This is a genomic window from Ruegeria sp. HKCCD7181 (assembly GCF_057221055.1).
The window spans coordinates 224401-337353 of the sequence record NZ_JBWVBC010000005.1 but is presented as its reverse complement, the minus strand read 5'-3'; the positions used below and the strand labels follow the sequence as shown (position 1 = coordinate 337353).

General features: G+C 57.5%; 113 protein-coding genes, 1 tRNA gene and 1 riboswitch (2 of these 115 cut by a window edge). Of the genes, 54 read left to right on the top strand and 60 right to left on the bottom strand.

Translation table 11 applies throughout. From position 1 onward, the window contains the following. From AC2TCY_RS12825 to AC2TCY_RS12790, 8 genes are all read right to left on the bottom strand, one after another. Window positions 1–615, bottom strand: the 5' portion of a protein-coding gene (locus tag AC2TCY_RS12825) for a saccharopine dehydrogenase family protein (protein ID WP_480847845.1). The gene continues 609 nt to the left of window position 1, outside the view; only the first 615 of its 1224 coding nucleotides appear in the window; it begins with the start codon at window positions 613–615; the stop codon falls past the left edge of the window. Window positions 616–640: 25 nt separating this feature from the next. Beyond that, on the bottom strand, window positions 641–2530 hold the full coding sequence (speA, locus tag AC2TCY_RS12820; protein WP_480847844.1) for a biosynthetic arginine decarboxylase: 1890 nt from the start codon (window positions 2528–2530) through the stop codon (window positions 641–643). Window positions 2531–2631: 101 nt separating this feature from the next. Beyond that, window positions 2632–3717: a DUF1513 domain-containing protein gene (locus AC2TCY_RS12815; protein WP_480847843.1), complete on the bottom strand. Its 1086-nt coding sequence runs from the start codon at window positions 3715–3717 to the stop codon at window positions 2632–2634. A gap of 3 nt (window positions 3718–3720) precedes the next feature. Continuing rightward, a complete protein-coding gene (locus AC2TCY_RS12810; RefSeq protein WP_480847842.1) occupies window positions 3721–4731 on the bottom strand; it encodes an imelysin family protein in 1011 nt (336 codons plus the stop codon). A gap of 3 nt (window positions 4732–4734) precedes the next feature. Beyond that, window positions 4735–6231 (bottom strand): di-heme oxidoreductase family protein, encoded by a 1497-nt coding sequence (locus AC2TCY_RS12805; RefSeq protein WP_480847841.1) that lies wholly within the window; start codon window positions 6229–6231, stop codon window positions 4735–4737. 7 nt (window positions 6232–6238) lie between these two features. Next, window positions 6239–6724 (bottom strand): bacterioferritin, encoded by a 486-nt coding sequence (bfr, locus tag AC2TCY_RS12800; protein ID WP_480847840.1) that lies wholly within the window; start codon window positions 6722–6724, stop codon window positions 6239–6241. Next, entirely contained in the window at window positions 6672–6965 is a 294-nt protein-coding gene (locus AC2TCY_RS12795; protein ID WP_480847839.1) for a (2Fe-2S)-binding protein, read from the bottom strand. The genes bfr and AC2TCY_RS12795 overlap by 53 nt, the downstream gene beginning before the upstream one ends. 151 nt (window positions 6966–7116) lie before the next feature. Next, the gene (locus tag AC2TCY_RS12790) at window positions 7117–8385 is read right to left on the bottom strand and encodes an imelysin family protein (RefSeq protein WP_480847838.1); all 1269 of its coding nucleotides are present in this window, start codon (window positions 8383–8385) and stop codon (window positions 7117–7119) included. A gap of 361 nt (window positions 8386–8746) precedes the next feature. Between AC2TCY_RS12790 and AC2TCY_RS12785 the strand changes: the two genes are divergently transcribed. From AC2TCY_RS12785 to AC2TCY_RS12770, 4 genes are all read left to right on the top strand, one after another. Next, window positions 8747–8887, top strand: coding sequence for a hypothetical protein (locus AC2TCY_RS12785; RefSeq protein WP_480847837.1), 141 nt, complete (start codon window positions 8747–8749; stop codon window positions 8885–8887). Window positions 8888–9077: 190 nt separating this feature from the next. Continuing rightward, complete coding sequence (locus AC2TCY_RS12780; RefSeq protein WP_480847836.1) at window positions 9078–9266, top strand: hypothetical protein; 189 nt, start codon at window positions 9078–9080, stop codon at window positions 9264–9266. Between the two features lie 512 nt (window positions 9267–9778). Further along, entirely contained in the window at window positions 9779–10762 is a 984-nt protein-coding gene (locus tag AC2TCY_RS12775; protein WP_480847835.1) for a hypothetical protein, read from the top strand. 3 nt (window positions 10763–10765) lie between these two features. Then, window positions 10766–11101 (top strand): Pepco domain-containing protein, encoded by a 336-nt coding sequence (locus AC2TCY_RS12770; RefSeq protein ID WP_480847834.1) that lies wholly within the window; start codon window positions 10766–10768, stop codon window positions 11099–11101. A 334-nt stretch (window positions 11102–11435) separates the two neighbouring features. Here AC2TCY_RS12770 and AC2TCY_RS12765 read toward each other — a convergent pair. The 8 genes from AC2TCY_RS12765 to AC2TCY_RS12730 all read right to left on the bottom strand — a co-directional run bounded on the left by AC2TCY_RS12765 (window position 11436) and on the right by AC2TCY_RS12730 (window position 19978). Then, window positions 11436–11512, bottom strand: a tRNA-Met gene (locus AC2TCY_RS12765). 38 nt (window positions 11513–11550) lie between these two features. Then, window positions 11551–12570, bottom strand: coding sequence for an alpha/beta fold hydrolase (locus tag AC2TCY_RS12760; RefSeq protein WP_480847833.1), 1020 nt, complete (start codon window positions 12568–12570; stop codon window positions 11551–11553). Window position 12571: 1 nt separating this feature from the next. Then, window positions 12572–14044, bottom strand: coding sequence for a flavin-containing monooxygenase (locus AC2TCY_RS12755; RefSeq protein ID WP_480847832.1), 1473 nt, complete (start codon window positions 14042–14044; stop codon window positions 12572–12574). Window positions 14045–14126: 82 nt separating this feature from the next. Then, on the bottom strand, window positions 14127–14930 hold the full coding sequence (locus AC2TCY_RS12750) for a PaaX family transcriptional regulator C-terminal domain-containing protein (RefSeq protein WP_480847831.1): 804 nt from the start codon (window positions 14928–14930) through the stop codon (window positions 14127–14129). A 58-nt stretch (window positions 14931–14988) separates the two neighbouring features. Next, complete coding sequence (paaZ, locus tag AC2TCY_RS12745; RefSeq protein WP_480847830.1) at window positions 14989–17013, bottom strand: phenylacetic acid degradation bifunctional protein PaaZ; 2025 nt, start codon at window positions 17011–17013, stop codon at window positions 14989–14991. Window positions 17014–17048: 35 nt separating this feature from the next. Further along, entirely contained in the window at window positions 17049–18401 is a 1353-nt protein-coding gene (locus AC2TCY_RS12740; protein WP_480847829.1) for a TRAP transporter large permease, read from the bottom strand. Then, window positions 18401–18904, bottom strand: a complete 504-nt coding sequence (locus AC2TCY_RS12735; protein ID WP_480847828.1) for a TRAP transporter small permease — start codon at window positions 18902–18904, stop codon at window positions 18401–18403. The genes AC2TCY_RS12740 and AC2TCY_RS12735 overlap by 1 nt, the downstream gene beginning before the upstream one ends. A gap of 54 nt (window positions 18905–18958) precedes the next feature. Continuing rightward, window positions 18959–19978: a TRAP transporter substrate-binding protein gene (locus tag AC2TCY_RS12730; protein ID WP_480847827.1), complete on the bottom strand. Its 1020-nt coding sequence runs from the start codon at window positions 19976–19978 to the stop codon at window positions 18959–18961. A gap of 199 nt (window positions 19979–20177) precedes the next feature. On the opposite strand from AC2TCY_RS12730, the gene paaG reads away from it, so the two are divergent. The 5 genes from paaG to AC2TCY_RS12705 all read left to right on the top strand — a co-directional run bounded on the left by paaG (window position 20178) and on the right by AC2TCY_RS12705 (window position 23635). Further along, window positions 20178–20963: a 2-(1,2-epoxy-1,2-dihydrophenyl)acetyl-CoA isomerase PaaG gene (paaG, locus tag AC2TCY_RS12725; RefSeq protein WP_480847826.1), complete on the top strand. Its 786-nt coding sequence runs from the start codon at window positions 20178–20180 to the stop codon at window positions 20961–20963. Between the two features lies 1 nt (window position 20964). Next, complete coding sequence (gene paaI / locus AC2TCY_RS12720; protein WP_480847825.1) at window positions 20965–21399, top strand: hydroxyphenylacetyl-CoA thioesterase PaaI; 435 nt, start codon at window positions 20965–20967, stop codon at window positions 21397–21399. Between the two features lie 9 nt (window positions 21400–21408). Next, window positions 21409–22716: a phenylacetate--CoA ligase PaaK gene (gene paaK, locus AC2TCY_RS12715; RefSeq protein WP_480847824.1), complete on the top strand. Its 1308-nt coding sequence runs from the start codon at window positions 21409–21411 to the stop codon at window positions 22714–22716. A gap of 21 nt (window positions 22717–22737) precedes the next feature. Continuing rightward, complete coding sequence (locus AC2TCY_RS12710) at window positions 22738–23334, top strand: TetR/AcrR family transcriptional regulator (protein WP_480847823.1); 597 nt, start codon at window positions 22738–22740, stop codon at window positions 23332–23334. Between the two features lie 85 nt (window positions 23335–23419). Then, window positions 23420–23635 (top strand): hypothetical protein, encoded by a 216-nt coding sequence (locus AC2TCY_RS12705; protein ID WP_480847822.1) that lies wholly within the window; start codon window positions 23420–23422, stop codon window positions 23633–23635. 4 nt (window positions 23636–23639) lie between these two features. On the opposite strand, the gene AC2TCY_RS12700 is transcribed toward AC2TCY_RS12705, so the two are convergent. From AC2TCY_RS12700 to AC2TCY_RS12660, 9 genes are all read right to left on the bottom strand, one after another. Further along, the gene (locus AC2TCY_RS12700; protein ID WP_480847821.1) at window positions 23640–24398 is read right to left on the bottom strand and encodes a Phenylacetic acid catabolic protein; all 759 of its coding nucleotides are present in this window, start codon (window positions 24396–24398) and stop codon (window positions 23640–23642) included. Between the two features lie 13 nt (window positions 24399–24411). Further along, on the bottom strand, window positions 24412–25485 hold the full coding sequence (locus tag AC2TCY_RS12695; RefSeq protein ID WP_480847820.1) for a 2Fe-2S iron-sulfur cluster-binding protein: 1074 nt from the start codon (window positions 25483–25485) through the stop codon (window positions 24412–24414). A 13-nt stretch (window positions 25486–25498) separates the two neighbouring features. Further along, entirely contained in the window at window positions 25499–25960 is a 462-nt protein-coding gene (gene paaD, locus AC2TCY_RS12690) for a 1,2-phenylacetyl-CoA epoxidase subunit PaaD (protein WP_480847819.1), read from the bottom strand. A 6-nt stretch (window positions 25961–25966) separates the two neighbouring features. Further along, a complete protein-coding gene (gene paaC, locus AC2TCY_RS12685) occupies window positions 25967–26725 on the bottom strand; it encodes a 1,2-phenylacetyl-CoA epoxidase subunit PaaC (protein ID WP_480847818.1) in 759 nt (252 codons plus the stop codon). Further along, window positions 26725–27009 carry a 1,2-phenylacetyl-CoA epoxidase subunit PaaB gene (gene paaB / locus AC2TCY_RS12680; protein WP_054459917.1) on the bottom strand — a complete coding sequence of 95 codons (285 nt, stop codon included), beginning with the start codon at window positions 27007–27009 and terminating at the stop codon, window positions 26725–26727. Before paaB ends, paaC begins: the two co-directional genes overlap by 1 nt. A 23-nt stretch (window positions 27010–27032) precedes the next feature. Next, on the bottom strand, window positions 27033–28025 hold the full coding sequence (paaA, locus tag AC2TCY_RS12675; RefSeq protein WP_480847817.1) for a 1,2-phenylacetyl-CoA epoxidase subunit PaaA: 993 nt from the start codon (window positions 28023–28025) through the stop codon (window positions 27033–27035). 15 nt (window positions 28026–28040) lie between these two features. Next, window positions 28041–29243: a 3-oxoadipyl-CoA thiolase gene (gene pcaF, locus AC2TCY_RS12670; RefSeq protein WP_480847816.1), complete on the bottom strand. Its 1203-nt coding sequence runs from the start codon at window positions 29241–29243 to the stop codon at window positions 28041–28043. Between the two features lie 233 nt (window positions 29244–29476). Then, window positions 29477–29695, bottom strand: coding sequence for a hypothetical protein (locus tag AC2TCY_RS12665; protein WP_480847815.1), 219 nt, complete (start codon window positions 29693–29695; stop codon window positions 29477–29479). 40 nt (window positions 29696–29735) lie between these two features. Then, window positions 29736–30020, bottom strand: a complete 285-nt coding sequence (locus AC2TCY_RS12660; RefSeq protein WP_480847814.1) for a hypothetical protein — start codon at window positions 30018–30020, stop codon at window positions 29736–29738. Window positions 30021–30391: 371 nt separating this feature from the next. Between AC2TCY_RS12660 and AC2TCY_RS12655 the strand changes: the two genes are divergently transcribed. Beyond that, entirely contained in the window at window positions 30392–32479 is a 2088-nt protein-coding gene (locus tag AC2TCY_RS12655; RefSeq protein ID WP_480847813.1) for a 3-hydroxyacyl-CoA dehydrogenase NAD-binding domain-containing protein, read from the top strand. A 176-nt stretch (window positions 32480–32655) separates the two neighbouring features. Here AC2TCY_RS12655 and rpe read toward each other — a convergent pair whose 3' ends face one another. After that, a complete protein-coding gene (gene rpe, locus AC2TCY_RS12650; protein ID WP_480847812.1) occupies window positions 32656–33345 on the bottom strand; it encodes a ribulose-phosphate 3-epimerase in 690 nt (229 codons plus the stop codon). Window positions 33346–33512: 167 nt separating this feature from the next. Between rpe and phnC the strand changes: the two genes are divergently transcribed. The 5 genes from phnC to AC2TCY_RS12625 all read left to right on the top strand — a co-directional run bounded on the left by phnC (window position 33513) and on the right by AC2TCY_RS12625 (window position 38254). Further along, window positions 33513–34334 carry a phosphonate ABC transporter ATP-binding protein gene (gene phnC / locus AC2TCY_RS12645; protein WP_480847811.1) on the top strand — a complete coding sequence of 274 codons (822 nt, stop codon included), beginning with the start codon at window positions 33513–33515 and terminating at the stop codon, window positions 34332–34334. Window positions 34335–34399: 65 nt separating this feature from the next. Beyond that, window positions 34400–35302 carry a phosphonate ABC transporter substrate-binding protein gene (gene phnD, locus AC2TCY_RS12640; RefSeq protein WP_480847810.1) on the top strand — a complete coding sequence of 301 codons (903 nt, stop codon included), beginning with the start codon at window positions 34400–34402 and terminating at the stop codon, window positions 35300–35302. Window positions 35303–35369: 67 nt separating this feature from the next. Next, complete coding sequence (gene phnE, locus AC2TCY_RS12635) at window positions 35370–36251, top strand: phosphonate ABC transporter, permease protein PhnE (RefSeq protein ID WP_480847809.1); 882 nt, start codon at window positions 35370–35372, stop codon at window positions 36249–36251. Continuing rightward, on the top strand, window positions 36248–37615 hold the full coding sequence (gene phnE, locus AC2TCY_RS12630) for a phosphonate ABC transporter, permease protein PhnE (RefSeq protein WP_480847808.1): 1368 nt from the start codon (window positions 36248–36250) through the stop codon (window positions 37613–37615). The genes phnE (AC2TCY_RS12635) and phnE (AC2TCY_RS12630) overlap by 4 nt, the downstream gene beginning before the upstream one ends. Before the next feature lie 24 nt (window positions 37616–37639). Further along, complete coding sequence (locus AC2TCY_RS12625) at window positions 37640–38254, top strand: LbetaH domain-containing protein (RefSeq protein WP_480847807.1); 615 nt, start codon at window positions 37640–37642, stop codon at window positions 38252–38254. Window positions 38255–38351: 97 nt separating this feature from the next. On the opposite strand, the gene phnF is transcribed toward AC2TCY_RS12625, so the two are convergent. Further along, window positions 38352–39062, bottom strand: coding sequence for a phosphonate metabolism transcriptional regulator PhnF (phnF, locus tag AC2TCY_RS12620; RefSeq protein ID WP_480847806.1), 711 nt, complete (start codon window positions 39060–39062; stop codon window positions 38352–38354). Window positions 39063–39165: 103 nt separating this feature from the next. Here phnF and phnG point away from each other — a divergent pair, with 103 nt between their 5' ends. From phnG to phnN, 8 genes are read left to right on the top strand one after another with little or no spacing between them, the layout of a single operon-like run. Next, complete coding sequence (gene phnG, locus AC2TCY_RS12615) at window positions 39166–39624, top strand: phosphonate C-P lyase system protein PhnG (protein ID WP_480847805.1); 459 nt, start codon at window positions 39166–39168, stop codon at window positions 39622–39624. Further along, window positions 39624–40199, top strand: a complete 576-nt coding sequence (gene phnH, locus AC2TCY_RS12610; protein WP_480847804.1) for a phosphonate C-P lyase system protein PhnH — start codon at window positions 39624–39626, stop codon at window positions 40197–40199. Before phnG ends, phnH begins: the two co-directional genes overlap by 1 nt. Window positions 40200–40201: 2 nt before the next feature. Continuing rightward, on the top strand, window positions 40202–41293 hold the full coding sequence (locus AC2TCY_RS12605; protein ID WP_480847803.1) for a carbon-phosphorus lyase complex subunit: 1092 nt from the start codon (window positions 40202–40204) through the stop codon (window positions 41291–41293). After that, the gene (locus AC2TCY_RS12600; protein ID WP_480847802.1) at window positions 41290–41886 is read left to right on the top strand and encodes an HAD family hydrolase; all 597 of its coding nucleotides are present in this window, start codon (window positions 41290–41292) and stop codon (window positions 41884–41886) included. The genes AC2TCY_RS12605 and AC2TCY_RS12600 overlap by 4 nt, the downstream gene beginning before the upstream one ends. After that, window positions 41883–42743, top strand: coding sequence for an alpha-D-ribose 1-methylphosphonate 5-phosphate C-P-lyase PhnJ (locus AC2TCY_RS12595; protein ID WP_480847801.1), 861 nt, complete (start codon window positions 41883–41885; stop codon window positions 42741–42743). Before AC2TCY_RS12600 ends, AC2TCY_RS12595 begins: the two co-directional genes overlap by 4 nt. After that, window positions 42740–43510, top strand: coding sequence for a phosphonate C-P lyase system protein PhnK (phnK, locus tag AC2TCY_RS12590; protein WP_480847800.1), 771 nt, complete (start codon window positions 42740–42742; stop codon window positions 43508–43510). The genes AC2TCY_RS12595 and phnK overlap by 4 nt, the downstream gene beginning before the upstream one ends. 11 nt (window positions 43511–43521) lie before the next feature. Next, complete coding sequence (gene phnL / locus AC2TCY_RS12585) at window positions 43522–44205, top strand: phosphonate C-P lyase system protein PhnL (RefSeq protein ID WP_480847799.1); 684 nt, start codon at window positions 43522–43524, stop codon at window positions 44203–44205. Next, window positions 44202–44750 (top strand): phosphonate metabolism protein/1,5-bisphosphokinase (PRPP-forming) PhnN, encoded by a 549-nt coding sequence (phnN, locus tag AC2TCY_RS12580; protein ID WP_480847798.1) that lies wholly within the window; start codon window positions 44202–44204, stop codon window positions 44748–44750. The genes phnL and phnN overlap by 4 nt, the downstream gene beginning before the upstream one ends. On the opposite strand, the gene AC2TCY_RS12575 is transcribed toward phnN, so the two are convergent. Beyond that, window positions 44732–45415: a DUF1045 domain-containing protein gene (locus tag AC2TCY_RS12575; protein ID WP_480847797.1), complete on the bottom strand. Its 684-nt coding sequence runs from the start codon at window positions 45413–45415 to the stop codon at window positions 44732–44734. The genes phnN and AC2TCY_RS12575 overlap by 19 nt on opposite strands. Before the next feature lie 53 nt (window positions 45416–45468). Between AC2TCY_RS12575 and AC2TCY_RS12570 the strand changes: the two genes are divergently transcribed. After that, on the top strand, window positions 45469–46611 hold the full coding sequence (locus AC2TCY_RS12570) for an alpha-D-ribose 1-methylphosphonate 5-triphosphate diphosphatase (RefSeq protein ID WP_480847796.1): 1143 nt from the start codon (window positions 45469–45471) through the stop codon (window positions 46609–46611). Here AC2TCY_RS12570 and AC2TCY_RS12565 read toward each other — a convergent pair whose 3' ends face one another. From AC2TCY_RS12565 to AC2TCY_RS12535, 7 genes are read right to left on the bottom strand one after another with little or no spacing between them, the layout of a single operon-like run. Beyond that, on the bottom strand, window positions 46612–47088 hold the full coding sequence (locus AC2TCY_RS12565; RefSeq protein ID WP_480847795.1) for a class I SAM-dependent methyltransferase: 477 nt from the start codon (window positions 47086–47088) through the stop codon (window positions 46612–46614). 19 nt (window positions 47089–47107) lie between these two features. Beyond that, window positions 47108–47860: a polysaccharide deacetylase family protein gene (locus AC2TCY_RS12560; RefSeq protein WP_480847794.1), complete on the bottom strand. Its 753-nt coding sequence runs from the start codon at window positions 47858–47860 to the stop codon at window positions 47108–47110. Continuing rightward, a complete protein-coding gene (locus AC2TCY_RS12555) occupies window positions 47857–48999 on the bottom strand; it encodes a glycosyltransferase family protein (RefSeq protein WP_480847793.1) in 1143 nt (380 codons plus the stop codon). The genes AC2TCY_RS12560 and AC2TCY_RS12555 overlap by 4 nt, the downstream gene beginning before the upstream one ends. Next, window positions 48999–49580, bottom strand: a complete 582-nt coding sequence (locus AC2TCY_RS12550; protein ID WP_480847792.1) for a histidine phosphatase family protein — start codon at window positions 49578–49580, stop codon at window positions 48999–49001. The genes AC2TCY_RS12555 and AC2TCY_RS12550 overlap by 1 nt, the downstream gene beginning before the upstream one ends. After that, the gene (locus AC2TCY_RS12545) at window positions 49577–50653 is read right to left on the bottom strand and encodes a glycosyltransferase family 4 protein (protein WP_480847791.1); all 1077 of its coding nucleotides are present in this window, start codon (window positions 50651–50653) and stop codon (window positions 49577–49579) included. The genes AC2TCY_RS12550 and AC2TCY_RS12545 overlap by 4 nt, the downstream gene beginning before the upstream one ends. Next, window positions 50653–51900, bottom strand: coding sequence for a glycosyltransferase family 4 protein (locus AC2TCY_RS12540; RefSeq protein ID WP_480847790.1), 1248 nt, complete (start codon window positions 51898–51900; stop codon window positions 50653–50655). The genes AC2TCY_RS12545 and AC2TCY_RS12540 overlap by 1 nt, the downstream gene beginning before the upstream one ends. Then, window positions 51897–53111, bottom strand: coding sequence for a glycosyltransferase family protein (locus AC2TCY_RS12535; protein ID WP_480847789.1), 1215 nt, complete (start codon window positions 53109–53111; stop codon window positions 51897–51899). Before AC2TCY_RS12535 ends, AC2TCY_RS12540 begins: the two co-directional genes overlap by 4 nt. Window positions 53112–53476: 365 nt before the next feature. Between AC2TCY_RS12535 and AC2TCY_RS12530 the strand changes: the two genes are divergently transcribed. Further along, a complete protein-coding gene (locus AC2TCY_RS12530; RefSeq protein WP_480847788.1) occupies window positions 53477–55858 on the top strand; it encodes a mechanosensitive ion channel domain-containing protein in 2382 nt (793 codons plus the stop codon). A gap of 89 nt (window positions 55859–55947) precedes the next feature. Here AC2TCY_RS12530 and AC2TCY_RS12525 read toward each other — a convergent pair whose 3' ends face one another. From AC2TCY_RS12525 to AC2TCY_RS12505, 5 genes are read right to left on the bottom strand one after another with little or no spacing between them, the layout of a single operon-like run. Further along, window positions 55948–57303 (bottom strand): CoA transferase, encoded by a 1356-nt coding sequence (locus tag AC2TCY_RS12525; RefSeq protein ID WP_480847787.1) that lies wholly within the window; start codon window positions 57301–57303, stop codon window positions 55948–55950. Further along, window positions 57300–58454, bottom strand: a complete 1155-nt coding sequence (locus AC2TCY_RS12520; protein ID WP_480847786.1) for an ABC transporter permease — start codon at window positions 58452–58454, stop codon at window positions 57300–57302. Before AC2TCY_RS12520 ends, AC2TCY_RS12525 begins: the two co-directional genes overlap by 4 nt. Continuing rightward, complete coding sequence (locus AC2TCY_RS12515; RefSeq protein WP_480847785.1) at window positions 58451–59479, bottom strand: ABC transporter permease; 1029 nt, start codon at window positions 59477–59479, stop codon at window positions 58451–58453. Before AC2TCY_RS12515 ends, AC2TCY_RS12520 begins: the two co-directional genes overlap by 4 nt. 13 nt (window positions 59480–59492) lie before the next feature. Further along, window positions 59493–61406, bottom strand: a complete 1914-nt coding sequence (locus AC2TCY_RS12510; RefSeq protein ID WP_480847784.1) for an ABC transporter substrate-binding protein — start codon at window positions 61404–61406, stop codon at window positions 59493–59495. Beyond that, window positions 61399–63171, bottom strand: coding sequence for an ABC transporter ATP-binding protein (locus AC2TCY_RS12505; RefSeq protein ID WP_480847783.1), 1773 nt, complete (start codon window positions 63169–63171; stop codon window positions 61399–61401). The genes AC2TCY_RS12510 and AC2TCY_RS12505 overlap by 8 nt, the downstream gene beginning before the upstream one ends. Window positions 63172–63401: 230 nt before the next feature. On the opposite strand from AC2TCY_RS12505, the gene AC2TCY_RS12500 reads away from it, so the two are divergent. The 6 genes from AC2TCY_RS12500 to AC2TCY_RS12475 all read left to right on the top strand — a co-directional run bounded on the left by AC2TCY_RS12500 (window position 63402) and on the right by AC2TCY_RS12475 (window position 70656). After that, window positions 63402–63899, top strand: a complete 498-nt coding sequence (locus AC2TCY_RS12500; protein ID WP_480847782.1) for a class I SAM-dependent methyltransferase — start codon at window positions 63402–63404, stop codon at window positions 63897–63899. 90 nt (window positions 63900–63989) lie between these two features. Beyond that, on the top strand, window positions 63990–64619 hold the full coding sequence (locus AC2TCY_RS12495) for a glutathione S-transferase family protein (RefSeq protein ID WP_480847781.1): 630 nt from the start codon (window positions 63990–63992) through the stop codon (window positions 64617–64619). Window positions 64620–64728: 109 nt separating this feature from the next. Next, a complete protein-coding gene (locus AC2TCY_RS12490) occupies window positions 64729–67137 on the top strand; it encodes a GcvT family protein (protein ID WP_480847780.1) in 2409 nt (802 codons plus the stop codon). Further along, on the top strand, window positions 67134–68684 hold the full coding sequence (locus tag AC2TCY_RS12485; RefSeq protein ID WP_480847779.1) for a trimethylamine methyltransferase family protein: 1551 nt from the start codon (window positions 67134–67136) through the stop codon (window positions 68682–68684). The genes AC2TCY_RS12490 and AC2TCY_RS12485 overlap by 4 nt, the downstream gene beginning before the upstream one ends. Then, the gene (locus tag AC2TCY_RS12480) at window positions 68685–69368 is read left to right on the top strand and encodes a TetR/AcrR family transcriptional regulator (RefSeq protein ID WP_480847778.1); all 684 of its coding nucleotides are present in this window, start codon (window positions 68685–68687) and stop codon (window positions 69366–69368) included. Continuing rightward, a complete protein-coding gene (locus AC2TCY_RS12475) occupies window positions 69355–70656 on the top strand; it encodes an NAD(P)/FAD-dependent oxidoreductase (RefSeq protein ID WP_480847777.1) in 1302 nt (433 codons plus the stop codon). Before AC2TCY_RS12480 ends, AC2TCY_RS12475 begins: the two co-directional genes overlap by 14 nt. On the opposite strand, the gene AC2TCY_RS12470 is transcribed toward AC2TCY_RS12475, so the two are convergent. After that, window positions 70653–74048: an indolepyruvate ferredoxin oxidoreductase family protein gene (locus AC2TCY_RS12470; protein ID WP_480847776.1), complete on the bottom strand. Its 3396-nt coding sequence runs from the start codon at window positions 74046–74048 to the stop codon at window positions 70653–70655. The two genes, AC2TCY_RS12475 and AC2TCY_RS12470, sit on opposite strands and share 4 nt — an antisense overlap. Window positions 74049–74191: 143 nt before the next feature. Between AC2TCY_RS12470 and AC2TCY_RS12465 the strand changes: the two genes are divergently transcribed. Beyond that, the gene (locus AC2TCY_RS12465; protein WP_480847775.1) at window positions 74192–74653 is read left to right on the top strand and encodes an Lrp/AsnC family transcriptional regulator; all 462 of its coding nucleotides are present in this window, start codon (window positions 74192–74194) and stop codon (window positions 74651–74653) included. Between the two features lie 3 nt (window positions 74654–74656). Here AC2TCY_RS12465 and AC2TCY_RS12460 read toward each other — a convergent pair whose 3' ends face one another. After that, window positions 74657–75046 carry a DUF3307 domain-containing protein gene (locus AC2TCY_RS12460; protein WP_480847774.1) on the bottom strand — a complete coding sequence of 130 codons (390 nt, stop codon included), beginning with the start codon at window positions 75044–75046 and terminating at the stop codon, window positions 74657–74659. Between the two features lie 213 nt (window positions 75047–75259). Here AC2TCY_RS12460 and AC2TCY_RS12455 point away from each other — a divergent pair, with 213 nt between their 5' ends. Next, on the top strand, window positions 75260–78256 hold the full coding sequence (locus tag AC2TCY_RS12455) for an ABC transporter transmembrane domain-containing protein (protein WP_480847874.1): 2997 nt from the start codon (window positions 75260–75262) through the stop codon (window positions 78254–78256). A gap of 7 nt (window positions 78257–78263) precedes the next feature. Here AC2TCY_RS12455 and AC2TCY_RS12450 read toward each other — a convergent pair whose 3' ends face one another. From AC2TCY_RS12450 to AC2TCY_RS12410, 9 genes are all read right to left on the bottom strand, one after another. Then, window positions 78264–78551 carry an ArsR/SmtB family transcription factor gene (locus AC2TCY_RS12450; protein ID WP_480847873.1) on the bottom strand — a complete coding sequence of 96 codons (288 nt, stop codon included), beginning with the start codon at window positions 78549–78551 and terminating at the stop codon, window positions 78264–78266. A gap of 112 nt (window positions 78552–78663) precedes the next feature. Beyond that, entirely contained in the window at window positions 78664–79896 is a 1233-nt protein-coding gene (locus AC2TCY_RS12445; protein WP_480847773.1) for a mandelate racemase/muconate lactonizing enzyme family protein, read from the bottom strand. A 21-nt stretch (window positions 79897–79917) separates the two neighbouring features. Continuing rightward, window positions 79918–81012, bottom strand: coding sequence for a Zn-dependent alcohol dehydrogenase (locus AC2TCY_RS12440; RefSeq protein WP_480847772.1), 1095 nt, complete (start codon window positions 81010–81012; stop codon window positions 79918–79920). An 82-nt stretch (window positions 81013–81094) separates the two neighbouring features. Next, window positions 81095–82294, bottom strand: a complete 1200-nt coding sequence (locus tag AC2TCY_RS12435; protein WP_480847771.1) for a TCR/Tet family MFS transporter — start codon at window positions 82292–82294, stop codon at window positions 81095–81097. 83 nt (window positions 82295–82377) lie between these two features. Then, window positions 82378–83091: an alpha/beta fold hydrolase gene (locus AC2TCY_RS12430; protein WP_480847770.1), complete on the bottom strand. Its 714-nt coding sequence runs from the start codon at window positions 83089–83091 to the stop codon at window positions 82378–82380. Window positions 83092–83103: 12 nt separating this feature from the next. Beyond that, the gene (gene pcaD, locus AC2TCY_RS12425) at window positions 83104–83892 is read right to left on the bottom strand and encodes a 3-oxoadipate enol-lactonase (protein ID WP_480847769.1); all 789 of its coding nucleotides are present in this window, start codon (window positions 83890–83892) and stop codon (window positions 83104–83106) included. A gap of 74 nt (window positions 83893–83966) precedes the next feature. Further along, window positions 83967–84941, bottom strand: a complete 975-nt coding sequence (locus AC2TCY_RS12420; protein WP_480847768.1) for a threonine ammonia-lyase — start codon at window positions 84939–84941, stop codon at window positions 83967–83969. Continuing rightward, window positions 84938–85765, bottom strand: coding sequence for an alpha/beta fold hydrolase (locus AC2TCY_RS12415; RefSeq protein WP_480847767.1), 828 nt, complete (start codon window positions 85763–85765; stop codon window positions 84938–84940). Before AC2TCY_RS12415 ends, AC2TCY_RS12420 begins: the two co-directional genes overlap by 4 nt. After that, window positions 85765–86451 carry a haloacid dehalogenase type II gene (locus AC2TCY_RS12410; protein WP_480847766.1) on the bottom strand — a complete coding sequence of 229 codons (687 nt, stop codon included), beginning with the start codon at window positions 86449–86451 and terminating at the stop codon, window positions 85765–85767. The genes AC2TCY_RS12415 and AC2TCY_RS12410 overlap by 1 nt, the downstream gene beginning before the upstream one ends. A 124-nt stretch (window positions 86452–86575) precedes the next feature. Between AC2TCY_RS12410 and AC2TCY_RS12405 the strand changes: the two genes are divergently transcribed. After that, entirely contained in the window at window positions 86576–87004 is a 429-nt protein-coding gene (locus AC2TCY_RS12405) for an FKBP-type peptidyl-prolyl cis-trans isomerase (protein WP_480847765.1), read from the top strand. Between the two features lie 10 nt (window positions 87005–87014). On the opposite strand, the gene AC2TCY_RS12400 is transcribed toward AC2TCY_RS12405, so the two are convergent. Genes AC2TCY_RS12400 through fabA form a run of 4 tightly spaced genes read right to left on the bottom strand, consistent with a single transcriptional unit; the run spans window position 87015 to window position 89836 of the window. Then, a complete protein-coding gene (locus AC2TCY_RS12400; protein ID WP_480847764.1) occupies window positions 87015–87209 on the bottom strand; it encodes a hypothetical protein in 195 nt (64 codons plus the stop codon). Window positions 87210–87268: 59 nt separating this feature from the next. Next, complete coding sequence (locus AC2TCY_RS12395; protein WP_480847763.1) at window positions 87269–88060, bottom strand: enoyl-ACP reductase FabI; 792 nt, start codon at window positions 88058–88060, stop codon at window positions 87269–87271. A gap of 5 nt (window positions 88061–88065) precedes the next feature. Further along, window positions 88066–89295 carry a beta-ketoacyl-ACP synthase I gene (gene fabB / locus AC2TCY_RS12390; RefSeq protein ID WP_480847762.1) on the bottom strand — a complete coding sequence of 410 codons (1230 nt, stop codon included), beginning with the start codon at window positions 89293–89295 and terminating at the stop codon, window positions 88066–88068. A gap of 31 nt (window positions 89296–89326) precedes the next feature. Further along, window positions 89327–89836, bottom strand: coding sequence for a bifunctional 3-hydroxydecanoyl-ACP dehydratase/trans-2-decenoyl-ACP isomerase (gene fabA, locus AC2TCY_RS12385; protein ID WP_058279458.1), 510 nt, complete (start codon window positions 89834–89836; stop codon window positions 89327–89329). A 188-nt stretch (window positions 89837–90024) separates the two neighbouring features. Here fabA and irrA point away from each other — a divergent pair, with 188 nt between their 5' ends. After that, a complete protein-coding gene (gene irrA / locus AC2TCY_RS12380; RefSeq protein WP_480847761.1) occupies window positions 90025–90444 on the top strand; it encodes an iron response transcriptional regulator IrrA in 420 nt (139 codons plus the stop codon). 9 nt (window positions 90445–90453) lie between these two features. On the opposite strand, the gene AC2TCY_RS12375 is transcribed toward irrA, so the two are convergent. Then, window positions 90454–91341, bottom strand: a complete 888-nt coding sequence (locus AC2TCY_RS12375) for a LysR family transcriptional regulator (RefSeq protein WP_480847760.1) — start codon at window positions 91339–91341, stop codon at window positions 90454–90456. 85 nt (window positions 91342–91426) lie between these two features. Between AC2TCY_RS12375 and AC2TCY_RS12370 the strand changes: the two genes are divergently transcribed. Further along, on the top strand, window positions 91427–92224 hold the full coding sequence (locus AC2TCY_RS12370) for a phytanoyl-CoA dioxygenase family protein (protein ID WP_480847759.1): 798 nt from the start codon (window positions 91427–91429) through the stop codon (window positions 92222–92224). A 64-nt stretch (window positions 92225–92288) separates the two neighbouring features. Here AC2TCY_RS12370 and AC2TCY_RS12365 read toward each other — a convergent pair whose 3' ends face one another. Next, window positions 92289–93152 carry a glycosyltransferase family 2 protein gene (locus tag AC2TCY_RS12365; protein WP_480847758.1) on the bottom strand — a complete coding sequence of 288 codons (864 nt, stop codon included), beginning with the start codon at window positions 93150–93152 and terminating at the stop codon, window positions 92289–92291. Window positions 93153–93273: 121 nt separating this feature from the next. Here AC2TCY_RS12365 and miaB point away from each other — a divergent pair, with 121 nt between their 5' ends. The 11 genes from miaB (at window position 93274) to AC2TCY_RS12310 (ending at window position 105039) form a co-directional block, all read left to right on the top strand. Next, window positions 93274–94593 carry a tRNA (N6-isopentenyl adenosine(37)-C2)-methylthiotransferase MiaB gene (gene miaB / locus AC2TCY_RS12360; protein ID WP_480847757.1) on the top strand — a complete coding sequence of 440 codons (1320 nt, stop codon included), beginning with the start codon at window positions 93274–93276 and terminating at the stop codon, window positions 94591–94593. Window positions 94594–94792: 199 nt separating this feature from the next. Next, window positions 94793–95524 carry an outer membrane protein gene (locus AC2TCY_RS12355; RefSeq protein WP_480847756.1) on the top strand — a complete coding sequence of 244 codons (732 nt, stop codon included), beginning with the start codon at window positions 94793–94795 and terminating at the stop codon, window positions 95522–95524. A 159-nt stretch (window positions 95525–95683) separates the two neighbouring features. Next, the gene (locus tag AC2TCY_RS12350; protein WP_480847755.1) at window positions 95684–96706 is read left to right on the top strand and encodes a PhoH family protein; all 1023 of its coding nucleotides are present in this window, start codon (window positions 95684–95686) and stop codon (window positions 96704–96706) included. A gap of 41 nt (window positions 96707–96747) precedes the next feature. Continuing rightward, on the top strand, window positions 96748–97242 hold the full coding sequence (ybeY, locus tag AC2TCY_RS12345; protein WP_480847754.1) for an rRNA maturation RNase YbeY: 495 nt from the start codon (window positions 96748–96750) through the stop codon (window positions 97240–97242). A 36-nt stretch (window positions 97243–97278) separates the two neighbouring features. After that, window positions 97279–98166, top strand: a complete 888-nt coding sequence (locus tag AC2TCY_RS12340; protein WP_480847753.1) for a hemolysin family protein — start codon at window positions 97279–97281, stop codon at window positions 98164–98166. Next, on the top strand, window positions 98163–99668 hold the full coding sequence (gene lnt, locus AC2TCY_RS12335; protein ID WP_480847752.1) for an apolipoprotein N-acyltransferase: 1506 nt from the start codon (window positions 98163–98165) through the stop codon (window positions 99666–99668). The genes AC2TCY_RS12340 and lnt overlap by 4 nt, the downstream gene beginning before the upstream one ends. A gap of 42 nt (window positions 99669–99710) precedes the next feature. Further along, window positions 99711–99759, top strand: a riboswitch (SAM-SAH riboswitch). A 5-nt stretch (window positions 99760–99764) separates the two neighbouring features. Further along, complete coding sequence (gene metK / locus AC2TCY_RS12330) at window positions 99765–100946, top strand: methionine adenosyltransferase (protein ID WP_480847751.1); 1182 nt, start codon at window positions 99765–99767, stop codon at window positions 100944–100946. 137 nt (window positions 100947–101083) lie between these two features. Next, a complete protein-coding gene (trmB, locus tag AC2TCY_RS12325) occupies window positions 101084–101797 on the top strand; it encodes a tRNA (guanosine(46)-N7)-methyltransferase TrmB (protein ID WP_480847750.1) in 714 nt (237 codons plus the stop codon). Window positions 101798–101886: 89 nt separating this feature from the next. Then, window positions 101887–102960 carry an amidohydrolase family protein gene (locus AC2TCY_RS12320; protein ID WP_480847749.1) on the top strand — a complete coding sequence of 358 codons (1074 nt, stop codon included), beginning with the start codon at window positions 101887–101889 and terminating at the stop codon, window positions 102958–102960. Between the two features lie 97 nt (window positions 102961–103057). Continuing rightward, complete coding sequence (gene aroA, locus AC2TCY_RS12315; RefSeq protein WP_480847748.1) at window positions 103058–104416, top strand: 3-phosphoshikimate 1-carboxyvinyltransferase; 1359 nt, start codon at window positions 103058–103060, stop codon at window positions 104414–104416. Next, window positions 104416–105039, top strand: coding sequence for a (d)CMP kinase (locus AC2TCY_RS12310; RefSeq protein WP_480847747.1), 624 nt, complete (start codon window positions 104416–104418; stop codon window positions 105037–105039). Before aroA ends, AC2TCY_RS12310 begins: the two co-directional genes overlap by 1 nt. A gap of 30 nt (window positions 105040–105069) precedes the next feature. Here AC2TCY_RS12310 and AC2TCY_RS12305 read toward each other — a convergent pair whose 3' ends face one another. Beyond that, window positions 105070–105546 (bottom strand): YHS domain-containing (seleno)protein, encoded by a 477-nt coding sequence (locus AC2TCY_RS12305; protein ID WP_480847746.1) that lies wholly within the window; start codon window positions 105544–105546, stop codon window positions 105070–105072. Between the two features lie 217 nt (window positions 105547–105763). On the opposite strand from AC2TCY_RS12305, the gene AC2TCY_RS12300 reads away from it, so the two are divergent. From AC2TCY_RS12300 to trpB, 7 genes are all read left to right on the top strand, one after another. After that, window positions 105764–106300 (top strand): hypothetical protein, encoded by a 537-nt coding sequence (locus AC2TCY_RS12300; RefSeq protein WP_480847745.1) that lies wholly within the window; start codon window positions 105764–105766, stop codon window positions 106298–106300. A gap of 238 nt (window positions 106301–106538) precedes the next feature. Further along, complete coding sequence (gene rpsA / locus AC2TCY_RS12295; RefSeq protein WP_480847744.1) at window positions 106539–108215, top strand: 30S ribosomal protein S1; 1677 nt, start codon at window positions 106539–106541, stop codon at window positions 108213–108215. 270 nt (window positions 108216–108485) lie between these two features. Continuing rightward, on the top strand, window positions 108486–108770 hold the full coding sequence (gene ihfB, locus AC2TCY_RS12290) for an integration host factor subunit beta (RefSeq protein WP_480847743.1): 285 nt from the start codon (window positions 108486–108488) through the stop codon (window positions 108768–108770). A gap of 7 nt (window positions 108771–108777) precedes the next feature. After that, window positions 108778–109128: a lipopolysaccharide assembly protein LapA domain-containing protein gene (locus tag AC2TCY_RS12285; protein ID WP_480847742.1), complete on the top strand. Its 351-nt coding sequence runs from the start codon at window positions 108778–108780 to the stop codon at window positions 109126–109128. 9 nt (window positions 109129–109137) lie between these two features. Then, window positions 109138–109782, top strand: coding sequence for a phosphoribosylanthranilate isomerase (locus AC2TCY_RS12280; protein ID WP_480847741.1), 645 nt, complete (start codon window positions 109138–109140; stop codon window positions 109780–109782). A gap of 47 nt (window positions 109783–109829) precedes the next feature. Continuing rightward, the gene (locus AC2TCY_RS12275) at window positions 109830–110165 is read left to right on the top strand and encodes a hypothetical protein (protein WP_480847740.1); all 336 of its coding nucleotides are present in this window, start codon (window positions 109830–109832) and stop codon (window positions 110163–110165) included. Between the two features lie 67 nt (window positions 110166–110232). After that, the gene (gene trpB / locus AC2TCY_RS12270; protein ID WP_480847739.1) at window positions 110233–111480 is read left to right on the top strand and encodes a tryptophan synthase subunit beta; all 1248 of its coding nucleotides are present in this window, start codon (window positions 110233–110235) and stop codon (window positions 111478–111480) included. A 307-nt stretch (window positions 111481–111787) separates the two neighbouring features. Here the strand turns inward: trpB and AC2TCY_RS12265 are convergent, their stop codons facing one another. Together AC2TCY_RS12265 and AC2TCY_RS12260 are read right to left on the bottom strand one after the other, a co-directional pair. Further along, a complete protein-coding gene (locus AC2TCY_RS12265) occupies window positions 111788–112168 on the bottom strand; it encodes a DUF2237 family protein (protein WP_480847738.1) in 381 nt (126 codons plus the stop codon). 9 nt (window positions 112169–112177) lie between these two features. Beyond that, a protein-coding gene (locus tag AC2TCY_RS12260) for a serine hydrolase domain-containing protein (RefSeq protein WP_480847737.1) crosses the window boundary here: on the bottom strand, window positions 112178–112953 show its 3' portion. Its footprint extends 388 nt past the window's final position; the window shows 776 of its 1164 coding nt (coding positions 389–1164); its start codon lies off the right edge, out of view — the gene reads right to left on this strand; the stop codon is at window positions 112178–112180.

Sequence of the window (112953 nt, the reverse complement as noted above, 5' to 3'; positions counted from 1 at the left end):
ACCTTCCCAGTGGCGTACTTCGGCCAGCACTTCGCGCAGGTTTATCTCGGGGTTGAAGTTGGTGGCGAATTCCTGATCATTCGAGCCGCCATTTGCGTCCAGCACGTCGATCTGGCGGATCGTGTCCAGCTTGTGTTTCCGGAGCCAGGTTGCGAAGACACTGGTCACGCCTGGATCGAAGCCTGAGCCGAGGATAGCGGTCAGGCCAGCCTCTTTGAAACGTTCCTGATAGGCCCATTGCCAGTGGTATTCGAACTTCGCCTCATCCTCGGGTTCATAGTTCGCGGTGTCGAGGTAGTGGATGCCCGCCTCAAGACACGCATCCATCAGAACCAGATCCTGATAGGGCAGGGCGAGGTTTACGAGGATCTCCGCACCCGTTTCTTTGATCAGCTTGACCGTGTCTTCGACCTTGTAGGCGTCCAGTTCAGCGGTCGCGATGTCTACGCCCACGCGCTCTTTCACTGCTTTGGCGATGGCGTCGCATTTTGATTTGGTGCGGCTGGCCAGAGTGATTTCGGTGAAGATGTCCGAATTCATCGCCATTTTGTGTACGGCCGCGTGCGATACGCCGCCCGCGCCGACAACCAGTGTTTTGCCAGTAAATGAACCCATGGGGGTGATCTCCTCTCACAGGGGGTTATTCGTAATAGGTGTAGCCGTTGATCGAGTCGCGGTAGGCGCTCATCAGGGTCTTGCGGTCTTTTGCCATCAGAGTACCGGTCGAGATCGCCTCGTCCACCATTTTGCGGAAGGCGGCGACGCAATCGTTGGGGTCGAATTCGACATAGGACAAGACCTGGCTGATCGTGTCGCCCTCTTGTTCGTGCAGCAGGTCAAAGCCGCCATCAGGACGCAGGTCGATGGTGACGACGTTAGTGTCGCCGAACAGGTTGTGCAGATCACCCAGCGTTTCCTGATAGGCACCGACAAAGAAGACGCCCATAAGGTATTCGTGATCTTCGGGCAGGGAATGCACCGGCAGGCTGGGTGAAACACCGTCAGCCAGAATGAACCGGTCTATCTTGCCGTCGCTGTCGCACGTGATGTCGGACAGGACCGCACGGCGGTCCGGTGTCTGGTTCAGGCCCTGCAACGGCACGATCGGGTGCAGCTGGTCGATGGCCCAGACGTCCGGCAGGGATTGGAAAAGCGAGAAGTTGCAGTGGTAGATGTCTGCCACTTTCTCAAGCTGATCGTCTACATCAGTGTCCAAATCATCACTGGCCGCCAGCGCCTTGAGGCGGGCCATCAGTGACAGGTAAATCCGCTCGGCTCGGGCCATCTGGCGCAGATCGACATAGCCACGGCGGAACAGGGCACGCAATTCGTTGCGATAGAAGGTGGCGTCGTTCCAGCATTCCTGCAGGCGGTCTGTGCTGAGATAACTATGAACGGCGGCAAGGTCCGAGACGAGGTGGTGATCGTCAGCATCGACTTCGGGGCCGTTGGGCGCATCGTAGAGCGTGCTCTCCAGCACGTTGAACACCAGCATCGAGGATGTCGCCACCACCGCACGCCCGCTTTCGGTGACCAGTGTGGGGTGGTTCACCTCAGCTTCATCCATTGCATAGGCTACAGTCTCCACGACATTGGCGCAGTATTCCTCGACCGTGTAGTTGATCGAGTTCTCGGCAGCCTTCTTCTCGCCCGTATAATCCACACCCATGCCGCCGCCGAGGTCCAGATGGGTCAGCGGTACGCCCTCGCGCGTCAGTTCGGTGTAGTACCGGCAGGCCTCGCCCACAGCGCGGCGCACATCGTTCACGTCCTGCACCTGTGAGCCCAGATGCGAATGTTGCAGTTTCAGGCAGTGTAAAAGCCCGGCATCGCGCAACTTATCCACCACGGCAACCAGCTGATCGGTGTTCATGCCAAAGGCCGACCGGTCGCCCGAGCTTTCCTCCCACTTGCCACTGATCTGGTTGGTCAATTTGACCCGTACGCCGATCAGAGGTTCGATGCCCAGCTCGTTATAGACAGCGATGACGGTGTCGGCTTCTTTAGGGCTTTCCAGAACGATGACGGTGTTGAACCCGATCTTGCGGCTGAGGATGGCAAGCTGAATGAACTCGGCGTCCTTGACGCCGTTGCAGACGATCAACGCCTCGCGCGCCAGACGATGCGCAAGTGCAACCACCAGTTCGGGTTTCGACCCGGCCTCAAGCCCATAGTTGTATTTCTGGCCAAACTCGACAATGCGGTCGATCACCTGCGCCTGCTGGTTCACCTTGATCGGGAAAACACCGCGATAGCTGCCCTTGTAACCGGTACGCGCAATGGCATCGCGGAAACTTTCGTTGATGTGGGCGATCTCGTTTTCCAGATAGGAGCTGATGCGCAGGATCATCGGAGACTTGATGCCGCGCTGATCCAGATCATGCAGGATGCCCGGCAGGCTGATCGCATCCGTTTCGGGCGCCATTGGATTGCGCAGACCGATCTCGCCCCGTTCTGTCACCTCGATGAGGCCTTTGCCCCATTTCTCAACCCCGTAGATGGAATGCGGTGCGTCAGGCGTCTGTTTCAATCAAGTCAGTCCTTGCGGTTCGGGTGCCAGTTTCGCGCCCGCCAATACGGCAGGAGTTTGATTCTTCCAAGTGTAATCTATGCGACTGGCTTTTCCGAACTTTACCGAGACCTGCTGATCGGGATCAGATGGTTATCCCATTGGCAGTCCAGTTGGGCGGCAACCCTTGGGCTGTTGCGACCCAAAGTCCCGAACTGGCCGGTGCCGGTGGTAAAGACCAACCCTTCCGAACCCGCGCCGAGGCCGCAGACATCCTCCAACCGGAACGCGCCGGTAAATGCGCTGCTTGCCACATCAAACCGGTGCAGCGCATTGCCGCGCGGGCAGGTGATAGCAATCGTGCCTCCGTCCGCGGAAAAGGCGATGCTACCCGCATAGCCTTGCAGAGTGTTTTGTTCGATTTCGGGCGCCGTCAAAAGGCGAAGTGCCCCGCCCCGGCTGTGAAGGCCTAGCAGGGGCGGGTGCTCGGTTTGACTGCCCTGCCATTGCATTGCAAACCCCACCAGACCGTCACGGCGTACGGCAAGATGGCGGATCGAGTCTTTACGTAAATCGGATGGCAACTCAACCTGCTCTCGCACGGTGCCTGACAGATCCGTATAGGTCAGGTTTGGTTGCATCGTAGGCAGGTTCAGCTTGGTGCGGCCGGTGTCAGGGTGTGTTTCGATGCCACCGTTTGCAATAACCAGAATGTCGCCGTCCGGCATAAGCCGCATGTCATGGGGGCCGATGCCGCCGGACGAGAACTCACCCAGCCGCTCAAAGGTAGCGGTGTCCCAGACGCCGATCACTCCGGTTCCGACGTCAAAGTCGTTTTCCGTAGTGTAGAACCGGGCGCCATCGGACGAGAAAACGCCATGACCAAAGAAATGGCGCCCATTGGGCGCATGAATCTGCTCAACCGCTTGTCCGGCGGCGCAGTCGATAACCAGAGCGAATGTTCCCGGACGGCGAGCAAACGCTACAGCCAGTGCCCGATACGGATGGGCCGCTGCGGCGTGCCCTCGGGCGGGTAGGGGTAGAGAGAACAGGATCGTCCCGGCGGCATCCAACCCGGCCAGCCGGTATGATCCGTCAGGAAACAGGCCCGCAGCCAGAAAATCGGGTGCGCCGACCGCTCCCCATCCGGGGGCAGGGGCAAGCGTGGCGGCGGCAAGGCCAGCCAGGAAATGGCGACGGGTGGTCATGGCTCAGTCTCCATCGAGAGAATTGAAACCAGCGCTTATTCCGAGGGTTGGTCCAAGGTCACTGGCTACAATTGCGCGGATATCGTTGATCGATTGCTGCAGCGCCTCGACGCGCAGTCGCCCTTGCGGAGTCGCGACGCCCGCAAACGACGGGTCGTCCAGCGACCGGGCACGATCGACCGCTTTTCCGAAGGCGGTATCCAGATTACCTGCGATTTCAGGGTGATCGAAGGACAGCCGCGCCGCCAGATCTCGCAGTGAGATCAAAGACAGCTCAACGTGACGCGCAGAGCGCTCGGAACGCCGTGCCTCGGCTCTTTTTGGACGCGGCCGATCGTATGTGCCCAGAGGACGGCCAAGCCGCGTTTCCGCCGTGAATTGCAGCCCGCTGCTCAGGGCTTTGAACAGCTCCTGCAAGGACTCCTCTTCTGACCGATAAGGGCTGCCTGATCCGGGCTGCATCAGCATCGGCGCATAGGATTGCCAATCGTCGTTCATGGCTGTGGCATTGCGATCGATATCATTCGTAATGGCGCGGATCAGATCGCAACGGTATTCGTCACTCCCTTTGGTCGCAAAAGCCGGATCGAACAACATGAGTTCCAGCGCGAAAAACCCACGACTTGCGATCGATGTGGCGGCGAAGCTTTCGGGATCACCCACAGCTACATCTTCGTCGTCGATGAGTTGCGACAGTGACTTTGGTGTAAACCCCTTGGTGTCGGGCCAAAACGCCAGCGCAAAGGCACGGTCATCGGTTTCAGTCGGGCCAAAGCGTAGATGGCTGGCGAATATCCAGCCATCAAAAGCAGTATCATATGCTGCGTGCAACCCGGCCGAACCCGGTGCGCAATCGTTCTCGGCTGCGGATTTCAGCTTTCCCGCAACATCGGCAAGTTCCGCAAACTTCGGCAAAACGTGCGCTTCGGTGACATCGTTCAAGATCGGCGCGCGATCTTGTGCCGTGACGGACAAAGGCAGCAGACAGGCGGTGACAAGGCTAAGAATGCGCATGAGTCAGAGGCTCTCGAGAAATCGGATCAGAGCGTCGCGGTCAGCCTTTGGCATCGAAACCACTGTATCGCGTGCGGCTTGCGCTTCACCTCCGTGCCATAGAATTGCTTCGAGCAAGGACCGGGCGCGACCGTCATGAAGGAACTGCGTGTGCCCTGACACACGTTCTGTCAGACCGATACCCCACAGAGGAGGCGTGCGCCATTCCTGCCCTGTTGCACGAGCTTCCGGGCGGTTGTCGGCCAGACTCTCACCCATGTCGTGCAGCAACAGGTCAGTGTAGGGCCAGATCAGTTGAAAACTGTGCTCCGGACGATCGGGCATCCGATGCGTGACAAAAGCCGGAGTATGGCATCCAGAACAATCCGCTGCGTTAAACACTTCTTTGCCGCGTAGGACCTGTGGGTCGTCCACATCCCGCCGCGCCGGGACACCGAGGTTGCGGCTGTAAAACGCCACAAGTTCCATGCCAATCTCATCGATTTCGAATACGCGCGCGTCCTGATCCCCATGGGGGGCGTTTACACAGTCGACCTGTTCAGTAGTGCAGTCTCCTTGCGGGTCCGGATAGAGTGGGCTGGAGATTCCGATGTCTCCGGCAAATGCGGCAGAGGATTGCTCCATCACTGTGGGCATCCCTGCTTTGTGGCCAAAGCGGCCCATCATGGGTTGGTCGAATTCGGTGGACCACACGATATTGGCTCGACCCGAGATTCCGTCTCCGTCGACGTCATCAGGATCAGCATTGGCCAGCAGATCTTCGACCGGGATGGACTCAAGCAAACCCAGACCGATCATCTGAGGCGCCACGCGCGGGCTGAGCATAGCCTCAGGATGCAGCGGCCCATAACCCAAGTTCGCCGCTGTGTAGCTCGGGCGGCGCAAAAAGGCTATTTCACCGTCAGAAAGCTCAACCGGGATTTCTTCGTAGGTGATTTCCAGCCGATATTCGGCGGGGTGCCCGGCCAGGGCGAAATCCTGCATCTGGCCGCCGTAATTTGGGTCGGGCAGAGTGGCGATATAGTCTTCGATTTCGGCGTAGCCATCCTTGGGCGTGCCGGGGATTGAAACCCTCAGAAACATTGAGACAGCAGTGTCGTCCGCCCCGTTCGGAGTATGACCGCGCCCGTCCTTGATGTGGCACCGCTGGCACGAGCGCGCGTTATACAGTGGGCCAAGCCCGTCTGACGCCTTTGTGGAAGACGGGGATGACACCCAGATCTTTTTGAACAACCCGTTACCGATCTTGAAATCCAGCTCTTGCTCAAAGCTGATATTGGCCGATGGTTGAGAAAACGAATCCGCGTCGGTTCGCACACGCACTGTCGCGGCCCCCGCCGAAAGCTCCTCGAAGCTCTGCGGCGCGGAAAAGTCGCCAGGCACGGCTGTTGCGACCGATACTCGGGCGCGTTCGTCTTCTGTGCGGGGAAGGGTGTTCAGGTGAAGGTCCTGCAGCTCGGCTGACAGGGCGGGGGTGGCCGCATGTGCGGCCACCAGCATTAGAAGGCTACTCGCCCTCGTCCATTTTCGATGCGTTGAGTTGCGCATAGTTGGCTTCGCCAATCCTTTCATAGAGGTCGAGCTGCGTTTCGAGGAAGTCGATATGCCCCTCTTCGTCGCGTATCAATTGCTCGAACAGAGACATTGAGGCGTAGTCAGCGGCCTCGCGGCAATATTCGCGAGCCTCGACATAGAGTGCACGCGCATCATTCTCGGCAGCTAGATCACATTCCAGCGTTTCCTTTGGTGTCTGCCCGATCCTTAACGGGTCCAGCTTCTGAAGATTCGGATGACCTTCGAGAAAAATGATCCGCTCGATCAACTTGTCGGCGTGGCCCATTTCCTCGATGGATTCCTCGCGGCTTTTCTTGGCCATGTGACCAAGGCCCCAGTCTTCCTGTAGCCGATAATGTAGCCAGTACTGGCTGACGGCTGTCAGCTCATGCCGCAGAGATTTGTTTAGATATTCTAATACCTTGGGATCGCCCTTCATTGACACTCTCCTGTGTTACTGCGGTGCGCAGCGCGCGCAGTTGCATTGGCACTTCCAGATTATCATTTGACTTCATAGTGTCTAGAAAAAGGGACATGCATCCGCCACAATCCGCTGATTTTCCAAGGGCGTGGTAGATTTTCCCGGGCGTGATTATGGCCTGAGAATCCGACGTCCGCATCCAATCAATGGCGGCGCGAATGTCGTGATCCGAGATGTTGGTGCAGTGGCAAACGATCATGGCGATTCGACCAGTTTCACATATCCTACCTAAATACTAGGTTATTGAGGTAAGGTCCAGCTTGATGATGCAGATCTTTGTGATTTGCGAGGTTGGAGGCGCGAGAAGCGCGCCTCCGATGCGACCGGGAGGGGGAACCGGCCGTCGCGGTTTATTGGAAAACAGCGCTGGGGTCATCCAGACTGTCAGAACCTTCGAAATCGATCTGATCCAAGTCCAGCGTGTTAACAATACGCTCGATGGTCTTGGTTTGATCGACCAGACCGTCAACGCCACCCATGATCAGTGCTTCGCCACCGACATTGCCGCGCTCGAGCATCTGGTCATAGGCAAACCCAGCCTCGGCCGTCGACTTGATGCGACCCAGTGCTTGCATTGTTGTCGCCAGCTTTGCTTTCATCTCGGTGTCCAGCGCCGGGTCGGCTGCAACCACCAGATCCGAGAGCGAGGCACCGGAAACCGGAGTGCCGTCGATGCGTGTGTAGCTACCAAGATAGACGTTCTGGATGCCCAGGCCGTCATAGTAATGGCTGTTGTGAGTGTTGTCGGCAAAGCAATCATGCTCTTCTTCGGGGTCGTTCAGCATCAGGCCCAGTCGCATCCGCTCTCCCGCCTGCTCACCGTAGGACAGTGAGCCCATTCCGGTCAGGATCGCGGCGACACCAGCGTCTTCGTTTGCGGTCAGGGTAGCGCGTGCTTCGCCGCCTTCCTGCCACTGAGCCGCCATCCACTCCAGGTCACTTACCAGCAGGTCCGTTGCGGCGCTCAGATACTGAGCACGACGGTCACAGTTGCCACCAGTGCAGTCGTCGCCTTTGGCGTAATCGGTCCAGGGGCGATTGCCGGCACCGGTGCCGTGGCCGTTCAGGTCTTGGCCCCACAGAAGGAACTCGATGGCGTGATAGCCTGTGGCAACGTTTGCCTCGATCCCATCCGCCTCGTGCAGAGTGTCGGACAGCAATTCCGGAGAGATTTCGCTGGCGTCAATGGTTTCGCCGGAAAGCTCAAAGCTTGGGTTTGCTATGACGTTCAGAATCGAGAATTCGTTTTCGTCGCTTGGACCGCCATAAGACGCATCAACATAGTCGATCAAACCTTCGTCCAACGGCCAGGCATTCACTTTACCTTCCCAGTCGTCGACGATGGCATTGCCAAAGCGATAAACTTCAGTTTGCTGATACGGCACGCGGGCTGCAATCCATGCTGCGCGCGCTTGATTCAGAGTGGCATCAGACGGGTCGGCAATCAGAGCGTTTACCGCCGATTTCAGTACTTTTGCAGCCATCAGGCTGTCGCCATACTTGGCCTCGGCAATGTTGGCATAGGTGCTCAGCACGTCCGCTTTGGACGGGGTTTCAGCCAAGGCGGCAGTTGCGATGCACAGCGTCAGGGCACTGGTTGCCGCGAAAAACTTAGTCATTAGGTTTGTTCTTTCTGGTCAAATCGGAATTCGGTTCCCGCGATGTGTCGGGGACTGGCGCGTTGATTTCTGAGCGAAACACTCAACTATGTCAACCTGAGTTTTTTTATCGGATTAATTTTAAGTCAACTTTCCCGAATTCGGTATCGGGCTGTCGGCAAAGGAAACCCCGATTCAACGCCTGTATCACAAATGGGAAAAACTCGGGAACCGCTACGGTGACCTTATTGACGAAAACAACGCGCTGACGGCCCGCTGGAAGGCCGAAGACAACCCGGATCGGCACGACCTGACCGAGGATCACTATTCGCAGTTTGTCGAGCCGGTCTGTGACGAGTTTTTAGAGGTCGAGGTTGAATTGATGAAAATCCCGGCGCAGGACTTCAAAGACGTTGCTATCAAGGCCCGCGTTTCGGCTCGTCAGGACGGTGTGATTGACAATGAGTTTAACAGGCTGATCCGAGAGGACGCGGATAGACTGTTTGGGCACGTGAATATCTGAAACATCCTAGGCCGAGACACCCAAGAGACCGCCCCTTGAACCGGGCGGTTTCCTTGCTCATGTAGATAGGAAGTCGTCTGCACCGGAACGCAGGCGCGATAGGGTTCAGGCCCTGTTGGTCAAGGTAAGGTAAGTTTCGGCGTGGTCTCTTTCCCCGGCAACGTGCCGGATCATCAATTGGAGAATGACCATGAAAGCCTATAGCGAAACCACACTGCGCCGGAAACTGGATCAACTCGGTTACCGGCTATCCAAGAAAAACGGCAGTTACATGATTGCCAACCACAGCCACGGCGGGGCGATACACCTCATATCCCAGATAACGCCGTTCTGCCTGGATTTGGATGACGTGAATGATTGGTATCGCGAACTAAGCTGAATGCCCCAGCTTGCAGCCGCCCCAGCTTTGGGGCGGTTGTTTTGCAGAATACACCGACACGCAGCCCCGCGCTCCAGAAAGAACGGAAGGGTATCCATACCGTGGACCCCTTTCCGCTATGCTGGAAAGAATTGTCGCGGTTTTCACGCTGCGCGGAGAAACGCTGAGCATTTCAGCAGCCTGTTGGTGGTTGGGCAAATTTGCCCCACCTGAGTGCTGATTGTCGCCGCGCTCCATTTTCGCCAACTTCGCCGCCACCATTGAGCGTTGGCTTTGAGCCCTTAACTGCCGTTTTCGGAGGTCTGAGGTGCCGCAACCGCATTGGTCCAGTATAGCCCCTTTTGGACGTTGGATTCCTGCGGGCGGGACGGGACCTGATATTCGCTGCGGCAAGCACCGACGACCTCTACGCGACAATCATTCGTTTCCCACTATTTCCCGAAAACTTGTTTGGCGAGCAAATATACCGCACAATAGGGAGTATTTAAGATTGGAGTTTTTGAGGTCGTGATATGCTTGCCAACGAGATTGCCGACGCCATTGTTCCCCCTGAATTGCCTGAATTGAAACTCAGCATTTTGGCAGAGCAACGCCTTGAGCGCGATAGTTCAGGCGGAGAAATCGATCCACTCGCCAAACGCATTCTGTATTGGAATGACTTGTTACAACAAATCCTATTTAATAACCGTGCCAAAATCCTTGATCGAATGGGGCTTAGCATTTTTGAGGAGCGCTTTGGTCCCGTTTCTATTTCCTCCGGTTTTGTAAAGGTACCGGAACGCCTCTATGCCGACGAAATTATCCACGAGGCGCGCAAAAATACGCCCTATGTCTTCGGCGTATCCCTCATCGGATTGGAATATGTCGAGGCTTTTTTGGAATCGCCACATGTACTGGATATGGGAGAGTTCAACGAGCAACTGAGCGGCGTTCCCTTAGTGGTCGAACAGGGCAGCATGCAGTATTTTTCCGCGCCGAACCTCGCGAACGCGACCTCCACCTGTTGGGCGCTATGCAACCAACAATGGAGTGTTCTCACTGCTGCACACACGTTCAACTGGCTGAACCAGAGTCAAAACGTTTGGTTTCAAGGCGGTATAATGGGTCGTCTCGCAAACATTGCACTCTACCCAATTGACGGTGCAATTGTCGACATTAATCGGGTTCCGACAGAACAAGCTATACAACTCCTTCCCGAGCCCAACCCGCAACCGAATGAGGACTTCGAATTCGATGGGATGATGTCACAACGTGTTTGCGGCAAGGTCACAACCGTAAGCGCTTTGCAAGGCGTGACCGACCCAATGGAGCCGGCGCGCATCCGCTTGGACACCGGTGGGCAACCGGGCGACAGCGGTGCGCTTGTACGCAGCCTTAAGACGGGACTAGGTTTAGGCCTTTATTCGGGCATCATCGATACCGGCGCTCGGAAATACAATATTTCGCAAGGCCTTGAGCAGGTAGCTAACGTATTTGGTATTCAATTATGGGAGTAACTCATGTCAGACGAATTTAAGCTATATGTCATAGATCCCGAAACAGAGCAGGCTCTCGGTCCCGGCGCTCCGGCACCAAGCGGCCAATTCCAAGGTCACATGCTCAAGCTCTTTCGCCGCAACAAAGAAATCGACCCTGCTGCCCTGCAACAAAGCTGGCAGAATACTAACACAGTGGTTATTAACATGATCAAGGACGCTGAGGCCAAAGAAACAGACACAACCATGCGCCTGAACGAAATTGAAGTCACCTTGTCTATTAGCGGTGAAGGTACAGTAGGTTTTGTGTCAGGTAAGGCTGAAGCGGGTATCGTACTCAAATTTGCTCGTAGTGAATAGTCAAACATCGCTGCAAGGGCTGTCTCGGGTGCCCGCGTATTATAGATTAGGCACCAAGAATTTACGTTTGTCCGGGAAATCGTACAAAATTGTCCAGAAACTGCCGCCGCGCTACATAAGGCTTTCTGCCATCTGTTTGTGGGGATAAGGGGCTATCCTTAATTTGAGGACAGGCCAGAACCTCCCAAGGCCTCACATTCGGCTGACCATTTTGTTATGGTGAGAAATGGATGCTGACCGTCCGATTCACGCACTTTTTCCGAAAAACGCACAAAAAAACGCACAAAATTGTGCGCGGCGTGGGTGCTGTTTGTATGTAAGCTGTTGATTTTACTGGTAGCGGAGGAGGGACTTGAACCCCCGACACGCGGATTATGATTCCGCTGCTCTAACCAACTGAGCTACTCCGCCACGAGTGAAAGGCGATTTAAGGGAGGGGCGCAGGAGGGTCAAGAGGGAAATGCACGGGATGCGTGGGAATCTTTTGTCCTTTCGGTGCCGGACTGATTTGAGGGTTGGCGATCGGACAAAGCGGCTTCTGATACCTTTCGGATAAAGGCCGCGCAAGCTTGCGGTGCGGTTATTGGAATCATATGACCCCGGCCTTCCAACTTCTCAAAACTCAGCCCGAATTGGGTCATCGTGTTCCCGTGTATGTCATGACGCAGAACCGGATCTTCAGCTCCAAAGAGGATCCCGCCCGGGACCTGAAGACCCGGGTATCTGAGACTCAGTGCTTCGATGCTTGCTTCGGCTCCGATGACATCCTGAGACGCGGTGATGAAGGCGGATGGACGCAAGCCCAGAGCGCCTCCGGCTCGGTCCAGGAAGTCACTCGGGGCAGGTTCCGGGGCGAAGACGTCTTTCAGAACCAACGGTGCGGTCTTGCGCGCCAATGGCACCGCGATCGTATGACCGATCAGGCGGCGTAGCCATTCGGTGCGAATTTCCAGCGGCTTGAAAACTGGAGGAGTGGAAGGCATTTTTTGCGTCAACGGGGCCAATAGCGCCAACGCAGTTGTGTTCGCAGGATAGCTCAGCGCCATAGCCAGGGCGACTGCGCCTCCCAGCGAATGCCCTACCAGAGTCGCGTGCAAAATGCCCTTTTCCTGCAAGAATTCATGAATCATGCGCGCCTGTTCAGGAAGCGTGGCCATCGCAGCGGAGTCACGGATGGAATAGCCGCAGCCGGGGCGGTCGACAGCCACAAGGTGGTACTCGTTCGCCAAGTCGTCCATCAGCGCGTATGTGAAATGCTGCAACTGACCAGACAGCCCATGGATCATCACGATAGTCGGGTTGGCCGGATCTCCCTTTTCGACATAATGGATGCTTCCACCCTGGACCGGTAATATCTGCCCCAGTTGCGGCACAACCTGGACTCCTTGGCGTGTCAGGCGGCGCGTCCAAAGGTTCATGCCCAGCAGGAAGAGGACAATAACGGCGAGTATCGTCAAAATTACCGCCATGTCAGGGGTCTCCGTTCGAGGATCGGGTGATGGGATGGTATTGTTCCAGTCCGGATTGCGCCATGCGTTTCTGGAACTCTGATACGGTGCCGGGCCAAAGCGTCGTGTTGCGCCCGCTTGCATCCTGGTACCACGAAGTGCATCCGCCCGTCTGCCAGACACTGTCCCTGTGCCGGTTCTGCATTTCTTGTGTGAACACAGCTTGCTTTGCCGGATCAGGCGTGACGCCATGGAATCCTTGGTCCTGCACGTTCGCCAGAATGCGGCCGATATGTGCGACCTGCGCCTCGATCATCAAAACTACCGAATTGTGACCCAAACCAGTATGCGGGCCGAGCAGGATGAAGAAATTCGGAAAACCTGCGATGGCCGTTCCCAGGTTGGCCTGCATCCCATTCGCCCACGCTTTTTGAATAGTCATTCCACCGGCGCCTGTTATTTCCAACCGCTCGACAGCGTCGGTGACGTGAAACCCAGTTCCCCAGATCAATACGTCCGCCCGATGTTGTGAACCATCATATGCCTTGATCAGGTTGTTCTTGATCGATGCGACACCATGCGGAATTACTTCGACATTGTCTCGCGCCAGAGTTGGATACCAGTCGTTTGAACTGAGAATTCGTTTGCAGCCGATCCGATAGTCGGGTGTCAGGATTTTACGCAGGCTGGAATCCGAAATGGCCTTGTCCAACGCTTTCCGCCACATCTTCATGGCCAAACCGACTGCGCGCGGTTCGCCTTGAAAGACGCGGTGGCGAAATTCAAACAGGGTATAGATCAGGCGACGACGTATCCGAGGCAGCAACGGTAGCCGACGATACATTCGGCGCACCCAAGGCGCGATGGGCCCGTCCGGGCGCGGCAGCACATAAGGCGCGCTGCGTTGGAATATCGTGACCTGACCTGCGGACCTGGCGATCTCGGGTACGAATTGCACCGCAGATGCCCCAGTTCCAATTACGGCGATCCTTTTTCCGTTCTGGGGGATATCGTGGTTCCACTCGGCCGAGTGAAAGCTGGGGCCGGAAAAGCTGCTGGCGCCGGGGATGTCGGGAACACGCGGGATATGCAGCGCACCGATTGCCGAAACCAGAAACCGAGCGGACCATTGGCGCCTGTCTCGGGTTTCGATTCGCCAGCGTGAGCCATCCCAGCGAGCGGACTTCAACTCCTGATGAAACCTGCAGAGATCGTAGAGACCTTCGGTCCGGGCAACGCGTTGAAGGTAGGACTGAATTTCCGCGCCACAAGCATATGCGCGGCTCCAGTCCGGATTCAGATGCGTCGCCATCGAATAGAGATGAGAGGGTATATCACAGGCAACGCCGGGGTAAGTGTTTTCGCGCCACGTTCCGCCGATGTCACTGGCTTTTTCCAGAATGGTGATGTCTCTGATCCTGCGCTTGCGGGCCTCTATGGCCATGATCAAGCCCGAAAAGCCTGCACCGATGATCAGCATGTCCGTTTCAGTCACGTGCGCCTCTCTTCTTTGCTGCAAGGTTACCCGGTTTCAAATTAGGCTGTTTGGCAGGCCTGTGAACAGTCTGCCTTTGGGATCACGCAGTGCTGTTCAGGAAATTCAGCGCCGGGCGCGGTAAGGTGTCCAGCAGTTCGAACACGGCATTCCGACATTCCGGACCGGTCCAGTCGGACGGAAAAAACTCGGCAGGCAGATCCGGTTGACGCAAAACAACCCGCCGCCAGCGATGTACCAGCAACGTGCGCAACGTTGCGCTTTGGGCAGGAGTCGCCGCCCAATCCGCCGGGCGCGAGAGGGCAGCCTGTCGCACATCCTCCAGTAGCGATCGGCACGCCAGTCGCAGATCCGCCGGGCAAAGCCGATCCTTAACCCACTGCGGTGCGGTGTGCGCAGAGACTTCGAACGCCAGCAACCCTTCGGTCTGCTTGGGCACGGGACCCGGGCCAAGCGCCACGTTGCGGGCTATCGGCGTGCAGTCGTAGCTGAGCATCAATTCGTCCAAAACATGCGAACCGCCTCCATCCTCGGCGATCAAAAGATGCCATTGGCGGTTTGGATCAGAGCTGCGGGCATAGATGCGCGGCGTGACTGCCGCGGATTGCGAACGCCCGTAGTCAGTCAGGAAATGTCTCGACACGCGCCCGATGCGGTCACTTTCGATCCAGCCATCCTTGCGCAACCTATGCAAGGCTACGCGGATGGCCTCGGGTTTGATGCCAATGGGTTCGATGACACGGGTTAGGGCGCCGCCGGAAATCTGGGCGCCTGGCTCTTGCGCCAAATCTCCGAAAAGAGACACGATAATCGACCACACCCGCTGATCCCGCGGGTCCGCCAATTCGGCAACGGCCGTTTCGAACCACGTGTCCTGGCTGATCATATAGCCAGTTTAACCCTTTCGGGGAAATAAGAAAATCACATTTCCCGATCGCAGAAAGTCAGTGGGCGCACATCGTCAGAAGTTCATACTCGGCAACCTGCTCGTCGTCCTGATTGGTGACCGTAACGTGCCAGCGTACTTCACCGTATTCAGCGTTGCGCAGAGTCTTCTGCTTGACCGTCAGACGCACTTTGATGCTGTCTCCCGGAACGACTGGCTTCATAAAGCGCAGCCCGTCCAGACCGGTATTGGCCAGAACAGGGCCTTCGTTCGGTTCAACGAACAGACCGGCAGCGAAGCTCAGCAGCAGGTAGCCATGCGCTACTCGACCTGGGAAGAAGGGGTTACGGGCGGCGGCGTCTTCGTTCATATGGGCATAGAACGTGTCGCCGGTGAATTTGGCAAAGTGCTCGATATCCTCCAGCGAAATGGTGCGCGGTGCGGTGTGCAGGGTTTCCCCGATGCTCAAATCGCCAAACTTGCGCGTGAAAGGATGCGCGGGACCGGTAATCTCGGGCGCGCCGGGGATCCATTTGTCTCCGATTGCCGACAGCATCCGGGGTGAGCCCTGAAGGGCCGTGCGCTGCATGTAATGCATGACGCCACGCACACCGCCCATCTCTTCGCCGCCGCCTGCGCGGCCTGGTCCGCCGTGCACCATATGCGGCAGAGGTGAGCCATGGCCGGTGGATTCAGCCATCGAGTCGCGGTCATTGATATAGATACGCCCGTTGTAGGCCGCAGCACCCAGAACAACGTTACGCGCGACGTCCGGATCGTGCGTGATCAGCGACGATACAAGCGAACCTTGTCCACGATTGGCCAGTGTCACCGCATGATCCAGGTCACGATACCCCATGATTGTAGAAACCGGGCCGAATGCCTCGGTATCATGGACGCGCTGGGCATTGTCCGGATCGGCGCAGTGGAACAGCATCGGCGGCACAAAGGCACCGGTATCGGGTCCTTCGACATCGAACGTCTCAGGGTCGCCAAACACCCGCGTTGCCTCGGTCCCAATAAGTTCGGCCTTGGCAAGCACATCCGCCTTTTGATCATTGGATACCAGCGCTCCCATGCGCGTTGTGTCCAGCCGCGGGTCGCCAATCGTGACTTGCGCCAACCGTGTGGACAGTGCATCGATCACGGCCTGAGTTTGCGTGTCCGGCACGATGATCCGGCGGATGGCGGTGCATTTCTGCCCCGCCTTTGTGGTCATCTCACGGGTGACTTCCTTGACGAATAGATCAAATTCAGGTGTTCCAGCCACCGCGTCCGGTCCAAGGATCGAAGCGTTGAGGCTGTCCTGCTCCGCCACAAACCGAACCGAGTTTTGCACGATAGCCGGTGTTTGCCGCAGTTTCAGCGCCGTATCCGCCGAGCCGGTGAAACTGACCACATCCTGACAGCCCAGACGATCCAGCATGTCGCCAAGGCCACCTGTCACCAATTGCAGCGCACCATCGGGCAGGATGCCGCTGTCCAGCATGATCCGCACCGCCAGTTCGGTGACGTAGCAGCTGTTGGTCGCTGGCTTCACGATCGCGGGCACTCCGGCCAGTAGGGTAGGGGCCAGTTTCTCCAACATGCCCCAGACGGGGAAGTTGAAGGCGTTGATGTGCACCGCCACGCCTTTCAGCGGGGTGCAGACATGTTGCCCAAGGAACGTTCCATTGCGCGACAGCTGTTCGACATCTCCGTCAAGATAGACATGCGCGTCCGGCATCTCTCGTCGACCTTTTGAGGCAAAGACGAACACGGTGCCGATCCCGCCGTCGATATCGATCAGGTGATCCTTTTGAGTGGCACCTGTCTCGAAGCTGAGGTCATAGAGCGCCTGTTTGTGTTCCGATAGTGCCTGTGCCAATGCCTTCAGCATGCGGGCGCGCTGATGAAAAGTCATGGCGCGCAGGGCAGGGCCGCCGGTGTTGCGGGCGTAGTCCAGCATCGCCTGCACGTCGAGTTCGGCATTGCCTGCCGTGGCAAAGGGGGCGCCGGTGATGGCCGAAGCGATAGTTCGTGCGCCGGAACCGGGCGCAATCCAAGCGCCAGCGGCAAAGCTGGAGATCTGATGCAGGGACATGTACGTCCTCCTATTGAATTTCGTTCGGCCGGGGCTCAGTGCCCCAATGCGCCCATCTGTTGTGGCAGGTACAGAACCACGATGGGCACCAGCACGATCAGTGCCAGCCGGAAGATGTCGGCGATCCAGAACGGAGTAACGCCGCGAAAGATGGTGCCGGTTGAGACGTCTCCGACCACACCCTTCAGGATGAACACGTTCAAACCGACAGGTGGCGTGATCAGCGAAATTTCTGTGACGACCACAACAACGATGCCGAACCAGATCGGGTCGTAACCCAGTGATGTGACCAGCGGGAAAAAGATCGGCACGGTCAGCAGCAGCATCGATAGGGACTCGAAGACGCAACCCAGAATGATGTAGATGCCAAGGATCATCAGGATCACGACAAACGGTGACACGTCATAGGCGGTGACCAGAGCAATCAGTGCTTCGGGCAGGCCGGCCAAGTTGATGAAGTTCGAAAAGATCTGCGCGCCGATCAGAACGGCGAACAGGGCGGATGCCGTAAAACAGGTCTCTTTCAAAACTTCGAACGTTGATCCCAGTGTCAGCCCGCCCCGGAAAAGCGCGATCAGAAACGCTCCGGCGGCGCCCATGCCTGCGGCTTCGGTTGGTGAAAAGGTCAAGTTCAACGGCTCAAAGTCAAACGCGCCGTAAAGCCCGCCAATCACCAGAAAGAACAGCAGCAAAACGGCCCAGACTGACCCGAGTGCCCGCACGCGTTGAGACCAGCTGGAGCGCTCGCCTGCAGGGCCGGATTCGGGGTTGCGCCATACAGTCCAGCGCACGGCGAAGAGATAGAACAGGATACCCAGGATGCCGGGGATGATACCTGCCATGAACAGCTTGCCGATCGAGGTTTCCGTCAGCAGCCCGTAGATGACCAGAATGACCGACGGCGGGATCAGGATGCCCAGCGTGCCGCCGGCAGCGATAGATGCGGTGGACAGCTCATCCGAATAGCCATAGCGGCGCATTTGCGGCATAGCGACCTTGGACATGGTGGCGGCTGTGGCCAGCGATGATCCGCAGATGGCCGAGAACCCTCCGCAGGCGGCAACTGTCGCCATGGCGATACCGCCGCGCATATGACCCATAAAGGCGTTGGATACGGCGTAGAGTTCGCGGGCCATTCCACCTTTGTTGACGAACAGGCCCATCAGAATGAACAGCGGGACAACAGACAAACCATAATCCTGCGCGGTGTCGGTGATCTGACGTCCAACCATGGACATGGCGGCCTTCAGTCCCCGTTCGTCGAAAATGGACCCGCCGCGCTCATAGGCAAAGCCCAGCGTTCCAACCAGACCCATGGCAAAGACGATGGGCAAGCGCATCAGGACGAGGATCAGGACAATCGCAAATCCGATCAGTGCGGCGGTCATCAATTAGTCTCCGAAAGGATGTGAGGGGCAAAGAACCGCAGCAGGCCGGTGGCGATCATCACCACGGCAGTCACGGCAACGGACAATGTGATGAACCAGCCGATCAGATAGGTCGGGATCGAGAGGTACTCGGTCACATCCCCGTAGTCTCGCGCTCGCTCGGCCAGAATCCAGACGCGCTGAACCGGCCAATAGAGCATCACTCCGCTGACTAGGTAAATGACCAGATCGCGCACGCGGGACAGGTGCAGGCGATTGAAAATGCCGTCGGTCAGGTCCACAGCGATATGACCGTTCGTGGTCGATACGATGGGCAGAACGGAAAACACCAGAATGGCCATCAGAATGCGGGTCAGCTCGGTCGCAGCTTCAATTGGTGCACTCAAAACCGACCGCAAAATGACGTCGCAGAAGGTCATGATCATCAGGATGAAGAGCGCAACGCTGGCCACGACCACCGGAAGGATGCTGGCACGGCGTATAAACTGGATAAGGGGGGACATCGGCACCTCGGGCAGTGGTTCGGGGCGGATTTGGCATCCGCCCCGATGCATGGATCAGTTGGAGGACAATTCCGAATTGATCATGTCATAAGCGGCTTGCGCGTCGATACCTGTCGCGTCGACTTCGGCGATGACTTTGCCGCGGATATCTTCTGCAATGACCGAGAACTTCTCGAGATCTGCGTCACTGGCTTCGTTGATGGCGTTGCCCTCTGTGGCTTCGGTCTCCTCACGGCCAATTTCGTCAATCTCATCCCAGATTTTGCCGATTTCACGGCTGAGCGGTTCACCAAAGACGTTTTCATCGAGCGCCTTTTGCAGGTCTTCGGGCAGATCGGCAAAAGTGTCTTCGTTCATGATGAATGCGAACGAACCGCGATAGAGGCCGCCCGGCAGCTCATAGACGTTTTGCGCCACCTCGGTCAGTTTGAAGCCCTTGCGGGATTCAAATGGCATGACCACGCCGTCTGCCGCTTTGGATGCCAAGGTTTCATAAACTTTGGGGGCCGGTACCTGAATGCCTGTCGCACCAAGGGCTGCACCAACGTCGCCACCAACGCCTCCGGGGATACGGACCTTGAGGCCGGAAACCTCATCCAATGTGGTCACAGGAGAGCTGGAATGCAGCTGCGCGGGCCCATGAGTATGCAAGGCGATGACCTTCACGCCGCGATGCTCGTCTGCGGCCTTGAGGTGCGCGTCGTAGGCGCGCCAGTAGGCGACGGATGCCTCTTCAGCGGTTCCTTCGTAACCCGGTAGTTCGATCAGCTTGGTGGTGACAAAGCGGCCCGGCTGATAGCCGTGGAAAATGATCGAAGCGTCTGCCGCACCGTCCATGATCAGGTCCATCTGCGCCGGGGGCGGGGCGATGCCCAGTTTCAGCTCGGCGGTGACCTGCCCGTCGGTGGCCTCTTCGACCATTTCGACAAATTTGGGCCACATCTTTGCGTTGATGCCATGTGTCGGCGGTGCCCAGCTGGAGATTGTCAGGGTGTAGTCGGCAGCAAACGCAACTGTGCCTGATACCGCCAGTGTTGCTGAGGCCAGCAGCGTGGTGAGCTTGGAAAATTTCATGACCGGGTCTCCTCCTCAAAAGCGCAAGTCGTGAACATGTTAATAGTACGTTTTGTAACTATCAACGACGTCAAGGCGGGCCGGGTTTGTTGGCCCAGGGCCTTTGTCCGTGGTCGAGTCACAATCGTCTTAGAATTTATTGACCAACCGTTCGGTTTATGCAAGAAGTTTGTTGAAACTAATGCAAAGAGAATTGGGTATGTCTGATACGATTCTTTCGCACGATAACGGTAATTGGGTCGAAATCACCCTGAACCGTCCGGATCGCCTGAACAGCTTTACCGATGAAATGCATCTGGCATTGCGGGCAGAGCTTGAGTCCGCCCGCGATCGCGGTGCGCGTGCTGTCCTTTTGACCGGGGCGGGACGGGGGTTTTGTGCTGGTCAGGATCTGGGGGATCGCAACCCTGCCACGATGGATGGACCACCTGATCTGGGCTACACCGTTCGCACGTTTTACGCACCGCTTGTGCGGCTGCTTCGGTCTCTGAACTTTCCCGTCGTCTGTGCCGTTAACGGAGTGGCAGCCGGGGCTGGTGCCAATATCGCCTTGGCGTGTGACGTGGTGCTGGCCGCCGAATCCGCCAAATTCATCCAATCGTTTTCCAAGGTTGGTCTGATCCCGGATACCGGTGGCAGCTGGCATTTGCCGCACCTGTTGGGCGAGGCGCGCGCCAAAGGATTGGCATTGACAGGCCAGCCTTTGACGGCGGTGCAAGCTGAACAATGGGGGTTGATCTGGAAAACGATCCCGGATGCCAATTTGATGAGCAAGGCCCGTGCCCTTACCGAGCAATTCGCCAATGGGCCAACCCTGGGTCTTGGGTTGACGAAACAGACTATTCAGGCGGCGGCGACGAATTCCCTGACCGAGCATTTGGAGCTTGAGGCAGACGCCATGAAAACTTGCGGCGAAAGCGCGGACTATGCCGAAGGCGTGACGGCATTTCTGGAAAAACGCGCACCGGTTTTTCAGGGGGAATAAGATGACGCCGAAGGATCGAGCTGAAAAGGCAGCCGCTGCCATGTGGGGGCGGGATAACGCATCAAAATGGGCGGGGATGGAGCTGGCTCACGTTGACGAGGGAACGGCGACACTGACCTTGGACGTTCAGGATCATCACTGCAACGGCCACGGCATCTGCCATGGTGGTGTGACTTTCATGCTGGCCGACAGCGCTTTTGCCTTTGCCTGCAACAGCCGCAACCAGTCCACCGTGGCCCAGCACAACGTGATGAGCTATGTCGCTCCCGCCCGTTCCGGGGACAGCCTGACGGCACTGGCCGCCGAGCAGAGCCTGACACGGCGCAGCGGAATCTACGACGTGACCATAACCAATCAAGACGGCCAGAAGATTGCCGAGTTCCGGGGCTTTTCCCGCTCGGTCGGCGGTGCGGTCTTTGATGAAACCAAAGATTAGGGGGATAGCATGAAGGATCTTACTCCGAACAAGGCGGATCTCGATCCGATTGAGATCGCCTCGGTTGACGAAATCCGGTCACTGCAACTGGACCGGTTGAAGTGGTCGCTTCGCCATGCCTATGACAACGTACCCATGTATCGTCAACGGTGCGACGAAGCAGGTGTCCATCCTGACGACCTGCAATCGCTGAGTGATCTGAGCCGTTTCCCCTTCACATACAAAAATGATCTGCGCGACAATTACCCGTTCGGCTTGTTTGCCGTTCCACGTGAACAGATCATCCGCTTGCACGCTTCGTCGGGGACAACCGGTAAGCCCACTGTCGTGGGATACACGCAGGGCGATATCGACAATTGGGCAGATTTGGTGGCCCGGTCCCTACGGGCCAGTGGATTGCGCCGTGGGGATATGGTGCACAACGCGTACGGCTATGGCCTTTTCACTGGTGGGCTGGGCGCGCATTACGGGATCGAACGCCTGGGTGCCACGGTCGTACCAATGAGTGGCGGTCAGACGTCCAAGCAGGTCAATCTGATCACCGATTTCAAACCGGATGGGATTATGGTGACACCGTCCTATATGCTCAATATTCTCGAGCAATATCATAAGATTGGAATCGACCCGCGCAGCTGCTCTCTGTCAGTAGGGGTTTTCGGGGCCGAGCCCTGGACGGATTCGATGCGAGCCGAGGTTGAGCAAGCCTTCGACATGCACGCGGTTGATATTTACGGACTGTCCGAAATCATGGGTCCGGGCGTGGCCAACGAATGCGTCGAGACCAAGGATGGCCCGGTCATCTGGGAGGATCATTTCTACCCCGAGATCATCGATCCCCAGACAGGTGAAGTGCTGCCAGATGGCGAAATGGGTGAGCTGGTGTTTACCACGCTGACCAAGGAAGGCCTGCCGATGATCCGGTACCGCACGCGCGACCTTACACGGTTGTTGCCGGGCACAGCACGGTCGATGCGGCGGATGGAAAAGATTACAGGGCGGTCAGACGACATGATCATTCTACGCGGCGTGAATGTATTCCCAAGCCAGATCGAAGAACAGGTTCTGGCCACAGGTGGTCTTGCACCCTATTACCAGATCGAACTTTATCGCGCGGGCCGTATGGACGCGATGCGCATTCACGTCGAGGCCACACCGGATGCCGCGGATGAGCTGAGCAAAACCGCCGCTGTGCGCATGCTGACGCGTCGGATCAAGGATGTCGTTGGCATTTCGACCGAGATCAATATAGGCGACCCGGGTGAGGTCGAACGCAGCCAGGGCAAGGCCCGGCGCGTCATCGACAACCGGAATGAATGAAGCAGAGGCGGAGATCACGAATTGGCCCGTACGATAGCAAAAGACCACGACCACAAGCGCGAACGAATTCTGAAGTCGGCCGCGCGCGTCTTTGCGCGTGAAGGCTTCGACAGGGCCTCGATGTCGCAACTGGCGACTGAGTGCGGGATATCCAAGGCCAATATCTACCATTACTACGACAGCAAGGATGCCATCCTGTTCGACATGCTGGAAACTTACCTTCGGCAATTACGAGACGGGATTTGCGGGCTGGACATGCAAGGGCTCAGTGCGCCGGACCGGCTGCGTAAGGCGGTCCGGGAAATCCTGCTGGCATACCAAGGCGTGGATGATGAACACCGGGTGCAGGCCACGGGTCTATCGGCCCTGCCTGCGGACCAGCAAAAGCTGCTGCGCGGTTACCAGCGCGATCTGGTCGTATTTCTGAGTGACATTATCGCCGACATCGCGCCTGATGTATTCAACGACGACGCGGCCAAATTGCAGGCGACGACCATGTCCGTTTTCGGAATGCTGAACTGGTTTTACATGTGGAACAAGGGCGCAGGCTCTGAAGTCCGCAGGGACTACGCTGCGCTTGTGAGTGATTTGACGCTAGACGGTTTGAATGGCCTCTAGGGGCTGACGTAATCGCCCCATTGCACGGATGTGATTTGGTTTTTCCTGCCTTTCGGGATTCAATAGGGCAGGAGGACGGACACCCATGCGCACGCCCGAACGTTTCGACAAGTTCTATTTCGCAAAAGTCGGCCTTGGTGAAGCCTGTGGCTGTGCCGAAAAGGTCATCGACGTCTATGAATTCAACCGACAGGGGGGATCGCCGGTAAAACGTGGGGTGCAGCAGAAAAGACCCAAGCGCCGCTCGCTCAGATCTTTTGCCTTGAAATATGGGCTGATCAGCCGCAGTCGCACGGGCTGACCATTCAGGGGGCGTTCAGGCCCAGCTGTTGCACAGTGCGGGTTGCCTCTGTCGTCCAGCGGGCTTTCAACTCAGAACCGGTCAGGCGGCGCAACCCCAGTTTCCGCAGGGCCTCGGTTTTATCCGGACCGCCGGTGCCAAAGCTGGCTGCCACGCGCGGCCACCAGTAATCAACAGATTCCTGCATCTGCCCGGTATCGCCCTGTTCGGCCAGTTTCGTAGCACCCTCCAATGCCAGCTCACCATGGTGTGCCTCGATCGGGGCGATGGACCGGAATGCTTCGGCCAACGGCTGGTATGAGATCGTCGAGAATTCGGCCAGTTGCTCGGCCACCGCGCGGCTCATCAACAGGTTCATGATCACTGCGTCCGTCCATCCAACGATCGGATAGTTGAAGACTGCAAGTCGCATGTCATGTTCGCTGCGGGTCGCACCGATATCTGCATCCCGGCTCAGGCGGGCGGTCCAGGGATGATGGGTGGCGTATCGCTGCGTATCTGCACCGAATTCTCCCATGATCTTCAGGACGCGATCCGCGTTGTCGATCTTCTCAAGCACGATCTTGGCAGCGGCAATACGTTCTTTGATGCCCGGACCCTGGTTGATGATATCGGCAAATCCGGCTGCACCGGCAAGTTCGCTGTCGACAAAAGTCGCCATCAGCTTCATCAGCTCGGCACGATAGCGGGGCGGGACATTGGTCGGATTGGTCAATACGCCGCCAGCCGCCAGATAGCTGTCGAGTGTCATGTCTTCGGCCATTGGTCCTCTCCCTTTACTGATCGTAGTCGACGACAACGCGGTCGGTCACGGCGTAGGCCTGACAGCTCAGGACATACCCTTTTTCAACCTCGTAGTCTTCAAGCGCGTGGTTGGCGACCATTTCGACTTCACCCTCGATCACCCGGCAGCGACAGGTCGAGCAGACCCCGGCCTTGCAGGCATAGGGCGCGTCCATCGCGTTTTCCAGGGCGGCCTCCAGTATGGATTGATCTTTGGGCAGCGTAATTGTCTGGGTCGATCCATCCAGGGTAATGGACGCCTTCGTCTGATTGGCCTGTGTCCCCGCGTCTGCTGCAATCGCTGTGCGCTTGGCACGGCCGGGTTGGGCGCTTGCGAAGAGTTCGAACTTGATCTGACTGTCGCCCAGCCCGTGTTCCCGCAGGGCTGCCGCAATACCCAGCATCATCGGTTCGGGGCCGCAGATAAAGGCGGTGTCCACGTTCTTGATGTCGATCCAGTGCTTGAACAGTTCAGCACATTTTTCCTGTGTGACCAGCCCGGTAAACAGGTCGATTTCCTGTGCGTCGGTTTCCAGAATATGGATTACGTTCAGACGCCCCATATAGAGGTTTTTCAGATCCTCCAGTTCCTCACGGAACATGATCGTGTTGATGCCCTTGTTGGCATAGATCAGTGTGAATTGAGAATTGGGTTCGCGCGCCAGCGTCGTTCTCAGAATGGACAGTACCGGCGTGATGCCCGATCCACCGGCGAAGCCCAGATATTGTTTTTCTGACAATGGGTCGATTGGTGTGTGGAAACTGCCCATCGGCGGCATGGCCTGCACAACGTCGCCGACTTTGAGATCCGAGTTGGCCCAGCTTGAAAAGGCCCCGCCATCTACCCGTTTGATCCCGACTTGCAGAACGCCGTCGTCCTTACCTGCGCAAATCGAATATGAACGGCGCAGTTCTTCGCCGTCAAAGTGCCTGCGGAAGGTCAGGTATTGGCCGGCGACGAAATCAAACTGATCCGCAGCCCCGTTTTCCGGTTTCAGGGTCACGACCACCGCATCGCGGATAGTCTTGTGGATGTCGGTAACTTTCAGGTCATGGAAGCGTGCCATCCGGTGCTCCTCCTCAGATGCACTTGAAATAGTCAAAAGGTTCCAGGCAGTCGGTGCAGCGCCAGTGCGCTTTGCACGGGGTCGAGCCGAATTGGCTGACCTTTTCAACCGCCTTGCTGTCGCAGCGCGGGCAACGGCTTGGTCCACCCGCAGGCTGCGGGGGGGCGATGCCGAATTCTTCCAGCTTTTCACGGCCCTTGTCGCTCAGCCAATCGGTCGTCCAGGCGGGCGAGATACTGGTCTTGATGCGGATATCGTCAATGCCATGACTGCGCAGAGCCGTTTCGATATCCATACTGATGACGGATGTTGCCGGGCAGCCGGAGTAGGTCGGCGTAACCGTGACCATCAATGTGCCGTCATTCCACTGCACATCGCGCACAATACCCAGATCGACGACCGAGATCACCGGGATCTCAGGGTCAGGAACGGCGTCCAGCCATTTCCAGACCTGATTTGTCGAGGCGCGCGACATCTGCCGTTACCACGTTGCGCCGGGATAGGCGCGCTGCAGCCACTGCATCTGGGTCAGCAGGTGGCCCAGATGTTCGGTGTGCATCCGCCCATCACGCCCGCCTTTGTGGGCGAAGCGGCTATCCGGGATGGTTAGGGTCGCCTCGGTAAAAACCCGTTCGATCAGGGCGTCATATTCTTCGCGGAGATCGGCCGGATTCGGCGCTATACCTGCTGCAACCATTTCAGCATCGACGTCGTCGCTCGCAAACATCTCGCCCACGTAGGGCCAGAGGTAGTCCAGCGCCTCTTGCATCCTGACGTGGCTTTCTTCGGTTCCGTCTCCGAGCCCAACGACAGTGTCACCCGAGCGTTCGAGGTGGTAGGCAACCTCTTTGCTGGCTTTCGCTGCGATGGCCGCGACGCGTTCGTCCGAGGAAGTCATCAGATGCCCCAGCATGACTGAATGCCACGCATCGAACAGGAATTGACGCATCAACGTGCGGCCAAAGTCGCCATTAGGAACCTCGACCAGCAAGGCATTGCGGAAATCCCAGGCGTCGCGCAGAAACGCCAGATCATCGGCGCTTTTGCCGCCCTCGATCTCACCCGCAAGGCCCAGCCACATCTGTGTCTGACCGATCAGATCCAGTGCGGTGTTGGCAAGCGCGATGTCCTCCTCCAACACGGGTGAGTGACCGCACCACTCGCTGACGCGATGGCCGAGGATCAGAGTGTTGTCCCCCATTCTCAGCAGAAACTGCAGGAAAGCCTCGTCGCGGGTCATCACATCGCCCCCACTTCGTCAGGGATGTCGAAGAATGTCGGATGGCGGTACACCTTGCTTTCGCTGGGTTCGTACAGCGGACCCTTGTCGCTGGGTGATGAAGCCGCGATGTTGTTGGCCTCGACGACCCAAATCGACACGCCTTCGTTGCGACGCGTATAGACATCGCGAGCGTTCTTGATGGCCATTTCGGCGTCAGGTGCGTGCAGCGAACCGACGTGGCGGTGGCTCATACCGTGCTGACCGCGGATAAAGATTTCCCACAGGGGCCATTCGTTTTTCATGCGTGTTCCTCCTCAGGGTAGGCTTACTCTGCAGCCATGTTTCCGGTGCGTTTCTTGCGGGCGTGGGCCAGCAGTCCGTCACGGACCCATTTGCCGTCGTCCCAGGCCTTGTTGCGCGCCGCCAGTCGGTCGACGTTGCAGGGGCCGTTGCCCTTTATGACGTCGAAAAATTCTGACCAGTCGGGGTCGGTATAGTCGTAGTGTCCGCGCTCCTCGTTCCACTTCAGGTCGGGATCGGGGATCGTCAGACCCAGATATTCAGCTTGTGGCACGGTCTGATCTACGAACTTCTGACGTAGTTCGTCATTGGTGTTGATCTTGATCTTCCAAGCCATGGATTGCGCCGAATGGACACTTTCCTTGTCGGATGGTCCGAACATCATCAGGGACGGATACCAAAGCCGGTTCATCGCATCCTGCGCCATCTTCTTCTGTTCTGGCGTGCCTTCAGCCATTTTGCGGATCGCGTCATACCCCTGCCGTTGATGAAAGCTCTCTTCTTTGCAGATCCGGATCATGGCGCGGGAGTATGGTCCGAAGGACGTCCTCTGCAGCGGAACCTGGTTCATGATTGCCGCACCGTCGACCAACCATCCAACTGCACCAATGTCCGCCCAGTTCAGTGTCGGATAGTTGAAGATCGACGAGTATTTCATGCGACCATCCAGCAGCATCTCGGTGATCTCGTCGCGGCTGACGCCCAGAGTTTCCGCCGCGCAATAAAGGTAGAGCCCGTGTCCGGCCTCGTCCTGCACCTTGGCCAGCAGGATCGCCTTGCGCTCCAAAGTGGGCGCGCGGGTGATCCAGTTTCCCTCGGGCAGTTGCCCGACGATCTCGGAATGCGCGTGCTGGCCGATCTGGCGGATCAGCGTCGCGCGGTAATCGTCAGGCATCCAGTCTTTGGGCTCGATTTTGATATCAGCGTCGATCTTGTCCTGAAAGGCACGTTCCTGCTCGGTCATTTCCTCGCGGGATTTCACGCCTGTTCCGGCCGTTTTGATCATCTGAGCATACATGTCGGGTCTCCTCCCTTACACGCGTTCAAGAATAAGTGCGGCACCCTGGCCTACGCCCACGCACATGGTGCACAGCGCATAGCGACCACCGGTGCGGCGCAACTGATAAGCTGCTGTCATCACCAGCCGAGCGCCGGACATGCCAAGCGGGTGACCGATGGCAATCGCTCCGCCATTCGGGTTCACATGAGGTGCGTCGTCAGGCACACCCAATTCGCGCAGCGTGGCCAGACCTTGCGAGGCAAATGCCTCGTTCAATTCTACCACATCCATCTGTTCTATGCTTAACCCGGCGCGCTCCAACACCTTGCGGCTGGCCGGAACCGGACCAATCCCCATAATACGGGGTTCGACGCCTGCGACGGACATACCTACGACGCGTGCAATCGGGGTAAGCCCATTTTTGGCCGCAGTGGCTTCGTTTGCCAGAAGGATGGCCGCCGCACCATCATTTACACCCGATGCGTTTCCGGCGGTGACCGTCTTGTCCGGGCCGTTGATCGCTTTGAGTCCGGAGAGCTTTGCGGCGGTTGTGCCCGGGCGGGGATGCTCGTCCGTATCTACGACGATCGGGTCACCCTTGCGTTGGGGGATTGTGACCGGGGTGATCTCCTCCTGAAACACCCCGGTCTGGTGCGCCGCGGCCCAGCGGGCCTGGCTGCGTTCGGCAAAAGCATCCTGATCTTCGCGGCTGATGCCATAAGCTTCCGCTACGTTATCTGCGGTTTCGGGCATCGAGTCGATACCAAATTTCCGCTGCATCTCAGGGTTCACGAACCGCCAGCCAATTGTGGTGTCGTATACGGCGTTTGCCCGCGAAAACGCCGACGTTGCCTTTGGCATTACAAACGGCGCGCGCGACATACTTTCGACGCCGCCGGCGATAGCCATGTCGTAGTCTCTGGCCTTGATTGCCCGCGCAGCCATGCCAACGGCATCCATACCGCTGGCGCAAAGCCTGTTAAGTGTTGTTCCCGGCACTTCCACCGGCAGCCCGGCCAGCAGCGCGGCCATACGTGCTACATTGCGGTTGCTTTCACCTGCCTGATTGGCGTCGCCATAGATGACATCGTCCACGCTTGCCCAATCGACCTGCGGGTTCCGCGCCATCAGAGCGGCCATCGGAATGGCGGCCAGATCATCGGTTCGAACCGTGCTTAGGCTTCCGCCGTAACGCCCGATGGGCGTCCGCTGAGCGTCGCAGATAAAGGCATCCATGGATCGAACTCTCCTCTATTGTGTCAGCAACAATAATTGACCGATGGGTCGGTTAATAGACTCGCGTGCGATTCGTGGCAAGAAAAATGTAACGAGAATTAATCGATCAGAGGAAAGCTGTAACATATTACGGCGGTCAAAGAAAAAGCCCGCAGAATTGCGGGCCTGTCACGACGATCAGATGATTGAGGCGATTTCAGGCCAACCCGGTCAGAGGTGCCTTAGCACAGAACTTAGATTACGTCGGCCATGACGAGACGAATGATGTCTTTTCGATCTATGCCGCGCGTAGCCAGATCAGCATCGCTCAGGGACCACAGCATTTGCACTTTGCGCGTCTTGACGCGAGCCTCACCAATCTCGGCCAATGCGGCGCAAATGCCTTTGGCAATGTCTGCGACAACTGCGATCAGCGACTGTAGGGCAGGGCGTTGGCTTGTGGACTGGCGCATTGATCCATCTTTCCATCGAGGATTTCATCACACGCGTTTATTACGCAAGTTGGCAGCTCTCAGCCATACAGTTTTCGGCATAGCCGTTGTGCAGCCAGCGCAAATCGGAAAAGGGCTGACCCAAGGGTCGACAGTCATGCATTGGGCATCTCTTCAAACCATCGCGAAGATGCGGGCTGATCTGCCCGACCCGCCGGCGTGTGGGCGCCCCTACGATCAGAGTGGCACGGCTGGATGGAACCTTGTCTAGATTTGCCAGATTCTCGATCCCCGGTTGACCAAAGTAGGTCGGGAAGTCGGCGTCGTAGACGTGGGTCGTGTCCATGAACGCTCCGCGGCCACCGCAGCCCCGGCTTTGAAGAATGACCTGCGAGACAGCATTTGGTCTTTCACTGAATTTATGACGCAGATATCGCACATGGTATTTCCCCCTGTTTGTTTCTCGGCGAAACAGACAGTTCAACCCTGACCCCAAAAGGCTGTAACTTACTTGACCTGGTCCAGATCAATTTAAGGCGTATGCGCTAGGTCACGGATAAAATATTTTCCAATTTTCGGTGTTTATCGAAAAACCGAACGTTTAGTCGGTAAATGGGCTTGAATACGGTCGAGACCCGGTTAGTCTTCGGGCGCGCTTCCTTTCAAGGCATTGAATGGGCGCGCCGAATGCATCAATCGAGTGGGAGGATGAACCGGATGTCCCAGGTAGTCGGATATGAAAAGGTCGGGGACATCGCTGTTCTTGCGGCGCAGAACCCGCCGGTAAACGCACTGGGTGTTGATGTGCGGCGGGGCCTGTTGGCTGGCATCGAACGCGCCGAAGCCGAGGAAGCGCGCGCTGTGCTGATTTATGGAACCGGCCGGACATATTTCGCGGGCGCCGACATCCGCGAATTTGGCAAACCTCCGCAAGACCCGTGGCTTCCCGCGCTGTGCGACCGTATCGAGGCATCGCCCCTGTTGATTGTCTCGGCGATGCATGGAACCGCGCTGGGAGGGGGGCTCGAGGTCGCATTGTCCTGTCATTACCGCATTGCCGTGCCCTCGGCCAAAATTGGACTGCCCGAGGTGAACTTGGGTATTATCCCTGGCGCCGGCGGGACCCAACGCCTGCCGCGCGTAACTGGTGTTCAGGCAGCGTTGGACATGATCACGACAGGCCGCCATGTATCCGCGTCTGAGGCGTTGAAAATGGGGGTGTTGGATAAGGTTCAGGAGGGTGATCCGCGCCAGATCGGCCTGGAATACGTGACGGAGTTGCTGGGAAACAAAGCACCGCGCCGCCCGATTTGCGATATGCCTAGTCCGGAACCAATTGACTTTGATGCGGCCTATGATGGCGTGCTGAAAAAGGGGCGTGGTCAGCTCTCTCCGGCTATTGCCGTGCGGGCGGTGCAGGCTGCGAGCGAGTCGGATAGCTTTGCGGCGGGTCTGGCGCGTGAGCGTGAACTGTTCATGGAGCTGATGGCGTCCGACCAACGTAAGGGTCTGATCCATGCCTTTTTTGCGGAACGCGCGGTTTCGAAGCTGCCAGAACTGAAGGACGTTGAAGCTAGGGAACTGCATCAGGTCGGCGTTGTGGGCGGCGGCACGATGGGTGCTGGAATTGCTACATCTGCCCTTTTGGCCGGGTTGCAGGTGATACTGCTAGAGATGTCTGAGGATGCCGCTCAGGTAGCAAAGAACCGGATTGCCTTAAATCTCGGCGGGGCGGTCAAGCGCGGTAAACTGAGCCAGAGTGAGCAGGATGAAATTCTTGGCAGCAAGTTGACGCTCGCGACTGATTATGAAGCATTGAGTACTGCCGATCTGGTGATCGAAGCTGTGTTCGAAGACATGGAGGTCAAAAAGCAGGTCTTTGTCAGTCTGGATGCAGTCTGCAAAGACGGTGCGATTCTGGCGACCAACACTTCCTATCTGGACATCAACGAGATCGCGAATGCGACCCGGCGTCCCGGCGATGTGATCGGATTGCATTTTTTCTCTCCTGCCCATGTGATGAAACTGCTCGAAATTGTTGTGGCCGATCAAACCCTGCCCGATGTGGTTGCGACGGGTTTTGCACTGGGGCGCAGACTGAGAAAGGTGTCCGTGCGGGCCGGCGTGTGCGACGGCTTCATCGGGAACCGCATCCTGAACGCTTACCGCTCCTGCGCCGATCACATAGTGCTGGACGGAGCAAGCCCCTTTCAGATTGACAAGGCCCTGACCGATTTCGGATTTGCGATGGGGCCATTTGCGGTATCGGATCTGGCCGGGTTGGACATCGGCTGGGCGGCGCGCAAACGCAAGCGAGCTGCAGGGCTTGATGCCCGGGCGCGCGACAGCTCATACGCGGATAAGCTGTGTGAGGCCGGGCATTTCGGGCAGAAGACCGGCAAAGGTTACTACATATACGAGCCGGGCAGGCGTGGAGGAGTGCCAAACCCCGAAGTTATGCCTTTGGTCGAAGCTGACCGTGCGGCGCAAGGGATAACTCCGCGCGTTTTCTCGGACGAAGAGATTGTGCGCCGCTACATGACTGCGATGGCCAATGAAGCAGCCAAGGTGGTTGGCGAAGGCATCGCCCGCCGCCCATTGGATGTGGATGTGGTTCTACTCTATGGTTACGGGTTCCCGCGGTATTGGGGCGGGCCACTGAAATGGGCGGATATTCGCGGCTTGCCAGAGGTTCTGTCCGATATTCGGGCGTGGTCAGAGGAGGACGATTATTTCTGGCAGCCTGCACCGATGCTCGAAAAGTTGGTCGCCGAGGGTCGCTGTTTCGAAGATCTGAACAGATAGCCCAAGCGTCAGTTTTAAACGGACTGCATCAAGCAAAATAGCTTTGCCTCCGCGCGACATCGGCTTTGCCAATACCGCTAGCGGCTTTAAGCCCGGCATCGCGCGCAACGCGATGCCGGGCTCAACAGGAGGAAGTGTTACAGTAGGAACACTGACGACTGGTGACAGCGTTTTAGTTAGGTCAACGCGCCCTCGGCCGCTTCACGAACTGCGCGGATGTTTTCACCATAGACTTCAGGGTTGCCCACGGATCCGCCTTTGAAGACAGCCGAGCCTGCGACCAGCACATCTGCTCCGGCTGCGGCGACCAAGGGCGCAGTTTTGGGGTCCACGCCGCCATCGATCTCAATATGGATGGGGCGATCCCCAATCATCTGACGCAGGCGGCGAATTTTGCTTGTCATGTCGATGAACTTCTGACCGCCAAATCCGGGATTCACGGTCATCACGCAGACCAGATCGGTCAAATCAAGCAGATGCTCGACTGCCTCAGCCGGAGTGCCCGGGTTCAGTGCGACACCGGCCTTCATTCCGGCAGCGCGGATCGCTTGCAGAGTTCGGTGGGTGTGTGGCCCTGCCTCGACATGGGCTGTCAGGATGTCGGCACCTGCGTCAGCATACGCCTGAATATAGGGATCGACCGGCGTGATCATCAGGTGTACGTCCATCACGGTTTTGACATGCGGGCGGAAGGCTTTGACCGCCGGGGGGCCAAAAGTGAGGTTTGGCACAAAATGCCCGTCCATCACGTCCACATGAACCCAATCCGCCCCTTGTGCCTCGATGGCCTGAATCTCCTGTCCGAAGTTGGCGAAATCGGCAGAAAGGATTGAAGGGGCGATCTTGATCTTGCGGTCAAAGCTCATGGCTGGCCTCATATGAGAAACACTGTTGAGGCGCATATATCCGCGACGCGCGGCAAAGTGTAGGCCCTATGGTCTACCCGTGCACGTTTACAAAACTTTCACTGAACCGACACACAGCCGTTGAACGGCTTCTGTAGCTGACCGCCAACAAGAAGTGGGGGTGGCACGTGCTGCGCGTAGATAAGCTAACCAAACGATTTGGGGAAAACGTGGCCGTGGATGCCGCGACACTGGATGTCGATAAACCCTGCATGATCGGCATCATTGGCCGTTCGGGCGCAGGCAAATCGACACTCTTGCGAATGATCAACCGCCTGACGGATTCGAGCAACGGTAAGATCCTGTATGAAAATCGCGACGTGACCCAGCTCAAAGGTCGGGACAAACGCGCTTGGCAGGCGGATTGCGCGATGATTTTTCAGCAGTTCAATCTGGTTCCGCGTATGGATGTGGTATCGAACGTGCTGCATGGCACGCTGAACCGTCACTCGACCCTGGCCACCATGTTCAACCTGTTCCCGATGGAGGACATCCATCGGGCCATCGATATTCTGGATCGTCTGGGTATCGCGGAACACGCACCGAAACGGGCCGAAGCTTTATCGGGCGGTCAGCAGCAGCGTGTCGCAATTGCACGTGCCCTGATGCAGGACCCGAAGATCATTTTGGCGGATGAGCCCATTGCCTCGCTGGACCCTATGAATGCGCAAGTTGTGATGCAGGCGCTGCGCCGCATCAATGAAGAGGACGGGCGTACCGTCATCGCCAACCTGCACACGCTGGATACCGCGCGCCGGTATTGCGACCGCGTGGTCGGCATGCGTGACGGGCGCATCGTGTTCGACGGGCTGCCCGAACAACTGACCACTGGTGTCGCCCGCGAAATCTACGGCGCCGATGCCAATTTCTCGGAAGAGGCGACATCGACCGAGATCGACACGCTCGACGCGACCCAAAAAGCCCTGATGGAAGCAGAGGCCACCATCTGAGCCATACCAAACCCTTTCATCGACCGGCCGATGAAAGGCCGGCACATCAAACCGGAGAGAGACAGATGAAAAAACTAATTGCCGCCCTTGTTGCGACCACTGCCATGGCCGCGCCCGCAATGGCTCAGGACATCAGCGAATTTCGCATCGGTATTCTGGGTGGAGAAAACGCTCAGGACCGTCTGAACAACAACGAATGCTTGCGCGAATATACGGAAGAGACGCTGGGCGTTGAAACCAAGCTGTTTGCCCCTGCCGATTATAACGGCGTGATTCAGGGCCTGCTGGGCGGCACTATCGACATGGCGTGGCTGGGCGCGTCAGGCTATGCGAAAACCTATCTGTCAGACCCTGAAGCCGTCGAGCCGGTTCTGGTCAAGGTGAACGTTGATGGTGGGTATGGCTACTACTCGATCGGCTTCGCCCGCAAAGACAGCGGTATCGCCTCGCTGGACGACATGAAGGGTAAGACTTTCGGCTTCGGCGACCCGAATTCGACCTCGGGTTACCTGATCCCTTCGATTGAAATCCCGCAGGCCACCGGCGCGACCATGGATTCGGGTGACTACTTCGGCGAAGTGAAGTTCACCGGCGGTCACGAGCAGACCATTGTGGCCGTGAACAACGGTGATGTTGACGGTGGTGTGACCTGGGCTGATGGTTTGGGCAACTGGGAAGACGGCTTCAACTCGGGTGCTCTGCGCCGCGCGGTTGATGCGGGTCTGGTCGACATGAACGATCTGGTCATGATCTGGCAGTCGCAGCCGATCCCCGAAGGTCCTGTCGTTCTGCGCACTGCGTTGCCTGCAGACGTCAAAGAAAAGATGACCGCGCTGATGGCCGGTCTGCACGAGAAGGACAATGACTGCTTCTACGGTGTGGCCGCAGGTGAAGCGAAAGCGTTCGAGCCGATCACGCACGACGCCTACGAAATCATCATCGAAGCGCGCAAGCTGAAATCCAACTAAGCCTGCACATCCAATGATCGGGGTCCAGTGCCGAACCGGACCCCGGTTTTCCCCTCAGGAGCATTCCATGACAGACCTGACTGCAGGGCCCCAAAGCGTCGATCAGATCCGCGACAAATACACAGCGATGACACGACGCAAAAGGGTCTATGGTGGCATCCTCCTGATCCTGTTCGTTGCGCTGATGGCGGCGGGATTCCGCACCGCCGACGCCCGCAACGCAGGCAGCTTTATTGATGGCTGGCATCGCATTCTGGACTACCCGTCCGAAGTGCTTGCAGAAGCATGGGAAAAGATCGCCGAGATGCCCTCGCATCTGGTCACGTTCTTCCCGGCGCTGGTCGAGACACTGAATATCGCAGCGGCTGCGACCTTGGTCGGTACAATCGTGGGTACGTTTCTGGCGCTGATGTCGACGCGCGGCATGGCGCAGTGGCCTTCGCTAATCCCTGTCTTCCGCCGTATCTCGGATATCTTTCGCGCCATCCCGGAAATCGTAATTGCGCTGGTTCTGATCTTCATTCTGGGCGGAGGCCCGATCCCGGCAATGATCGCCATTGCCATTCACACGGCGGGCGCTCTGGGAAAGCTGTTCTCGGAAGTAAACGAAAACGCCTCGCTTAAGCCGGTTGAGGGGTTGCATTCAGTGGGCGCAAACTGGTCCCAGCGCATGTATCTGGGCGTGATCCCGCAGGTCGGGCCAAACTATGTGAGCTATGCGTTGCTGCGGTTCGAGATCAACATTCGCGCCTCGGCCATTCTGGGGTTCGTCGGCGCGGGCGGACTGGGCTACGAGTTGCGCAACGCCATGTCCTGGGGGCAGGGGCGCTACGATGAGGCCGCAGCCATTTTCATCCTGCTTTTCGTCACAATTGTCGTCGTAGATCAGCTGTCCGGTTATCTGCGCGACCGTCTGACCCATGGGTCGGAAAAAGGAGCCTCGGCATGAGTACCTTTGCGACCGACCTGTCCATTAACGAGCTCAAGGCCGAGGCCGATCACCTGTTCAGCCGCAAGCGGATCGTGAATTTTGGATTGCCGGGTCTGGTTCTTGTCTATCTGATCTACGTCTTCTTTGCCTTCGACGTGCCCGGCCTGACCGAACGTGTCAATTGGGACAACGGCAAGACGCTTGTATCGGACAGTTACAGCTTTAAAACGCATGTGACGCGGGACAATCGCAAGGGCGAAGTGTCCGTTGCCATCGAGGGAGAGCGCAAAGGGGCCTATCCCGACGGAACCGCACCCGAATGGGTGGCGCTGGGCGAGACCACCGTGATCGATCTGGAAGGAGGTCATGAAGTGCGGTTTGGGCCCGAGACTGTCGAATACGACATTCCCGGTTATGGCACCGTGCGCGCCACGCCCAGTCGGTCCGCAGGTGTGCAGGCCGACTTGCCAGCGGGGGACGTGCCCGACTGGATCAACGTTTCAAAGAACCGTCTGGCCATCACCACGGATGCGGGCCGCCTGACCGTGACGCGTAACCGGTCAGAAGTATTCCGTTACTTTGCTGGGTGGGAGCTGTTCTGGTTCACGCTCGACAGCCCCTATTACGGCAAGTCCTTTCCTGAACTGGTAGGACGTGCGGCATCGGGTGAAGCCGGAGCGATCTTTAACGATTTCTGGACCAACAAGATGTGGCGGCACCAGGACGTGGCCTGGGCAATCTTCGAAACAATCCTGATGGCGTTCCTCGGAACGCTCGGTGCCGGCATGATCGCGCTGCCGCTGGCCTTTCTGGCAACGCGCAACTTCAACCCGCTGCGGTCGGTGCGGTTTGCGACCCGCCGGGTATTCGATTTCGTGCGCGGTGTAGATGCGCTGATCTGGACCGTCGTTCTGGCCCGTGCCTTCGGGCCTGGCCCTCTGACCGGCGCGCTGGCCATTCTGGTGACGGACACCGGCACCTTCGGCAAGATCTTCTCTGAGGCGCTGGAAAACGTAGACCAGAAACAGATCGAGGGCGTTCAGTCTACGGGAGCGAACGCACCGCAACGGTACCGTTTTGGTGTGATCCCACAGATCACTCCGGTCCTGCTGAGCCAGCTTCTGTATTTCCTCGAATCCAACACCCGCAGCGCAACCGTGATCGGTGCGATCACCGGTGGTGGGATCGGTTTGCTGCTGACGCAAGCGATCATCACCCAGAAAGACTGGGAGGAAGTGGCCTATTACATCGTCCTGATCATCCTGATGGTGATGTTGATGGATTGGTTCTCGGGCTGGCTGCGCAAGCGTCTTATCCAGGGCGAGGCCGGTAAAAAGCGCAAGCTGCGGGACACCAAGGCCAAGTCATTCCTGCTGCCGTGAACTCAGAACAAGGACAAATTAACCATGGCGCGACTGCGTTCCGACCAGCCGTTCATCCATCCCGATTGCCAGATCAGCGGCAGCACCTTCGGAGAATATGTCGAGATTGGAGCTGGAACGCGGGTCGCGAACTCCAGGTTTGGTGACTATTCCTATTGTGACCGGACTTGCGACATCGCCAATGCCCGGATTGGAAAGTTCGCCAATATCGCCAGCTACACGCGGATCGGGGCGACTGATCATCCGATGGAGAAGGCCTCGCTACATCATTTTCACTATCGCTCTGCCGACTATTGGGATGATGCTGAGGATGATGCCGACTGGTTTGCCCACCGTGCTGGACGCACAGCTTTTATCGGCCATGACACCTGGATCGGGCACGCGGCCATCATCAAGCCCGAAGTAACCATCGGCCATGGCGCGGTGGTTGCGTCGGGGGCGATCGTGACCAAGGACGTGCCGCCTTACACCATCGTCGCCGGAGTGACCGCTAAGGTAGTCCGCCGCCGTTTCCCTGACCGTATTGCAGAGCGCATGACGGCACTGGCCTGGTGGGATTGGGGCAATGCGCAGCTACGTGCCGCCCTGCCAGACTTTCGCGCGCTGCAGGCTGAGGCGTTTCTGGAGAAATACGAGTAGCACTGGTTGATCGAGCAGCGGGCGCTCGCGCCCGCTGCGCCCAATGGAGTGAGGCCTCCGGCGGTAGGTCGAAAACCGGCGGGAGCGCTTCTGGGTGTCAGGTATCGCTGATGGTCAGGGTCACACGCTCGCCCGCAAATACGGTCTTGCCATATTCAACCGGCCGCCCGTCCGGGTCAGCATTGATACCGACAGAATGCAAAACCGGAGCCCCTTCGCTCAGGTTCAAGTGCAAGGCCTGCGTGGCAGTGGCTGCGCGAGCCGTTAGACGCGTGGATGCCCGTACATAGTCCTCAACACCGCACCGCTGCAGGGCCTTTGTGACAGATTGTGTTTCAGTCAGGGTCTGCAGGATGTCCGGGAAGCGGATCGCCGGAAAACAGCTTTGAAACACAGCCACCGGCTGACCATCGGCAAGGGACAAGCCGTCATAGACATGAACGGGGTTGCCGGGGTTCAGCTCAAGCGCTTCTGCCTCTGTCTCGTCTGCGGCTCGTGTCGTCAGGGACAGTATTCGCTTGCCCGGGATCTTGCCGCTGGCTGAAATGCTCTTGTGATATCTGACCCGTTTGCCAATCGGATAATCCGTGGGCTGCGCAGTCACAAATACCCCTGCGCCGCGCCGAGCGAGGACCAAGCCCTGATTGGCTAGTTCTGCCAGAGCGCGTCGGACAGTATGGCGGTTAACCCCATGTTTTGCGGCTAACTGCGCCTCGGTCGGCAGGCGATCCCCGGTTCCGTAGCGACCCTCCGCAATGTCCGAGGTTAGGCTCAGAGCGATGCTTTTCCAGACAGGCGTTTTGTTCATGTCACTAAAACTTCATGGAATCATGGATTGCGGGACGTGATCGTAAGAGGTAGTATTTGTCTAGTTGTATAGTTCATGCAGACAACCGCGACAAGGGCTTTCGATGACAGATCAGACAAAAAACGATACCGCCGCGCGGCAGGAATGGATGGGGCTGTTGGCACGTGCTCCTGAACAGGCGGTCATGAAGCTTTGGGCCGGAGTTGCGGATAGACCGTCATTCGAGTGGTTGCGCAAACCGGAAATCGGCGGCGTGATGGTGCGCGGTCGAACAGGTGCGACAGGTGCGCCATTCAACCTCGGAGAAATGACAGTAACGCGCTGTTCGCTGGTACTTCCGGACGGCACCGTTGGTCACGGCTATGTCCAGGGCCGTTCAAAGCCCAAGGCCGAGACGGCGGCAATAGTTGATGCGCTGATGCAGACCGGGGCTGAGAATGCGATCCGCGACGCTGTGATCGAGCCTTTGAAGCAGCAGATAAATGCAACCCAGACAGCTCGGGCTGCGAAGGCGGCGGCAACCAAGGTGGAGTTTTTCACGATGGTTCGGGGAGAGGATTGATGGCTGCGCAAACGCCTTACACTGGTGGATTTCAGGATGCCCCCTGCGACGCTGCTATTGCATTTCGCGCGGCGATGACCGTCATGGCTCGACCGGGTGAAATCCGGTCTTTGAAGGGGTGCGAGCCTCCGGTACCCCTGTCCGTTGCTGCCGGCGCTTTGCTGCTGACGTTGTGCGATGCGGATACCGGAGTTTACCTGGCGGGCAAAGTTAATACAGCGTCTGTGCGTCAGTGGCTGACTTTCCACACGAGCGCACCGATTGTTGGCCCAGCCCAAGCTGACTTTGCCGTTGGAACTTGGACAGACCTGGTGCCCCTGCACGACTATCGCATTGGCACACCAGAATACCCCGACCGCTCTGCCACGCTGATCGTCGAATGTGACGTCTTGCAACGTCATGGCACTGTGCTGAGAGGGCCGGGCATAAAGAATTCGGCAAAACTCTCGCTGCCGGATGTTGCAGCGCTGCAAGGTAATGCGAGGCTCTATCCGCTGGGTTGCGATTTCTTTTTCACAAGCTGTGATCAGGTTGCGGCTTTGCCGCGCAGCACGCAGATCGAAGTGGAGGGCTAGAGATGTATGTTGCCGTCAAAGGTGGCGAAAAGGCCATTGAAAACGCCCATGCCTGGCTGGCCGAAGAACGGCGCGGTGATAGGGATGTGGCCGAACTGAGCATAGCGCAGATTCGTGAGCAACTGAGCCTTGCCGTAAACCGGGTGATGGCCGAAGGATCATTGTTCGATCCTGACCTTGCCGCACTGGCCATCAAGCAGGCGCGCGGAGATCTGATCGAAGCGATCTTTCTGGTCCGCGCATATCGCACGACGTTGCCACGCTTTGGGTATTCCAACCCGGTTGAAACCGGAGATATGGCCTGCGATCGTAGGATTTCGGCCACCTTCAAGGATGCGCCCGGAGGACAAGTACTGGGGCCGACTTTCGATTACACCCATCGTTTGCTGGATTTCAAACTGACGGCTGATGGTGAAACGCCACCCGCGCCGGAAGGGGCGGCCCGGAGCGAACCAACGCCGCATATCACAGAGTTCTTAAAGGGCGAGGGTATTATTCAGAACGAACCTGCAAACGACATCACGCCGGGCGATTTGACACGCGAACCGATGGAGTTCCCGTCGAACCGCCCGTTACGCTTGCAGTCGCTGACGCGCGGGGACGAGGGATTTGTGTTGGGCATGGCCTATTCGACCCAGCGCGGCTATGCCCGCAACCATGCTTTTGTAGGTGAACTTCGGATTGGCCAGGTTGCAGTTGAGATGGATATTCCCGAACTGGGTTTTGCCATCGATATCGGTGAGATCGAACTGACGGAATGCGAAACCGTGAACCAGTTCAAAGGCTCCAAGACGGAACCACCCCAATTCACCCGCGGTTATGGTCTGGTCTTTGGTCAGTCCGAGCGCAAGTCCATTGCCATGGCTCTGGTTGATCGTGCCCTGCGATGGGAGGAGCTGGGCGAGGACAATCTGGGCGCGCCCGCACAGGACGAGGAATTTGTTCTAAGCCATGCCGACAATATTCAGGCCACCGGCTTTCTCGAACATATCAAACTGCCGCATTACGTGGATTTCCAATCCGAACTTGAACTGGTGCGCAAACTGCGCCGCGAGGCAGAGGAACGGATCACGCTGAAGGAGGCCGCAGAATGAAAGCTGTTGTTTTTGACATAGGCGGCGTGCTGATCGATTGGCAGCCACACCTGGCATGGGTTGATGAACTGGGTTCGGAAGAAGCTGCGCGCGCCTTTATTGAACGCACGGATTTCCGGGCAAAGAATGCGCGGGGGGATAATGGAGAGCTGTTCGCCGAAATGGCGCAAGAGCTTGATGATCCCGACGACCAACGTTTGTTTGCGGCCTATGTCGGGCTCTATGCCCGCACCGTTGAAAATGCAATTCATGGGACATGGGCAGTGCTGGACAGGCTGAAAGCAAATGGCACGCCAGTCCATGCCATCACAAACTGGTCTGCCGAGACCTGGCCGGAAGGTGTGAAAGCGCATCCTCGTTTAGCCAGGGCGTTCGGAACGTTGGTGGTGTCGGGGCAGGAAGGTATGATGAAGCCGGATGCGCGGATCTTCCACCTGCTATGCGACAGGGCAGGTATCATTCCTGAAGATTGTGTCTTCATCGATGACAGCCCTCATAACGTCGATGGCGCAAAAGCCGTTGGCATGGATGCAATCCACTTCACCACTCCACAAGCGCTGGAAATCGCACTGACTGAAAGAGGTTTCCTATGAGCGAATACAACTTCGCATACCTGGACGAGCAAACGAAGCGGATGATCCGCCGGGCAATTCTCAAAGGTTTGGCTGTTCCGGGCTATCAGGTGCCTTTTGCCAGCCGCGAGATGCCGATGCCCTATGGGTGGGGCACAGGCGGGGTGCAGGTTTCGGCTGCGACGTTGACCCCAGATGACACGCTTAAGGTGATCGACCAGGGCGCGGATGATACGACCAACGCGGTTTCCATCCGCAAGTTCTTTGAGAATACCGCAGGCGTTGCGACGACCGAGGAAACCGACCGGGCGACGATCATCCAGACCCGCCACCGCATTCCCGAGGCCAAGCTGAGCGCAGATCAGATAATCGTGTATCAGGTGCCAATTCCAGAGCCACTGCGCTTTCTTGAGCCGCGTGAGACTGAGACGCGCAAGATGCATAGCCTTGAGGAATACGGGCTGATGCATGTGAAGCTGTATGAGGACATTAGCCAGCACGGAGCGATCTCGACCGCTTATGCCTATCCGGTGAAAGTGTCAGGCCGCTATGTGATGGACCCGTCCCCGATCCCGAAGTTCGACAATCCAAAGCTTGAGATGGACGCGATCCAGCTGTTCGGTGCAGGGCGCGAGCAGCGGATTTACGCTGTGCCGCCGCATACCAAGGTCGTCAGCCTCGACTTCGAGGATTACCCCTTCGAAGCGACTAAGGCAGATCATCCCTGCGATCTGTGTGGGGCAGAAGACAGTTATCTGGACGAAGTGATCATGGATGACGCCGGCAACCGGATGTTCGTCTGCTCTGACACCGATTATTGCCGGTCCCGCCGCGAGGCGGGCCATGTGGGCCGACTGGCCGAGGAGGATGCGGCATGACCCCTCTGTTGCAGGTAAAAGGCATCGAGAAGCACTATGGCGCGCGGATCGGATGCATGGATGTGAGCTTCGATCTGTATCCCGGTGAGGTGATGGGAATCGTCGGAGAAAGCGGCTCGGGTAAGTCAACTTTGCTCAACTGCATGGCAGGTCACCTTGAGCCCGATGCGGGGCAGGTGGTCTTTGACACGCGGGTCGATGGACCGGTCGATACGGTCACCATGTCGGAACCCGAACGCCGGATGCTAAGCCGAACCGACTGGGCTTTTGTCCATCAGCACGCCCGCGACGGTTTGCGCATGTCGGTTAGTGCCGGTGGCAACATTGGCGAGCGCCTGATGGCCGTAGGCGACCGCCACTATGGCAATATTCGAGGCCAAGCCATCGACTGGCTGGGTCGGGTCGAGATCGATGATTCTCGCATCGATGATCGGCCGACCGCGTTTTCCGGCGGGATGCAGCAGCGATTGCAGATTGCGCGGAATCTGGTGACCGGGCCGCGGCTGGTGTTCATGGACGAGCCGACCGGAGGCCTGGATGTCTCGGTGCAGGCGCGGTTGCTGGACCTGTTGCGAGGACTGGTTCGCGAGATGGGGTTGAGCGCGATTATCGTCACGCATGATCTGGCCGTGGTGCGCCTGCTGGCCGACAGGCTGATGGTGATGAAAGACGGCCATGTGGTCGAGGCCGGGCTGACGGATCAGGTTCTGGATGATCCGCAGCATGCCTACACGCAGCTGCTCGTATCGAGCGTTCTGCAAGTGTGAGAGTAAGAAAGATGATTGAGCTTAAAAATGTGAGCAAGAGTTTTACTCTGCACAATCAGGGCAGTGCGGTCATTCCGGTGATGGATGGTGCCTCGCTGAAGGTCGCGCCCGGTGAGTGCGTGGCTCTGACCGGGGCTTCTGGTGCGGGCAAGTCGACGCTGATGCGTGTGATTTATGGCAATTACCTTGCCGCGTCAGGTCAGGTTTTGGTGGGTGGTCTGGATGTCGCCCAGGCAGAACCTCGCGAGATTCTGGCTTTGCGTCGTGAAACGCTGGGCTATGTCAGCCAGTTTCTGCGGGTGGTTCCACGCGTTCCGACGCTTGAAGTTGTGGCCGAACCGTTGCTGGCAGTTGGCTGTGACAGACAGCAGGCGATGGAAAAGTCCAAGGTCCTGCTGCGGCGGCTGAACATCCCCGAACACCTGTGGTCCCTCAGCCCAACCACGTTTTCTGGCGGTGAGCAGCAGCGCGTGAACATCGCTCGTGGTTTTGCGCACGAATACCCTGCGATGCTGCTGGATGAACCAACGGCGAGTCTGGATGTCCAAAACCGTGAAACCGTCCTTTCTCTGATCGATGAGGCTAAGGCGCGCGGTGCGGCGATTGTCGGGATCTTCCACGATGTCGGTGCCCGGGATCGTGTCTGTGATCGCGAGGTCAACGTTTCGGATTTCACACCCGGATTGGCGGCATGAGCCTCGCCCCGGTCATAGCAGTTGTCGGTCCGTCCGGTGTCGGTAAGGACAGCGTGATGGAAGCGCTGGTCGCACGAGCGCCCGGTTTTGCAAGGGTGCGCAGGGTGATCACGCGGCCCGAAGGTGAAGAAGGCGAAGATTTCGACCGGGTCTCTGTCGAAACGTTTGACCAGATGGCTCAAGCCGGAGACTTTGCTCTGAGTTGGCCTGCACACGGGCTGTCCTATGGAATACCCCGGCAAATCGAGACGCAAAGGTGCGAAGCCGAAGCCGTACTGGTAAACCTGTCGCGGGGCGTATTGCTACAGGCGCAGGAGGTTTTCGGTAACCTCATCGTGGTATCACTGACTGCGGATAAGCAGGTTCTGGCACAACGCCTCTCGGCCCGGGGCCGAGAAAGCGGCGATGAGCAGGCGCGGCGTTTGGGGCGATCCAAGGCTCCGCTACCGGGTGGATTGAACCGTCTGATCGAAATTGACAACTCCGGCACATTGAAAGCGACCGTAGACGCCATACTGCTCCAGCTTCAAGCAGTGAGAGCGTAGCGATGGATCAGGTGAAACCGCCCGTCCTCGGCCTCGCCCACCAACGCCAGATCACTGATCAGGAACGGCGAGGGCAAAAGCGGGGTAAGACGATGTTCCAACGTGAACTGCACCTGCGTCAGCATGGATTTGTCCAGTTTACCGCTGAGCGTGATGTGAAAGCGGAACGAGTCCAGTACGTAGGGATAGCCCCATTGGGCCAAGTTGGCTTCTTGCTCGGATGTCAGGTTCGCATTGCGTCGGCGGGCCAGCTCCGCCTCTGGCGGCGGCGCGCGGAACATGTCCAGATCGCGAACACAGGCCGCAGCCAATGCGTTCAGATCAGTGGTGTCGCCCAACGGCCGCAAAGCCAGAAACCGGCCCAGCCGCGCGATCTCGAGCCCATCGAGTGTGACCGCTGCACAACGGGCCGCGAGCTGCGCGCAGGCGTCTTGCAAACCGTCAATCGATTGTCCGTCTTGCAATCGAAACGGTGGTTTCATCGTCGCGTGCAACCCGTATCTGCGCGGCACATCGGTAACGGTTGCAACATCTACCCCATCGATTGTCGGGTGCGCGACCGCTTGCCCGGTCTCCATGTCCCAACCCAGCCAATGGGTGGCGCATTTCGCCCATTCCGCCTCGGCCGGGGGCGCATAGTAGATTGCGTATCGCGTGAATGTCACATTGGCCTCCTATTGCGTGGTCATCCCTATAGCTCAAACCACGTGAAGTTCAGATGACAGAAGAAATGATCCTTGCCAATGCCACGCTTGTTCTGCCTGATGAGATCGTCACCGGCAGCGTTCAGGTCGTTGGGGAAACCATCGCCAATATCGACACAGGTGCGGTTGTTCCGGCTGGAGCAGTGGACTGCGGTGGGGATTACGTCAGCCCCGGTCTGGTCGAACTGCACACGGATAACCTTGAACGTCATATCCAGCCTCGTCCCAAAGTGGACTGGCCCCATGCCTCGGCCATTATCGCGCATGATGCCGAGCTGGCCAGCACCGGCATCACAACCGTTTTCGACGCGATGCGAGTGGGATCGATCCCTAGCGGGGCCGGAAGATACTTGAAATACGCGCGTGGCTTGTCTCGGGAACTCTGGCAATTGCGCGAGCAAGATGCGTTGAAGATCAGTCACTTCCTGCATTTGCGAGCCGAAGTTTGCTCGGAAACGCTGGTTGATGAACTGGATGAATTCGGTCCCGAGGACCGGGTTGGTTTGGTTTCACTGATGGACCACACCCCGGGACAACGCCAGTTCCGAGATCTGTCGAAGCTCGAGGAATACATGAAAGGCAAGTACGGCCTCGTCGGTGAGGCATACCAGCAGCACATTGCTCAGCTAAGAGCACTGCGTGACCATCACGGGGACAAGCACGAGGTCGAAGTGGTTCAGGCCGCCCGCCGGTTTGGCGCCGTGTTGGCCAGCCACGACGATACTACCGAAGAGCAGGTACGCGTGTCCGCAAATCACGGTATTCGATTGGCCGAATTCCCGACCACGGTCGAGGCCGCGCGTGCGTGTCACGATCACGGCATCAAGGTGATGATGGGCGCCCCCAATGTAATTCGGGGTGGGTCGCATTCCGGCAATGTCGCAGCACGCGAACTGGCTCAGCTAGGGCATCTGGATATTATGTCTTCGGACTACGTCCCCTCGGCGCTTTTGTTGTCCGCGACACGGCTGGGCCAGTTGTGGGGCGACATGGCACGCGGGATGCGAACGGTGACACAAACGCCCGCTCAAGCTGCAGGATTGGAAGACCGTGGGGCATTGCGCGTCGATGCGCGGGCGGATCTGATCCGATTTCGGATGCGTGCAGACGTTCCCGCTCTGAGGGCGGTCTGGTCGCGAGGCCAGCGCGTCGCCTGATCAGGCGCGATAGAACAGATACCGATCCGGCGCGATGGTGTCGGGCCCTTTGATCTGTTCGAAACCGACCAGAGGCTGCCCCGAGATTAGCAGCCCTCCCGGTTGCATCACTTGTGCGATCAGGGGGCTGAGACGGTCGGCCTCGGCCACGTCCTCGGACTTGATGCCGCGCCCGAAATCGTAATGCGCCAGTGCAATGCGATGACCTTCTTCGGATAGTTTGGCCAGCATGGGCTCCGCTTCACCCTGCAGGAAATCCTCGGCTGGTGGCGTGCTATTCGGGTGGCATTGCAGAACCCGGTCCATCACCCAGATCCGGTGAGTAGGCAGGATCTCTCGCAGGTGATCATAGGTTCGACCGTTGCCCAGCCCCATGTCCAGAATATCGCCGTTTAGTTCGCCGATCTGCGCGGCAGCCCAGTTCAGCCCGTCACGTTGCGCGGTCAGGCGGCGCAGCATGGAATCGAGTCGGCTCATTCAGGGTCTCCTTGGTATTTCAGGGTCTTATTCCGGTCCACATGACACCGGGTCCGTCCAGTAATCGGCAAAGCAGGTCACGTGTAAAACTCCAGATGTCCTGATCATGAACAAGATGGTGGGTCAACACGCCAAATGGCTCGGTGTTGTCTGCGCGTCCTTCACGACGGTCGCTCAATAGATCGGTTGTGTTGGCAATCAGGACGTTTGGATTGACCAGTCCACGGGTTCCGCGCCAGTCGATCGGATCCAGATGAGTGTTGACCTGTTCCAACCCTGGCGCGGCCATTGCCCTGCTGCGTGGAGTTGCAGTGGACAGCACACTATAGCCCAAGCCGGGCAAATGTGCCGCCACTTCTGGTGCGATACGGTTCCATGGGGGCACGAACATGGGCTGCGTTTGATCTCCGAACAGCTCGATCAGGCGGGATAATCCGGCCCTTGCATCCTCGACGATATTGTCCATGGGACGATGCAGGCGGAACTCGGATTTTTTCTCATCCGCAGGCGCGTGGTTTTGGTGACCCCAACCATGCACGACAGGGATCAGATACGACGTATCGGCAATGTATTCGGCCAAGACGGCTTCTGCGTTTCGTGGAATGACGGCAAGATACACCGGCAGGCCTAGGTCTTCGGATAAAGCAGACAAGCTTTCTAGTTGAGGCGTCACTGCAATCGCGTCGTCATCACGCCACCAGATAGGCAAGGGCAGGCCATCGGTCTTCCACCGCCGCAATTCGATTTGCAAGGGCGTCCAATCCGTTGTCAACACTTCGCCTCCACCATAGCTGCCGCAATATCGACAGTCCGCTGTGCGCCATCAAAGCCCTGTGTCATTGGTGCGCGCGGCCCCTCTGCGATCACCCTCGAAACAGCCTCCGCCAGTGCTTGCCCGGTCAGATCAGCGCTGCGCAGGACTTTCACGGCCTTCAATTGAGACAGGCTTTTTCCACGCAGGCTCTGTTCCACTTCCTTACCATCGTCAAAGGGGATCAGTACCGAAGGGGTTCCACTTTGCAACAGATCCATCGCCGTGTTGTAGCCACACATGCTGACCGAGGCCGCGGCCAGGGGCAGCATCTGCCGGAAGTCGGGTCGTACTGGCTCTAGTTCGATTGGTGCACCTTCTGCCAAACCGGACAATTCCGTGATGCGGTCTCGCGCGTCGGGCCCGCCGACCAACAATCGCCAGTGCCTGTTGGGCATCTTGCGGGCGGCCTCGATGGCCGCGCGAAAGATCGGTTGCCCCACGGAACCGCCCCCGGCACTGACCAGTACATCCTCTTGCCCAACGCCATCGGGGTGCGGGCACACGGGTTCTGGTGCGACAAATCCCGTGTAGTGCAGACGTTCCGCCAGACTGGCTGAAACCGGCCAGCTGATCTCCAGCGGTGTGATCTGCGGATCGGAGTGAACAAGCACACCGGCGTAGAATTGTGTCAGGATCTCATCAGTTCGGGTGGCCTTGGCGGGTTTGGAAGGTGGCGCAAGGATGTCGCGGACCGAGCCGAGAATGATAGGGCTGTTTGGCAAGTTATGTGCGGCTGTTAACAACGCTTGAAACTCTGCAGCCAGGGATCTGCGGCCGAAAGGGTAAAGCTCGGTGATCAGGACCTGAGGCCGAAAGCTGCGCACAGCTTGCACAAGCGCTGTCGATCGTGCGGATAGATAGTCATCTCCCGCAACGCGACCGCTTTGATCCAGCAGGCGCGCGAAGTCGACACCATCCGACCGCAGTGGCGGAAGTCCCAGTAGGGACATACCCGCACTACTCAACTGCGGTGCGGGCATTCCACCCGACACAACAAATACCTCATGCCCATTTTCGACGAACGCCCGACCAATCGTCAAAGCACGGCTCAGATGCCCGGTGCCCAACAGATGAGTTACGACGATCATAACTTTCATCAGGACACCTGACGCTGTTGCAACCGAACGGGTTCGACTTCGGGTCGCATGGAGTCGAGATCCACGATAAACAGACGGTTGCGTTTAACTTTGAATGGCGGGTCGCCGCGGAACTCCCATCCCCATGCCTTTGCCAGAATGACGCGCATGATGCCGATGTGACAGACGGCAAGATTGTCGCCTTGTAGCTCTGCTATCCAAGGTTCAAGGCGGTTCCACAACTCGGCGGGGCTTTCCCCAGACGGGGGGCGGAAATCCCATCCCCAATCCTCGATATGGCAATATCCGCTATCGGGTTGTTCGATCAAATCTGCACCGCGTTTGCCTTCCCAATCTCCCCAATTCATCTCGGTCAGAGCGGGTGAGGTGAGCGGATCACGGTCCGCGACCAGCTGCGCGGTTTCAACAGCACGAGACAGCGGACTGGACCAAAGGGTTGCTGCACCCCACGGATCGGGCAGTCGATAGCTGGCAAGATCGGATCGGGCTTCGGCGTCCAGTGGGATATCACTGCGGCCCTGTATCTGACCCACGCGGTTCCAGGCCGTGTGGCCGTGGCGTAGCAATGCCAATCGAGTCATGGGTTTGCCTCCAACAAGGGTCGCACGGTCGTCCAGAAGCGTTCGGTTGCCGAGGGCATCAGATGACGTTCCGCCACATAGGCACGAGCATGTGCTCCCTCGGTGCGGCGCAGGTCGGGATCAGAAATGAACTTCTGAATGCGTCGCGCAAGACCATTTGGTCCGCATTCCTCAGTAGGGTGGTCCGACGGCGCCAAGACATCGCGCACGCCAGGTCGGTCTTGTGCGACAACAGGCAATCCGGCGGCTTGAGCCTCAAGATAAACCATGCCGTAGGCTTCGTTCACACCGGGCCAAAGGAACATCGAGGACGTCTGATAAACCCGTTGAAGGTTATCGCGATCCAGCTGCCCCAGGAATTGCACCCGTGTCCCGAACGGCGCCAATAGGGCTTCGATCTCTGGCCGGGCGGGCCCGTCGCCAGCGATGTTCAAGGCCCACTCACCGGTCAGTTCTTTCAGCGTTTCGGCCAGTATCCGGTAGGACGCAAGTTTGTCTCCATGTCGCATCATTCCCACGGTCAACATCGGCCCGTCGCCCGTAGACGGCGCAGGCAACGTTGAAATAGGCAGAAAAGGTGGCAGTTCAACAAGTCTTTGATCCCCGAACCGCTCACGTTCCAGCGTGATCAGATCGTTTGCCGTATGATAAAAGATGACCTTGGCGGCGTCGCAGGCCAAATGTGCGGCCTGAGCAAAACCAGCCCAGTTTCCGTTGAGGCGGCTGGTCGCACGTGTGCTTTCCAACTGAACGTATGGAATGCCGCGGGCGCGACAAACCTGTGGTCCCAGCAGATCGGGAGCCTTGTAGTAATTGTGGTAGGTGACCCACAGATCAATGTCGGCAGGCAATTCGGCTATGAGTCTGTTTCCTTCAGCCTTAGCCTCTGCGCGCAGAACTTCCTGAACCTTTGCGTCGCCTGCCTTGTCGTACACACGCAACCGGGACACCAGATCCACCCGGTCGCCCAGAGCGCCGATGGCCGCCATCAGGTTGCGGGCCATTTCTCGGTCGCCCGAGGGCTTCGAACTGTCGGGGGGTTTCATCGGGGCGTAGAAAGCCACGCGCGCCATCAGGTGTCACCGGAGCAAAGGGAGTTCAGACGCGCGGATAAGCGCGCAATACCTGGATCCATGCGAAATTCGGCAATCAGCCTTTCGTGGGCTTTAACGGCCATCCGTTCAGCGCTTTCGGGATCGGCGGCCAGATCCGCGATCGCCTTGGTCAAAGATTTTGGGTCGTCGTCGGACAGAACACCATGAGTTCCGTTGACGATGAACTCGGGAATAGCCGAAACCGGCGTGGACAAAATCGGCAGGCGTTGTGATGCTGCTTCCATCAGAACATTGGGCAGTCCGTCCCGATCCCCATCTGCTGCAATTCGGCTGGGCAAAACGAACAGATCAGCGTGTTGCATTTCCGCAATGACCTCAGGTTGATCGCAAGCCCCTTTCCAGGTGATCCGGTCGGATACACCGGCCGAGACAGCCCGCGCGCGCAATGTGTTGGCAAGCGCGCCGCCGCCAATATGAGTCCAATGCCAGTCCAGCGTCCGGGGCAGCAGGGCAAAGGCGTCGATCAATCGGTCAAAGCCCTTCTTTTCCACCAATCGCCCGACCGAAAGCATGTGAAATGGCCCATCCGCCGCCCGCATTGCACGCTCAGGTGCCATGGGAAACCGGGAGAGATCGAGCCCGTGATAGATCAGGTCGACCCGCGCAGGGTCATCTGCGAGGCCGCGCAGATGGCCGGCGCCAACAGCCGTGCAGGTCGCCCCGAAGGCGGCCCCAAAAGTCGCGGCCTGCAGCTTTTCGCGCTTTTCCCAATCGGGTGAGGTCCAGATGTCCTTGGCGTGTGCCGAAAAGCTCCACGGCAAGCCGCGCATGATTGCCGCATAGCGTGCGACCGAAGACGGTGTGTGCATGAAATGCGCGTAGAGTGCGCGCGACTCCGCCGGCAATTCGGCGGCCAGAACACAGGCCTGACCAAAGCGGCGGATGCGGTTGTGGGTGGGATCTCGACGCAAATCCTGACGCCAGGTTTGGTAGGCTTGCGCATAGCCGGGCAGGCGGGTCGCGATCTCTCGCGCAGCGATCAGGCGAGATGGTTCGTCATGAAGGTACTCCGGCAGATAGTGGACTGTGCCACGAAAGCGGTCGTGCAGCGGGTGCCGTTTGGTGTCTGTGGGATGACGCAGCGACCAGATATCGAATGCGTGTCCTGCCTCTTGCAGGGCGACCAGTTCCTGCGCGATGAATGTCTCGGACAGGCGCGGCCATCCTTTGACCAGCACCGCAAGTTTAGGATTTGTCGTCGTCATCCGGTCGCGCGCTCTTGTTCCGTACCCAGCAGGGCGTCAATGCGATGTGTGACGTATTTCAAACCGTCCAGCAATCCGGCCTGGATTGCTTGCGAAGGCAATGGTTGATGTGGCAGCTCCCGGATCGCGTTGATCATCGCGTCTGCGGTCAGCCCATCGCGACTTTCATCCAGCATCCGCACCAATCCGAGTTCCTCGGCGCGTGAGGCGCGAATCCACTGTTCCAGACGAGGTGTGGTGCGTGGGACGATAACGGCGCGCTTGTCAAAGGACAGCACCTCGCAGAAGGTGTTGTAACCGCCCATGCTGACAACGCCGGCAGCACCGGCAAACAAGGTTTCGATCTCGGATTCGAAACCAACTGCCGTGACCCGCCCGTTCAACGCAGCCACGCGGGTTTCGAATTCCTCGCGCAGCTCGCCCGAAAGAAACGGGCCGTAAACCAGTATCGCCCGTGGGTTTAGATCGGGGTCTTTTTCGTAGGCGGAAAGGACCAGGTTGACCATCGACTTGCCATCGCCGCCACCGCCAGGGGTAATCAGGATGTAAGGTTGCTCGGGCGCTTCGCCGACAGGACCAAGATCTCGACGCAGGTAACCGGTCCAGTGAATGCGGGATTGTGTCGCCGGACTCAGTGGCAAGCCTTCGGTCGGGTCATAGACCGAACGTAAACCGTAAACCCAGATTTCGTCATAGAACCGCTCGGTCGCTGCAACGGCGTCTTTGCGCTCCCATTCGGCGGCCAGAACTTCGGGCTCGTCCAGAACATCGCGCAGACCCAGAACCAGCTTGGTATTCTGGGAGTGTTCGAGATGTTCCAGAGTTGGCAACAACTCTCCACGAAAACCCGTCGGCTCTTTGTCGACAATCAGAACGTCAGGATCGAATTGATCGACTGCGGTCTGAATCAGACTTGAGCGCAGTTCGGTTACTTCGTCGATGCCCATGCCAATCGTCCGCGCCGCATAGGTGCCATCTGCACGTTTGGTGACACCAGGCAGACGCACGTGATCAACGCGGCGGGGAAACGTGAATCGCCCAGCTATTGGTGATCCGGTCAGGATCAAAGCCGAAGCGCGTTGGTCAGCCTGAGTCATAGCAGAAGCCAGCGCGCGCGACCGGCGCAAATGGCCCAGCCCGAACGTGTCATGGCTATAGAACAGGATGCGCGGAGCGCGGCCGTGTTTTTCGTTCATAGTGCCTAGGCTCATGCCTTCGCCTGCTTAAGGTTTCAGTGCAAATCCGCGCGCTTGCACCTGTTATCGTATATCTTGTGCCCATGCTTGCCAAAGGGACTTTTGTAAACCAGCAAATGCGACAAGCATTGCGATTTGGCAACAGCCGATCTGCACACGTGGCGGCAGGCGGCTTGCCGAGATCGCCTAAACCTCGCCGAGCGCACACAGACTATCAGAAAAAGTCATATTCAAAAATCTGCGAGTTGAAAACACATTATCCCCGCTCGTGCGGTAGGAACCCGGTCTCGACACGATTTCGCGAGATTTCTGCGGAAGATTGTGCTGGTTGACCGGCTTCTGTAATCTGGCCGTTACCTGCGAACTGGATGCAACACACTATGAAAACAAACTTTCTTGCCGGGGTGATCCTGGTTTTCTGGCTGGCAACCCTGGGGTTTGCACAAGGGGTGGCTGCGCAGACGTCGCTGATACCGGGATATCCATCCGGCACGACGGAAGAGACTTCCGCCACACCGGAAGGAGATCTGTCGGCAGCGATCCGTGCTGCCACCGAGGCAGGCGCAAGTGTCATTGTGATCGACAGTGCAGGTCAGGTGGTCACTTCTACAGGTCAGCAAGCCAGTGGAGATGGGGAAGATGCACCTTCCGATCCGATGGCAGATGGCTCGCAACTGATGAAGGCGCAAGAGAAGTTTTCGAAATTCCGCGCATCACTCGAGTCACGCCTGCAGGCCTTACCCTACTCGATCTTCGAAGTTCAGTACGTTCTGCGCCAGACAAGCCCGGACGGGCGGATCATGACTTACGTCGAGGTATTCTTCTGGGCGATTCTGTTCCTGATGATCGGGCGATGGCTGTCGATTGAGATATACGGAAAACGCATCGCCCGTCGACATGTGGTGTCGCGTATCAAGGATAATCCCCAAGGTTATCGCGAAAAAATGCCGTTTCTGGTGTTCCGTTTCCTCATGGGAGTTGGCGCAACGGTGTTTGCGATGCTGCTGGCATACATCGTTGGGGAGTTGTTCTTTGTCGGAACAGAAAAGGACATTTCGATACAGTTCACGGTGACTGCCATCTTCACCGCCTTTTTTCTGTCCCGCACCGTTTCTGACCTGTGGCGCATGGTTCTGTCTCCGTATCTGAGCCAGTACCGCCTGCCTCCGTTTTCGGACGGCCATGCAAAACGGTTGTATATCTGGGCGTCAGCTTTGGCGACTTATGATATCTCGGTCGTATTGTTCGCGACCTGGGTGGCGGATTTTGGATTGAACTACAACGTCTACGCCATGGTTTACGGCGTTCTGACGATGATTGGTGCGCTGGGTAATGTTCTGATGATCCTGTTCAATGCGCGCGCTATTTCGAATGCCATTCGGGGTGGGCGTTCTGCAGATCAGGTCTCGTGGATTCTGCGCGTTGTCTCGTTTGGCTGGGCTCCGGCACTGATCGTCTATATCGTGTTCAGTTGGTTCCGACTGGCGGTTGATCTGGCGCTGGAAAATCCGACGCCGATACCGCTGATCGCCAGCACCTACCTCATCTTCATGTCCGTTGTCATAGCATATGGGGCAATGAACTACATGCTGGAGCGTTACTTCGATCGCTCGCGCAAAATCGAGGAAATGAATGCTGAGGGTCCAGACAGCTTTCAAGACACCGAAGTTGTTGAATCCGCCGAGGCAGAGCAGAGAAAACACTATCTGCTGACTTATGAGGATCTGGCCCGCCGGGTGGCCGGTATTCTGGCCTTTGTCATTGGGGCCTATGCTCTTGTGGTGATCTGGTATCCGGACGCGGACTGGAGCGAAGATTTGCCGGTTGAACGGGCATTGGATGTGATGGTGATCATCTTCATCGGGTACGTCCTGTTCCATTTCTTCCGTATCTGGATCGACAGCAAGATCGCCGAGGAATCCGATGACGGAATCGGTGAAGCCGAGCTGGGCGATGAAGGCGGTGAAGGCGGGCAAAGCCGCTTAGCAACTCTTCTGCCGCTGTTCCGGGGCGCGATCCTTGCCGTGGTTGTCGTCACCATGGCGTTGATCGTGCTGATGGAGCTGGGCATCAATGTCAGTCCGCTGTTCGCGGGTGCGGGCGTTGTGGGTCTGGCCGTTGGCTTCGGCTCACAAACGTTGGTGCGAGATATCTTCTCGGGTGCGTTCTTCCTTATGGATGATGCGTTCCGAAAAGGGGAGTATATCGACATCGGGGATGTGAAGGGGACAGTCGAGAAGATCTCGGTTCGGTCCTTCCAGCTGCGCCACCATCTGGGCGCACTGAACACCATCCCATTTGGCGAGATCAAGGTGCTGACCAACTATTCTCGTGACTGGGTAATCATGAAGCTGCCGCTGAGGGTTACGTATGACACCGATGTCGAGAAGGTGCGCAAGCTGATCAAGAAGTTGGGCCAGCAATTGCTGAGTGATCCGGTGATCGGAGACAACTTCATTCAGCCACTGAAGTCTCAGGGTGTTATCGAGATGCAGGACTCGGCAATGATCATTCGGGTCAAATTCATGACCAAGCCGGGTGATCAGTGGCTTGTGCGCAAGAAGGTTTATCAGGAAATTCGCGAACTCTTTGCACGCGAAGGCATCCGCTTTGCGCACCGCGAAGTCACAGTACGACTGGCTGATGGTAAGGACACCGAAGACCTGACACCGAAGGAACGCGAGGCGGTAACCGGCGCGGTTCAGGCAGCGATTGACGAGGATTATCTGGACGATATCGGCCCGGGCGGGGACGACCGCTAAAATTGGTTCTCCCGCCCCTTTGATTTGCGTCTCTGATGAGACGCCGGTCAAAGCGTTGGGCCGGGCCGCGCGTTTCGCGCGGCGGGTTCTCAGTCTTCCTGCGATGGCCAGACTGGGTCTGACGTTCCTGTTTTCGGCGCTGGCAAGGACCAGCGCATGGTTGCGCCTCCAACGCTAAGCGCGGGTTTCAGCCGGTGGCCCGGACCCCAGCCGGACGCTTCAATTGTCTTAGTATAGTCTTCAGGTTTTGCATCCGTGATGTCGTCGCCAGCGCCGGTCTTGGCGAGGCTTGCAAGCAATTCAGCGGTACGGGCAAGCGACAGACGCGCATCCATCACCGTGCTGTGCGAAGCGGCCTCGGTCAGCGCCGACAGAACCGCACCTGCCATCAGGTAACCGGTGGCATGGTCCAGCGCCTGAACAGGTAATGGGGTCGGTTTGTCCGTCTTTGCCCAGTCGCGACCGGCATCCGCTATCCCCGAGCTCATTTGGACAAGGCTGTCAAAACCACGCCGCGATGCCCAGGGGCCTTGCCAGCCATAGGCGTCCAGCGTCACCTCAACGCGGTTGGGGGCCAGTGTATCCCGTTGGGGCTTGCTCAGCCCGAGCGCGTCGAGCGCGCCTGGCCGATAGCCGTGGACGAAAACATCAGCCTGCGCCAGCAAGTCTTTCAATCGATCCAGCCCGGCTGGTGTTTTCAGATCCAGAAAGGCGCATGTCTTGCCAAGCGAGATATCCGGGATCACGCCGGGCTCGTCCCATCCGGGCGGATCTATGCGAAGTACTTCGGCACCAAACCCGGCCAAGGTACGGGTGGCGACGGGTCCGGCCAGCACGCGCGTCAGATCAAGTACTCGCAGACCAGCCAAGGGGCGTTCAGCTGTCGCTTGCGGCCTTTCACGCAACGTGATGCTGCGCGGCCCCTGCCACCCAATCAACGGATCGCGCGCCACCGCGCGACCTTGCGGGTGGTCCAGCCACTCGGTCCGGCTGCGCATGGCTGCTGCAACGCCTCCCTCAGCCGCGATTGCGGCTTCCAGTTCAGCAATTGCCCAGGATTTAACAGCTTCGCCAACGGCGCTTCGGTCGGCTTTTACATCGAGTACCTTCAGAGCTGCGGCGCGGTGATGCGGCAGATTGGTGTGGAGTCGGATCCATCCGTCTGATGCCTTGTAGTCACCTGCGACTGTGTCCCAGAGGTTAGGCATGTCCCAACCGTCCGGTCTGAACGAATATCCGAACCACAGCGAGGCGAGCCGGTGATCAACTGTCACTTTGGGCGGCTTCTCTGACAAATTCAGGGCAACCGAAAGGCGTGCCAGTTCCCGGCCGACAGTGGCGAAACTGGCACTGGCAAGCTCGGACACTGCAAAGGCGCTTGGGCGTGTTCCTGTCCCCTTCACCTCATAGGTGTCAGCGGCGGGGAGGGATGCCAGCAGGCTCATTGCTGATAGGGGTCCAGACTGTCGCGCAGCCCGTCACCTAGGAAGTTGAAGGCCAGTACGATGACGATGATCGGCAGCATCGGGATTGCTGTCCACGGATAAATCTCGATCGACGCCAGGTTCTGTGCGTCGTTCAGCATAACACCCCAACTGACGGCCGGTGCGCGCAAGCCAAGGCCAAGGAAGCTGAGCGCCGTTTCACCCAGGATCATCGCCGGGATCGACAAGGTGGCCGAGGCGATCAGGTGCGACATGAAGTTGGGCAGAAGATGCTTGCGGATTACCCGGCCCGAACTGGCCCCCATCATTTCGGCCGCGCGCACGTATTCCTCTTCTCGCAGGGACAGGAATTTCGCGCGTACGGATCGGGCGAGGCCGGGCCAGTCCAGGATGCCGAGGATGATTGAGATGATGAAGAAGACTGCGACCGGGCTCCAGTTCGAAGGCACGGCGGCGGACAGTGCCAACCACAGGGGTAGTTCCGGTAAGGATCGCAGGATCTCGATCACTCGGTTGATCACCCAGTCGATCTTACCGCCGAAATACCCGGCTATGGATCCGAACAGGATACCCAGAAAAAACGAGACAGAGATACCGATCAGACCAACTGTCAGTGACAGTTGCGCGCCGTAAAGAATGCGACTGAACACGTCCCGGCCCAGCCTGTCAGACCCCCACAGGAATAACGTTGCGCCTTCGGGGGCGCAGAACAGATGGGTATCCGTGCGGATCAGACCAGCCAGTTTGTATTCGGACCCTTCGCACAAGAAACGGATCGGCCGGGGATCTTCAGTATCGGGAACAAATTTCCATTGGAACGTCTCAAGATCTGCCTCGGCCACGATCGGGTAGACATAAGGGCCGACGAATTCACCATCGTGGAACCAGTTGATCGACTGTGGCGGCGCATAAAGATGTTCGCCGTTCCGATCATTAGGACCATAGGGCGCGATGAACCCTGCGAAGGGCAGCATCAGATAGCACAGCAGCAGAAAGATGCCTGAAATCAGCCCTAGCTTATGGGTTCTGAACTTGCGCCAGACCAGCACCCAGTTGGGAGCATCCAAATCCGCGCGCTCGAGCTGTTGCAGAGCTTCCTGCGGGTCGTAAGGGGCGTCGTCTACATAGCGGCCGTCGGGTTGTTGGGTCATGCTTCGCGCCCCTCATAACGAATGCGCGGGTCGAGCATGACCAGCAGGATGTCCGAGATCATGGTACCAATCAGGGTCAGCAATGCGACGAACATCAGAATGAAGGCGGACAGGAACTGATCCTGCGTCTTGAGGGCGGTTAGCAGAGTCGGACCGATGGTCTGAAGCCCCAATACAACTGACACCAGCACCGATCCCGACACCATCGACGGCAGCAGATTGCCGATGTCAGCGACAAACGGATTGAAAGCGACGCGCAGCGGATATTTCGCCAGCATCCGGGACGGTGCCATGCCTTTGGCAATAGCGGTTTCCACGTAAGGTTTGCCCAGCTCATCCAGCATATTGGCCCGCAGGCGCTGCATCATCGCTGACGCACCAGATGTGCCGATGACGAAGGTGGGCACGATCAGGTGGACAAGAATGGATTTCAGCTTGTCCCAGCTCATCGGCTGACCTTCGTACACCGGGTCCATCAATCCGCCGATGGGCAGGTTGAAATAACGGTGGCCGTAGTAGAACAGGATCAGCGCCAGCAGAAAGTTTGGCGTGGCCAGCCCAAGGTAGCCGACAAAGGCCGAAGTGTAATCGATCCATGTCCGTGACCGTGCGGCGGCAAGGACACCAAGGGGCAGGGCAACCGCATAGACAAACAGGATGGCGGCCAGATTGACAACGACGGTCAGCCAAAGCGTATCACCGACGATCTCGGACACGGGTCGGTCAAATTCAAATGACCAGCCGTAGTTGCCCTGCAAAAGCCCCTCAAACCCATGAGGGCCTGGCCAGAAGCCCACCCAGACCAGGTACTGTTCCCACATTGGTCGATCCAGGGCATATTCTTTACGCAGGAACTCGGCCTTGGCCACGCCCGCGGATTGACCCGAAGCCTGCAGTTCTGCGATTTGGTTGCTGAGGTAGTCGCCGGGCGGCAAGTTGATGATCACGAAGACCAATACTGAAACCACCAGCAGCGTAAGCAGCATCGTGAAAAAGCGATACACCGCATAGCGGAGCATGATCATTTAGTTGCTCCTGTCAGTCGGCGAAAAAGAATTCGTCCGGGCGGTGAATACCGAAATGTGCACCGGGTTCCCAAGCCCACATGGCTTGTTCGGGAACGTTGCGCAGGCGGTTCGATACGACGATCGGTTGGGGGGCGCCGTTCAGAATACCAATGGCATATTGCTGGTCGGCGTGAATTTTCAACATTTCTGTCCAGACGGCGTTGCGTTCCTCGTCAGTTGTGGCGATTTCCCAGGAATGAGCCAGTTCCATCAGGCGTTCGGCCTCGGGCATGTCAGGCGGTTCGCCAGCGTCGCCGCCGGTCTGATAATACTGTCCCCATTTGGGCCAGGCCAAAAATACCTGATCCGTCGGGGCAAGATAGGCCGGGGACGTGTGGTACTGCGGGATACCGTCGTCCCACCCAAACCAGACTGAAGCCATTGTGCTGCCTGAAAAAACGCGGTTGCGAAGGATGTCCCGATCCAGCGGACGCATTACGAGCTTGACGCCGATCTCGCGCCAGTTATCGGTAACGATCTGCAGGGCGTTTTCGACTTCCTGCCGCTCACCCGCGGTTTCAACGACCAGTTCCATCGGGCGGCCGTCGGGCAGCATTCGGATACCGTCCCTGTTCCGTTCGGTCAGGCCGGCCTCATCCAGAAGGGCGTTAGCCATCTCAATATCGTATTGCGCCCAGGCTTGCGCGTTCTCTTCGTTGTAGAACGGCGATGCCGGCAGGACTGACATTGCACCGGGTTGCGCCAGCTTGAAATACAGAGCCTGATTAATCGTCTTGCGGTCGATCGCCAGCGACAGCGCGCGCCGGACACGCACGTCGCGCAGAACATTGCGCCAGCCTTCATCCCCAAAATTCAGGTTCGGGTAGATGGCAATCTGTGATGCGACCCCTGTTTTCCAAAGCAGCGTCTTATAGTCACCCTGGGTTTCACCTTTTTTCAGGATCGACGCGTCGCGGAATGCCAGACCGCGCCCTTGCAGATCGCTTTCGCCTGCGTTTGTTTTGGCTGCGACCAGACCTGCGGCTACGATCTCCATCTCGACAACGTCGATATAAGGAAGTTGCACGCCGTTGCTGTCGATGCGGTGATAATAGGGATTGCGCACAAAGTTGTGCCGGATTTTCTTACCCGAGCTGGCGTTCAGCCAAGGTTGCAGCGTCGGCAGATTGTGGTTGTCGAATTTATAGAGGTTATCCAGTTTGTTATGAAGTGCGGCCCAGCTTTTGACGCGTGCATCCTCCACATGATAGGCCAGCTCTTTCTTGTCGGCGAATTTCTCGTGGTACTGCTTGAGAAACTCCGATGGTCGGTAGATAAACGGCGGGCGGGCCTGTGCCAGCGATTGCAGGAAGTTCGGGTTCGGATCCTCCCACTGATAGATCACTGTTTTTTCATCCGGGTAGGTCACTTCGGGCGGTTTACCTTCGACAAGAAGGAAATCGGGTGGGCCAGAGGGGCTAAGAAGTTCGTTATTTGCGACATCCTCCCACCAATAACGGAAGTCTTCGGTCGTAAAAGGTGAACCATCGGACCACTTGTGGCCCTCGCGCAGATGCAAAGTGAATTTTCGATTGTCTTCGTTTTCGACTGAGGCCAACAGGTCCGGAACGATTTCGTAATTGGCGTCGAAACCCACCAGGCGTGCGTAGCCATAGACGACCATCTGCCGGATGTCCTTGGATCTCGTGACCATGGTGCGCAAGGTTCCGCCCGGCGTCCCGAATGCGCGTCCTTTGGCGGCCAGATCGATTATCAGTGGGTCCTGCGGGACGCGTTCAGCGGCGGGCGGCAGGTTTCCGCTTTCGACTTCGGACTTCCAGAACGCGCTTTCTTGCAGGTTAGTCGGGACTTCTGCCGTAGCGGGCAGCATTCCCGCTAGGGCCAGCACCGAGCCCAAAAACAAATGTCGAGTGGTCTTAAACATGGCAACGTACCTTATGGCCGGGCTCCATTTCTACAAGCGAGGGTATCACGGAGTCCGAGAAACGAAAGGCGTCTTCCCAACTGTCTGGCGAACCCGCACCCAAAGCGACCAGTTTCAGGTCGATCGGGCGGTTGATATCGGGTTCCGGCTGGGCAGCGATCAGGGCCTTGGTGTAGGGATGACGAGGATTATAGAAAAGCGTCTCGGGCGGTGCCTGTTCGACCACCAGCCCCTGACGCATGACCGCCACTTCGTCGGCGATGCGGGCCACGACGGCAAGGTCGTGAGAGATGAAGAGATAGGACAGGTTCAAACTGTCCTGCAGGTCTTCGAGCAGGGTTAGAATCTGTTCTTGTACTGAAACGTCCAGTGCCGAGGTCGGCTCGTCACAGACAATCAACGCAGGGTCCAGCATCATGGCGCGTGCAATCGACAAGCGTTGCCGCTGACCACCAGAAAAGGCATGCGGATAGCGTTTTAGCATGTCGGCATTTAACCCGACCCGTTTGAGCATTTCACCGGCTTTGTCCCGTTGCTCGGCAATTGAACCAATACGATGAATCTCCAACGGTTCGGTCATGGCGTCCTGAATGCGCATTCGGGGGCTGAGCGAGCTGTAAGGATCTTGAAACACCATTTGCGCCTTGCGCTGAAAGGCCGTGCGCTCTGTACGCGTCATCCGGTGAACGGTGATGGGATCTTCGTCGGCAGATGTCCGGAACAGAACCTGGCCGCCTGGGTCGGGCAGTTCAGCCCCCAGCGCGATTCGCGCTGCCGTTGTTTTACCCGAGCCGCTTTCACCGACAATCGCCAGTGTTTTGCCGCGCGCCAGCTTCAGATCCACGCCCCGGCAGGCATGGATCAGCTTGTCCGCCTTCCAGCCGCGGGTTGACCGCATTGTGTAGGTTTTCGAAACATCGGCCATCTGCAGGATCAGGTCTTCGTCCGGCATCGGCAGGCCCACAGCTTCCTGGTCCGGGATTTCAGGGGCGGCGTCGAACAGCTGTTGTGTGTAAGGATGTGCCGGGTCGTTCAGGATGAGATCGGCAGGGCCTGCCTCCATCACGCGTCCCTTGTGCATGACCACAACGTGCTCGGCCATATTGGCTACGACGCCCAGATCATGCGTGACCAGGATCAAGGCCATTCCAGTTTCTCTTTGCAGCTCCTTGATCAGCCCCAGAACCTGCGCCTGTGTGGTCACGTCCAGAGCCGTTGTCGGTTCGTCCGCGATCAGCAGTTCGGGCTTGGAGACCATCGCCATAGCGATCATGGCGCGCTGCCGCATTCCTCCTGACAGCTCGAACGGATAGGAATCGTAGGCTCTTTGCGGGTCCGGAAAGCCGACCCGTTCAAACTGGATCAGAACCTCTTTTCGGGCCTGAGCCTCTGATGCGCCGCGGTGCAACCACAGCACTTCGCTCACCTGGTTCCCAATTTTATGCAAGGGCGACAGCGATCTCATCGGTTCCTGAAAGATCATTGAAACTCTGTCGCCACGAACGGAACGCATCTGACGCTCGGTGATGGCGGTCAGATCTGCCGTTCCCTTGGAGTCGTTCAGGGTGATTGTACCACTACGGATTTGTGCCGTCCGCGGTAATATGCGCAGCGCCGCTCGGCACGAGATTGTCTTACCCGAGCCGGATTCGCCCACCAGTGCAAGCGTTTGCCCCGGAGCGACATCGAAACTGACATTCTGAACGACGTCGGCCCCCGCGCCAAAACCGATGCTGAGATCCCGGACGGACAACAACGGATTCATGCGGGTTTTCCACCCGGTTGGCCGTGGATTGGCATCGGCTTTTTGAACTCCCTGACTTTTTTGTGCAGTTTCGCGCGGTTGGGACGGGCTAGTCAAACACCTTCTTCGGTAGAAACGTCGCGGAATCACGAAATACCGGTCAGATCGACTACACAAAGTGTTGAGAGTTTGTCATCAAGTGCGCGTTCGGCACCGTTTATGTGTCGATTGAATGAAAAGAGGTTTAGCCCGTGTCCAAAAGTCAAAGCCGCCTGGATCTGTTTATTGACCGTATGGTGTCGCAACGCGCCTGCCTGGATTTTGCCATCACGCAAACTGCGGGGCAGTCCGGCCCGGTGTTTGAATTGGGCTTGGGCAATGGGCGCACATATCACCACATGATGCAGCGTATTCAGGGCCGCCCCGTATACGTATTTGAACGCGCGGTCGCCTCTCACCCGGATTCCACTCCGCCTGACGAACAGGTGATTCTGGGTGATGTGAGGGAGACTCTGCCGGCTTCGGTTGAGCGGTTTGGGGCAACGGCCAGTTTGATCCATGCGGATCTTGGAGGGCACAATCGCGAAAAGAACGACGCGTTTGCCCGCTTTGTCTCACCTCTGATTGAGCCGCTTCTCGCGCCGGGCGGGCTGATGGTGTCCAGTGACCGGATGTATTTCAATGGCCTGACCGAGCTGGAGCTGCCTGACGGTGCAGTCGAGGGGCGTTGTTTCATCTATCAGCGCTGATCTGTCGTTAGGTCACTTCGGCTCTGACTCGCGCTATTGTCCTCGGTCGGTCTAACCTGCTGGCGTGTTGCCTCAGGAAGGACTGCCCGAATGCTGTTTTACGACTGCTCCACCGCGCCAAGCCCGCGCCGCGCCCGAATGTTCATTGCGGAAAAGGGTCTTGAGATCGAGACCCGCGACATCTCGATCGCGAAGGGAGAGCAACTGGCAGACGCATTCAAGGCAGTGAACCCGAGGGCGACGGTCCCCGTGCTGGTAACAGACGAAGGAACCGTTCTGACCGAAAACCTCGGCATTGCAGCGTATCTTGAGGCACGCTTTCCGGAACCCCAGCTGATGGGGCGGACAGCAGATGAAAAAGGCGCGGTTCTGATGTGGAACGCGATTGTCGAGCAGCAAGGCGGAGCGCCTATTGCTGAAACCCTGCGTAATACGCACCCAGCCTTCGAGAACCGCGCCATTCCCGGTCCGGTCAACTACAGTCAGATACCGGAACTGGCGCAACGTGGTCGTGATCGGGTTGGTGGGTTCTTTGATTTGCTTGAAACGCGTTTGCAAGAAAACACATTTGTGGCCGGCAAGGCTTTTTCGCTGGCCGATATTTCGACATTCGTATTTGTCGACTTTGCCCGGGTTATCAAGATGCGCATCCCTACCGAAAACGTGGCCTCTCAGGCTTGGTTTGATGCGATTAAAGCACGCCCCAGTGCTCAACTCTGACAGGAAGTCCGGCGTGTAATCAGCACTTCTCCCCCACTGTACAGAAATGTCTAGACAGAAGTGAACAGTGCTACTAGCTTCGGTCGAGACTCATCCAGGGGAGGTCGGGATGAAAACCCATTATCGTGTAGTTGTCATTGGCGGCGGCGTTGTTGGTGCCTCGGTTTTGTACCATCTGGCTAAATTCGGCTGGACAGACGTGGTTATGCTGGAGCGGCGTCGGCTGGCGTCGGGGTCTTCGTGGCACGCCGCTGGTGGTATTCACGCGCTGAATGCCGACCCGAACATGGCTTCGTTGCAGGCCTATACCATTGATCTGCTGAGCGAGATCGAAAAGGAATCCGGCCAGAATATCGGTTTGCATATGACCGGCGGCCTGACGCTGGCTGGAACGCCCGAACGCTGGGAGTGGTTGCAGGCGAATTATCGTATCTTCCAGTCTATCGGTATTGACGATTGCGAATTGCTGACGCCGGAAGAGGCGCAGAAACGTTGCCCGATTATGTCTACGGATGGTGTGCTTGGGGCCATGTGGGCGGACCGCGAAGGCTATATCGACACAACCGGCACCGTGCAGGCCTACGCGACAGCCGCGAAGAAACGTGGCGCTGAGTACTATGAAGAAACCAAGGTCGAGGAACTGATCCAGACCGATGATGGTTGGAAGGTTGTGACCGACAAGGGCACGATCACATGCGAGCATGTGGTCAACGCGGCTGGTCTATGGGCTAAGCAAGTAGGCCGTATGGCAGGTGTCGAGCTGCCGGTTTCTCCGCTCAAACACCACTACCTGATCACTGACACGGTGCCCGAAGTTGCGGCGGCTGATTTCGAAATGCCGATGACTGTGGATCTGGAAGGCTTCACTTATATGCGGCAGGACCAGAAAGGTGTTCTGGTTGGTATCTACGAAGTCGACCACGAGCATTGGGCTATGGACGGAGCACCCTGGAACTATGCCGAGGAGCTGTTTCAGGAACAACTTGATCGAATCGAAAACGAACTGACGCTTGGCTTTGAACGCTATCCGTCGATCCAGAATGTCGGCATCAAGACATGGGTGAATGGGGCCTTTACCTTCTCGCCCGACGGCAACCCGCTGGTGGGTCCGGTGCCCGGCAAGCGGGGATACTGGTCGGCCTGTGCCGTGATGGCCGGGTTCCTTCAGGGTGGCGGCGTTGGAAAGACCTTGGCTGAATGGATGATCCATGGCGAGCCAGAGGCAGACGCATGGCCCATGGACGTGGCGCGCTATGGCGATTTCGCTCAGAACAAGCGATATATCCGCGAGACCACCGGCCAGTTCTATTCCCGCCGCTTCGTGATGACCTATCCGAATGAGCAACTGCCTGCGGGGCGTCCGCTGAAAATGGCCCCCGCTCATGACGCGATGACCGAGGCGGGGTGCAAATGGGGCGTCAGCTGGGATCTCGAGGTGCCGCTGTATTTCGCGCCGAAAGGGTTCGAGGAAACCCCGACGCTCAAGCGGTCGAACGCGCATGACATTGTCGCCGAGGAATGCAAGGCGATCCGCGAAGGTGTTGGCCTTTTGGATATTTCAGGCTTCTCGCGGTTTGAAGTGACGGGACCTAATGCCAAGGTGTGGCTGGATAAGGTCATGGCCTCGAAGCTGCCCGCGCCAGGACGCGCCAAGCTTGCGCCGATGCTGGGCGAGAACGGGCGTCTCAAAGGCGATCTGACCGTGCTGAATTGGGGCGATGGTAGCTGGTGGATCATGGGCAGTTACTATTTGCGTGCCTGGCATATGCGCTGGTTCGACGACCACATGATTGATGGCGTTGAAATCCGTGATCTGGGCGAAGAATACTGCGGTTTCAGTGTTGTTGGCCCGAAGTCTCAAACTGTGATCGAGAAGCTGGCCGAGCAGGATATCTCAGACTTGAAGTTCATGGGGTGTGGTGATTTCGATATCGGTCTTGTTCGCGCGCGCGTCGCCCGCATGTCGGTCACCGGTGAAATGGGTTATGAAATCAATTGCCGCTACGGGGATCACATCAAGTTGCGCCGCATGTTGCTAGATGCCGGAGCCGAGGAAGGAATTCGCGAGTGCGGGTTCAACGCCATGCTGTCCACGCGGTTGGAAAAGAGCTTTGGTATTTGGTCGGCGGAGTTCACCCAGCTTTATACGCCGGGCATGACGGGCATGGATCGCTGGATTGACTGGGACAAGAACTTCGTCGGCAAAGGGGCCGCCGTGACTGAACGTGACGGCAATGGCCCGGCACAGGTTCAGGTGACGCTTGAGGTGGATGCGCAGGATGCGGATGCCAGTGGGTACGAGCCTGTGTGGTCAGGCGAAAAGCGCGTTGGGTTCGTGACGTCGGGCGGGTATGGACATTACACCGGAAAGTCGCTGGCGATGGCTCTCGTGGACCGCGAAATGGCGGAACCGGGCACGGACCTGTCCGTGCATGTTGTAGGTGTCGAGCGGTCAGCGCGCGTCATTGCGCCGTCGCCCTATGACCCGCAAGGCAAAGCGATGAGGGGCCAAGGATGAACTCTCAAACCCAAGAACGCGGACGAAGACGGCGGGGGCGCGGCGTGGAAGCCGCTCCTGTCGCCAGTCGCGATGTGAATTACCGTCAGTTGAAGAACCCGTTCCCGTTGATGGAAGTGTTCCCTGCGGATCAGATCGCGGACATGCACGAAACCGCCCTGCGTACGCTTCAGGAGCTCGGCGTGAAAGTTCTGTTGCCCGAAGCGCGCCGTACCTTCGAAAAGGCCGGCGCGCTGGTGGATGAAGACGGCGAGATGGTTTTTATCGGGCGGGATATGGTCGAGGCAGCTGTTGCCTCGGCTCCCAAATCGATTGCTTGCCGTGCCGGTGCCCGGCGTCGCGATTTCACGCTGGAGCTCGGAAACCTGGTGTTTCAACCGGGGGCTGGGGCTCCGAACGCGACCGATCTGGAGCGCGGGCGTCGCCCGGCGACCGGAGGGGACTACCTGGATTTTCTGAAACTCACTCATCATTTTGATGTGTTCCAGATGATTTCGCCACAGGTCGAACCGCAGGATGTGCCGACTCATTTGCGCCATTACTTCACGACGCAGGCGCAGATGGAGCTGACGGACAAGTTCCCGTTCTTTTTCTCGCGCGGCACGCCGCAGGTGTTGGATTGTTTCGAAATGCTGTCCACAGCACGCGGCTTGTCTGACGACGAATTTCGCGCAAATCCACATAGTTACACAATTATCAACACCAACAGCCCTCGCACATTGGATATCCCGATGGCGCAGGGTCTGATTGACTTTGCGCGCCACGGTCAGATGTCGATCATCACACCGTTCACCCTGATGGGAGCGATGGCTCCGATCACGGTCGCCGGAGCCATTACGCTTTCTCATGCCGAGGCGCTATCTGCACTTACCTTGACGCAGCTAGTAAATCCTGGCGCGCCGGTCTGCTACGGAACGTTTACCAGCAATGTGGACATGAAATCAGGCGCGCCCGCTTTTGGGACGCCTTCCCATTTCCAGGCGTCGCTGGCGGCCGGTCAGCTCGCGCGGCACCTGGGCCTGCCTTGGCGCTCGGCGGCGGGATCGGCTTCGAATACCAATGATGTACAGGCGGCTAATGAAAATCAGTTCGGCCTTTGGGGCTGCCTGATGGCCGGTGCAACTGTGATCATCCATTCCGCGGGCTGGTTGGAAGGGGGCTTGACGGTTTCTTTCGAGAAACTGGTTTGTGACGCCGAAGTGCTGAATATGGTGGCCGAACTGTGCGCCGGGGCGCAGGCCGGGGCATCCGAGATCGGTTTCGACACTGCTTTGCGCGAGGTTGAGCCAAGCGGCCATTTCTTCGCCACCAGTCAGACAATGGAGCGCTATAATACAGCGTTTTATGAGCCGCATCTGCACGATTACGCCAATTTCGGCACGTGGACTGAACGTGGCTCATTGGATGCCAATCACCGTGCGACCGGGGTTTGGAAAGACATCTTGGCGAAATTCAAAGCGCCAGATCAGGATGCGGACCGCCTTGGTGCATTGCAGGATTTCATCGCGCGCCGTACCGAAGAGGGCGGCGCGCCGCCGGAGAGCTAAATGAGCACAAAACCCATCCTTCACCGTGACGATCCCGAGGCTGAACCTCTGGTCGGGAACATTAAGGTCACGCGCGATGACTGGCTTAATGTGGCGCTGGACGTGTTGATTTCAGACGGGGTAGAGCAGGTCAAAGTCATGAACTTGGCTGAGCGGATGGCCGTGTCGCGGTCGTCCTTCTACTGGTATTTCAAATCCCGGCAAGAATTGCTGGATGCGCTGCTCGCTCGGTGGCAGGCGACCAACACTGCAGCCTTGATTGCGCAGTCCGAGTTGCCAGCGGAAACGATCACGGCGGCGGTGTGCAATGTCCAGCGCTGCGTGGTGAATACCGATCTCTTCGACACAGCGCTGGATTTCGCAGTTCGTGATTGGGCGCGTCGTTCGGGCAAAGTGCGGCGGATGCTGGATCAGTCGGACGTACGGCGCCTGGCGGCTTTGTGCGCGATGTTCATTCGATACGGTTATGACGAAACCGAGGCTAAAACACGCGCGCGCGTGTTGTACTACATGCAGATCGGGTACGATTTGGCACAGCTGAACGAGCCGATGGCCTTCCGACTGTCGATGGTTCCGCACTACCTCTATGTCTTCACTGGGGTCGAACCACGGCCCGAAGAAATCGAAGAATTCAGCGCCTATGCAAAACGTTTCTGGGAGGGGGCAGATCATGAGCCAACCTGACGCAATCATCATCGGAACCGGGGTGATCGGCGCAGCCATCGCGTTCGAAATGGCCAAGAAGGGTTGGAAAACCCTGTCGCTGGATCGCAATTTACAAGTAGGCCACGGCTCGACCGCTGGGTCCTGTGCCATTATTCGCATGCACTATTCGACATTCGACGGAACGGCATTCGCATGGGAGGGATACCATTACTGGCGCGACTGGGTCGACTATCTGGGATTGCCCAACACGAACCTGGCGCAGTTCCGAGAAACCGGATGTCTGGTCATGAAGACCGAAGCCAACGGAATGCTGGAAAAGCACAAAGAGAACAGCTCAGCGTTGGATTGCCCGTTCGAGGAATGGTCGCCGGAGAAGATTGTCGATCACCTGCCGATCTATTCACAGGACAGTTTTGCCCCCGCCCGGCGCATGGACGACCCGGAATTTGGGCAGCCAAATGGCGGCCACTTGCAAGGTGCAGTGTTCTGGCCGAAAGCCGGTTATGTCACGGACCCGGCGCTGTCGGCGCAAAACCTGATGGATGCGGCCAAAATACACGGTGCTGAAGTGCGCACTGGGGCGGAAGTGGTTGAAATCCTGACGCATGACGGCCGTGTGTCTGGGGTCAGGCTGGCCTCTGGTGAAGAAATTAACGCTAAGGTGGTTGTGAACGTTGCGGGCCCCGGATCGGCAATCGTCAACAAAATGGCTGGCGTTCTGGGCGATATGACGATCGAAACCCGACCCTTACGACAGGAAGTTGTACACGTGCCTGCACCGGCGGGCTTTGATTTTGAGCATCAGGGCACAATCGTGTCGGACAGTGACATTGCGCTCTATTGCAGGCCAGAGCATGGCAATCACATTCTGATCGGATCCGAAGACCCTGAATGCGATCCACATCAGTGGTGTGATGACGACCAGAATTACAACCACGAATTCACGGACCAATGGACGACCCAAGCAATGCGATACGCGCAACGCGTTCCTAGCTTGGGAATTCCGTCGAAAACGCGCGGGGTCGTCGATCTTTATGACGCTTCGACCGACTGGATACCGATCTACGACAAATCCAGCTTGCCGGGATTCTACATGGCCTGTGGCACCAGCGGGAACCAATACAAGAATGCGCCGATCGCCGGCAAGATGATGGCCGCCCTCATAGACTATTGCGAGGGCGGGGCAGACCATGACACCGAACCCCTGCAATTCGAGTTGCCCTATATAAAGCACACAATCGACGTTGGGTTCTATTCTCGCAAACGCCCGATCAACACGGATAGCAGCTTCTCGGTGCTGGGCTAAACAGAGGCATTGCGTGCCTGTTCAAAGCTTGCTTCCCGAACGGGCCCGTAACCCCGAACCTGATCTGCTGTCGACAGGATATCCATCCAGTCTGTTTCGGACCGGCTGGAATAATCTGTTTCAAGCTGGGTTAGCAGGCCTTCGTACCAAACTAGGATACTGCGGTGCAGTCGTGCCTCGGTGTGATAGCCGAATGGGTTCCAGATCTTGCCGCGCAGCCCTTTGGCACGGGCAAGTGTCGTGAGCACAGGGCGGAACCAAGGGCCGAATTGCCTTTTCACCGGGCGACCCTGTTCGTCCTTTCGCCAACCTATCAGGGGAGGGGCGAAATGATATCTCGTCTTGAAGTCACCATCGAAGGTGCGGGTAAGCTCGTCCGCGAACGCTTTGGAGGTTTGCAGGCGGGCCACCTCAAACTCGTCCTTGTAGGCCATGAAACGGAAAAGGTTGCGAGCGGTGCTTTCAATAACGCGATCCGTGATCAACGGCTGCGCTGCGCGTAAGGCAGCGATCCGGTCGGTGTAGCGCTTCGCATAGTCTGCGTCCTGATAGTCTCGCAAAAACGCCGCACGTCGCTCGATCATCTGATCCAGAGTTTCATCACTGTCTTTTTCACCAGTCACCGAAGGAATGCGGTCGGGGTCAGCCGCCAGACAACGACCGATGGCGAAGGCCAGCCGGTTTTTCTCAACGGCGACCCCGTTCAGCAGAATGGCCTGTCCCAATGCGCTGTGCGAAACGGGCACCAGACCCTTTTGCCACGCAAAGCCCAGCAGGATCATATTGGCGAAAACCGTATCCCCAAGCAGGTTTTCGGCAGCCCGGTTCGCATCGAAACCCGACAGGTTCTCAGCCCCCACTACACCTTCTATCGCCTGTTCACGGGCGGTTACGTTCAACTGAGCATCGCGGTGCAGTACCAAATCACCGGTCGGCATCTCGGCCCGGTTCAGCACAACCGCCGTTCCTTTTCGGTAATGCGCCGAAGCCTTGGGCGCCGAGCTGACGACTATATCACATCCGATCACGGCATCCGCGGCACTCGTGTCGATCCGAACCTGGTTCAGAGCATCCGGAGTTGATCCGAGGCGAATATAACTGAGGACAGTTCCAAACTTCTGAGCAAACCCGGTGAAGTCCAGAACGGATGCCCCTTTACCCTCGAGATGCGCAGCCATAGTGATCAGTGCACCCACGGTCACGACGCCTGTTCCGCCGACGCCGGTGACCAACAAGTCGTATGGCTGGTCCAAAGTCGGCAAGGGAGGCACGGGCAGGTCGATTTCAAGATTGGTCAGGTTCAGGTCGACGGCCTGTTTCCGGCGCTTGGCACCTTCAACGGTTACAAAGCTGGGACAGAACCCGTTCAGGCATGAGTAGTCCTTGTTGCACGTACTCAGGTTGATTTTGCGCTTGCGGCCAAACGGTGTTTCGCGCGGTTCGACGCTGAGGCAGTTCGAGGCGATAGAGCAATCCCCGCAACCTTCACAGACTAGATCGTTGATCCACACGAACCGATCCGGGTCCTCCATCGTGCCCCGTTTCCGGCGTCGGCGCTTTTCAGTGGCGCAGGTTTGTTCATAGATCAGGACCGTGACACCGGGGATTTCACGTAATTCCCTCTGAAGCAAATCCATATCGATCCGGTCGTGAAAGGTGGTGCGCTGCGGGAAATCCGAGTGACGGAATTTAGTTATGTCATCCGAGACCAATGCGATCCGGTCCACGCCCTCGGCGCGACAAGTCTGGGCGATGCCTGCGACACTGATCGGCCCGTCCACCGGCTGCCCTCCGGTCATGGCGACGGCGTCGTTGTAGAGGATTTTGTAGGTGATATTCGTCCCGGCAGCGACTGCCTGCCGGATGGCCAGAGACCCTGAGTGATACCAGGTCCCTTCGCCAAGATTCTGGAAGATGTGTTTTCCGCCGTTGAACTTCGAGGCCACTACATGCGGCACTCCTTCTCCGCCCATCTGTGCATACCCGGCGGTCTCGCGGTCCATCCACGACGCCATGACATGACACCCGATTCCGCTGGCCGCGGTCGAGCCTTCGGGCACCTTGGTCGAAGTATTGTGCGGACAGCCCGAACAGAAATACGGCGTGCGCGTCGCACCTGGCACACTAATCAGCTGTGGTGGCGTATCCGTCAGAGCTTTGGCTTTGGAAGGCAGGTTTTCTTCCGGGAAGAAAGTGTGCAACCGCGCGGCGACGATGGGGGCCAGCATCAGGGGGCTCAGTTCGCCCGTCCAGGGGATCAGCGGTTCACCGTGACTGTCGTATTTGCCAACCATTTTGTGCGGCTTGTCGCCGGGCCAGTCATAGAAATACTCTTTGAACTGGCTTTCGATGATGCCGCGCTTTTCTTCAACCACCAGCACCTCGGCCTTGCCTTTCACAAAGCGCAGTGCATTGCGGCGGGCGAGAGGCCAGACCATGCCGACCTTGTAAATGTCGATACCCAAACGACGGCAGGCGGCCTCGCCCAGACCAAGCAGTCTCAGTGCCTCCATCAGGTCGAGATGGCCTTTGCCAGTGGTGACAAACCCGAATTTGGCTTTCTCGATGTCGTAGATGCGCCTGTCGATTGGGTTTTCCTCGGCAAAGGCTCGGACGGCGCGCAGCTTGTGCTGAATGCGGGTTTCGATTTCAGGAGAGGGCAGATCGGCCGAACGCACGTGCAACCCGTTCGGCGGCAGCTCGATCTTAGGCAAAGTGAATTGACGATCCGAGCGCAGTTCTACTGAACGCGCACTTTCTACGGTTTCAGAAACCGCTTTGAACCCCACCCAAGTACCCGAAAACCGGGACAGCGCCAGCCCGTATTCCCCGTATTCCAGATATTCCGCAACTGATGAAGGGTTTAGCGTTGGCATGAACCACGCCATAAATGCAACGTCCGACTGATGCGGCATCGAGGAGCTGACGCAGCCATGATCGTCGCCAGCTACCACCAGCACCCCGCCCTTGGGGGACGATCCATAGGCGTTGCCGTGTTTCAGCGCGTCCCCCGACCGATCGACGCCAGGTCCTTTACCGTACCACATGGAAAAGATGCCCTCGACCTCGCAATGTGGATCAAGAGTGGACTGTTGCGCGCCCAGAACAGCTGTTGCCCCTAAATCTTCATTCACTGCAGGCATAAAGGTGATGCGGTCGGCCTTTAGTCGATCCTTTGCACGCCACAATTCCAGATCCAGACCGCCCAGCGGAGACCCGCGATAGCCTGAGACAAACCCAGCCGTGTTCAAACCTGCCTGTCGATCGCGCCGGGCCTGATCCATCATGATCCGGGCTAAGGCCTGTGTGCCGGTCAGAAAGACGCGGCCCACGGTCTGGGTGTATCGATCCTCAAGTTGATAAGTGCGTAGCGCGGGGGTGTGTTGGGTCATCGCGTGCGTCCGTCGGATTGCCTGTGTTGTTGAGGAATTCTAGCCCACTTAGGATGAAGAGATGTGCCATGTTTGACTTGGTATTGAAGAAATTCCGAAAAATTTGTTCACTAGTATGGCAATATTAGAAAGGAATCACCGAAGTGGATCAGTTGGACGACAGAGACCGTAGTATTCTGGAGCATCTGCAGAATGACAGCCGTATGTCGAATGCTGATTTGGCGGATAGGGTGGGCATGTCCGCCTCGGCCCTTTGGCGCAGGGTACGCGGGCTGGAAGAGGCGGGGATCATCGAACGTTATGGCGCAGTAGTCAGCCCATCCGCCATGGGGTTGGCTTTCGAAGCCATCGTTCACGTGCATTTGACGCGCCACGATCCGGAAAGGATTGTCGATTTCATCAGGGCGGTAGAGTTCAGCCCGGAGGTGCAGGAATGCTATGCCACGACCGGGCAGGCAGACTACCACCTGCGTGTTCTGTGCCGAGATTTGGCGACTTACAATGAATTTCTGGAAGACTTTCTGTTTCGTCTGCCCGCCGTTGCCAGCGCGCAGACGAATGTAGTGTTACGCACGATCAAACGTAATCGACCGATTGTGCCTTGACCCTCAGGCCGCGAATGTCGCCCAGGCCCACGCCATAGCGATATACGTGAGATTGTGCAGACACTGGTCCAAACCCGCCGCGCGCCAGAAAGCAGCCTGATTGGGCTGCAGCTGCTTTTTGTCGGAATAGCTGGCCTTGGCAAAGTCGATGTGGAAATGAACAATCCATTCAAGCGCCGCGATGATCAGGATGAATTCAATCGGCGCGCGAAAAAGGGCAAAAATAATGACAGAGCCCACGACATGCACTGCCGCATGCTGTGCCCGGCCCATATGAAGATATGAGCCCCGCCCCGAAAGCATCTTGGGCGTTTGTAAATAGTAGTCGGCAAACATGTGTTTGATCTGCAGCAGGCAGAGCAACAAAAACACAGCGCCTATTGTTGCAGGCAAATGGACCCTCCCGATATCGTCCTGAATCAAAGACTAGGGGGTAAAAGTGCTGCACGCAAATGAACTTGTTCACACAATTGAAAATTGGCGTAAATCGGGAATTCATTTGCGTCGTTGGATACGATTGCGGTAAATTCGGCCCGTTGTATTCGCGACGAAGTCAGTGATTTAAGTGACGGAACAGTAGCAGGGGCAGGTTCCATAGAAAGCACGATCTTTCGATTTATTTGGAAATACTCAAAACGCGACCAGTTGATACTACTGGCCGTGACCTCAACGCTGTTTCCGCTGCTCTACCTGACGTTGGAATTACCCAAGCGTATAATCAATGACGCCATCGGGGCCGCAAGCCCGATTGTGGACGTCTGGGGGTATGGTCTGGAACAGACTACGTTCCTGATGGTCCTGTGCTTTGCCTTTCTGATCGCGGTTCTGGCCCACGGGTTGATGAAGATGCGCATCAACACCATGAAAGGCGTACTGAGCGAACGGATGTTGCGCCGGTTCCGCTATCAGCTAATCAGCCGCGCGCTGCGCTTTCCGCAGCCGTATTTTGAGCGGGTCAGCCAGGGCGAAATGGTGTCGATGATCACCGCTGAAAGCGAGCCGATGGGCGGGTTGATGGGTGATGCGATCAGCCAACCGGTTCTGCAGGCCGGGCAGATGATAACAATCCTGTCCTTTCTGTTTCTGCAAAGTGTCTGGTTTGGCCTGGCGGCGGTTGCGCTGATCCCGCTGCAGGCTTGGCTGATCCCACGCCTGCAGCGGCAGATCAATTTGCTGAACAAGAAACGAATCCAGGAAGTGCGCGTACTGGCCGCTCAGATCGGCGAGAACGCAGCCGGCGCCTCGACCCTGCGTGCCAATGGGGGATGGCGGTATCGCCGCGCCAAGGTTTCGGATCAGCTGGGGCGCTTGTTCGCCATTCGGTTCGATATCTACCAGAAAAAGTTCTTTATGAAGTTCATCAACAACTTCATTTCGCAATTGACCCCATTCATGTTTTATCTGGTTGGTGGTCTGCTGGTTTTGCAAGGCTCGGTCTCGTTGGGGGCGCTGGTTGCGGCACTGGCGGCATACAAGGATCTGAGTTCGCCGTGGAAAGAGCTGCTGACTTATTACAACCAGACTCAGGACATGTCGTTGCGCTGGGAGGTTGTGGTCGAACGGTTTGCGCCTTCTGGCATGCTGGATGAAAAGCTGTTCGAAGGTGAGCCGGAAACACGGCCGCATCTGACCGGCGATATCGTACTGGATCACGTCTCGGTCCGCGATATCGATGGCAATCACATTCTGGACGATCTGGAGCTGACCTTTCCAGCGGGTCAGACCATTGGCATTTCCGCGCCCAGTGAAGAGGACCGGCGGGCGCTGGCTGATCTGTTGACGCGTGAAGTTCTGCCTGGTTCCGGACGGGTTGAAATCGGGGGTCAGAACCTTTCGCAGCTGCATCAGGCGGTGGTGGCATCACGGATCGGCTATGCCTCATCCCGACCGGTGATGTTCCAGGGCTCGCTGGGTGACAATGTTATGATGCCGATTCGTTTCAAGCCACTTGCGGCGCCCGTGGATGATCCCGATTTTGCTGAGACTCTGCGTGCCGGCAACAGTAATGATCCATTCAGAACCGAATGGCTGGACCCGTCATTAGCTGGTTTTGAGAGCCCTGAAAACCTGCGTGACTGGTGGTTGAAGCTGATCGACGGAATGGGATCCGGAACCGCATTGTTCCTGCGCGGTGCGGAACAGGCTTTTGATGCGAGCGAGCACCCGGCACTGGCGCAAAAACTGGTTGAGGTACGTCCGCGGGTGCGACAAGCCATACAGTACGCCGGGCTGGAGCACCAAGCGTTGATCTTTGACCGGAATACCTACAACCCGGCATTGCCAGTGGTCGAGAACCTTCTGTTTGCCACGCCGCGCGTTCCCGTCACCCAAGAGGTACTTGCCCGGCAGACGGTGTTCCTGGGACAACTGCGTGAATTGGGGTTGGACGAGACTCTGATTGGTCTGACGCGTGATGTGATCGAGATGTTACGTCAGATCTTTGGTTTGGACGGCACAGATCACCCGCTGTTCCGCAAGCTGGGGCTGGAGGTCCAAACTTACGAAGCGGCCGTTGACTTGATGGAGTACACAAGGAACGAAGGCGTTTCCGGGCTGGATGACGAACAGTTGGCCAGCCTTTTGGCGGTTCCCTTCGTTATCTCGGCGGAACAGATTGGACCGGCCTTCACGGACGAGTTGAAAAACCGCATTCTCGAGCTGCGTGCAAGCCACTCAGAAAAGCTAATGGAGCGGCTGCATGATGTGTTCGTGCCGCTGGATGTGGATGAATTTGCGCCCGGATTGACGGTCATGGAAAACGCCTTGTTTGGCAAAGTCAGCCAGATTGGTGGTGCACGGTCGGATGAGGTTCGCAAGACAATTGTCGATGTGCTGGCTGAGAACGGAGCACGTCCATTAGTGGTGGAACTGATCTACGATGTACCCGTTGCGCTGGGCGGGCAGAACCTGCCTGCGGTTTTTGCTGAACCTTTGGCATTCACCCGCGCGACAATAAAAAAGCCTGATGTTCTGATCCTGGAAAATGCGTTGGCCAGCTATGACATGGAAACTCAGGTGGCCGTATACAAAAACCTGCGTGCTTTGTTACCAGAGACGACTGTCATATACTTGAATGACCAGTTTCAGAACCCGCAGGCATTTGACATGTTTGTCGAAATTCGCCAGGGGCGGGTTGTTTCGGACGAAGGACCCGCAGACGTGGAAGAAGATGGTGCTTCCTCAGCCGATCTGGCGCGCAAGCTGCGTGCGCTTGAACAGACCCCGCTGTTTTCGGGGTTGGACCGGCGCCAATTGCGGCTATTGGCCTTTGGTGCACGCTGGTTTGATGCGAAGCCGGGCGAAGTCGTCTTTCTGAAAGACGATCAGCCGACCGACGGGGCCTATGTGATTCTGGACGGCGAGGCTGGCCTATACCTGCCGCAGCCCGACGGGCCCGATCAGCTGATTGCCAAGGTCGGCGCAGGTGCTCTGGTTGGTGAACTGGGCCTGATCCGAAAAGAACCCCGTGCGCTGAGCATGATCGCAGAAACCCAGCTGTCCTGTTTGCGCATCGGAGAAGAGGAATTCCTGGCTGTCGTGGAAAACGACGCGGCGACGGCATTCAAGCTGTTGCAGGTGATAGCTGGGTACGTCTCCAACTGATCAGTGTTCATCCGCCGGGTTTGCAGAATAAGTCGTACAATAGTTCGATGACCTGAGCGGTTTTTCCGTCATGCAGGGCATAGTAAATCGTCTTACCCTCACGACGGGTGGTCACCAATTTCTCTTCTCGCAGCCGCGCCAGCATCTGGCTGACTGCGGCCTGCCGCATGTCCAACAGGGCTTCCAACTCGCCTACGGACTGTTCACCCGTGCTCAGATGGCACAGGATCATAAGCCGCCCCTGATGTGCCAGAGCCTTGAGAAACGCGGCGGCCTGAGCCGCGCTTTCCTCCATGTCCGCCGGAGTTTTCGGCGAAAGAGCGCCAGAATTGAGGTCTTGAACAGTCACGTTTGAACCGTATTGCAACGAGGGGTCGTTGCAATATGCCTTAATCCCTGACGGTTTGTCACCCCTCCGTCGCTGGGGCTCCGCCTTGAAAGGCGTTACCATTGACGTAATCGCAGGGGTCTTCTTGCATCTGTAAATGTAGGCCGTCGCCGGTGTAGGGATGCGCTCGGGCAAGGTCTTCATCCACTTCGATACCCAACCCGGGCGCCATGGGAGCGCGAACAAAACCGTCCTGAACCTGGATCGCGCCTTTGATCAGCTGGCCATGGAACGGAGTTTCGATGGTTTCCAGAAGCAGCAAGTTCGGGATCGAAGCCGCAAGGTGTACGTTAGCGGCCCATTCAACAGGACCCGCATAAAGATGTGGCGCCATCTGGGCGTTGAAGACTTCGGCGATGGCGGCGACTTTTTTCATCTCCCAGATACCTCCGGCGCGGCCGAGCGCGGGCTGGAGGATTTCAGCGGCGCCGGCGCGCAGGACGGCACTGAACTCGGCCTTGGTGGTCATGCGTTCGCCAGTCGCGACTGGAATACGGACATTACGGGCCACGCGGGCCATATCTTCGATCATGTCGGGCGGCGTGGGTTCTTCGAACCACAGTGGAGAATAAGGCTCCAGCGCCTGACCTAATCTTATGGCTCCAGCTGTGTTGAACTGGCCATGTGTGCCGAACAGCAAATCGGCCTTGTCGCCGACGGCTTCGCGAATGGCTTTACAGAACGCAACCGACATCGAGATATCGGACATCGCAGGCATATGCCCGCCGCGGATCGTATAGGGGCCAGCGGGATCGAATTTAACGGCCGTGTAACCCTTTTTGACCATTTCAGCCGCACAATCGGCGGCTTGTTCCGGCGATGTCCAGAAATCGGTCAGATTATGTTGGGGAAGCGGGTAGAGATAGGTGTAGGCACGGATACGGTCATTCATCAGCCCTCCGAGCAGCGCATAGACCGGTCTGTCCCGATCTTTTCCCAGAATGTCCCAGCATGCGATTTCCAACCCCGAAAACGCGCCCATCACGGTCAGGTCCGGGCGTTGGGTGAAGCCACTGGAATAGACGCGGCGAAACATCAGTTCGATATTTTCGGGGTTTTCGTCCGCCATGTGCCGGTCAAAAACGTCTTGGATCACATGGCGCATGGCTTCGGGCCCTACAGAGGAGGCATAGCATTCGCCCCAGCCCGTGATCCCCGTATCGGTCGTCACCTTGACCAGTATCCAATAGCGCCCACCCCAACCCGGAGCAGGCGGGGCGGTGACAATGATATCGAGATCCTGAAGTTTCATCGGATGTCCTTTCGCCTGGGCTCAGCCCTTGTCGAACATGATCACGTTACGTTTGGCCGAACCTGTCTTGGTGTCTTCGATCGCCTCGTTGATCTGCGATAGGGACCAGCGGCCCGAAATAAGTTCGTCGAGCTTCAGTCGCCCTTGTTCGTACAGGTCAATCATCCATGGGATATCACGTTGGATGACTACATCGCCCATCTTCGAGCCGATCAGGCCTTGCCCCAATGCAGCCAGGATAACGGGTTCATAAGAGGATTGATCTCCGGAATGCGGCATCCCGATCATGATGGCCTTGCCGCCGCGACCGAGATAGCGCGGGGCCTGATCATAAGCCGGAATTGCACCTACGGTGATCAGAACCGCGTCCGCGCCCCGGCCGCCCATAGCCTTGTAGGCTGCTTTCCACGGCTCTTTCAGACTGGCTAACACGCCATCCGTCGCACCGAATTCACGAGCGATCTCCAGTTTTTCTTCGGTCATGTCCACGGCTACGATGCGCCGAGCGCCGGCAATACGGGCGCCTTGAATGGCGTTCAGTCCAACGCCACCGGCACCAATCACAACAACGTCTTGACCCGCGCGCAGCCCGGCGGCATTCACCGCTGCGCCGACGCCTGTGATTACTCCGCAGGACAGAAGGCTGGCCACGTCCTTTGGCATGGTCTCTGGTATTTTCACGATCTGCCGATGGCTGATCACGACTTTTTCGGCAAAAGCGCCACAGGCCATTGCCTGTTCCAATGGCCCACCGTCTGCCGTGCGCAACGGACCCTTGACTGTGTCATAGGGTGTTTCGCAAATAGTCGGTTTGCCGCTTGCGCAAGACGGGCAGGACCCACACGCGCGGATCAGAGTAACAACGACAGAATCGCCAATTTTGAAATCACCTGCGTGGTCGCCCACAGCCGTGATGACGCCTGCAGCCTCGTGCCCATAAACGGCAGGCAGAAACCCGCCCCAGGCACCGCTGGCATAAGTGATGTCTGAATGGCAGATTGCCACCGCGTCCAGAGTGACTTCGACCTCGCCCACGCCGGGCGGTGCGATCTGGATATCTTCGATGACCATGGGTTCACCGAACGCGCGGCAAACAGCGGCTTTGATGGATTGCATTTCTGTCCCCGTTTCCTGTTCAGGCCACGGTGAACCGTCGTGGTGCAGCCTGCAAGACGGTTTCCGTCACGACCGTGTCGTTTTACGCTACGGCGCGTGCGGGGCGCAGGAATAACAGCAAACCTGCTAGCATAAGGATCAATGCCAGCAAGAACGGTGCACCTGGCAAATAGATCGGGGCGCCCGGTTCGGCGAATTTCGCGAAAACGTAGGTCATCACCAGTGGCGATATGATCATCGACAATGCGTGCAATGCGGCAAGCACGCCCTGCAACTCGCCTTGTTGCGAGTCCGGAGTCGTCTTGGACATCATCGCCTGCAGGGCCGGGGTCACGACGGCCCCCAACGCCGTTACTGGAATCAGCATCAGGGCAATGAACCCATTGGTCAGAAAGGCCAGCAGAACAAAGCTGATGATTTCGAACCCCATACCCCAGATGATCGTTACTCTTTCACCCAAATATCGGGTTGCCGGGCGGATCAACCCGCCTTGTACGGCAGCCATGCCAAGCCCGTAGACACCCAGTGACAAGCCAATCATCTGTGGCGACCACCCGAACCGTTCAAGAGTGAAGTAGGACCAGATCGCCGGGTAGACGTATATCGAAATCGAGTACAGGAAGTAGACCCATAGAAGCGGTCGAATGCCCGGAAGAGAGGCAACAGCTCGTAACGCTCCGGCCGGGTTTGCCCGCCTCCAATGGAAGGGTCGTCTGGTCTTTTCCGTGACGGTCTCGGGCATAACCAGAAGCCCGATCAGAAACCCGAATGCAGAAAGTCCCGCCGCGGCCCAAAAGGGCGCGCGGGTGCCAAATTCGCTCAGTAATCCGCCCATTAGCGGACCTAGAACGAACCCTACGCCGAACGCGGCGCCCAGTAGCCCGAAATTGGCCGCCTTCTCGTAAGGCTTTGAGACATCAGCCATAAAGGCCGCCGCTGTGGAATGTGTGGCAGCCGTAATCCCCCCGACAATGCGACCGGCCAACAACAACCAGATGCTGCCCGCAATGGCCATCACCACGTAATCCAGAGCCATGACAAAAAGCGAAACCAACAGAACCGTTCTGCGCCCATATGCATCCGACAGGTTGCCAAGAACCGGTCCGAACAGGAACTGCATGGCGGCAAAGGCTGTACTGAGAACACCGCCCCAAATGGCAGCGCTGGCCAGCGTACCGCCCTGAACGTCCACGATCAGTTGCGGCATGATAGGCAAGACCAGACCGATGCCCATTGCGTCGATCATCACGGTTCCAAGAACGAAAAGAAATGGCAGGCGCATGGGAATCCAGAGCTGGTTCGTAGCCGGACCCTATCTGCGGATCTGTCTAGTGAAAAGAGAGGTCTTGTCGGTCAATCGTGCCGTCACATCTGTTGCGCAACCCGGTCGATCAACTCGGCCAAGTGCCTGGGATGAGAGAAAAACGGCGAATGTGAACTATCTATGGTCAACCGCAAATCCGGTTTGGCGCATTGGCCCATCTGCGCCTGGTATTCCGTTGGAATCGTCCTGTCGTCGGCAGTGCGGATATAAGCTTTGGGCACTTTGGCAAAGTTATCACCTGTGGGCAAAGGCGTATCTTGCGGCAGGATCGCCTGCGGGCAAAGACGGGCGAGTGCATAGGTCACGACCTCGGACGGGCAGTCGTGATAGAACAAGTCCTGCACCCGATCCGGCAGCACGCTATATGATAAGCCGTCAGCTGACTTTTCGACAGCATCGCCAATCAATTGGCGCGGTGCGTTCTTTCTCATCTCGACCATCGATCGGCCCGATTGCGGCACATATGCACATAGGTAGATCAGGCCTCGCATGGCATCCGGATTAGCTTCAGCCGCCGCACTGACGGGATAGCCTCCCCACGAATGCCCAAGAACGATTGTTTCTGGCGTTGTCGCGGCCAGAACGGACTCACGACACAGGTCCAATGTAACATCTGAGATCGAAGTTGGATCGGAACCGTGGCTTGGCATATCCATGGCGCGGGGAGAGTGACCCAGAGATGCCAGCGCGGGAACCAGATCGCGCCAACACCAAGCGCCGTGGCAAGAACCATGAACTAACAGAATATCCGCCATAATCGTTCTTCCTCAGATATGCCCTATCTCGGTCAGGAAACCCGTCAGCAACGCCGCGTATTTCTCAGGGCGCTCGACACAGGGTAAATGGCCCGCCTTTCGGATAAGCTCAAACCGAGAGCCCGGGATCAATTCAACTGTTTCCCGCACGAGATCAGGTGGGGTCGAGCCGTCTTCACTGCCGGCAATTCCTAGCGCTGGAAGACGCAGCCCGCTGGTCGGGGTGTAGAAATCCGTGCCGGAGATCGCCGCGCAGCAGCCCAGAAACCCATCGAGTGGCTGCTGAACCATCATATTGCGCCAAAGGACCATGTCGGGGCTTGCGCGGAATGGTTTTGAGAACCAGCGTTCCATGGTCGCGTCCGCCAACGCCTCGACACCGCCAGAACGTGCGGCAGCGATGCGATCTTTCCAGATTTCAGGGGTGCCGATCTTAGCCGCCGTGTTCGACAGCACCACCGCGCGGATCTGGTCCAGACGTTTCACAGCCAGTCCCTGCGCGATCATACCGCCGATGGACAGCCCAACAAAAACGCAGTCTTTGACCTGCAGATGATCCAGCAGTTTTTCCGTATCGCGCACCAAACTACCCATAGAATAGGGTGCGGGAGGCAGCGTCGACAGGCCATGTCCGCGCTTGTCAAAGCGAATGATGCGCAGACCCTTTGGCAGAAACGGCAACACTGGATCCCATAGACGCATGTCGGTTCCCAGCGAATTTGCAAAGACCAATGGCGCGCCATCGTCATCTCCGTCGATACGATAGTGCAGACCAACGTTTCCGAGGTCGGCGATGTGCATAGTTTTGGTCCCCGTAATCTCACACATTTGAGTGAGTATCTGTTGGTGGATTGTGCACCGGTCTTGCCGAATTGTCAGGTCAGGTATTCCAACGCCTGTGCAAATATCTGCGGGTCGACATTTCCACCCGAGGCCACCACGATTACCGCGTCACCTTCGATCTCGTCGTTGCGAAACAAGGCCGAAGCCAATGAGACCGCGCCGCCAGGCTCCAGTACGATCTTGAGGCGCAGAAAGGCAATGGCCATGGCTTGCAGGGCTTCTTGTTCTGAAACAGATAGGCCCGGACCACAGAGGCGGTTCAGGATGGGGAAGGTGATCTGTCCCGGTTGCGGTGTCAGGATCGCGTCGCAGATGTTACCGGAGGTGGCATCGTTTTTCTGAATGCGACTCGACACCAACGAGCGTTTGACGTCGTCGAACCCTTCAGGTTCACATGGTCGCGGCCGCAAACCCGGCGCATGCCCTTCAAGTGCGAGTGCGATGCCCGAGGTCAGACCGCCGCCGCCGCAACAGATCAGAACATCCGCCTCTGTCACGCCCAACTTCTGCGTCTGTCGTGCCAGTTCCAACCCTGTAGTGCCTTGCCCGGCGATCACCTGCGGCTCGTCATACGGGCGGATCAGCGTCAGACCGCGTTGCGCGGCCAGAGCCTCGCCGATCTCTTCCCGGCTTTCGTTGGCGCGGTCATACAGCACCACTTCGGCCCCCAATGTGCGGGTGTTTTCAATTTTAAGCTGCGGCGCGTCCGAGGGCATGATGATGACCGAAGAGATGCCATGCCGCGATGCTGCATATGCCACGCCTTGTGCATGGTTGCCCGACGAGAATGCGATAACGCCACGCTGGCGGGCTGCCTCATCCAGCGCCGAAATGGCTGACCACGCCCCGCGAAATTTGAAACTGCCGGTATGCTGCAGACATTCCGGCTTTACCAAAACCCTGCGGCCTGCGATTTCGTCCAGGAAGGGAGAGGTCAGGATCGGTGTTTCACGCGCATGCCCCTTCAACCGCAATGCTGCAGCCTCGATCAACTCCAACGTGCTCATGCGGCCCCCAAAACTCTGCGAATAAGGTCTAGTGACTCTGGTTCATCCAGAAACGGAACATGGCCACGGTCTGGCACCTCGACAGATATCATGCCGGGATACCGGCTGTGCATTTCAGTCAACGTTGCCGCGCTCAGAACGTCCGAGTTTGCGCCGCGGATCACGCCGGTCGGAATCGCGTGTAGCGCATCGAAGAACTGCCAAAGGTCAGGAGGGGCGCCGATCGCGGATTGTTCAATCAAGGCAGTACGCAAAGCTGGATCGTAGCGCAGCGCCAGCCCACTGTCGGTTTCCGAAAACTGCGCCTCGGCCTGTTGGCGCCACCTTTCGATGGGCACGCCGGGGAAACGAGGCTCCATCACATGTTTCAGCGCTTGCGCGGCTTCGTCGTAGGATTCTGAGCCGGGTTGCTTACCGACATAATCCATGATCTGCGCGATCCCCGAGGGTTCGATAACCGGGCCGACATCGTTGAGTATGACACGCGACAGCCGCTTGGGATGACTGGCGGCAAGCGCCATCGCAATCAAACCGCCGCGCGACGTCCCCAAAATACCGACCGTATCCAGGCCAAGATGATCAAGCAATTCGATCGCATCGAGGGACTCACGGAAGATGTTGTAGTTCATGTATTCCGGGTCGAATTCCGACTGACCGCGCCCGCGATAATCCATCGTGATCATGCGCAGATCGGTGATATGAGGCGTCAAGTACCTGAAATCGCGGCTCGTTCGGGTCAGACCGGCCAAACACATTACAGGTGTTCCAGCGCCCGTGTCTTCGTAATAAATGCGCTTGCCGTCTGACGTTGTGAAACTTGCCATTACAGCCCGGCCAGATCTGGAATTGTTGTCAGATCAGACAGAACATGAGCGGGTTTCCACGGCAGGCGGTCCATCGGCTCACCTGCACGGTTGACCCAGGCGGTGACAAAACCGTACCCGCTGGCCCCGGCGGCGTCCCAGCCGTTTGAACTGACGAACAGAACTTCGTCACAGGCGCATCCGAACCTCTCCTGCACCAGATCGTAAACCCGCGCATGAGGTTTGAAGATGCCGACGCTTTCTACCGACAAAATGTCGTCCAGCACATCGCCGATCCCTGCAGATTGCACGGCGCCATTCAGCATCGGGGGAGAGCCGTTGGACAGAATCGCGGTCTGCATTCCTCCGGCCTTGAGGGAGGCCAGCATCGCGGGCACTTCGGGGTAGGCCTGCAGCTCCCAGTAGAGATCCAGCAATCTCTGGCGCAGCGTGTCATCCCCTTGAAGGCCTACGGCCTCTAACGCCCAATCCAGACCATCTTGAGTAACGTCCCAGAAATCGGCATGGGCGTTGGCCACGGCCCGCAGCCATGTGTATTGCAGCTGTTTTAAGCGCCAGTGATTGGCCAGCTCAGGCCATTTCTTTTGCAATGCCTCAAAGCCAGGCTGTGCTGCGGCCTGTCGCGCGGCAGCAGCCACGTCAAACAGCGTGCCATAGGCGTCGAATACACAAGTTGTGATTGCCATCTGATCCTCCCCTGGTCGGCCGCAGGTAAACATAACGGTCGCGAGGGTTAAAGGCCTTAGGGTTTACAATATGGTGTGAGGCCCTAGGCTGCGCTGTTCAACCCCCTTGAGGCCGGAGGCCAACATGACCGCAATCAAACAAGGCGACACAGTTCGCATCCATTACACCGGCACATTGCTGGACGGCAAAGTGTTCGACAGCTCCGATGGGCGCGATCCGCTGGAGTTTGTGGTCGGGTCCGGGCAAGTCATCTCCGGTTTGGACGCCGTATTGCCCGGAATGGAAGTGGGTGAGAAAAAACGGGTCGAGATTGCATGCATTGACGCCTATGGCCCGATCAATCCTGGCATGCGACAGGAAATCCCGCGCGAAGGTATTCCCGATGATATTCCATTGGACCCCGGTACCCAGCTTCAGATGCAAACGCCTCAGGGGCAGGCCGTACCGGTAACAGTGGTGGATGCGAACGAAGCCACCGTGACGCTGGACGCAAATCACCCGCTTGCCGGACAGGACCTGGTCTTCGATTTCGAAATCGTTTCGGTCAGCTGAACGGCAAGGATCAGAGGCCGGGAACCCAGCCTCTGATTGCCTCAAATGCTTCAACGACTTCTGGCTGCGTGAAAAAGACAAACGCAGTCAGTAAGGCAGTCAGTGCTACCAGCAGAACACGCGCACGACTTCCCCGGATTGCGGGTGTCTTTCTGGTGTGCTGAACGCGCCCGTTATTGGCTAGGATGTGGTCAACTTTGCTCATAACCCAATCCCTGCCGCCGAAAGATGGTTAAATCTAGGCGTTGGCAGGGAAAGTTATGGTCACATCGCTTCTGGTTGAGGCATGCCCAGAATATGGTACCCGCCATCCACACGGATAATTTCGCCCGAGGTATAGGCACCAGCATCCGAGGCCAGATAAACAGCTGTGCCGCCTACAGCCTCCAGCGTCGCATTCGAGCGCATGGGGGCGTTCTGGTCGCAGAACTTGTAAGTCTTCCGTGCACCGCCAATGGCAGCCCCGGCCAGAGTCTTCATCGGACCAGGAGAGATAGCGTTCACGCGGATCCCCTCGGGCCCAAGGTCGTTGGCCAGGTAGCGTGTGGCCGATTCCAACGCAGCCTTGGCCACACCCATCACATTGTAATTCGGCACGACTTTGTTTGATCCCTGATAGGTCAGCGTTAGCAGCGTACCGCCGCTTTCCTGCATCATGGGATACGCGCGGCGTGCGACTTCGATGAAAGAATAGGCGGATACGTCCAACGAGTGTTTGAAGTTCGCCCGCGTGGTGTTCAGGAACCGACCCGTCAGTTCAGATTTGTCCGAATAGGCGATGGCGTGAACCACAAAGTCGATGGTCGGCCAGCGCGCCGCCAATTCATCAAAAGCACGGTCCAGAGATTCGTCATCGGTGACATCGGCATCGACCATGAAATCGCTGCCAAGGCTTTGGGCCAGCGGCTCGAGTCGTTTGCCGAATGCCTCACCCTGATAAGTGAATGCCAGTTCAGCGCCTGCTTCGTGCATGGCCTTGGCAATGCCCCATGCAATCGAGCGGTCATTGGCCACGCCCATGATCAGGCCGCGTTTACCCTTTAGAAGATCCGACATCACATTCACCCGTTATACTTTGACAGAACCATGGAACCGTTGGTGCCGCCAAAGCCGAAGCTGTTGGTCATCACGCTGTCCAGTCCTGCGTTTTCAACTACTTGAGTTGCAATTTCACCGGGCAGGATGCCTTCGGCAAGAGTGTCGACATTGATCGACGGAGTAATGAAGTCATGGTGCAACATCAGCAGGCAGAATATCGCCTCGAGCGCACCAGCCGCGCCTTGAGCGTGGCCTGTCATTGATTTTGTAGAAGAAATCGGCGGCACGTTGCCTTCGCCAAAGATGCGGCGGACGGCTTCTACCTCACCCACATCCCCGACCGGGGTCGAAGTGCCGTGGGCGTTGATATAGCCTACCTTATGCCCGTCGGGCACGGTCGATAGGGCCAGCCGCATCGCGCGCTCGCCACCCTCGCCAGAGGGAGCGACCATGTCGTGGCCGTCTGACGTGGCTGCGTAGCCGGTGACTTCAGCGTAGATCTTGGCTCCGCGTGCAAGAGCGTGTTCCAGATCTTCAAGGACAACAATGCCGCCGCCGCCTGAGATCACGAAACCGTCGCGATCCTGATCGAAGGCGCGGGACGCCTTTTCCGGCGTGTCATTATATTTCGACGACATGGCGCCCATTGCGTCAAACAAGCAGGACAGGGTCCAGTCCAGTTCCTCGCCGCCACCTGCGAACATCACATCCTGCTTGCCCAGCATGATCTGTTCCGCCGCGTTGCCGATGCAATGCAGCGAAGTCGAGCAGGCCGAGGTAATCGAATAGTTGATGCCCTTGATCTTGAACGCGGTCGCCAGGTTGGCCGAAATCGTCGAGCACATGCATTTGGGCACGGCGAAGGGGCCTATGCGCTTTGTCGCGCCTGTCTTCAGAACGGTCTGGTGTGCTGTCAACATGGCGCTGGTCGACGGCCCGCCTGAACCAGCAACCAAACCGGTGCGCGGATTCACAACCTGATCTTCGCTCAGGCCAGCATCGTCAATAGCCTGGCTCATTGCGATATGTGCGTAGGCAGCGCCGGGCCCCATAAACCGTAGGGTGCGCTTGTCCACATGCTTGGCGACGTCGATCTTCAGCGTTCCGGCGATCTGGCTGCGGAAGCCATGTTCGACCATCTGCTCATTGGCCTCGATCCCGGATTTACCGGCTTTGAGTGAGGCCAGGACCTCTTCGGCATTGTTCCCGATGGAGGAGACAACCCCCAACCCGGTGACAACTACTCGACGCATGTGCGTGCTCCTTATTTCGGGCCGGTCAGGCTCAGGCTTCGGACAGAACGACTTTCATGTCTTTGACGTCGTAAATCATTTCGCCGTCCGCTTCGACGATACCATCCGCCACACCCATGGTCAGGCGGCGGGTCTGAATCGCCTTTTTGAAATCGATTTTGTAGGTCAGCATCTTGCGGTCAGGGCGTACCATTCCGGTCAGTTTGACCTCACCAACACCTACGGCCATGCCGCGGCCCTGCCATCCGCGCCAGCCCAGATTGAAACCGGTCAGCTGCCACAGACCATCCAGCCCCAGACAGCCCGGCATGATCGGATTGCCGGGGAAGTGGCAGTCAAAGAACCAGAGGTCCGGAGTGATATCGAACTCTGCCAAAATGTGGCCTTTGCCATGCGCACCGCCATCTGCCGAAATATCGGTGATCCGGTCCATCATCAGCATGGGCGGAGCAGGCAACTGCGCATTGCCCGGGCCGAATAATTCGCCGCGGGCGCATTTCAGCAGATCGTCCTTGTCAAAACTGCTCGGGAATTGGGCCATTCTGCCGCCTCTCCTGCCAGGGGTCCGTTCATTCAATCAGGCCTCGTCTATCACCCGTAGGCAAGGTCCTGCAAGACCGCCTCGCCACATCTTGTTGGGCTTACGACATTCTTTGCGAATGAATTTCATTTGAAATTGCAGGTCGAGCAACCCTATATATACTATCAGCAACAACGAGTATCGGATTCATGACGCTTCAGAGCCGAGACATTGCGACAAACTGGCTGGTCGATGCCGGATTGCGGCCCACGCGTCAGCGGGTTGCATTGGCCGAGTTGCTTGTCGGTGACGGGAACCATCGCCATGTGACCGCCGAAAGCCTGTTTGAATCCGCAAAGCGCAATGGTGACGCAGTTTCGCTTGCGACGGTGTACAATACTCTGCGTGCTTTCTGTGAGGCCGGAGTGCTGCAGGAAATCACTGTGGATGGCTCGAAAAGCTATTTCGATACCAACACCCACGATCACCCACATTTCTTCTGGGAAGATGAAAGCCGTCTGAGCGATGCGCCGTCGGAACAGTTGGTGATACAACGACTGCCGGAGGCACCCGAAGGGGTCGAGATAGCGTCAGTGGATGTAGTGATCCGTCTGCGCAAGAAGCAATAGTCGGAATCCTTACAGACCTTCTTTCAGTACCTTTTGCGCGCCAGCGACAAAAGCACGGGTCGGGCCGGTGCCGTGCAATGCCAAAACGGCGGATTCTGCGGCATCAGGGTCGCTGATTGGAACGCTGACAAGTCGCATCCGGTCATAGCTGATATCACCGGGCGGGTTTGCATAGCTTAGCCCGATTCCTTCTCCATGGGCTGCCAGACTGCGCTGTATCTCCAGCGATGCGGCGCGATGCGAAACGATCGGATGCAGTCCTTTGCGCGTAAACAACCCCAAAACATGTTGGGCCGAAAGCCCCTCCTGAGACAGAATCAACGGATGCGGTTCCAGATCCTCGAGTTTGATTTCTTCGGCAACGGCCAAAGGGTGATCCGGTGACATCAATGCGTGCGGCGTACTGTCGAAGAGTTTGTCGCGTGTAAATCCCGCGTCCATTCCCAGATCATAAGTGATTGCCAAATCGATCTGCCCGTCAACAAGACCGGTGATCAATCCTTCGAACCCGTCGACGAGGCTGCTTACCTCAGCATCCGGCAGCTGTTGGCGCAGCATATGAAGGGCAGGGGCCAGAACGAACGGTGCCAGATCCACAAAACACCCCAATCTCAGCCGGTTTGAACCCGTACGGGGCTGTTCCGATCCTTCCAACCGCGCAGCCTCTTTAAGGAGCACCTCCGCCTCTTCGACAAATGTTCGCCCCTGCGGGGTCAATGCCATCGCAGCGCCGCGGCGGCGGACAAACAGTTGATGCCCAAGATGAGATTCGACACGTGTCAGAGCGTTCGACAAAGCAGGTTGCGATACGTTCAGAACCTGAGCCGCGGCAGACAGGCTGCCATACCTTCCGATCGCACAGACATACTCATATTGCCGCAGAGAAATATATAACATGAAGTTAATACTAACTTTGAAAGATATGATTTGAACAGACGTACTTTTCATGCACAGATCAGTCAACTTTTCCACGGAGACCGACATGCCCCATCCCCTCGTTACCCAAGAGATGATCGATATCTATCAGGCAGATGGAGTCGTTCTGATCAAAGGCCTGTTTGCTGATCATGTTGAAACCCTTCGGGATGGGGTGGCAGCAAATATGGCCGAGCCCGGTCCATACGCATCAGAGAACAAGAAAGACGGAGAGACTGGTCGTTTCTTTGACGACTACTGCAACTGGACGCGCATTCCGCAGTTCCGCGAGGTGATAGAAGCGTCTCCGGCTGCTGAGGTGGCCGCAGATTTGATGCAGTCGCAGACCGTTCAGATGTTCCATGATCATGTGCTGGTCAAAGAACCGGGAACATCAATGGCAACGCCGTGGCATCAGGACGGGCCATATTACTTCGTTGAAGGTCAGCAGACGATCAGCTTCTGGTCACCGCTGGATCCGGTGAAACAGGCAACATTGCGCTGTGTTGCCGGATCACATCGGTGGGAAAAAGAGGTTCTGCCCACGCGTTGGGTCTCTGAGGAGGGGTTTTTTGCCGATGAAGGGCAATACATCCCGGTTCCCGATCCGGATGCCGAAGGAATGAAGGTTGTGGAGTTCGAGATGGAGCCCGGCGATGCCGTGGCCTTTAACTATCGTACTCTTCACGGGGCGCGCGGCAATCAGTCCGACAGCCGACGCCGGGCATTCTCTCTGCGTCTTGTTGGAGATGATGCGCGATATGTCGAACGAGCGGGGAGAACTTCTCCGCCGTTCCCAGGTCATGACATGGAGCCGGGGCAGCGCCTGCGCGAAGACTGGTTCCCTCTGCTTTTGAGGCGCTAATCGGGTCTTGGCCGCTGTCGTGGCCAGCAGCCCGCGCATAAGCTATTGGACTGCAGACCGGCGGTCAGAACCACTGCCCGGGCTCCATTAGTCCAAGGTCAAGCAATTGGCGCGAGGACCACTGAAACTCGATCGAATTGCGCCAGCGAAAGCTGGGAATGTCGAACGTTGACCCGGCATTTGTCTTCAGGGCTTTGGCTGCGCGAAACGAGCAGATTGCAGCAGTCAGATTGTGGTGCCACGGGCAGGCGTAGGTGTTGTACTCTGCCACGTTGAATGAGTGATCCGGCCGCAACGATAGACCTTTCTTTGCCTTGAATAGGGCAATGCGATCGATGCGGCGACGCTCATAAGGAATGTGATCCTCGAACCGCCACCGCAGACCGCCGGACATGTCCAGTTGCCGCTCCAGCGGGTGCCCAGTCGTGTCATGGCGGGCGTGCGCGTAATAGCCCTTGCCGTCCAGCATAGCCCCCTCGGCGTTAACCCCATTGGGAAAAGCGGCTAGATCATCAGCATAAAGGTCGACGACGTGCGTTAGCATCGCCGCGCGCCGTTCCTCGGTATGAAACGCAAGCATTTCGCTAATCGTGCGCGTTTCACAAAAGGGAAAGAACAGGTACTCGGCGTTGTAGCAGTAATACATCCACAGCCCTGGTGCTGCCTGAATGATCCGGTTGATCGTATCGAACACAATATTTCGGGGGGCGCAGGTCAGTGTGACGCGATGAATTTCATCGTTGATATCCGTATCGATGTCAAAATCCTGCGGCATGAAGGCGATCACCGATTTGAACCCAAGGTTCAGGTGGTGGCGCAGCGTGCCGTTCAGTTCGACGTCGTCTTCGGCGAAAATCAGCGCGACAGGCCCTTTTGCAAGGGCTGCTTGGCCTGACTTCAGAAAATGCTCAGGGGATTCGTAGTGCATTGCCTGTTTCGGTTCCGCTTTGCTGGAATTACAGGCCAAATTCGGGTAATTGCGCCAGCATTGCAAGCGGCGTTCTAAGCATATAAATGACGCCGATCCAGCGACTGCAAAGGCCCGTCTCATGTCCGAACCGAAAAAGCTGTTTATCAAGACCTATGGCTGTCAGATGAATGTCTATGACAGTGAGCGTATGTCAGAGACGCTGGGCGGTCAGGGCTATGTCGAGACCAAGTCTCCTGATGACGCGGACATGATCCTGTTGAACACCTGCCATATCCGGGAGAAGGCGGCCGAGAAAGTTTATTCCGAGCTGGGACGGTTCAAGGGTTTGAAAGCCGAAAAGCCGGACCTGAAGATCGGTGTTGCGGGCTGTGTCGCGCAGGCCGAGGGCGAAGAGATCATGCGCCGTCAGCCGCTGGTCGACTTGGTCGTGGGTCCGCAAAGCTATCACCGTCTGCCCGAGATGGAAGCGAAGACGCGTCAGGGCGAAAAAGCACTGGATACGGACTTTCCTGAAGAGGACAAATTCGAGAAGCTAAAAAACCGGCCCAAGGCCAAACGCGGGCCGACCGCGTTTCTGACGGTACAGGAAGGCTGCGACAAGTTCTGCGCCTTTTGCGTGGTTCCTTACACACGCGGCGCCGAGGTCAGCCGTCCGGCGGATCGTATTCTGCGCGAGACACGGGATCTGGTCGAACGTGGCGTGCGTGAAATCACTTTGCTGGGCCAGAACGTCAATGCCTATCACGGTGCAGGGCCGGACGGGGACATGTCTCTGGCAGGTTTGATTTGGGAACTGAACAAAGTTGATGGGTTGGAGCGCATCCGTTTTACCACGTCGCACCCAAATGACATGGGCGACGATCTGATCGAAGCACACGGGACCTGCGACAAGCTGATGCCGTATCTGCACCTGCCGGTTCAATCGGGCTCGGACAAAATTCTGAAACGGATGAATCGCAGCCATACTGCCGAAAGCTATCTGCGCCTGATCGAACGAATTCGCGCGGCACGGCCGGATATTCTGATGTCCGGTGACTTTATCGTCGGTTTCCCTGAAGAAACGGATGAGGATTTTCAGGCTACGCTGGATTTGGTGGAGGAGGTCAAATACGGCTATGCCTATTCCTTCAAATACTCCACCCGTCCGGGGACGCCTGCTGCAGAACGGTCGCAGGTCGAGGCCGAAGTGGCGGATGAGCGCCTGCAGAGGCTGCAGGCCATGATCACGCGTCATCAGCACGATATCCAAGATTCCATGGTCGGTCGCACCGTGAACGTTCTATTCGAAAAAGCCGGCCGCCTTCCGCAGCAGATGGTCGGAAAATCCGAATACCTTCACGCAGTTCACGTCACAGACGCGGATATTGCGGTTGGAGATTTGCGGCAGGTGAAAATTACTGGATCGGGTGCAAACTCACTGGCTGGTGAATTGATCTGAGTAGATGCGTGAAAGGCATAACTGACGGGTTTTCCAGAAATTAACCCTTGATTTATGACTTGGAACTATGTTCCGAGGTAAGCCAGATTTGTCACGGAGTGCACTCTGCTCTCGTGAGGAAACTGCCAGATCTGCGGTTTTGAGATCTGTGCCATGGAGGGCGCGAGTAGTGAGTCGGACGTGTTTTCAGGGGTCGTGTTTGTCCCGTACCTTCTCTGCGTTGGTGTTTGCGGCGTTCAGTGCCGCGCCGACTTTGGCAGGGGATATTAACGGAACTTTAACTGAACCCGAAATCATCGCTCCGCAGCAGTTATCTCGTGATGCCAGCGCGTTTTATTTGGGCGTGAGTGGCGGATATGGATCGGGCGGATCCGATCAATTCGGTCTCAGAACTTCGGGCGGGCTTTTTCCGGTTGGTAATCTTGAGCCCGCGGGTGGCTATGGCGGGTTCCGTGGCGGCTGGCGTGGCATTCTGCCTGCGCGTGGCGGGCGGGATTATGTCTATGGGCTTGAGATCGGTTATGATTTCGGAACCCTCGAAGACAGCGCCTCGACACAGATCGGCGGAACAACGGTCGCGGCCGAGTCTTCGATCTCCGATGTGTTCTCTGTGCGGCTTCGCAACGGCCTGAGCAATCGCAGCCGCACGATCCTCTATTTCGTGACCTTAGGGTATGTCAGCGGCGATATCACAACCTCAAGTGCTTTGACTTCAAGTGGCCCGACCCAACGGTTTCAGGACCAGGAACGGCGCAACGGAATTTCGGCAAGCCTGGGTGCCGAGCACCAGCTGACCGAGCACTGGTCGATCACCGGTGAAATCGAATACATGCAGTTCGATTCGAAGGTCGTGGATCTGGGGTCGGGGTTTTCCACCAAATCGACGCCCAGCTTCCGTGGGATCAGGTTCGGGTTGAACTATACGTTCTGATCGCGCCCTTTTTGCACGCATTTCCCTTCAGCAATTGCAGTGATTTGACCTGACTCGTCGGCGCTTTTGTCATCTGGTCGGGAAAAATTGAATCTGCGCCTTGCGTCGATCCGGATTTGTTGTCACGCTCAGGGTGAAACGCCAAGACAGGAGAACGGATTGGCCATCGGTGCCCTTACCCCACCGCAAGATGACATGCCCCAGCGTGAGGCGCTTGTTGAATTCCCAGACAACCGATTGTTGATTGATCTATGCGGCGAATATGATCGCAATCTCGCTGAGATCGAACAAAAACTAACCGTCCAGATTGTGCGACGGGGCAATCAGATTGTTGTCATGGGCGAAGAGGATGCGCAAAAGCAGGCTGTCGAAGTCTTGCAGGCGCTCTACACGCGTTTGGAAGGCGGGCGTGAGGTGGAAGCCGCGGATGTCGACCGAGAGCTCCGTATGGGCAACTCGGAAGTCGGGACAGGCAGTCGCGATGGCGACCAGCTGGAAATGTTCAAAGGCGGCACGGTTGAAATCAAGACCCGCAAGAAACTGGTTGAGCCGCGCACGGACGCACAAAAAGCATATGTGCAGTCGCTGTTTCAAAATGAACTGGCCTTTGGCATCGGTCCGGCAGGTACCGGCAAGACCTATCTGGCAGTTGCCGCTGGTGTTTCGATGTTCATTGGCGGCCATGTGGATCGTATCATCCTGAGCCGCCCAGCAGTCGAGGCCGGAGAAAAGCTGGGGTACCTGCCGGGCGACATGAAGGACAAGGTCGATCCTTACATGCAGCCGCTGTATGACGCGCTGAACGATTTTCTGCCAGGCAAGCAACTCGCCAAGCTGATCGAGGAAAAGCGAATCGAAATTGCTCCGCTGGCCTTTATGCGTGGCCGCACTTTGGCCAACGCTTTCGTTGTGTTGGACGAGGCGCAAAACGCCACCACCATGCAAATGAAGATGTTCCTGACCCGTCTGGGCGAGGGCAGCCGCATGGTCATTACCGGCGACCGGTCTCAGGTGGACCTGCCACGCGGCGTGCAGTCGGGGCTGAAGGATGCGGAAAGGTTGCTGAAGACGATTCCCAATATCGGCTTCAACTATTTCACGTCAAAAGACGTCGTACGCCATCCGCTTGTCGCCGCCATCATTGAGGCGTATGAGGCCGATGCGGGCCGCGAAACAGGTTGAGTTGCCGAGGTCCCGCGTGTGGGACCTTGGTATTTGACGTCATGAACCTTGAGATAACCATTGAGGATGACCGTTGGCGAGAGCTGACGGTGTTGGCGCGCGCGGCAATAACGGCTGTCATCGATTATTGCGGTCTGGATGCAGAAATCTGCGAGGTCAGTTTGCTGGGGTGCGATGATGCTCGGATTGCCGTGCTGAATGCCGAGTTTCGGGAAAAGCCCGTTCCCACCAATGTCCTGAGCTGGCCAGCAGTGGACCTGTCTCCGGAAGAAGCCGGTCAAATGCCGGCGCCTGCGGAGCCAGATTTCACGGGCGAGATTGCGCTGGGTGACATAGCGATTTCCTACGACACCTGTGCCCGGGAAGCTGCCGAGGCCGGTAAAACTATGGCTGACCACGTCACTCATCTGATTGTTCACGGAATGTTGCATTTGCTGGGTTACGATCACGTTCGTGACCGGGACGCCACTTTAATGGAGGCCGTAGAGGTCGAGATACTTGGCAAAATGGGTAAAGATGACCCATATAATGCGTAATGTGGGCCATATGGCTCGATCAACTGGAACAGAGTAATGGGCGATATAGACGGCAGTTCTAGGGCGGCGCAACGCGCGCAACCTCAGGACAGCAGCACTGAAGCAGAAGAAAAAGGCGGATTCTTCTCGCGTATCCTTGATGCGTTTTCCCCGCCGGGAGACGAAGAACCGAGCTCCGTCAACGGGCACGATACGATCAGTCCGCAATCTCGGGGCATGATCAACTTGCGCCGGATGCGGGTCGAAGACGTGGCGATCCCGACAGCGGAAATCATCTCGGTCCCGTTGACAATCTCCAAGGACGAACTGGCCACTGTGTTTCGTGACAGCGGACTGTCACGGATACCGGTTTTTGACGGAACGCTGGATTCCCCGTTAGGCTTTGTTCATCTCAAAGACTTTGCACTGACCCATGGTTTCAACGGAGATTCGACTGAATTCAAACTGGGTTCGATGCTGCGTACTTTGTTGTTTGTACCGCCGTCGATGCCGATTGGAGTTCTTCTGACCAAGATGCAGACCGAACGTCGCCACATGGCGCTTGTGATCGATGAGTACGGCGGCGTCGACGGTTTGCTGACAATTGAGGACCTTATCGAACAGGTCGTAGGTGAAATCGCGGACGAACACGACGCGGACGAGGATCAACTTTGGGTGCAGGAGAAACCGGGTTGCTACGTCGTGCAGGCCCGCGTGCCGCTCGAGGAATTCGAGGCCGAAATTGGCCGATCGCTGACCAGTCACGAGGATGTGGACGAAGAAGAGATCGACACGCTGGGAGGATTGGTCTTCATGCTCTCCGGCCGGGTCCCCGCCCGGGGTGAGGTTGTGCTGCATCCCGAAGGCCCCGAATTTGAAGTGATCGACGCCGATCCGCGCCGTATCAAGCGTCTGCGTGTCATGTTGCCGGATATCGTTACATGAACCCAGCGCAGGGTTGGCCTTTCTGGCTGAGGCTTGTGATTGCAGCGACGCTGGGCGTGCTCGGTGCTTATGGATTGGCGCCTTTCGGCTATTGGGGCGCAACACTGGTGGCGTTTGTTCTGATTGCGCCATTATTCCTCACGTGTGAAACGCGTCGTCGCGCCGCTTGGCTGGGCTGGGTGTTTGCAACCGGGTATTTTGCAAACGCACTTAGCTGGATTGTCGAACCGTTTTTGGTTGACGCTGAACGCCATGCCTGGATGGCTCCATTTGCTTTGATTTTATTGGCCGGTGGGCTTGCACTGTTCTGGGGGCTGGCGTTCTGGGCCGCCAGGAGGCCAGGTGCCGGACCGGTTCAGCAGGCCATGTTTCTGACAGTATGCTTGTCGCTGGCTGAATTTGGTCGGGGATATCTGCTAACCGGGTTTCCTTGGGCCGGAGTCGCTCAAGTTTGGGTCAATTCGCCGGTCGCTCAGATTCTGTCGCTGGTGGGACCATATGGCTTGGGCGCACTGACCTTTGCCGCGACCTTTCCCTTGGGCGCAGCAATCGTTGAACACCGCTCCTTGCGAGGGTTAGCAATGCCAGTGGCTATCACGATTGGCCTGGCCGCCCTTGCAATGGTCCATGGGACTACGCGTCCGATCGTTGCTGAGACAGAGCACGTCGTCCGGCTTGTTCAGCCCAACGCACCCCAGCATCAGAAATGGGATCCGGACTACGCGCCGCTGTTCTTCGCCCGCCAGATTGAATTTACTGCGGTCAATCCCCGACCAGATCTGATCGTGTGGCCCGAGACCGCGGTGCCCGCCTGGTTAGGGAATGCGCAGCCTTACCTTACTGCAATTTCCGACGCCGCTCAGGGAACACCGGTTTTCTTGGGCATCCAGCGGGCCGAGGGGGCACAGATTTACAACTCGATGATCTATCTGGACACTCAGGGGCAGCAGGCCGGTCTCTATGACAAGCATCATCTGGCGCCATTTGGCGAATACGTGCCCTTTGGCAACCTGATGGCACGGTTTGGAGTCGCGGGTCTGGCGTCAACCACTGGTAACGGGTTCAGCGCAGGCTCTGGTGCAGCCGTGATGGAAGCGGGCAATCTGGGCACAGCCCTGCCACTGATTTGCTATGAGGCCGTGTTCACGCAAGACGTACATTCAGCTCCGGCACGCGCCGATTTTCTGCTGCAGATCACAAACGATGCCTGGTTCGGAACACAATCTGGTCCGTATCAGCATTTGGCCCAGGCTCAAATGCGCGCGATTGAGCAGGGACTTCCGATGATGCGGGCGGCCAACACAGGTGTTTCCGCGATGATTGATCCGCTGGGACGGATCACCGATGCACTACCGCTGGGCCAGGCAGGGTACATCGACGCAATTCTACCGCAACCTTTGTCGCCGACTTTTTATTCGCGAATTGGGGATAATCCGACCCTCATCGCGCTATTGGTCTTTTTATTGCTACTTTGGCGCAACGCCCGGCGGGTTCACGCGTAATTTCCAATTGACCCTGTTTTACTGCAGGCGTATCCCCTCGGATGCCTGTCACAACGGCTTCCTGGCGTGACGGGGAAATCTCAATGGAGCACTTTCATGTCCCGACAGAATTATACTTTTACTTCGGAATCCGTTTCCGAGGGGCACCCAGACAAGGTTTGCGACCGAATCTCGGACGCCGTTCTCGACGCCTTTCTGAACGAAGAACCCGAGGCGCGCGTGGCGTGCGAAACATTTGCCACTACCGACCGTGTCGTTATTGGCGGCGAAGTTGGCCTGTCGGATCAGGACAAGTTGCACGACTATATGGGCCGCATTGATGAGATCGCTCGTGCCTGTATCAAGGATATCGGCTACGAGCAGGACAAGTTTCACCACGAGACGGTCGAGGTGACGAACCTGTTGCATGAGCAGTCCGCTCATATTGCGCAGGGCGTGGATGCCGCTGACAACAAGGATGAAGGTGCCGGTGATCAGGGCATCATGTTCGGCTATGCGACGACGGAAACGCCGGCATTGATGCCTGCGCCGATCCAGTATTCACACGCCATCCTGCGGCGCCTGGCCGAAGTCCGCAAGAACGGCACCGAGTCCGTGTTGGGACCGGACGCGAAATCACAGTTGTCGGTGGTCTATCGAGACGGCAAGCCAGTGGGTGTAGATTCGATCGTTTTGTCGACGCAACATCTGGACGAGTCGCTGACTTCGGATGACATTCGTCAGATTGTCGAGCCCTATATCCGTGAAACCCTGCCTGAGGGCTGGCTGTCGGCTGAGACCGAGTGGCACGTAAACCCAACCGGCAAGTTCGTGATCGGCGGGCCGGACGGTGACGCGGGTCTGACCGGACGCAAGATCATTGTGGATACCTACGGTGGTGCCGCGCCTCATGGCGGTGGCGCGTTCTCGGGTAAAGATCCGACCAAAGTGGACCGCTCGGCTGCCTATGCCGCACGTTATTTGGCCAAGAACGTCGTGGCCGCGGGCATGGCTGAACGCTGCACGATTCAGCTGAGCTATGCGATTGGTGTCTCCAAGCCACTTTCGATTTATGCCGAAACCCACGGAACGGGTCAGGTTGCAGATACAGAAATCGAAAAGGCCGTAGCTCAGGTGATGGACCTGACCCCGCGCGGAATCCGGCAGCATCTGGAGTTGAACAAACCCATCTACCAGCGTACTGCGGCCTATGGTCATTTTGGCCGAAACCCCGAGGCTGATGGCGGGTTCAGCTGGGAACGTACAGATCTGACTGACGCGCTGAAGCAGGCAGTCTGACCAGTTGTTATACAAAGGCGCGCCCTCAAAGGCGCGCTTTTTCTATTTGGATGCGCCTCGGCGATTTGGGGGCAGTCTATCAGACCTGCGACAGCCACCTCTTGCAACGATCCAAGCTGCGCAGTATGGGCACCGCCATGAGCACCGAGACCCCACAACGCCCCCGCAGAAACTTCTATGGCCGCTTCAAGGGCAAAACCCTGAAGTCCAGTCAAAAGACTTATCTGTCGGAAGACCTAACCGCTTTGTCGCCCGGCGCGGTCGATTGGGAAACCAATCCCCAACGCACTCCGCTCGATCTGGATGGGCTATTTGGCGGCAAACCGGTCTGGCTTGAGGTTGGTTTTGGCGGCGGCGAGCATCTGGTGCATCAGGCAAAGAATAATCCGGATATTGGTATCATAGGGGCAGAGCCGTATATCAACGGAGTTGCCATGCTGTTGGGCAAGATCCGCCGGGCAGGCGTTGAAAACCTTGCTGTCCATCCCGGTGACGCCCGTGACCTCTTCGACGTTCTGCCCGAGGCCAGCATCGCGCGCGCTTTTCTGCTTTACCCCGATCCGTGGCCAAAGACGCGACATCATCGCCGCCGTTTCGTCACACCTGAACATCTTGAACCGCTGGCCAGGTCGCTGAAGCCTGGCGCGATATTCCGGGTGGCGACTGATATACCGGACTATGTTCGCCAAACCCTGGAGGAAGTACCGCGTGCCGGTTTCGAATGGTTGGCCGAAGGTCCTGCCGATTGGCAAGAGCCGTGGGACGACTGGATTTCGACCCGGTACGAACAAAAAGCACTGCGCGAAGGTAGAACGCCCCATTACCTGACCTTCCGCCGGACCGAGAACTGATCCTGACCAGATTTCTGCAATCCTGAATGCTATGCTAGGTTAAGCGCGCCACATGCGCTTTGTTAGTACAAGTATTTTCAGGATCTCACATGTCCGAAATTCAGATCACAAATTGCCACACCCATTTGTTCCACGCGCGCCATGTTCCCGAGGACTATCCTTATCCGGCGCTGAAACCATTCAAGAAAATGCCTTGGCTACTGAAAGCGTTGGCATTTGGCACGCGCCTGATCGGGCAGCATCCCGTCGCGGAGAAACTGGACCGGCTGTACCGTTTTCAACAGGAGACCGCTGAAGACAATCAGCGGGAAATCCTCGAAAATATGAGGCGGCACTACCCGGGCAATACTCGTTTTGTCGTGCTGCCGATGGAGTTATCGGCGTTTGGATTTGGTGCTCCGTCAGTGCCGCTGCGCGCGCAACATGACGAGTTGGCGAAGCTCGCCGGAGATTCAGAGATTGGCAGGTCCGTTATCCCATTTGCAACGATTGACCCTCGGGCGGATCCCGAGGCGAAAGAGCTATGGCGGGCAATTGATGGCCTTAAGTTTCGTGGACTTAAGCTTTACCCGCGACTGGGTTTTGCCCCGGATGATCCTGTACTGATGCAACATGTGTATCCTCGCTTGGCCGAAAAGAATTTGCCTGTGATGTCCCATTGTTCGCGGGGTGGCGTTCAAGGGAGATACCTGTCGGATTACTGGGCGGATCGATACACAGAGCCCGACGCCTTTATCCCTGTCATGCGTGCACATCCCACGCTTCGGATTTGTCTCGCGCATTTCGGAGGGCAACGCGACTGGGAGGCTTATGCCAACCCGGACCGGCAGAACCCTCTGGACGATGCATTCAACCGAAACTGGCAGGTGGCGATCCGGCGTATTATCGGCAGTGGAGATTACCCAGGGCTGTGGACCGACATCTCTTACACCCTGTTCCAGTTCGAGGATTACGCCCCGTTTCTGAGAATTTTCCTGACCGGTGACGACGAAGAAAGCGCGCGACTGAGGTCTCGGGTTCTGTTTGGGTCGGATTACTATATGACCCGACAGGAAAAGCTGTCGGAAAAAGCTGTGTGCATTCGACTTCGAAACGCGCTGGGCGAAGAAGTGTTCCGGCAGATCGCCGAAGAGAACCCGGCCAAATGGCTGGGAGAGACCTAACAGACTGCTTCGCGCCCATAGACCGCATCATTGTCGCTGGACCAAGTGGTCCCAATTCGCTAATCGGCCTGGGACTGATAGCGCAAAAGGAGCCCCCATGTCCGGACACGGCACGCCCATCCCGATGACCTCGCATCCCTGCGGCCCGCTGAACGGTACGGCTGAGGTGCCCGGCGACAAGTCGATCTCGCACCGTTCACTGATCCTGGGCGCGCTGACCGTGGGCGAAACCAGTATTTCCGGCCTGCTTGAGGGCGAGGACGTTCTGGACACAGCCAAGGCGATGCGCGCCTTTGGGGCCGAGGTCACGGATCACGGCAACGGCGATTGGACAGTGCATGGTGTCGGCGTCGGTGGGATCGCCGAGCCGGATCAGGTGATAGACTGCGGCAACTCGGGTACCGGCGTGCGGTTGATCATGGGGGCGATGGCGACCTCTCCGATCACGGCGACCTTCACCGGTGATGCGAGCCTGAGCAAACGCCCCATGGCGCGGGTCACCGATCCGCTGGCCCTTTTTGGAACGCAATCCATCGGACGCTCGGGAGGGCGCTTGCCGATGACCATAGTAGGTGCCGCTAACCCGGTTCCGGTGCGCTACGAAGTACCGGTACCCTCGGCGCAAGTGAAATCAGCCGTGCTGCTGGCCGGACTGAACGCTCCAGGCAAAACCGTGGTGATCGAGAAAGAGGCCACACGCGATCACACTGAACGGATGCTGGCCGGGTTTGGAGCAGACATCACGGTCGAGGACACCGATGAAGGGCGTGTGATCACGCTGACCGGTCGACCCGAGTTTAAGCCGCAAGTGATTGCGGTGCCACGCGACCCGTCGAGCGCAGCGTTTCCGGTCTGCGCGGCGCTGATCACACCGGGATCGGATGTGTTGGTGCCAGGTATCGGGCTAAACCCAACGCGAGCGGGCCTGTTTACAACGCTGCGCGAAATGGGGGCAGACCTGACCTATGAAAACGAACGCGAAGAGGGAGGCGAACCCGTCGCTGACCTGCGCGCACGATATTCGCCGAACATGAAAGGGATCACCGTGCCGTCGGAACGTGCGGCTTCGATGATCGACGAATACCCCGTCCTGTCAGCGGTGGCGGCAAATGCAATCGGGACAACCATGATGGGCGGCGTCAAAGAACTGCGCGTTAAGGAAAGCGACCGGATCGATGCCATGGCCCGCGGCCTGCGCAGCAATGGCGTGACGGTAAACGAGGGTGAAGAATGGTGGTCGGTCGAGGGGCTAGGCATCGGCAATGTCCCGGGTGGCGGAATCTGCGAGAGCTTTCTGGATCACCGCATTGCAATGTCTTTCATGATCTTGGGTATGGGCGCAAAGAATGCTGTGACCGTGGATGACGCAGGACCTATTGCGACATCCTTCCCGATTTTCGAGCCATTGATGGAGCGGTTGGGGGCTAAGTTGGCTCGCAAGAACCGGCAGATCTAATGGAAGCCCGCAGTTTCACGGTTGCCATTGATGGGCCTGCTGCGGCAGGCAAGGGGACGATTTCCAAGGCGGTCGCCGGGAAATTCGGTTTTGCACATCTCGATACCGGTCTGCTGTATCGCGCGGTTGGACGGCGAATGCTGGGCGGTCTGGATGCTGTGGCGGCGGCACAGGCCCTTACGGCAGAAGAACTGGAGCAGGGTGACCTCCGCACGGCTGAGATAGCGCAAGCGGCATCTAAAGTCGCAGTCATTCCCAAGGTGCGTGCCGCGCTGGTTGATTTCCAAAGGGCCTTTGCTCGGCGTTCCGGTGGAGCGGTTCTGGACGGTCGCGACATCGGAACTGTGATTTGCCCGCAGGCGGATGTGAAGTTGTTCGTCACAGCCAGCGCCGAAGTTCGGGCGGAACGGCGTTTTTTGGAGCTCAGCGCCAAGGGCTCGGACCTTTCCCGGGAACAGGTTCTCGCCGATGTGTGCGAGCGCGATATACGTGATGCAGAACGCAGCACGGCGCCAATGAAGCCTGCCGAAGATGCGGTTGTTCTGGACACGTCTGACCTGAGTATTGAAGAGGCATTGGCGCAGGCTATTGCTGTGATCTCTCAAAAAATGTCTGCGGCGTAGGGCCGCCGCAGACTTTCAATGCCGGTAAAATTACAGCTCGCCAACCGCGATGCTTTTGATATTGGCCCACTGATCGTCGGCGGTTTTGGCTGTTCCGGTCACATCTTCCAGAAAGCTGGCGCGGGTCGCCGCATTCAGGAACAGATACAGCTTTCCATCAGCGACCAGATACTGATCCGGGTCACCATCGAACTTCTTGCCGACGGACACACCGAAGGAGCAGAACCCGCCATGCTGAGGCAGATACGCTGACGGGTTGGTCTCGAACGTCTCGAGGTTTTCGGCGCTGGTGAAGTAGTAGGATGCGCCGTCATAGGTAGCCGAATGGTTGGCAAACCCTTCGACCGGGTTACCGCTGGTGACCAGAGCAACCAGATCCACACCGTGCACCGCCAGCGGGGCGCCGGCGGCGGAGATGCCTTTGGATACGTTAATCTCGTCGACTGCAAAGGCCGGAGCGGTCAGAGCCAGAGTTGCCGCAAGGGCGGTGAAAACAAGGGACTTCATAGTGTTTTTCCTTCCTAGTTTGGAAACGGGCCGACATGGTGTCAACCGATGTGACAAAGCTAGACAGAGTTTCCCGGACGTTTAATCGCAGTTAGGTCAGCAAACATTGCAGATAGTTCGAAAGTACGTACCTTTGATCCAATGTGTTCACACAGCTTTGTTTAGTCAGCCCAGACGCGCAGCCCTATGGTGAAAGAGTGTTTGCAGGAGTGACCTCATGATCCGACTAGCCATTTTTCTGATTTTCACGGCGGGGAGTTTGGCCGCTCAGGGAAATCAGCCTCAGGCGCATGACAATGAACCGCCAATGACCTATGAGCGTTTGGGCAAGATTGTTTTCGCGCTGGACCCCGAGGCGCAGCCGCGCGGACCAGGGTTTCAACTGACGGTCTCGGATGTTCCGGTTCTGGTGATCACAGACACGAATGCTGACCGGATGCGTGCCATGGTTCCAATCCGCAGTGCATCCGAGCTGTCTCAGGACGATTTGAAGAGAATGATGCAAGCCAATTTCGACACTGCATTAGACGCCAGATATGCAATAGCCAATGGAACGCTTTGGGCAGCTTTTATCCATCCGCTCTCACCACTGGAAAAGGACCAGCTGATCTCTGGGCTTGCTCAGACCGTGAACATCGCCAAGACCTACGGGACGCTGTATTCTGGCGGTGCGGCCCAATTCGGTGGTGGGGACAGCAACGATCTGCAGCGCAAATTGATTGAAGAGCTTTTAAAAAAGGGCGAAGAGATCTGAGTTCGGCAGAATTCTGCAGCGCGGGTTTTCGCCTTGGACTTGCAGCGTCATGCCTAAGCCGCTATAGAGCGCCCGTCGACAAGGCGATTTGAGCCATAAAACAATGAGACGAGCAGGGTCGGAACCAACCGGCCCTCTTTGTTTTGTGCACTAAGTCAGATCGTCTGACCAATCCATTAAGACCGGCGGAGACAACCGCTCGGCCAGTAAAAACGTATGTAAAGGAAAACACTGCCAGATGGCTGATACAACCATGGAGGAATTCGAAGCCCTCCTGAACGAAAGCTTCGAAATGGACACGCCCGAAGAGGGTTCTGTTGTCAAAGGCAAGGTTCTCGCGATCGAAGCGGGCCAGGCCATCATCGACGTTGGCTACAAAATGGAAGGCCGCGTTGATCTGAAAGAATTCGCAAATCCCGGCGAAGCCCCTGAAATCGCTGTTGGTGACGAGGTAGAAGTCTACCTGCGCGCTGCAGAAAACGCCCGTGGCGAAGCCGTCATCTCGCGCGAGATGGCCCGCCGTGAAGAGGCATGGGATCGTCTGGAAAAAGCATATGCCGACGACCAGCGCGTCGAAGGTGCAATCTTTGGTCGCGTCAAAGGTGGCTTCACCGTCGATCTTGGTGGCGCAGTTGCATTCCTGCCCGGTTCGCAGGTTGACGTGCGCCCCGTGCGCGACGCTGGCCCGCTGATGGGTCTGAAGCAGCCGTTCCAGATTCTGAAAATGGACCGCCGCCGTGGCAACATCGTTGTTTCGCGTCGCGCCATCCTGGAAGAATCACGTGCCGAACAGCGTGCCGAAGTCATCGGCAACCTGTCCGAAGGTCAAACCGTCGAGGGTGTCGTCAAGAACATCACCGAATACGGTGCATTTGTTGACTTGGGCGGCGTTGACGGCCTGCTGCACGTCACCGACATGGCTTGGCGTCGTGTGAACCACCCGTCCGAGATCCTGACGATCGGCGAAACCATCAAGGTTCAGGTCATCAAGATCAACAAAGAGACCCACCGCATCAGCCTGGGCATGAAGCAGCTGCAGGACGATCCGTGGGATCTGGTTGCTGCCAAGTACCCGCTGGGCTCGGTCCATCAGGGTCGCGTCACCAACATCACCGACTACGGCGCATTCGTCGAGCTGGAAGCCGGTGTCGAAGGTCTGGTGCACGTATCCGAGATGTCCTGGACCAAGAAAAACGTCCACCCCGGCAAGATCGTTTCGACCAGCCAGGAAGTCGACGTCATGGTTTTGGAAATCGACGGCGCCAAGCGCCGCGTGTCGCTGGGCCTGAAACAGACTCAGCGCAACCCGTGGGAAGTGTTTGCAGAAACACACCCCGAGGGCACCGAGGTCGAAGGCGAAGTCAAGAACATCACCGAATTCGGTCTGTTCATTGGCCTCGAAGGCGACATCGACGGCATGGTTCACCTGTCCGACCTGTCCTGGGACGAGCGTGGCGAGGATGCCATCCAGAACTACCACAAGAACGACGTGGTACAGGCTGTCGTCTCGGAAGTGGATGTCGAGAAAGAGCGTATCTCGCTGTCGATCAAAGCCCTGGGCGGTGACAAGTTCGCCGAAGCCGTGGGCGGCGTGAAGCGTGGCTCGGTCATCACCGTTGGAGTCACTGCAATCGAGGATGGCGGCATCGAGGTGGAATACGAAGGCATGAAGTCCTTCATCCGCCGCTCTGACCTGTCGCGTGACCGTGCCGAACAGCGCCCCGAGCGTTTCTCGGTCGGTGACAAGGTCGACGTGCGCGTCACCAACGTCGACAGTAAAACCCGCCGTTTGGGTCTGTCGATCAAAGCCCGCGAGATCGCCGAAGAGAAAGAGGCCGTGGAACAGTACGGTTCTTCCGACTCGGGCGCATCGTTGGGCGATATCCTGGGTGCAGCGCTGAAGTCCGGCGACTGATCCCAGGGGTATCCCGAACATGATTTGCGGCCTCGCGCGAAAGCGCGGGGCCGTTTTTGTTGCGAATCAATGTGTTCTAATTTCCTGGGTTAATTTTGCTATTGCTCGCGCAATAGGTGTGAATTTCCGCCCGACAAGCGAAAAATCGCGTGAGTTTCCTGCAAAATGAAGCCTTTGCACGCAGAGTATACGTTCCCCCGTTCCGGGTTTTTTCCTATACTGTCCAGAACAATAGGCTTGGTTAACCGGTCACCTGGGAGGGTAACACGCATGATCCGTTCAGAATTGATTCAGAAAATCGCCGACGAAAATCCACATCTATACCAGCGAGATGTCGAACGGATCGTGAATACCGTATTCGAGGAAGTGACCGATGCCATGTCGCGCGGTGACCGTGTCGAGCTGCGCGGGTTCGGGGCGTTTTCCGTCAAAAAGCGCGATGCGCGCGTTGGTCGCAACCCTCGTACAGGAGAGACTGTACAGGTCGATGAAAAATGTGTGCCGTTCTTCAAAACTGGCAAGTTGCTAAGGGACCGTTTGAACGGTAAAGCCTGACCCCATGATGCGTTATCTTCGATATGGTTTTCTGGCGATTCTTGGGATCATTCTGGTGTCGATCTCGCTGGCCAACCGACAGATGGTTGAGCTGAGGCTGATGCCGGATGCTCTGTCCGAATTGCTGAGCTTCAACTTGTCTACCACTTTGCCTTTGTTTGTTGTGGTTCTGGGTGGCGTTGTGGCTGGTCTGGTGATTGGTTTCTTGTGGGAATGGCTGCGTGAGCACAAGCATCGCAGGGACGCCACCGTCAAGAAAAGCGAAGTGCGCAAGCTTGAGCGTGAGGTCAAAAAGCTCAAGCGAAAGCAGAACGAAGGTCAGGACGACGTTCTGGCGCTGTTGGATGAGGCCAGCTGAGGTCATCCGATGTCTACCGATGTAAATGTCAAAATTTGCGGTCTGACCGCACCAGAAGATGTGCGCGCGGCCGTTGACGCTGGCGCGCGCTATATTGGGTTCAACTTTTTTCCCAAGTCACCGCGCTACGCGTCGATTGCGCAAGCGGCAGCTCTGGCCGGTGAGGTGCCCGCTGGTGTGGCCAAAGTGGCGCTGGCCGTGAATTTTTCGGACGCGCAATTTGATGAAATTGTTGCTGGTGTCCCCTTGGACATGCTGCAACTTCACGGAGCGGAAAGCCCCGAACGGGTTGCCGAGTTGAAGCAGCGCTATGGGCTGCCAGTCATCAAGGCGATCGGGGTGGCCGAAGCCCAGGATTTAGCCGCGATCGACGTATATTCCGAGACCGCTGATCTGCTGCTGATCGATGCCAAGCCCCCGAAAAACTCGGAATTGCCGGGTGGAAACGGGTTGCCTTTCGACTGGCGATTGCTGGCGGGCCGTAAGTACTGGCGCACGCCGTGGATGCTGTCGGGCGGGCTAAATCCGGGCAACGTGGCCGAGGCCATTCGGATGACCGGCGCAAACCAAATCGATGTCGCATCCGGGGTCGAAAGTGCGCCGGGCGTCAAGGACCCGAGCCTAATCAAAGCATTTATCGACGCTGCCCGGTGATCTGATCGGGCACTAACCGCGTATCTCTCTTTGTGGAGGGCGCGAATATGCTGGCTGCGATTGGTGGAATTACCCTAAAACGCTGGTATCACGCGCCGGAGTTTTTCTGGCGTGCGGGGCAGGCATTGCGTCAGGCTCAGGGCGATCCGTTGTGTTTTCACACTGAAGTTTTCCCGCATCAGGGACTCTATTTCTCGCTCACCGTATGGCACGATGTCGAGGCGATGTTGACCTTTGCCCAATCCGGCCCCCATCGCCGCGTGATGCAAGTGGCGTCCCGGTTGGCAGAAACAAATCATTTCTGCCAATTCACCTGCATCGCCGTTCCGACCCGTGCTCAGGCACTGGACGTTTGGAAGCAGCAATCCCAGGCGGCGGAATAGTACGTTTTGCGATGGCAAATCCCGTCATCACCTCCTATGAACAACGGGTACGACGAGGGAGACATCCATGGCCAACGATCTTTTCAATTCCTTCATGTCCGGCCCCGATGAACAGGGCCGCTTTGGCATTTTTGGCGGGCGATTTGTCAGCGAAACGCTGATGCCGCTGATCCTGTCGTTGGAAGAGGAATATGACAGGGCCAAGGACGACCCAACCTTTTGGGCCGAAATGGATGATCTGTGGACAAACTATGTGGGCCGGCCCTCGCCGCTGTATTATGCGGAACGCCTGACCGAGCATTTGGGCGGTGCAAAAATCTATCTAAAGCGCGATGAACTGAACCACACGGGCGCGCACAAAATTAACAACGTGCTGGGTCAGATCATTCTGGCGCGGCGCATGGGTAAAACCCGGATCATCGCGGAAACCGGGGCAGGGCAGCATGGCGTGGCCACGGCCACTGTCTGCGCCAAGTTTGGCCTAAAATGTATCGTCTATATGGGTGCGCATGATGTTCAGCGTCAGGCACCGAACGTGTTTCGTATGCGCCTGCTAGGGGCAGAAGTGATTCCGGTGACCTCGGGCCGCGGCACGCTGAAGGATGCGATGAACGATGCTCTGCGCGATTGGGTGACCAATGTGCGCGACACGTTTTACTGCATCGGCACTGTGGCAGGCCCGCACCCATATCCGGCGATGGTTCGCGACTTCCAGTCGATCATCGGTAAGGAAGCCAAAGAGCAGATGCAAAAGGCAGAAGGCCGCCTGCCGGATACGATTATTGCCGCCATCGGCGGTGGATCGAACGCTATGGGCCTGTTCTATCCGTTCCTTGACGATAAATCCGTCAACATCATCGGTGTCGAGGCCGGGGGCAAAGGCGTAAATGAAAAGATGGAGCATTGCGCTTCGCTGACTGGTGGGCGCCCGGGTGTGCTGCATGGCAACCGGACGTATTTGTTGCAGGACGACGATGGCCAGATCCTGGAAGGATATTCCATATCGGCGGGCCTGGATTATCCCGGAATCGGGCCTGAGCATTCCTGGTTGAATGATGTTGGCCGCGCCCAATACGTCTCGATCACCGACAAAGAGGCACTGGAGGCGTTCCAGCTGTGTTGTGCGACCGAAGGCATCATTCCCGCGTTGGAACCCTGCCACGCACTGGCCCATGTCATGAAAATTGCCCCGGACCTGCCCAAAGATCACCTGATCTGCATGAACATGTGTGGACGCGGCGATAAGGATGTTCAGACCGTCGCAAAGTACCTGAATTTTGACATGTCAGACACCGAAGGCCGCTCAGCCGACTGATCCCTTCGTCTGGCGGGGTTAAGAACCTTGTGTCAGGTTGCCGGGTTTGCGCAACCTGGCCAATTCAGATGACGCCGGACGATTTGGTCGGAAAAACGATGCTGTCGCGCCTAAATGGGCGGACAAGATGTGATTGCCCAGGTATTTTGGCGCCTATCCGGATTTCCTGGCGGCAACCCAAATGGGCCGTTGGGCGTGACTGCGTTGGATACCCGCTGCGGTGCTGGCCCATTTTCCGAGGCCTGATCTGTGGTTCAATCTGCGGATCACCGTTGCACACGGCGCGCGGGTACTGGGTTCCGGCAATCTATGCTTGGTGCCTTGATCGGTGAATGTTCAGAATTTCTAGCGGCACAATGTCCAGAGCCCGCTGATGTGTCGCCTCCAGATTAACCTTGGGTGCACAACCTTCGTCATGAGCCTGTAGAAATCGTGCTGCACACAGGCACCAGCTGTCCCCGGCACTGAGGCCGGGAAAATTGAACTCGGGGTGGGGTGTGCTCAGGTCATTACCAACGTATTTGGAAAACGCGAGAAACTCGGCGGTCATGATTGCACAGACCGTATGGCTGCCTTGGTCTTCTGCGCAGGTGTTGCAGGCCCCGTCGCGAAAGAACCCCGTTAGCGGCTTGCGCGAGCATGGGGCCAAAACACCGCCTAGCACATTGATGCTATCTTGTTTCTGCATAAGGGCATCTTACAGGTTTTGTGCGATCTTGCGGAACATTTCGACATTCTGGTCGCTGACTCCAGGTTCGCGGAATTTTCGGTCGGCCCCGGTGGTGACGATCAGCACGCCGCGTGGCTGGTCAAAATAGATGTATTGGCCATAAATTCCACGCGCGAAGAATTCGCCTTCATGTGCGCCGCTAGGAATCCACCATTGGTAGCCATACCCGGTTTCGCCGGGTGCGGTAGGGGCGCTGGGCCATGTGGCTTCCGCGATCCAATCTGCCGGGACTATCTGGTTACCGTCTCGTACTCCATTTTGCAGGATCATCTGCCCGAAACGGGCGAAATCGCGGGCGGTAAAGTTCAGGCCCGCCAAAACAAAAGCGACGCCAGCCCCATCGGTGATGTAATATCCGTCGCGTTCCAACCCCAGCGGTTGCACGATCTTTTCAGTCATCAGATCGGCCACGTTCCGCCCGGTTGCGCCTCGGATCACCATTCCGATCACATGCGTGTCGATTGACACGTATTGCCAGACATCTCCCGGAGCGGTGAAACTGTCATGCAGCGAGGCCGCGAAATCGTCCAGCTCCCCGCCCAGTGCAATTGCGCGGCCCATCCGGTTGATGTCCGAGTCGTAGTCCAGATAGTCTTCGTCAAACGTGACACCACTGGCCATGTTCAAAACATTACGGATCGTTGCGGCTTCGTAAGCGCTGCCCGCGAGCTTCGGCGCGTAGTTTATCACCGGATCGTCCAGTGACTCGATCGCGCCCTCGTCCATGAGAATGCCGAACAGGG

Excerpts from the sequence above, each read along its gene's own strand:
- AC2TCY_RS12275 (WP_480847740.1), top strand. The coding sequence starts at position 109,830 with ATGCTGGCTGCGATTGGTGGAATTACCCTAAAACGCTGGTATCACGCG.
- AC2TCY_RS12485 (WP_480847779.1), top strand. The coding sequence starts at position 67,134 with ATGAACTCTCAAACCCAAGAACGCGGACGAAGACGGCGGGGGCGCGGC.
- AC2TCY_RS12405 (WP_480847765.1), top strand. The coding sequence starts at position 86,576 with ATGACCGCAATCAAACAAGGCGACACAGTTCGCATCCATTACACCGGC.
- AC2TCY_RS12475 (WP_480847777.1), top strand. The coding sequence starts at position 69,355 with ATGAGCCAACCTGACGCAATCATCATCGGAACCGGGGTGATCGGCGCA.
- paaI (WP_480847825.1), top strand. The coding sequence starts at position 20,965 with ATGACGCCGAAGGATCGAGCTGAAAAGGCAGCCGCTGCCATGTGGGGG.
- AC2TCY_RS12515 (WP_480847785.1), bottom strand. The coding sequence starts at position 59,479 with ATGATCATGCTCCGCTATGCGGTGTATCGCTTTTTCACGATGCTGCTT.
- AC2TCY_RS12785 (WP_480847837.1), top strand. The coding sequence starts at position 8,747 with ATGAAAATCCCGGCGCAGGACTTCAAAGACGTTGCTATCAAGGCCCGC.
- AC2TCY_RS12775 (WP_480847835.1), top strand. The coding sequence starts at position 9,779 with ATGCTTGCCAACGAGATTGCCGACGCCATTGTTCCCCCTGAATTGCCT.
- AC2TCY_RS12600 (WP_480847802.1), top strand. The coding sequence starts at position 41,290 with ATGAAAGCTGTTGTTTTTGACATAGGCGGCGTGCTGATCGATTGGCAG.
- fabB (WP_480847762.1), bottom strand. The coding sequence starts at position 89,295 with ATGCGTCGAGTAGTTGTCACCGGGTTGGGGGTTGTCTCCTCCATCGGG.
- AC2TCY_RS12730 (WP_480847827.1), bottom strand. The coding sequence starts at position 19,978 with ATGAAATTTTCCAAGCTCACCACGCTGCTGGCCTCAGCAACACTGGCG.
- AC2TCY_RS12565 (WP_480847795.1), bottom strand. The coding sequence starts at position 47,088 with ATGAGCCGACTCGATTCCATGCTGCGCCGCCTGACCGCGCAACGTGAC.
- AC2TCY_RS12400 (WP_480847764.1), bottom strand. The coding sequence starts at position 87,209 with ATGAGCAAAGTTGACCACATCCTAGCCAATAACGGGCGCGTTCAGCAC.
- AC2TCY_RS12445 (WP_480847773.1), bottom strand. The coding sequence starts at position 79,896 with ATGAAACTTCAGGATCTCGATATCATTGTCACCGCCCCGCCTGCTCCG.
- AC2TCY_RS12300 (WP_480847745.1), top strand. The coding sequence starts at position 105,764 with ATGATCCGACTAGCCATTTTTCTGATTTTCACGGCGGGGAGTTTGGCC.
- AC2TCY_RS12795 (WP_480847839.1), bottom strand. The coding sequence starts at position 6,965 with ATGATCGTTTGCCACTGCACCAACATCTCGGATCACGACATTCGCGCC.
- AC2TCY_RS12520 (WP_480847786.1), bottom strand. The coding sequence starts at position 58,454 with ATGACCCAACAACCCGACGGCCGCTATGTAGACGACGCCCCTTACGAC.
- AC2TCY_RS12265 (WP_480847738.1), bottom strand. The coding sequence starts at position 112,168 with ATGCAGAAACAAGATAGCATCAATGTGCTAGGCGGTGTTTTGGCCCCA.
- AC2TCY_RS12495 (WP_480847781.1), top strand. The coding sequence starts at position 63,990 with ATGCTGTTTTACGACTGCTCCACCGCGCCAAGCCCGCGCCGCGCCCGA.
- AC2TCY_RS12415 (WP_480847767.1), bottom strand. The coding sequence starts at position 85,765 with ATGGCAAGTTTCACAACGTCAGACGGCAAGCGCATTTATTACGAAGAC.
- lnt (WP_480847752.1), top strand. The coding sequence starts at position 98,163 with ATGAACCCAGCGCAGGGTTGGCCTTTCTGGCTGAGGCTTGTGATTGCA.
- AC2TCY_RS12375 (WP_480847760.1), bottom strand. The coding sequence starts at position 91,341 with ATGTTATATATTTCTCTGCGGCAATATGAGTATGTCTGTGCGATCGGA.
- AC2TCY_RS12655 (WP_480847813.1), top strand. The coding sequence starts at position 30,392 with ATGTCCCAGGTAGTCGGATATGAAAAGGTCGGGGACATCGCTGTTCTT.
- ybeY (WP_480847754.1), top strand. The coding sequence starts at position 96,748 with ATGAACCTTGAGATAACCATTGAGGATGACCGTTGGCGAGAGCTGACG.
- AC2TCY_RS12410 (WP_480847766.1), bottom strand. The coding sequence starts at position 86,451 with ATGGCAATCACAACTTGTGTATTCGACGCCTATGGCACGCTGTTTGAC.
- AC2TCY_RS12395 (WP_480847763.1), bottom strand. The coding sequence starts at position 88,060 with ATGTCGGATCTTCTAAAGGGTAAACGCGGCCTGATCATGGGCGTGGCC.
- fabA (WP_058279458.1), bottom strand. The coding sequence starts at position 89,836 with ATGGCCCAATTCCCGAGCAGTTTTGACAAGGACGATCTGCTGAAATGC.
- AC2TCY_RS12545 (WP_480847791.1), bottom strand. The coding sequence starts at position 50,653 with ATGGCGCGCGTGGCTTTCTACGCCCCGATGAAACCCCCCGACAGTTCG.
- AC2TCY_RS12535 (WP_480847789.1), bottom strand. The coding sequence starts at position 53,111 with ATGAGCCTAGGCACTATGAACGAAAAACACGGCCGCGCTCCGCGCATC.
- AC2TCY_RS12530 (WP_480847788.1), top strand. The coding sequence starts at position 53,477 with ATGAAAACAAACTTTCTTGCCGGGGTGATCCTGGTTTTCTGGCTGGCA.
- phnG (WP_480847805.1), top strand. The coding sequence starts at position 39,166 with ATGACAGATCAGACAAAAAACGATACCGCCGCGCGGCAGGAATGGATG.
- pcaF (WP_480847816.1), bottom strand. The coding sequence starts at position 29,243 with ATGGATGCCTTTATCTGCGACGCTCAGCGGACGCCCATCGGGCGTTAC.
- phnK (WP_480847800.1), top strand. The coding sequence starts at position 42,740 with ATGACCCCTCTGTTGCAGGTAAAAGGCATCGAGAAGCACTATGGCGCG.
- AC2TCY_RS12510 (WP_480847784.1), bottom strand. The coding sequence starts at position 61,406 with ATGTTTAAGACCACTCGACATTTGTTTTTGGGCTCGGTGCTGGCCCTA.
- AC2TCY_RS12595 (WP_480847801.1), top strand. The coding sequence starts at position 41,883 with ATGAGCGAATACAACTTCGCATACCTGGACGAGCAAACGAAGCGGATG.
- AC2TCY_RS12470 (WP_480847776.1), bottom strand. The coding sequence starts at position 74,048 with ATGACCCAACACACCCCCGCGCTACGCACTTATCAACTTGAGGATCGA.
- metK (WP_480847751.1), top strand. The coding sequence starts at position 99,765 with ATGTCCCGACAGAATTATACTTTTACTTCGGAATCCGTTTCCGAGGGG.
- AC2TCY_RS12815 (WP_480847843.1), bottom strand. The coding sequence starts at position 3,717 with ATGACCACCCGTCGCCATTTCCTGGCTGGCCTTGCCGCCGCCACGCTT.
- AC2TCY_RS12320 (WP_480847749.1), top strand. The coding sequence starts at position 101,887 with ATGTCCGAAATTCAGATCACAAATTGCCACACCCATTTGTTCCACGCG.
- aroA (WP_480847748.1), top strand. The coding sequence starts at position 103,058 with ATGTCCGGACACGGCACGCCCATCCCGATGACCTCGCATCCCTGCGGC.
- trmB (WP_480847750.1), top strand. The coding sequence starts at position 101,084 with ATGAGCACCGAGACCCCACAACGCCCCCGCAGAAACTTCTATGGCCGC.
- paaA (WP_480847817.1), bottom strand. The coding sequence starts at position 28,025 with ATGTATGCTCAGATGATCAAAACGGCCGGAACAGGCGTGAAATCCCGC.
- paaC (WP_480847818.1), bottom strand. The coding sequence starts at position 26,725 with ATGACCCGCGACGAGGCTTTCCTGCAGTTTCTGCTGAGAATGGGGGAC.
- AC2TCY_RS12550 (WP_480847792.1), bottom strand. The coding sequence starts at position 49,580 with ATGACTCGATTGGCATTGCTACGCCACGGCCACACGGCCTGGAACCGC.
- AC2TCY_RS12305 (WP_480847746.1), bottom strand. The coding sequence starts at position 105,546 with ATGAAGTCCCTTGTTTTCACCGCCCTTGCGGCAACTCTGGCTCTGACC.
- AC2TCY_RS12310 (WP_480847747.1), top strand. The coding sequence starts at position 104,416 with ATGGAAGCCCGCAGTTTCACGGTTGCCATTGATGGGCCTGCTGCGGCA.
- AC2TCY_RS12750 (WP_480847831.1), bottom strand. The coding sequence starts at position 14,930 with ATGATCAGCCAGGACACGTGGTTCGAAACGGCCGTTGCCGAATTGGCG.
- paaK (WP_480847824.1), top strand. The coding sequence starts at position 21,409 with ATGAAGGATCTTACTCCGAACAAGGCGGATCTCGATCCGATTGAGATC.
- paaD (WP_480847819.1), bottom strand. The coding sequence starts at position 25,960 with ATGTCGCGCGCCTCGACAAATCAGGTCTGGAAATGGCTGGACGCCGTT.
- phnH (WP_480847804.1), top strand. The coding sequence starts at position 39,624 with ATGGCTGCGCAAACGCCTTACACTGGTGGATTTCAGGATGCCCCCTGC.
- phnN (WP_480847798.1), top strand. The coding sequence starts at position 44,202 with ATGAGCCTCGCCCCGGTCATAGCAGTTGTCGGTCCGTCCGGTGTCGGT.
- AC2TCY_RS12440 (WP_480847772.1), bottom strand. The coding sequence starts at position 81,012 with ATGCAATCCATCAAAGCCGCTGTTTGCCGCGCGTTCGGTGAACCCATG.
- AC2TCY_RS12420 (WP_480847768.1), bottom strand. The coding sequence starts at position 84,941 with ATGAGCACGTTGGAGTTGATCGAGGCTGCAGCATTGCGGTTGAAGGGG.
- AC2TCY_RS12435 (WP_480847771.1), bottom strand. The coding sequence starts at position 82,294 with ATGCGCCTGCCATTTCTTTTCGTTCTTGGAACCGTGATGATCGACGCA.
- AC2TCY_RS12805 (WP_480847841.1), bottom strand. The coding sequence starts at position 6,231 with ATGCTGGTGGCCGCACATGCGGCCACCCCCGCCCTGTCAGCCGAGCTG.
- phnE (WP_480847809.1), top strand. The coding sequence starts at position 35,370 with ATGACAGACCTGACTGCAGGGCCCCAAAGCGTCGATCAGATCCGCGAC.
- AC2TCY_RS12340 (WP_480847753.1), top strand. The coding sequence starts at position 97,279 with ATGGGCGATATAGACGGCAGTTCTAGGGCGGCGCAACGCGCGCAACCT.
- AC2TCY_RS12555 (WP_480847793.1), bottom strand. The coding sequence starts at position 48,999 with ATGAAAGTTATGATCGTCGTAACTCATCTGTTGGGCACCGGGCATCTG.
- paaZ (WP_480847830.1), bottom strand. The coding sequence starts at position 17,013 with ATGTCCCTGCATCAGATCTCCAGCTTTGCCGCTGGCGCTTGGATTGCG.
- phnE (WP_480847808.1), top strand. The coding sequence starts at position 36,248 with ATGAGTACCTTTGCGACCGACCTGTCCATTAACGAGCTCAAGGCCGAG.
- AC2TCY_RS12660 (WP_480847814.1), bottom strand. The coding sequence starts at position 30,020 with ATGGACACGACCCACGTCTACGACGCCGACTTCCCGACCTACTTTGGT.
- AC2TCY_RS12780 (WP_480847836.1), top strand. The coding sequence starts at position 9,078 with ATGAAAGCCTATAGCGAAACCACACTGCGCCGGAAACTGGATCAACTC.
- bfr (WP_480847840.1), bottom strand. The coding sequence starts at position 6,724 with ATGAAGGGCGATCCCAAGGTATTAGAATATCTAAACAAATCTCTGCGG.
- AC2TCY_RS12790 (WP_480847838.1), bottom strand. The coding sequence starts at position 8,385 with ATGACTAAGTTTTTCGCGGCAACCAGTGCCCTGACGCTGTGCATCGCA.
- AC2TCY_RS12705 (WP_480847822.1), top strand. The coding sequence starts at position 23,420 with ATGCGCACGCCCGAACGTTTCGACAAGTTCTATTTCGCAAAAGTCGGC.
- AC2TCY_RS12700 (WP_480847821.1), bottom strand. The coding sequence starts at position 24,398 with ATGGCCGAAGACATGACACTCGACAGCTATCTGGCGGCTGGCGGCGTA.
- AC2TCY_RS12810 (WP_480847842.1), bottom strand. The coding sequence starts at position 4,731 with ATGCGCATTCTTAGCCTTGTCACCGCCTGTCTGCTGCCTTTGTCCGTC.
- phnD (WP_480847810.1), top strand. The coding sequence starts at position 34,400 with ATGAAAAAACTAATTGCCGCCCTTGTTGCGACCACTGCCATGGCCGCG.
- rpe (WP_480847812.1), bottom strand. The coding sequence starts at position 33,345 with ATGAGCTTTGACCGCAAGATCAAGATCGCCCCTTCAATCCTTTCTGCC.
- AC2TCY_RS12695 (WP_480847820.1), bottom strand. The coding sequence starts at position 25,485 with ATGGCACGCTTCCATGACCTGAAAGTTACCGACATCCACAAGACTATC.
- AC2TCY_RS12370 (WP_480847759.1), top strand. The coding sequence starts at position 91,427 with ATGCCCCATCCCCTCGTTACCCAAGAGATGATCGATATCTATCAGGCA.
- phnF (WP_480847806.1), bottom strand. The coding sequence starts at position 39,062 with ATGAACAAAACGCCTGTCTGGAAAAGCATCGCTCTGAGCCTAACCTCG.
- pcaD (WP_480847769.1), bottom strand. The coding sequence starts at position 83,892 with ATGCACATCGCCGACCTCGGAAACGTTGGTCTGCACTATCGTATCGAC.
- AC2TCY_RS12480 (WP_480847778.1), top strand. The coding sequence starts at position 68,685 with ATGAGCACAAAACCCATCCTTCACCGTGACGATCCCGAGGCTGAACCT.
- AC2TCY_RS12605 (WP_480847803.1), top strand. The coding sequence starts at position 40,202 with ATGTATGTTGCCGTCAAAGGTGGCGAAAAGGCCATTGAAAACGCCCAT.
- AC2TCY_RS12735 (WP_480847828.1), bottom strand. The coding sequence starts at position 18,904 with ATGTCCCCCCTTATCCAGTTTATACGCCGTGCCAGCATCCTTCCGGTG.
- AC2TCY_RS12525 (WP_480847787.1), bottom strand. The coding sequence starts at position 57,303 with ATGAGCCTGCTGGCATCCCTCCCCGCCGCTGACACCTATGAGGTGAAG.
- AC2TCY_RS12665 (WP_480847815.1), bottom strand. The coding sequence starts at position 29,695 with ATGCGCCAGTCCACAAGCCAACGCCCTGCCCTACAGTCGCTGATCGCA.
- trpB (WP_480847739.1), top strand. The coding sequence starts at position 110,233 with ATGGCCAACGATCTTTTCAATTCCTTCATGTCCGGCCCCGATGAACAG.
- rpsA (WP_480847744.1), top strand. The coding sequence starts at position 106,539 with ATGGCTGATACAACCATGGAGGAATTCGAAGCCCTCCTGAACGAAAGC.
- AC2TCY_RS12540 (WP_480847790.1), bottom strand. The coding sequence starts at position 51,900 with ATGACGACGACAAATCCTAAACTTGCGGTGCTGGTCAAAGGATGGCCG.
- AC2TCY_RS12430 (WP_480847770.1), bottom strand. The coding sequence starts at position 83,091 with ATGGCGGATATTCTGTTAGTTCATGGTTCTTGCCACGGCGCTTGGTGT.
- AC2TCY_RS12505 (WP_480847783.1), bottom strand. The coding sequence starts at position 63,171 with ATGAATCCGTTGTTGTCCGTCCGGGATCTCAGCATCGGTTTTGGCGCG.
- AC2TCY_RS12625 (WP_480847807.1), top strand. The coding sequence starts at position 37,640 with ATGGCGCGACTGCGTTCCGACCAGCCGTTCATCCATCCCGATTGCCAG.
- AC2TCY_RS12280 (WP_480847741.1), top strand. The coding sequence starts at position 109,138 with ATGTCTACCGATGTAAATGTCAAAATTTGCGGTCTGACCGCACCAGAA.
- AC2TCY_RS12365 (WP_480847758.1), bottom strand. The coding sequence starts at position 93,152 with ATGCACTACGAATCCCCTGAGCATTTTCTGAAGTCAGGCCAAGCAGCC.
- phnL (WP_480847799.1), top strand. The coding sequence starts at position 43,522 with ATGATTGAGCTTAAAAATGTGAGCAAGAGTTTTACTCTGCACAATCAG.
- AC2TCY_RS12770 (WP_480847834.1), top strand. The coding sequence starts at position 10,766 with ATGTCAGACGAATTTAAGCTATATGTCATAGATCCCGAAACAGAGCAG.
- AC2TCY_RS12760 (WP_480847833.1), bottom strand. The coding sequence starts at position 12,570 with ATGGCGGTAATTTTGACGATACTCGCCGTTATTGTCCTCTTCCTGCTG.
- miaB (WP_480847757.1), top strand. The coding sequence starts at position 93,274 with ATGTCCGAACCGAAAAAGCTGTTTATCAAGACCTATGGCTGTCAGATG.
- irrA (WP_480847761.1), top strand. The coding sequence starts at position 90,025 with ATGACGCTTCAGAGCCGAGACATTGCGACAAACTGGCTGGTCGATGCC.
- paaG (WP_480847826.1), top strand. The coding sequence starts at position 20,178 with ATGTCTGATACGATTCTTTCGCACGATAACGGTAATTGGGTCGAAATC.
- AC2TCY_RS12285 (WP_480847742.1), top strand. The coding sequence starts at position 108,778 with ATGCGTTATCTTCGATATGGTTTTCTGGCGATTCTTGGGATCATTCTG.
- AC2TCY_RS12450 (WP_480847873.1), bottom strand. The coding sequence starts at position 78,551 with ATGGAGGAAAGCGCGGCTCAGGCCGCCGCGTTTCTCAAGGCTCTGGCA.
- AC2TCY_RS12740 (WP_480847829.1), bottom strand. The coding sequence starts at position 18,401 with ATGACCGCCGCACTGATCGGATTTGCGATTGTCCTGATCCTCGTCCTG.
- paaB (WP_054459917.1), bottom strand. The coding sequence starts at position 27,009 with ATGAAAAACGAATGGCCCCTGTGGGAAATCTTTATCCGCGGTCAGCAC.
- AC2TCY_RS12490 (WP_480847780.1), top strand. The coding sequence starts at position 64,729 with ATGAAAACCCATTATCGTGTAGTTGTCATTGGCGGCGGCGTTGTTGGT.
- ihfB (WP_480847743.1), top strand. The coding sequence starts at position 108,486 with ATGATCCGTTCAGAATTGATTCAGAAAATCGCCGACGAAAATCCACAT.
- AC2TCY_RS12570 (WP_480847796.1), top strand. The coding sequence starts at position 45,469 with ATGACAGAAGAAATGATCCTTGCCAATGCCACGCTTGTTCTGCCTGAT.